Annotated in this window: 97 protein-coding genes and 1 riboswitch (1 of these 98 running past the window's edge); of the genes, 57 read left to right on the top strand and 40 right to left on the bottom strand. The window is 69.3% G+C overall.

Features of this window, described 5'->3' with window-relative positions; translation table 11 throughout:
• On the top strand, positions 1-2,036 hold the 3' portion of the coding sequence (locus AB8M46_RS24095) for a BTAD domain-containing putative transcriptional regulator (protein WP_394361663.1). Its footprint begins 1,045 nt before the window's first position; the window shows 2,036 of its 3,081 coding nt (coding positions 1,046-3,081); the start codon falls outside the window, past its left edge; its stop codon occupies positions 2,034-2,036.
• A 1-nt stretch (position 2,037) separates the two neighbouring features.
• On the opposite strand, the gene AB8M46_RS24090 is transcribed toward AB8M46_RS24095, so the two are convergent.
• From AB8M46_RS24090 to AB8M46_RS24080, 3 genes are read right to left on the bottom strand one after another with little or no spacing between them, the layout of a single operon-like run.
• Positions 2,038-2,328: a hypothetical protein gene (locus AB8M46_RS24090; protein ID WP_016335297.1), complete on the bottom strand. Its 291-nt coding sequence runs from the start codon at positions 2,326-2,328 to the stop codon at positions 2,038-2,040.
• Positions 2,325-5,720 (bottom strand): TM0106 family RecB-like putative nuclease, encoded by a 3,396-nt coding sequence (locus AB8M46_RS24085; RefSeq protein ID WP_394361662.1) that lies wholly within the window; start codon positions 5,718-5,720, stop codon positions 2,325-2,327. Before AB8M46_RS24085 ends, AB8M46_RS24090 begins: the two co-directional genes overlap by 4 nt.
• Positions 5,721-5,772: 52 nt before the next feature.
• Complete coding sequence (locus AB8M46_RS24080) at positions 5,773-6,483, bottom strand: GntR family transcriptional regulator (protein WP_037348275.1); 711 nt, start codon at positions 6,481-6,483, stop codon at positions 5,773-5,775.
• Between the two features lie 121 nt (positions 6,484-6,604).
• On the opposite strand from AB8M46_RS24080, the gene AB8M46_RS24075 reads away from it, so the two are divergent.
• Together AB8M46_RS24075 and AB8M46_RS24070 are read left to right on the top strand one after the other, a co-directional pair.
• Positions 6,605-7,519 (top strand): glycoside hydrolase family 16 protein, encoded by a 915-nt coding sequence (locus AB8M46_RS24075; protein WP_394361661.1) that lies wholly within the window; start codon positions 6,605-6,607, stop codon positions 7,517-7,519.
• 9 nt (positions 7,520-7,528) lie between these two features.
• Positions 7,529-8,392: a sigma-70 family RNA polymerase sigma factor gene (locus AB8M46_RS24070; protein WP_394361660.1), complete on the top strand. Its 864-nt coding sequence runs from the start codon at positions 7,529-7,531 to the stop codon at positions 8,390-8,392.
• 593 nt (positions 8,393-8,985) lie between these two features.
• Here AB8M46_RS24070 and AB8M46_RS24065 read toward each other — a convergent pair.
• Together AB8M46_RS24065 and AB8M46_RS24060 are read right to left on the bottom strand one after the other, a co-directional pair.
• Positions 8,986-10,230 (bottom strand): DUF222 domain-containing protein, encoded by a 1,245-nt coding sequence (locus AB8M46_RS24065; RefSeq protein ID WP_394361659.1) that lies wholly within the window; start codon positions 10,228-10,230, stop codon positions 8,986-8,988.
• 114 nt (positions 10,231-10,344) lie between these two features.
• Positions 10,345-10,821, bottom strand: coding sequence for a GNAT family N-acetyltransferase (locus AB8M46_RS24060; protein WP_394361658.1), 477 nt, complete (start codon positions 10,819-10,821; stop codon positions 10,345-10,347).
• 100 nt (positions 10,822-10,921) lie between these two features.
• Between AB8M46_RS24060 and AB8M46_RS24055 the strand changes: the two genes are divergently transcribed.
• Together AB8M46_RS24055 and AB8M46_RS24050 are read left to right on the top strand one after the other, a co-directional pair.
• Entirely contained in the window at positions 10,922-11,698 is a 777-nt protein-coding gene (locus AB8M46_RS24055; RefSeq protein ID WP_394361657.1) for a cyclase family protein, read from the top strand.
• The gene (locus AB8M46_RS24050; RefSeq protein ID WP_394361656.1) at positions 11,695-13,305 is read left to right on the top strand and encodes a thiamine pyrophosphate-binding protein; all 1,611 of its coding nucleotides are present in this window, start codon (positions 11,695-11,697) and stop codon (positions 13,303-13,305) included. The genes AB8M46_RS24055 and AB8M46_RS24050 overlap by 4 nt, the downstream gene beginning before the upstream one ends.
• 5 nt (positions 13,306-13,310) lie before the next feature.
• On the opposite strand, the gene AB8M46_RS24045 is transcribed toward AB8M46_RS24050, so the two are convergent.
• The 3 genes from AB8M46_RS24045 to AB8M46_RS24035 are packed head-to-tail and all read right to left on the bottom strand — an operon-like array spanning position 13,311 to position 17,246.
• Entirely contained in the window at positions 13,311-14,573 is a 1,263-nt protein-coding gene (locus tag AB8M46_RS24045; protein ID WP_394361655.1) for a class I SAM-dependent methyltransferase, read from the bottom strand.
• 27 nt (positions 14,574-14,600) lie between these two features.
• On the bottom strand, positions 14,601-15,986 hold the full coding sequence (locus AB8M46_RS24040) for an FAD-binding oxidoreductase (RefSeq protein WP_378426223.1): 1,386 nt from the start codon (positions 15,984-15,986) through the stop codon (positions 14,601-14,603).
• 45 nt (positions 15,987-16,031) lie between these two features.
• Complete coding sequence (locus AB8M46_RS24035) at positions 16,032-17,246, bottom strand: SGNH/GDSL hydrolase family protein (protein ID WP_394361654.1); 1,215 nt, start codon at positions 17,244-17,246, stop codon at positions 16,032-16,034.
• A 114-nt stretch (positions 17,247-17,360) separates the two neighbouring features.
• Here AB8M46_RS24035 and AB8M46_RS24030 point away from each other — a divergent pair, with 114 nt between their 5' ends.
• The 4 genes from AB8M46_RS24030 (at position 17,361) to AB8M46_RS24015 (ending at position 22,573) form a co-directional block, all read left to right on the top strand.
• On the top strand, positions 17,361-17,732 hold the full coding sequence (locus AB8M46_RS24030) for an MmcQ/YjbR family DNA-binding protein (RefSeq protein WP_394361653.1): 372 nt from the start codon (positions 17,361-17,363) through the stop codon (positions 17,730-17,732).
• A gap of 112 nt (positions 17,733-17,844) precedes the next feature.
• Entirely contained in the window at positions 17,845-19,011 is a 1,167-nt protein-coding gene (locus AB8M46_RS24025; protein WP_378426229.1) for a sensor histidine kinase, read from the top strand.
• On the top strand, positions 19,008-19,670 hold the full coding sequence (locus tag AB8M46_RS24020; protein WP_378426231.1) for a response regulator: 663 nt from the start codon (positions 19,008-19,010) through the stop codon (positions 19,668-19,670). Before AB8M46_RS24025 ends, AB8M46_RS24020 begins: the two co-directional genes overlap by 4 nt.
• A gap of 20 nt (positions 19,671-19,690) precedes the next feature.
• Positions 19,691-22,573: a BTAD domain-containing putative transcriptional regulator gene (locus AB8M46_RS24015; protein WP_394361652.1), complete on the top strand. Its 2,883-nt coding sequence runs from the start codon at positions 19,691-19,693 to the stop codon at positions 22,571-22,573.
• Here the strand turns inward: AB8M46_RS24015 and AB8M46_RS24010 are convergent.
• Entirely contained in the window at positions 22,545-22,985 is a 441-nt protein-coding gene (locus AB8M46_RS24010) for a hypothetical protein (protein ID WP_378426235.1), read from the bottom strand. The two genes, AB8M46_RS24015 and AB8M46_RS24010, sit on opposite strands and share 29 nt — an antisense overlap.
• Before the next feature lie 94 nt (positions 22,986-23,079).
• On the bottom strand, positions 23,080-23,817 hold the full coding sequence (locus AB8M46_RS24005) for a carbonic anhydrase family protein (protein WP_394361651.1): 738 nt from the start codon (positions 23,815-23,817) through the stop codon (positions 23,080-23,082).
• Positions 23,818-23,972: 155 nt separating this feature from the next.
• Between AB8M46_RS24005 and AB8M46_RS24000 the strand changes: the two genes are divergently transcribed.
• On the top strand, positions 23,973-24,452 hold the full coding sequence (locus tag AB8M46_RS24000; protein ID WP_394361650.1) for a hypothetical protein: 480 nt from the start codon (positions 23,973-23,975) through the stop codon (positions 24,450-24,452).
• Between the two features lie 4 nt (positions 24,453-24,456).
• Here the strand turns inward: AB8M46_RS24000 and AB8M46_RS23995 are convergent, their stop codons facing one another.
• Complete coding sequence (locus AB8M46_RS23995; protein ID WP_037339677.1) at positions 24,457-25,110, bottom strand: TetR/AcrR family transcriptional regulator; 654 nt, start codon at positions 25,108-25,110, stop codon at positions 24,457-24,459.
• A gap of 116 nt (positions 25,111-25,226) precedes the next feature.
• Here AB8M46_RS23995 and AB8M46_RS23990 point away from each other — a divergent pair, with 116 nt between their 5' ends.
• From AB8M46_RS23990 to AB8M46_RS23965, 6 genes are all read left to right on the top strand, one after another.
• Positions 25,227-27,923, top strand: a complete 2,697-nt coding sequence (locus AB8M46_RS23990) for an MMPL family transporter (RefSeq protein ID WP_394361649.1) — start codon at positions 25,227-25,229, stop codon at positions 27,921-27,923.
• A complete protein-coding gene (locus AB8M46_RS23985; protein WP_037339673.1) occupies positions 27,923-29,995 on the top strand; it encodes a YhgE/Pip domain-containing protein in 2,073 nt (690 codons plus the stop codon). Before AB8M46_RS23990 ends, AB8M46_RS23985 begins: the two co-directional genes overlap by 1 nt.
• A 46-nt stretch (positions 29,996-30,041) precedes the next feature.
• A complete protein-coding gene (locus AB8M46_RS23980) occupies positions 30,042-30,782 on the top strand; it encodes a hypothetical protein (protein ID WP_394361647.1) in 741 nt (246 codons plus the stop codon).
• Positions 30,783-30,854: 72 nt separating this feature from the next.
• Positions 30,855-31,688 carry a class I SAM-dependent methyltransferase gene (locus AB8M46_RS23975; protein ID WP_394361646.1) on the top strand — a complete coding sequence of 278 codons (834 nt, stop codon included), beginning with the start codon at positions 30,855-30,857 and terminating at the stop codon, positions 31,686-31,688.
• Positions 31,688-32,299, top strand: coding sequence for a TetR/AcrR family transcriptional regulator (locus tag AB8M46_RS23970; RefSeq protein ID WP_125736145.1), 612 nt, complete (start codon positions 31,688-31,690; stop codon positions 32,297-32,299). Before AB8M46_RS23975 ends, AB8M46_RS23970 begins: the two co-directional genes overlap by 1 nt.
• Positions 32,300-32,400: 101 nt before the next feature.
• The gene (locus AB8M46_RS23965; protein WP_037339664.1) at positions 32,401-32,862 is read left to right on the top strand and encodes an ATP-binding protein; all 462 of its coding nucleotides are present in this window, start codon (positions 32,401-32,403) and stop codon (positions 32,860-32,862) included.
• A gap of 15 nt (positions 32,863-32,877) precedes the next feature.
• Here the strand turns inward: AB8M46_RS23965 and AB8M46_RS23960 are convergent, their stop codons facing one another.
• Positions 32,878-33,480 (bottom strand): TetR/AcrR family transcriptional regulator, encoded by a 603-nt coding sequence (locus tag AB8M46_RS23960; protein ID WP_394361645.1) that lies wholly within the window; start codon positions 33,478-33,480, stop codon positions 32,878-32,880.
• Positions 33,481-33,568: 88 nt separating this feature from the next.
• Between AB8M46_RS23960 and AB8M46_RS23955 the strand changes: the two genes are divergently transcribed.
• Positions 33,569-34,618, top strand: coding sequence for an NAD(P)-dependent alcohol dehydrogenase (locus AB8M46_RS23955; RefSeq protein WP_394361644.1), 1,050 nt, complete (start codon positions 33,569-33,571; stop codon positions 34,616-34,618).
• Positions 34,619-34,685: 67 nt separating this feature from the next.
• Here the strand turns inward: AB8M46_RS23955 and AB8M46_RS23950 are convergent, their stop codons facing one another.
• Both AB8M46_RS23950 and AB8M46_RS23945 read right to left on the bottom strand, forming a co-directional pair.
• Complete coding sequence (locus AB8M46_RS23950) at positions 34,686-35,567, bottom strand: CPBP family intramembrane glutamic endopeptidase (protein ID WP_394361643.1); 882 nt, start codon at positions 35,565-35,567, stop codon at positions 34,686-34,688.
• Positions 35,568-35,660: 93 nt separating this feature from the next.
• Positions 35,661-36,419, bottom strand: a complete 759-nt coding sequence (locus AB8M46_RS23945; RefSeq protein ID WP_378425502.1) for a sigma-70 family RNA polymerase sigma factor — start codon at positions 36,417-36,419, stop codon at positions 35,661-35,663.
• Between the two features lie 66 nt (positions 36,420-36,485).
• Here AB8M46_RS23945 and AB8M46_RS23940 point away from each other — a divergent pair, with 66 nt between their 5' ends.
• The 6 genes from AB8M46_RS23940 (at position 36,486) to AB8M46_RS23915 (ending at position 42,134) form a co-directional block, all read left to right on the top strand.
• On the top strand, positions 36,486-37,169 hold the full coding sequence (locus tag AB8M46_RS23940; protein WP_037339657.1) for a TetR/AcrR family transcriptional regulator: 684 nt from the start codon (positions 36,486-36,488) through the stop codon (positions 37,167-37,169).
• A gap of 55 nt (positions 37,170-37,224) precedes the next feature.
• Positions 37,225-37,905, top strand: a complete 681-nt coding sequence (locus AB8M46_RS23935) for a GNAT family N-acetyltransferase (RefSeq protein ID WP_037339653.1) — start codon at positions 37,225-37,227, stop codon at positions 37,903-37,905.
• Positions 37,906-37,975: 70 nt separating this feature from the next.
• Positions 37,976-39,007 (top strand): L-threonine 3-dehydrogenase, encoded by a 1,032-nt coding sequence (gene tdh, locus AB8M46_RS23930; RefSeq protein ID WP_037339651.1) that lies wholly within the window; start codon positions 37,976-37,978, stop codon positions 39,005-39,007.
• On the top strand, positions 39,007-40,188 hold the full coding sequence (locus AB8M46_RS23925) for a glycine C-acetyltransferase (protein ID WP_016335261.1): 1,182 nt from the start codon (positions 39,007-39,009) through the stop codon (positions 40,186-40,188). Before tdh ends, AB8M46_RS23925 begins: the two co-directional genes overlap by 1 nt.
• Complete coding sequence (locus AB8M46_RS23920) at positions 40,185-41,099, top strand: LysR family transcriptional regulator (RefSeq protein ID WP_125736136.1); 915 nt, start codon at positions 40,185-40,187, stop codon at positions 41,097-41,099. The genes AB8M46_RS23925 and AB8M46_RS23920 overlap by 4 nt, the downstream gene beginning before the upstream one ends.
• Before the next feature lie 39 nt (positions 41,100-41,138).
• Entirely contained in the window at positions 41,139-42,134 is a 996-nt protein-coding gene (locus AB8M46_RS23915) for a TerC/Alx family metal homeostasis membrane protein (protein ID WP_394361642.1), read from the top strand.
• On the opposite strand, the gene AB8M46_RS23910 is transcribed toward AB8M46_RS23915, so the two are convergent.
• Positions 42,131-42,694, bottom strand: a complete 564-nt coding sequence (locus AB8M46_RS23910) for a TetR/AcrR family transcriptional regulator (protein ID WP_038511802.1) — start codon at positions 42,692-42,694, stop codon at positions 42,131-42,133. The two genes, AB8M46_RS23915 and AB8M46_RS23910, sit on opposite strands and share 4 nt — an antisense overlap.
• An 81-nt stretch (positions 42,695-42,775) precedes the next feature.
• Here AB8M46_RS23910 and AB8M46_RS23905 point away from each other — a divergent pair, with 81 nt between their 5' ends.
• Positions 42,776-43,828 (top strand): FAD-dependent oxidoreductase, encoded by a 1,053-nt coding sequence (locus AB8M46_RS23905; RefSeq protein WP_394361641.1) that lies wholly within the window; start codon positions 42,776-42,778, stop codon positions 43,826-43,828.
• Between the two features lie 54 nt (positions 43,829-43,882).
• Entirely contained in the window at positions 43,883-45,121 is a 1,239-nt protein-coding gene (locus AB8M46_RS23900) for a DUF222 domain-containing protein (RefSeq protein WP_394361640.1), read from the top strand.
• 474 nt (positions 45,122-45,595) lie between these two features.
• Here AB8M46_RS23900 and AB8M46_RS23895 read toward each other — a convergent pair whose 3' ends face one another.
• Entirely contained in the window at positions 45,596-46,378 is a 783-nt protein-coding gene (locus tag AB8M46_RS23895; protein ID WP_394361639.1) for an alpha/beta fold hydrolase, read from the bottom strand.
• A gap of 313 nt (positions 46,379-46,691) precedes the next feature.
• Between AB8M46_RS23895 and AB8M46_RS23890 the strand changes: the two genes are divergently transcribed.
• A complete protein-coding gene (locus tag AB8M46_RS23890; protein WP_394361638.1) occupies positions 46,692-47,636 on the top strand; it encodes a helix-turn-helix domain-containing protein in 945 nt (314 codons plus the stop codon).
• A 99-nt stretch (positions 47,637-47,735) separates the two neighbouring features.
• Here AB8M46_RS23890 and AB8M46_RS23885 read toward each other — a convergent pair whose 3' ends face one another.
• Positions 47,736-48,368 (bottom strand): TetR/AcrR family transcriptional regulator, encoded by a 633-nt coding sequence (locus AB8M46_RS23885; protein WP_394361637.1) that lies wholly within the window; start codon positions 48,366-48,368, stop codon positions 47,736-47,738.
• A 48-nt stretch (positions 48,369-48,416) separates the two neighbouring features.
• Here AB8M46_RS23885 and AB8M46_RS23880 point away from each other — a divergent pair, with 48 nt between their 5' ends.
• From AB8M46_RS23880 to AB8M46_RS23870, 3 genes are read left to right on the top strand one after another with little or no spacing between them, the layout of a single operon-like run.
• Entirely contained in the window at positions 48,417-49,364 is a 948-nt protein-coding gene (locus AB8M46_RS23880; RefSeq protein WP_394361636.1) for a patatin-like phospholipase family protein, read from the top strand.
• Entirely contained in the window at positions 49,361-50,209 is an 849-nt protein-coding gene (locus tag AB8M46_RS23875) for an SDR family oxidoreductase (protein ID WP_394361635.1), read from the top strand. Before AB8M46_RS23880 ends, AB8M46_RS23875 begins: the two co-directional genes overlap by 4 nt.
• Entirely contained in the window at positions 50,206-51,687 is a 1,482-nt protein-coding gene (locus tag AB8M46_RS23870) for a flavin-containing monooxygenase (RefSeq protein WP_394361634.1), read from the top strand. The genes AB8M46_RS23875 and AB8M46_RS23870 overlap by 4 nt, the downstream gene beginning before the upstream one ends.
• Positions 51,688-51,725: 38 nt before the next feature.
• On the opposite strand, the gene AB8M46_RS23865 is transcribed toward AB8M46_RS23870, so the two are convergent.
• Together AB8M46_RS23865 and AB8M46_RS23860 are read right to left on the bottom strand one after the other, a co-directional pair.
• A complete protein-coding gene (locus AB8M46_RS23865; RefSeq protein ID WP_394361633.1) occupies positions 51,726-52,478 on the bottom strand; it encodes a hypothetical protein in 753 nt (250 codons plus the stop codon).
• A gap of 4 nt (positions 52,479-52,482) precedes the next feature.
• Entirely contained in the window at positions 52,483-53,073 is a 591-nt protein-coding gene (locus tag AB8M46_RS23860; RefSeq protein ID WP_037339625.1) for a papain-like cysteine protease family protein, read from the bottom strand.
• Between the two features lie 384 nt (positions 53,074-53,457).
• Between AB8M46_RS23860 and AB8M46_RS23855 the strand changes: the two genes are divergently transcribed.
• From AB8M46_RS23855 to AB8M46_RS23845, 3 genes are all read left to right on the top strand, one after another.
• Complete coding sequence (locus tag AB8M46_RS23855; protein WP_394361632.1) at positions 53,458-56,271, top strand: LuxR C-terminal-related transcriptional regulator; 2,814 nt, start codon at positions 53,458-53,460, stop codon at positions 56,269-56,271.
• A gap of 160 nt (positions 56,272-56,431) precedes the next feature.
• The gene (locus tag AB8M46_RS23850) at positions 56,432-57,889 is read left to right on the top strand and encodes a trypsin-like serine protease (RefSeq protein ID WP_394361631.1); all 1,458 of its coding nucleotides are present in this window, start codon (positions 56,432-56,434) and stop codon (positions 57,887-57,889) included.
• Between the two features lie 27 nt (positions 57,890-57,916).
• Positions 57,917-59,455: a S8 family serine peptidase gene (locus tag AB8M46_RS23845; RefSeq protein WP_394361630.1), complete on the top strand. Its 1,539-nt coding sequence runs from the start codon at positions 57,917-57,919 to the stop codon at positions 59,453-59,455.
• 2 nt (positions 59,456-59,457) lie between these two features.
• Here the strand turns inward: AB8M46_RS23845 and AB8M46_RS23840 are convergent, their stop codons facing one another.
• Both AB8M46_RS23840 and AB8M46_RS23835 read right to left on the bottom strand, forming a co-directional pair.
• On the bottom strand, positions 59,458-59,943 hold the full coding sequence (locus AB8M46_RS23840; protein ID WP_394361629.1) for an HPP family protein: 486 nt from the start codon (positions 59,941-59,943) through the stop codon (positions 59,458-59,460).
• Complete coding sequence (locus tag AB8M46_RS23835) at positions 59,940-60,452, bottom strand: carboxymuconolactone decarboxylase family protein (protein WP_394361628.1); 513 nt, start codon at positions 60,450-60,452, stop codon at positions 59,940-59,942. The genes AB8M46_RS23840 and AB8M46_RS23835 overlap by 4 nt, the downstream gene beginning before the upstream one ends.
• Positions 60,453-60,550: 98 nt before the next feature.
• Here AB8M46_RS23835 and AB8M46_RS23830 point away from each other — a divergent pair, with 98 nt between their 5' ends.
• From AB8M46_RS23830 to AB8M46_RS23810, 5 genes are all read left to right on the top strand, one after another.
• The gene (locus AB8M46_RS23830) at positions 60,551-61,102 is read left to right on the top strand and encodes a TetR/AcrR family transcriptional regulator (protein WP_394361627.1); all 552 of its coding nucleotides are present in this window, start codon (positions 60,551-60,553) and stop codon (positions 61,100-61,102) included.
• Positions 61,103-61,382: 280 nt separating this feature from the next.
• Positions 61,383-62,081, top strand: a complete 699-nt coding sequence (locus AB8M46_RS23825) for a TetR/AcrR family transcriptional regulator (RefSeq protein WP_394361626.1) — start codon at positions 61,383-61,385, stop codon at positions 62,079-62,081.
• Positions 62,081-64,603, top strand: a complete 2,523-nt coding sequence (locus tag AB8M46_RS23820; RefSeq protein ID WP_394361625.1) for an ABC transporter ATP-binding protein/permease — start codon at positions 62,081-62,083, stop codon at positions 64,601-64,603. Before AB8M46_RS23825 ends, AB8M46_RS23820 begins: the two co-directional genes overlap by 1 nt.
• Positions 64,600-66,303 (top strand): ABC transporter ATP-binding protein, encoded by a 1,704-nt coding sequence (locus tag AB8M46_RS23815; protein WP_394361624.1) that lies wholly within the window; start codon positions 64,600-64,602, stop codon positions 66,301-66,303. Before AB8M46_RS23820 ends, AB8M46_RS23815 begins: the two co-directional genes overlap by 4 nt.
• Positions 66,300-67,154, top strand: coding sequence for an alpha/beta fold hydrolase (locus tag AB8M46_RS23810; protein ID WP_394361623.1), 855 nt, complete (start codon positions 66,300-66,302; stop codon positions 67,152-67,154). The genes AB8M46_RS23815 and AB8M46_RS23810 overlap by 4 nt, the downstream gene beginning before the upstream one ends.
• Here AB8M46_RS23810 and AB8M46_RS23805 read toward each other — a convergent pair.
• Positions 67,141-68,067, bottom strand: coding sequence for a hypothetical protein (locus AB8M46_RS23805; RefSeq protein ID WP_394361622.1), 927 nt, complete (start codon positions 68,065-68,067; stop codon positions 67,141-67,143). The two genes, AB8M46_RS23810 and AB8M46_RS23805, sit on opposite strands and share 14 nt — an antisense overlap.
• A 237-nt stretch (positions 68,068-68,304) precedes the next feature.
• On the opposite strand from AB8M46_RS23805, the gene AB8M46_RS23800 reads away from it, so the two are divergent.
• On the top strand, positions 68,305-74,685 hold the full coding sequence (locus tag AB8M46_RS23800; RefSeq protein WP_394361621.1) for an Ig-like domain-containing protein: 6,381 nt from the start codon (positions 68,305-68,307) through the stop codon (positions 74,683-74,685).
• A gap of 18 nt (positions 74,686-74,703) precedes the next feature.
• Here the strand turns inward: AB8M46_RS23800 and AB8M46_RS23795 are convergent, their stop codons facing one another.
• Positions 74,704-75,117: a RidA family protein gene (locus AB8M46_RS23795; RefSeq protein WP_378429514.1), complete on the bottom strand. Its 414-nt coding sequence runs from the start codon at positions 75,115-75,117 to the stop codon at positions 74,704-74,706.
• 107 nt (positions 75,118-75,224) lie between these two features.
• On the opposite strand from AB8M46_RS23795, the gene AB8M46_RS23790 reads away from it, so the two are divergent.
• Positions 75,225-75,875, top strand: coding sequence for a maleylpyruvate isomerase family mycothiol-dependent enzyme (locus AB8M46_RS23790; protein WP_394361620.1), 651 nt, complete (start codon positions 75,225-75,227; stop codon positions 75,873-75,875).
• Here AB8M46_RS23790 and AB8M46_RS23785 read toward each other — a convergent pair.
• Positions 75,866-76,195, bottom strand: a complete 330-nt coding sequence (locus tag AB8M46_RS23785; RefSeq protein WP_016335231.1) for a rhodanese-like domain-containing protein — start codon at positions 76,193-76,195, stop codon at positions 75,866-75,868. The two genes, AB8M46_RS23790 and AB8M46_RS23785, sit on opposite strands and share 10 nt — an antisense overlap.
• 81 nt (positions 76,196-76,276) lie before the next feature.
• Here AB8M46_RS23785 and AB8M46_RS23780 point away from each other — a divergent pair, with 81 nt between their 5' ends.
• The 4 genes from AB8M46_RS23780 (at position 76,277) to AB8M46_RS23765 (ending at position 80,874) form a co-directional block, all read left to right on the top strand.
• Positions 76,277-76,852 (top strand): TetR/AcrR family transcriptional regulator, encoded by a 576-nt coding sequence (locus AB8M46_RS23780; RefSeq protein WP_037339592.1) that lies wholly within the window; start codon positions 76,277-76,279, stop codon positions 76,850-76,852.
• A 30-nt stretch (positions 76,853-76,882) separates the two neighbouring features.
• The gene (locus tag AB8M46_RS23775) at positions 76,883-77,269 is read left to right on the top strand and encodes a hypothetical protein (protein ID WP_235213312.1); all 387 of its coding nucleotides are present in this window, start codon (positions 76,883-76,885) and stop codon (positions 77,267-77,269) included.
• A gap of 55 nt (positions 77,270-77,324) precedes the next feature.
• A complete protein-coding gene (gene secD, locus AB8M46_RS23770; RefSeq protein WP_394361619.1) occupies positions 77,325-79,595 on the top strand; it encodes a protein translocase subunit SecD in 2,271 nt (756 codons plus the stop codon).
• Between the two features lie 91 nt (positions 79,596-79,686).
• Positions 79,687-80,874, top strand: a complete 1,188-nt coding sequence (locus AB8M46_RS23765) for a cation:proton antiporter (RefSeq protein ID WP_394361618.1) — start codon at positions 79,687-79,689, stop codon at positions 80,872-80,874.
• Between the two features lie 15 nt (positions 80,875-80,889).
• Here the strand turns inward: AB8M46_RS23765 and AB8M46_RS23760 are convergent, their stop codons facing one another.
• Entirely contained in the window at positions 80,890-81,204 is a 315-nt protein-coding gene (locus tag AB8M46_RS23760) for a hypothetical protein (RefSeq protein ID WP_037339588.1), read from the bottom strand.
• Positions 81,205-81,286: 82 nt separating this feature from the next.
• Entirely contained in the window at positions 81,287-82,597 is a 1,311-nt protein-coding gene (locus AB8M46_RS23755; protein WP_394361617.1) for a hypothetical protein, read from the bottom strand.
• A 162-nt stretch (positions 82,598-82,759) separates the two neighbouring features.
• On the opposite strand from AB8M46_RS23755, the gene AB8M46_RS23750 reads away from it, so the two are divergent.
• Both AB8M46_RS23750 and AB8M46_RS23745 read left to right on the top strand, forming a co-directional pair.
• Positions 82,760-83,743 carry a LysR family transcriptional regulator gene (locus AB8M46_RS23750; RefSeq protein ID WP_037339585.1) on the top strand — a complete coding sequence of 328 codons (984 nt, stop codon included), beginning with the start codon at positions 82,760-82,762 and terminating at the stop codon, positions 83,741-83,743.
• Positions 83,744-83,876: 133 nt separating this feature from the next.
• Positions 83,877-85,202 (top strand): alpha-lytic protease prodomain-containing protein, encoded by a 1,326-nt coding sequence (locus tag AB8M46_RS23745; RefSeq protein ID WP_037339582.1) that lies wholly within the window; start codon positions 83,877-83,879, stop codon positions 85,200-85,202.
• A 161-nt stretch (positions 85,203-85,363) separates the two neighbouring features.
• Here AB8M46_RS23745 and AB8M46_RS23740 read toward each other — a convergent pair whose 3' ends face one another.
• Together AB8M46_RS23740 and AB8M46_RS23735 are read right to left on the bottom strand one after the other, a co-directional pair.
• Positions 85,364-85,678, bottom strand: a complete 315-nt coding sequence (locus AB8M46_RS23740) for a multidrug efflux SMR transporter (protein ID WP_037340344.1) — start codon at positions 85,676-85,678, stop codon at positions 85,364-85,366.
• Positions 85,679-85,689: 11 nt separating this feature from the next.
• Positions 85,690-85,758: riboswitch (guanidine-III (ykkC-III) riboswitch) on the bottom strand.
• A 79-nt stretch (positions 85,759-85,837) separates the two neighbouring features.
• Entirely contained in the window at positions 85,838-87,049 is a 1,212-nt protein-coding gene (locus AB8M46_RS23735) for an MFS transporter (RefSeq protein WP_037339579.1), read from the bottom strand.
• Between the two features lie 82 nt (positions 87,050-87,131).
• Here AB8M46_RS23735 and AB8M46_RS23730 point away from each other — a divergent pair, with 82 nt between their 5' ends.
• Positions 87,132-88,034, top strand: coding sequence for a LysR family transcriptional regulator (locus AB8M46_RS23730; protein WP_394361616.1), 903 nt, complete (start codon positions 87,132-87,134; stop codon positions 88,032-88,034).
• A gap of 2 nt (positions 88,035-88,036) precedes the next feature.
• Here AB8M46_RS23730 and AB8M46_RS23725 read toward each other — a convergent pair whose 3' ends face one another.
• A complete protein-coding gene (locus AB8M46_RS23725) occupies positions 88,037-88,618 on the bottom strand; it encodes a TetR/AcrR family transcriptional regulator (RefSeq protein ID WP_394361615.1) in 582 nt (193 codons plus the stop codon).
• 61 nt (positions 88,619-88,679) lie between these two features.
• On the opposite strand from AB8M46_RS23725, the gene AB8M46_RS23720 reads away from it, so the two are divergent.
• A complete protein-coding gene (locus tag AB8M46_RS23720) occupies positions 88,680-89,225 on the top strand; it encodes an SRPBCC family protein (RefSeq protein ID WP_394361614.1) in 546 nt (181 codons plus the stop codon).
• Here AB8M46_RS23720 and mptB read toward each other — a convergent pair.
• A complete protein-coding gene (gene mptB / locus AB8M46_RS23715) occupies positions 89,129-90,568 on the bottom strand; it encodes a polyprenol phosphomannose-dependent alpha 1,6 mannosyltransferase MptB (RefSeq protein ID WP_394361613.1) in 1,440 nt (479 codons plus the stop codon). The genes AB8M46_RS23720 and mptB overlap by 97 nt on opposite strands.
• Before the next feature lie 111 nt (positions 90,569-90,679).
• Between mptB and AB8M46_RS23710 the strand changes: the two genes are divergently transcribed.
• The 4 genes from AB8M46_RS23710 (at position 90,680) to AB8M46_RS23695 (ending at position 94,773) form a co-directional block, all read left to right on the top strand.
• Positions 90,680-91,315 carry a DUF4230 domain-containing protein gene (locus AB8M46_RS23710; RefSeq protein WP_125736275.1) on the top strand — a complete coding sequence of 212 codons (636 nt, stop codon included), beginning with the start codon at positions 90,680-90,682 and terminating at the stop codon, positions 91,313-91,315.
• Positions 91,316-91,373: 58 nt separating this feature from the next.
• A complete protein-coding gene (locus tag AB8M46_RS23705) occupies positions 91,374-93,716 on the top strand; it encodes a molybdopterin oxidoreductase family protein (protein ID WP_394361612.1) in 2,343 nt (780 codons plus the stop codon).
• A 3-nt stretch (positions 93,717-93,719) separates the two neighbouring features.
• Positions 93,720-94,178 carry a hypothetical protein gene (locus AB8M46_RS23700; RefSeq protein ID WP_037339565.1) on the top strand — a complete coding sequence of 153 codons (459 nt, stop codon included), beginning with the start codon at positions 93,720-93,722 and terminating at the stop codon, positions 94,176-94,178.
• 85 nt (positions 94,179-94,263) lie between these two features.
• Entirely contained in the window at positions 94,264-94,773 is a 510-nt protein-coding gene (locus AB8M46_RS23695; RefSeq protein WP_394361611.1) for an SRPBCC family protein, read from the top strand.
• Here the strand turns inward: AB8M46_RS23695 and AB8M46_RS23690 are convergent.
• Together AB8M46_RS23690 and AB8M46_RS23685 are read right to left on the bottom strand one after the other, a co-directional pair.
• Positions 94,770-96,041 (bottom strand): cation:proton antiporter, encoded by a 1,272-nt coding sequence (locus AB8M46_RS23690; RefSeq protein ID WP_394361610.1) that lies wholly within the window; start codon positions 96,039-96,041, stop codon positions 94,770-94,772. The genes AB8M46_RS23695 and AB8M46_RS23690 overlap by 4 nt on opposite strands.
• A gap of 44 nt (positions 96,042-96,085) precedes the next feature.
• Complete coding sequence (locus AB8M46_RS23685; RefSeq protein WP_038511905.1) at positions 96,086-97,288, bottom strand: GAF domain-containing protein; 1,203 nt, start codon at positions 97,286-97,288, stop codon at positions 96,086-96,088.
• 157 nt (positions 97,289-97,445) lie between these two features.
• Between AB8M46_RS23685 and AB8M46_RS23680 the strand changes: the two genes are divergently transcribed.
• The gene (locus AB8M46_RS23680; RefSeq protein WP_378426272.1) at positions 97,446-99,263 is read left to right on the top strand and encodes a flavin-containing monooxygenase; all 1,818 of its coding nucleotides are present in this window, start codon (positions 97,446-97,448) and stop codon (positions 99,261-99,263) included.
• Between the two features lie 130 nt (positions 99,264-99,393).
• Here the strand turns inward: AB8M46_RS23680 and AB8M46_RS23675 are convergent, their stop codons facing one another.
• Positions 99,394-100,341: a helix-turn-helix transcriptional regulator gene (locus AB8M46_RS23675; RefSeq protein ID WP_394361609.1), complete on the bottom strand. Its 948-nt coding sequence runs from the start codon at positions 100,339-100,341 to the stop codon at positions 99,394-99,396.
• A gap of 92 nt (positions 100,342-100,433) precedes the next feature.
• On the opposite strand from AB8M46_RS23675, the gene AB8M46_RS23670 reads away from it, so the two are divergent.
• The 4 genes from AB8M46_RS23670 to AB8M46_RS23655 all read left to right on the top strand — a co-directional run bounded on the left by AB8M46_RS23670 (position 100,434) and on the right by AB8M46_RS23655 (position 105,969).
• Positions 100,434-100,997 (top strand): DinB family protein, encoded by a 564-nt coding sequence (locus tag AB8M46_RS23670; RefSeq protein WP_394361608.1) that lies wholly within the window; start codon positions 100,434-100,436, stop codon positions 100,995-100,997.
• A gap of 373 nt (positions 100,998-101,370) precedes the next feature.
• The gene (locus AB8M46_RS23665; RefSeq protein ID WP_394361607.1) at positions 101,371-103,407 is read left to right on the top strand and encodes an acyltransferase family protein; all 2,037 of its coding nucleotides are present in this window, start codon (positions 101,371-101,373) and stop codon (positions 103,405-103,407) included.
• Positions 103,408-103,525: 118 nt separating this feature from the next.
• Positions 103,526-104,281 (top strand): carbon-nitrogen hydrolase family protein, encoded by a 756-nt coding sequence (locus AB8M46_RS23660; protein ID WP_394361606.1) that lies wholly within the window; start codon positions 103,526-103,528, stop codon positions 104,279-104,281.
• A complete protein-coding gene (locus AB8M46_RS23655; protein WP_378426282.1) occupies positions 104,278-105,969 on the top strand; it encodes a flavin monoamine oxidase family protein in 1,692 nt (563 codons plus the stop codon). The genes AB8M46_RS23660 and AB8M46_RS23655 overlap by 4 nt, the downstream gene beginning before the upstream one ends.
• Here the strand turns inward: AB8M46_RS23655 and AB8M46_RS23650 are convergent.
• The 4 genes from AB8M46_RS23650 to AB8M46_RS23635 form a co-directional block, all read right to left on the bottom strand.
• On the bottom strand, positions 105,933-106,433 hold the full coding sequence (locus AB8M46_RS23650) for a VanZ family protein (RefSeq protein WP_394361605.1): 501 nt from the start codon (positions 106,431-106,433) through the stop codon (positions 105,933-105,935). The genes AB8M46_RS23655 and AB8M46_RS23650 overlap by 37 nt on opposite strands.
• 41 nt (positions 106,434-106,474) lie before the next feature.
• On the bottom strand, positions 106,475-107,464 hold the full coding sequence (locus tag AB8M46_RS23645) for a TolB family protein (protein ID WP_394361604.1): 990 nt from the start codon (positions 107,462-107,464) through the stop codon (positions 106,475-106,477).
• Positions 107,461-108,720, bottom strand: a complete 1,260-nt coding sequence (locus AB8M46_RS23640) for an MFS transporter (protein WP_394361603.1) — start codon at positions 108,718-108,720, stop codon at positions 107,461-107,463. The genes AB8M46_RS23645 and AB8M46_RS23640 overlap by 4 nt, the downstream gene beginning before the upstream one ends.
• 65 nt (positions 108,721-108,785) lie before the next feature.
• Positions 108,786-109,649, bottom strand: a complete 864-nt coding sequence (locus tag AB8M46_RS23635) for an alkaline phosphatase family protein (protein WP_073844219.1) — start codon at positions 109,647-109,649, stop codon at positions 108,786-108,788.
• Positions 109,650-109,993: 344 nt separating this feature from the next.
• Between AB8M46_RS23635 and AB8M46_RS23630 the strand changes: the two genes are divergently transcribed.
• Positions 109,994-110,629: a MerR family transcriptional regulator gene (locus AB8M46_RS23630; protein WP_394361602.1), complete on the top strand. Its 636-nt coding sequence runs from the start codon at positions 109,994-109,996 to the stop codon at positions 110,627-110,629.
• Here the strand turns inward: AB8M46_RS23630 and AB8M46_RS23625 are convergent.
• The 3 genes from AB8M46_RS23625 to AB8M46_RS23615 all read right to left on the bottom strand — a co-directional run bounded on the left by AB8M46_RS23625 (position 110,586) and on the right by AB8M46_RS23615 (position 113,589).
• Positions 110,586-111,392, bottom strand: a complete 807-nt coding sequence (locus AB8M46_RS23625) for a serine hydrolase (RefSeq protein ID WP_394361601.1) — start codon at positions 111,390-111,392, stop codon at positions 110,586-110,588. The two genes, AB8M46_RS23630 and AB8M46_RS23625, sit on opposite strands and share 44 nt — an antisense overlap.
• A gap of 79 nt (positions 111,393-111,471) precedes the next feature.
• Positions 111,472-113,019, bottom strand: coding sequence for a purple acid phosphatase family protein (locus AB8M46_RS23620; RefSeq protein WP_394361600.1), 1,548 nt, complete (start codon positions 113,017-113,019; stop codon positions 111,472-111,474).
• A 300-nt stretch (positions 113,020-113,319) separates the two neighbouring features.
• A complete protein-coding gene (locus AB8M46_RS23615) occupies positions 113,320-113,589 on the bottom strand; it encodes a hypothetical protein (RefSeq protein WP_394361599.1) in 270 nt (89 codons plus the stop codon).
• Positions 113,590-113,691: the final 102 nt, after the last annotated feature.

Genomic DNA, 113,691 nt, shown 5'->3' with positions numbered 1-113,691 from the left:
CCGAGGATCCCCTGGCCGCGCGCTGGCGATGGCACCGGGCGGTCGCCGCCTACCTCTCCGGTGCCGCGCCCTTGCTGCTCGTCCTCGACGACCTGCACTGGGCGGGCGAGGAGACGTTGGCGCTGCTGGCCTCGGTGCTGAGCGAGCCGGTGCTGATCGTCGCGACCTATCGCGGCACCGACCCGCCCGCGCGGTTGACGGACTTCCTCGGCCGGGCCGCACGCCACGAGCCGGCGCGGATCTATCTCGGCGGGCTGCCCGAGACCGAGATCGTCGCGCTGGTCAGGGCCACGACCGGGGAGGAGATCGAGCCGGAGACCGCCGCGGTTCTCCATCGGCGCAGTGGCGGGAACGCGTTCTTCGTCCGCGAACTCGCCCGCCTGCTGGCCGCCGAAGGGCCTGCCGCCTTGGCCGCGGTGCCGCCCGGAGTCCGCGACGTCGTCCGGCACCGGGTGGACGCGTTGCCGGACGAGGTCCGCGGTGTGGTGCGGCGCGCGGCGGTGCTCGGTACGGACGTCGATCTGGACGTACTAGAGGCCCTGGTGGGGGAAACCGCGCTCGACGCGGTGGAAGTCGCGGCCAGGCAAGGGATCCTGACCGAGCGTGCGCCGAACCGGTTCCGGTTCGCGCACGCGCTCGTGCGGGACACGCTCTACCACGACCTCTCCCGTTCGCGACGGGCTCGCGAGCACGGCGGGATCGCCGAGGCGCTGGAACGTCTTCACCCGGACGACGTCGACGCGCTGGCGCACCATTTCCTGCTGTCGGAGGAGCACGGCGACCGGGCCGCACGCTACGCGCGGGCAGCCGCGGAACGGGCCGAAAGTCGTTTCGCCCCAACGGAAGCGGCTCGGCTCTGGGAGGCGGCGCTCACCGCGTACGACCGATCCGGCGGCTCCGACCCGGAGAAGCGGCTGGAGCTGATCATGGGCATGGCCCGTGCGTCGGCCGTCGCCGGCGGCCTCGGCCGGTCGCGGCGGCATCGGGCCGAAGCGCTGGAACTGGCGGAAAAGCTGGACGATCCGCTGTTGACCGCGCGGGTGATCGGCGCCTTCGACGTTCCCGCCATCTGGACCGAAAGCGACGACAGGGAGCTCGCCTCCCGGATCGCGGGCGCCGTCGAGCGGACTCTCGCCGCGCTACCGGAGGAACGGCGGGCCGAGCGGTGCCGCCTGCTGGCCACGCTCGCCGTCGAACTGCGCAACGCGGGCGGACGGCGGGCCCGCGAGGCAGCCAGGGAAGCCGAGGCGCTCGCCCGGGGGCTCGAAGACCCGGCGCTGCTCGCGTTCGCGCTCAACGCCCGGTTCCTGCAGTCCTTCGACCGCGCGGGGCTCGCGCCCGAGCGGGCGGCGATCGGCGCCGAACTGGTCGATCTCGCGTCGCGGCACGGGCTGGTGACCTTCGAGGTGCTCGGGCATCTCGTGCTCCTGCAGGCGAAGAGCGCGCTCGCGGAGTTCGCCGCCGCGGACCGGCACGCCGCGTCGGCCGACGAACTCGGCGAGAAATACGGCCTGCCGCTCGTGGGCGTGTTCACCCGGTGGTACCGCGCGATGCGGACCGCGATGACCGGCCCGGGCGGGGCGGCCGCCTATCGTGCCGCGGCGGCGGGACTCGCCGGGACGGCCATGTCCGGAGTGGACAACGGAATCCTCGCGCTCGCCCTGTTCTGCGACCGGCTCCAGCGCGGCCTGCCACCGCAAGCGCTCGAAGAGAGCTACGGCGTCTACGAAAGCTGGTGCCGTCCGGTACTCCCGATCCCGGACTCGCCCCGGGACCTGCTGTTCGAGGCCCGCACCTGTCTGCACGCCGTGGTCGCGATCGAACTCGGCGACCGGGCGGCGATGGAACGCCTGTACGCCGAGCTTCTGCCCGCCGAGGGCGAGATCGCCGGTGCCGGGAGCGGGATGCTCACCCTTCGCCCGGTCGCCCATTACCTCGGCGACCTGGCGACGGCACTCGGTCTGCCGGAAGCGGCCGGGCACTACCGGAAGGCACGGGCCATCGCGGAGAAAGCCGGTTCACCGCACTTGGGTTAGCTCACTGCTCCCGCATCGCGCGGCGGATCTCGGCCAGCTTGTCCTTCGCGGCCTTGTCACGGTCGGCGATCTTCTTGTCCAGCGAAGCGACGTCTTCCTTGCCGCCGAGGCCGGCGAGCTCGGTCGAGCCCAGCGAGGTCGTGTACCGCTGCTCGATCCGGTCCCGCACGTGGTCGAACGACGGCACGCCGCCTTCGCTGTAATCCGGCTCCGGGACCTCGACAGGGGCTGTCGGGGACTCTTCGACGATCTCGGCGTCGAGGATCTCCTTGTCCGGGTCTTTCTCGGTCATCGTCCACTCCGTCCTGCGTGCCACGGCACGGCTTCGGTCATCAACCCGAGCATGCCCGAAACCAGCCGCATCTGGTCGACCGTGCGGATGTCGGCCTCGACCAGCCGCGGCGAGCAGACCATGACCGCGAGCGCCTGCGCCCGCGAAAGCGCGACGTTGAGCCGGTTCCGGGAGAGCAGGAAGTCCAGGCCACGCGGCAGATCGACCGCCGAGGACGAGGTCATCGTGGTGATCACCACCGGCGCCTCCTGGCCTTGGAACCGGTCCACCGTGCCCACCCGCACACCGGGATGCCCGGCCTCGTCCAGCGCGCGGGCGACGACCCTGGCCTGCAGGTTGTACGGCGCCACGACCAGGATGTCCTCGTCGCCGAGCGGCCGGGACTCGCCGTGGTCGGTCCAGGCTCGGCCGTGGAGTTCGGCGACGAGGGCGGTGACCGCCTCGGCCTCCTCGACCGACCGCGTCGTGTTGCCGTGGTGGTCGACCTCGGCGAGGTACAGGCCCGCTTCGACGCCGTCGATCGCGCGCTCGGCGGCCGATGGATGCGAGTGCAGACGGCCCGCGTAGGACAGCCGTGACACCGGCGCGCAGACGGCGGGATGCATCCGCCGGGTCTCGTCGAGGAAGTACCCGAGTTCGGCGGGGATGATGTCCGCCTCGCCGATCAGATGCCCGAGCGCGGACGCCTCGGCACCGGCGGGATGCGTGCCCTGCACGACCTGCGGCAGCTGCTGCGGATCGCCCAGCAGCAGGAGATTCTTGGCGCACATCGACACCGCGAGCGCGTCGGCGAGGGCGAACTGGCCGGCCTCGTCGATGATCAGCAGGTCGAACGGCTCTTCCCGGATCGCCGCGTTCGCGAACGTCCAGGCGGTGCCGCCGACCAGATGGCCGGTGTCGTGCTCCTCGCGCCATTTCACCAGTGCGGGATTGGTCTTCGGCTGCTCCCACGGCGCGGCCGGATCCGGGGTGCGCTTGGCGCGTTTCGCGCACGGCAGGTCCGGAGCGTTCTTCAGCGCGGCGGACAGCACGTTCTCCACGGCCTTGTGGCTGGTCGAGGTGACGGCGATCGTCTTGCCCGCGCGCACGAGTTTCGCGATCAGCCTGCCTGCCAGATAGGTCTTGCCCGCGCCCGGCGGGCCTTGGACGGCGAGCGTGGAGCCATCGAGCGCTTCGACGGCCTCGATCACCGTGTTCACCAGGTCGGTCCCGGGTTCGGGCAGGGGCTTGTCGTCGCGAAGCCGGGGTGTCGTGCGCCGGAGCAGGTCGACACCTGGATGGGCTGGCAGCGTCGGCAGGCCGTCGACGACCAGCCGGGCGAGATCCGCGACGGCGTCGTCCTTGGGGGAAGGACGGACCGGGCTCCCGGGCAGCACCGCGACCGGCCGGTCGGCGGTGGTCTCGTCCGGCGGGCAGCTCTCTTCGAGGGTCAGTTCGACGGCGGTGGCCGAGACGACCTTGGCGTCGCGCGCGGCCGCGCCGTACCGCAGGCGGACGTCGTCGCCGGGGGCGAAGGGATGCGGGCGGTCCGGGTCGCAGCGGAGCACGAGCGAACGTTTCGCCTTGCGGACCCGGCCCGACGGCGGGACCCATTCCCCGGCTTCCAGCGAGATCGGGACGGTGCAGGCGTTGTCGGTCTCCAGATCACCGAGCGGGGCGGCCAGCTGGCGGAAGTACTCCCACCACGCCGGATTCGTCTCGCGGCGGTGATAGCCGACCGACGCGGCCAGCAGCGCGCGGGCGCGGTCCTCGCCGGTGAACTCGGCCGGATCGTCGGGCAGCCCGTCCAGCAGCGGATCGACCAGCGCGGCCAGCTGCGCCGCGCGTTCGGCGCGTTTCTGGGCGGCGACGTCCTCTTCGGTCTGGCGGAGCAGAGCGTCCACATCGGACTCTTCGGGCGGCTCGGCGAGCGCGATCCCTTCGTCCACGCGGATCTTGTGGAGGAACTCGAACAACCGCAGCGTGGAGACGCAGTCGTATTCGTTGTAGTCGCTGATCCCGCGCAGCACCTCGTCCGCGTGCTCGGTCTCGCCGGAGGCGGTGAGCGTCAGGTACTCCTCGTAGGCCTCGATGCTCGACACCGCCGTCTTGACGTCGCCGTCGCGGGCTTCGGGCATGTAGAGCGGTTCGAGGTACTTGATCGAGTACGACCGCTGCGAGACCCGGAGTGCCTTGCGTACCACGGAATACAGATCCACCAGGCCGCCGCTGCGCAGCAGATGGTCGACGGCGTCCTCACGGGTTCCGTGCACGGCGGCGAGCCGTTTGATCGCGGTGACCTCGTACGGCGCGTAGTGGTAGACGTGCGAGCCGGGATGCTCGGCGAGCCGCGCGGTGGCGAAATCGATGAACTCTTCGAAAGCCCGCTTTTCCTGCGACCGGTTGTGCGCCCAGAACGGGGTGAACTTCGTGCCCTCGTCGGCTGTCACGGCGCCGAAGAGGTATTCCAGCCCTTCGCCCGCCAGCGCGTACGGGTCGCCTTCCATGTCGAAGAAGACGTCACCGGGCGCGGGCGGCGGCAGTTCGGCCAGCGCGTCCGGATCGATGATCTCGTAGGCGATCTGCCCGGTTTCGTCCTGCCGGACCTGGATCGCGGCCTGGGCGCGCAGCGTGGTGAACGACGTCGTCGAGATGTCGCGCGGACGGTCTTCCGGCGCGGCGGCCGCGAGCGCGTCGATGGTGCCGAGTCCGGCGGCGACGAGTTTGCGCCGCTGATCGCCGCGCATCCCCGCGACCAGCGAAAGGTCTCGGTCGGCTTCGCGGGCGCTCGCGCAGTGCGCGGCGTAGGAGCAGCCGCCGCACGCGGGCCGCTCGTCGGCCCAGAGCTGGACCGGCAGGGTCGGCGGCCGGTTCCGCAGCCGAGCGCGGAGCCGGTCCACCAGCGGGAGGAAGTCGTCGACGCGGAACGAACGCGTGCTGTGATCGCCGAGCAGCAGGTGCATCCGCGGACCGGCGGGCCAGCCCGCCCGGCGCAGGGCGTCGGCGTACGCGGTCAGCTGGACGACCGCGGCGGGCTTCGCGTGCCTGGCCAGCTTCGTGTCGTAGACCTCGTAGCGGCCTTCGTCGTCGCGTATCAGGAAGTCGGCCCGGCCGGAGAACTCGCCGTCGTGGAAGACCGCCTGGTAGATCACCGGAGCACCGGCCCGAAGCGCTTCCTCGGTGGCCTTCGCGGCGACGACCGGGTCTCGTTCATCGATCTCGACGACTGCGCTCCGTTCGCCGCGCAGCTTGTCCAGCGTCGCGGCCTCGTGCGCGCGGCCGTGCGTGACCGCGAGCTGATCCGGCCCGGAACCCGGCCGCGGCGCGCCCGGCAGGCCGGCGGCCAGCGCCTGGTTGAGGAGGCTGCGGTGCTCGCATTCGAGCAGGTCGGCGAGATCGGACGGGGTGTACATCGCCCGGGAGTCTTACATGGACTCCGGCCGCGACCGTCCCGGCGCGCCGGAGTCAGCCCGAGGTGTGGTCGAACGTCAGGTGTGAGGTGATCCGGTAACGGTCGCCGCGGTAGATCGAGCGGGTGTACTCGATCACGCGGCCGCCGTCGTCGCGGGTGGTGCGTTCGAACAGCAGCGCGGGAGAGTGCTGTGGGACGCCGAGCAGGCCGGATTCGTCGGGGTCGGTGACGGTCGGCTCGATGATCTGTACGGCCGTCGCCGGCACGACCTCGTACCGCGTGCGGAGCAGTTCGTAGAACGAGCCGGATTCGAAACCCGCGGCCGTGATGTCGGGCACGAGATCGCGCGGGACCAGGATCCGCTCGATCGCCATCGGTGCTTCTTCTACGACGCGGACGCGGGTGACGGCCACCAGTGTGTGGCCGGGGGAGACCTCGAGTCGTTTCCCGAGCCGGGCACCGGCGGGTGTGGTGGCGAAGTCGATCACGCGGCTGGTCCAGTGGCCCTCGGCGGGCGGGGCGAACTGCTCGCCGCCGGTGGCGGGCAGGAGGTCCTGGGAGATCTTGCGCGGCGCGGTGAACGTGCCGCGGCCGTGCTCGCGGACCACGAGGCCGTCGCGTTCCAATTCATCGATCGCGGCCCGCAAGGTGGGGCGCGAGACGCCGATTTCGGTGCTCAGCGCGCGTTCGGAAGGCAGAACCTCACCCGGCTGCCGCCGCTCGATGAGCTGGCGTAGCCGATCCTTGACCTCTGTTCGCCGCATGACCACAGCCTACCCAGTGGTCACGGAGAATTGGCTGGTGGACAAGTTGTCTAGACCTATTGACTTTACCACTTCACCGGGCGACGGTGGAAAGAAACTGACCAGTGGTAAAGGAGACGAGATGTCGACCTCAGGGAAGTTCCGCGCCGCCGCCGTCGCGGCCTTGTCGGTCACCGCACTGGCTCTGGCGCCGGGCGCCGCTTCGGGAGCGGCCGCTTGCGGCGCGCTGTTCGACGACTTCCACTACGGCTCGCATACCGACGGTCTCCTCGCCGAGCACGGCTGGCAGGTGCGTTCCGGTGCGGGCGGCCCCGGTGTCGGCGGTGCGCGCTGGGCGCCCGAGGGCATCACGTTCCCGACGTCGGACGGGGACAAGGTGCTGCAACTCGCCTCCACCACCGACGGCACGCCCGCGGGGACGACGCAGACCGAGATCATGCAGCCCGATCGCCGGTTCTTCGAAGGGACCTACGCGGCGCGGATCCGTTTCTCCGACGCGCCGGCGTCCGGACCCGACGGCGACCGGATCAATCAGACGTTCTTCACGATCAGCCCGCTCCGCTACGACAACGACCCGATCTACAGCGAGCTGGACTTCTCGGAGTACCTGCCCAACGGCGGATGGGGCGAGGCGGGGCCGGTGAACTTCCAGACCAGCTGGCACACCTACACGCCGGATCCCTGGTACGCCGAGAACAAGAGCGACAGCCAGCGCCGCAGCATCGACGGCTGGCACTCCGTCGTCGCGACGGTGTCCGACGGCCATGTGCGGGACTACATCGACGGTGCCCTGGTGGCCGATCACGACCGCAGCGGGCCGTTCGACGTGTACCCGCGGCAGAACATGTCGCTCAACGTGAACCAGTGGTTCATCGACCTCACGCAGCACAGCGGCGGGATGAGCACCTACCTCGAACAGGTGGACTGGGTCTACTACGCGAAGAACGAGGTGCTGACGCCGCAGGCCGCCGCCGACCGGGCCGCGTCGTACCGGTCTTCGGGCGTGCGATTCAGTGACGATCTCGATGGCTGTTAGATATGAACGGTGGATCGGCTGACTGAACGCTTCGAGGAACACCGGACCAGGCTGCGGGCGGTCGCCTACCGGATGCTGGGCTCGGCCAGCGAGGCCGAAGACGCCGTCCAGGACACGTGGCTGCGGCTGAACCGCACCGACGCGGCGGAGATCGAGAACCTCGGCGGCTGGCTGACCACGGTGGTGGCGCGGGTGTGCCTGAACGTGCTGCGCTCGCGCGACCACCGGCGGGAGGAACCGCTCGACGCCGCGTTCTCCGAGCCCGCCGACTCCACGGTCGATCCCGCCGCCGACGCGGTGCTCGCCGACTCGGTGGGGCTGGCGATGCTGGTGGTCCTGGACACGCTGGCCCCCGCCGAACGGCTCGCGTTCGTCCTGCACGACATGTTCGCGGTCCCGTTCGACGAGATCGCCCCGCTGATCGACCGCACCCCGGCCGCCGCGAGGCAACTCGCGAGCCGTGCCCGGCGCCGCGTCCAGGGGCGTCCCATCGCCACGGAATCGGACGTCGCGCGACGGCGCCAGGTCGTCGACGCCTACCTGACCGCGGCTCGCGGTGGCGACTTCGCCGCGCTCCTCGAACTCCTGCACCCCGACGTCGTCCTCCGCGCGGACAAGGCGGCAGGCCCCTCGCGCGAGCCGATCTTCCTGCGCGGCGCCAGTGTGGTGGCCCGCGGCGCGGCGGCCGCTTCGGTGCGGGCGGCGGTCACCCAGCTCGCGCTGGTGAACGGCGGTATCGGCCTCGTGATGGCCGACGAAGGACGGCCCGCGGTGGTGCTCGCGTTCGCTTTCGTGGACGGGAAGATCAGCGAGATCGACGTCATCGCGGACCGGGAACGGGTGCGGGGACTGGATTTGGTGATGGTGGACTGATCGGGGTTGCGGTTCGGTCGCGAACGAATACCGATGGCCTGGGCTTTCGCTTGAGCCGTTAACGGTCGTGTGGTGCCGGCCGCCTTCTTTCGGCGACCGGCTGGAAGGTTTCGAAGGTAACGCCCAGTTCTTCCGTGTGGTGACGAAACTCGCCCGCCGGAAGGAGGAACACAGGGGACTCAACCTGACCCGCGCGACGCTGAGCGCGGTCCTCAAGTATCCGCGTCAAGCATGGTCACCGTCGGCTGAAGAAGGACGTCGGCTTCAACGAATACCGCTTTCGGGAGCAGATCGACGTGATCGACAGGCCTCCGTTGGCCGTTCAACAGGAAGGCCGGCGATCGGTTGTTCATGTGCCTGGAGAAGTCGCCGAACAGTCCGAAGGAGGCGAAGGGGACTTTCAAGGGCAACAGGGAGGCTCGGTGTGCCAGAGCTGTCACCGACTACATCTGTCTGCTCACTGAAGGGCAAGCGGTCGATCTTGGCGAGCGATTGGCAGGCAGGTCTCAAAGTTCGATGTTCGGAACTTGGTTCAACTGAACGAGCGCATGCCGAGGGGCCCGTCGCCATGTGGTCGGCGGGCTCCCTCGGGTTCAGCGGTGGTTGCGGCGGGGTGTTTGGAGTGGGTCCAGGTATTGCGGTGGGATGAATTCGGGTCGTCCGTTGGTGATCTGGACTCTCCAGCCGGATTGGCCGTGGATGACCATGTGGTGATAGCGGCAGAGTAGGCAGAGGTTGTCGAGGTCGGTGTCGCCGAGTTGCCCCCACGGCAAAATATGGTGGGCTTCGCAGTGCTTCGGTCTTCGCCGGCAGCCGGGGAACGCGCACCCGTGGTCGCGCAGATTCAAAGCCCGGCGTTGAGCGGGAGTGACGCTGCGGGCGGCGCGTCCGATGTCGAGAGGTTCGCTCTCGCTCCCGAGAAGCGCGGGGATGATTTTCGCGTCGCAGGCCAGCATCCGGGCGTGCCGGGCGGTGATCTGCGCGACCCCGTCCACGCAGGCCGCCCCCAGCCCGGACGTCAAAGTCTCGAGCGGAATCGTGACCACGACCGTCGTCCGGTCTCCGGACAGGGTGGGGGCTTTGTCGTTGGTCATCGCGTAATGGATCGCGTCGAACAACGCGTCCCCATTGCGCTCGCCCGGAGTACGCGGATCACGGTTGCCGTCCTCGTCGACAGATCTTCGCTGCCCCCACGTTTCGAACAGGGCGTTCGCGCGGGCCCCGAACTCCGGGTCGAGGAGCCCGTTGAGCCGCCACCACCCGTCGTCACGCTTCCGTAAATGCACCTCGCGCGAGGGCGGTTTCAAATCTTCGTCCTTGGGCTCGTTCCCGTCAGGGTCGAGATGGGCCAGGAGGTCGGCGCCGACATTGGCGATCTCCTGTGGCCCGGCATGACGGGCCAAGGTCACCAGGATCTGCTCCGCGCCAGCCCGGTCATCGGCCGACACCTCGGCCGGGATTTTCTTCAGCACGGCGAGGATCGGATCCAGCTGCTGATGCCCCAGGTCGCCTTCCGCTGCGGCGGCTCCGGCGATGGGGGCGGACGCCGGGGCGGGAGTGCCGTCGAGGTTCCGGCTCTCGTTCACCGCCAACGCGCGGGTCACGGTGTCACGGGCCTCGTTCGGGCTGATCCGCGCGGTCTCGGCGAACCAGCCGGCGGTCGACCCGTGCCCGAACAACTCCATCGGGCCGCGGGATTCGATCTCGACCAGGAACTGCCCGACCTCCGCGAACGCCTGCCGTGCCACCGACAACCGCTCCACCACACCATGCGCGAGCTCCCGCGCACCGGCACGCCACAACTCCTGCGGCGGTTCGAGGATGCGTTGTCCGGACACCCCACGAGAATACCGAATATCGAACAAGTGTGCGAATGTGAAACTTTTATCGAAATCTAATTCAAGAAGTGTTCGTAGGGCATGTTGCGAAAGCCTCGTCAGACCGCCGACCATTCAAAGATCAAGGCGCAGAACGGTTTCCTCAATCTCCCCACCCCGAGCGGCCGCGTAGGCGACTTCGGTCCCAACGACACTGAAGCCAGCCTTCTCCAGCACCCGAAGCGACCCGAGATTGTCGCTGGCGGCGCGGGCGTACAAAGGCCGGACCTCGATCGTCTCCAGGAACAGAGCGAGGGCTCGGCTCGCGATTCCTTGCCCCCAAACGGCGCGGTCGATCCAGTAGGTGATTTCAGCGTCGCCTTCCACGAAGAATCTGCCGATGGTGCCGAGGAAGCGGCCATCACCGGTCACCGCACGCACGATGAGATCCGGAGAAGTCCTCAACTTCGCCATGTGGCGGTCGAACGCCTCGCGATCGTCGGGGTCCCTCGCGACGAACGCGGCCATCCTGACCGATTCGGGGTCACGCATCAGCTCGTACAAGGTGTCCAGGTCGCGGTCCTCGACCGACCGCAGTGCCACCTCGACCATCGATCTCCTCCTCAGCGTATCGGCGACGTCCCAGCCAACCATCAAACCCGAAATCCGCCTAAGGTGGCCGAGACGCCGCAGTCATCCCCGGGAGGCACGCATGTCGTTGTTGGCCCAGCTGAACTCCGCGATCACCACGGGCGCGATCGAGGTCGTCGACCTCACCGCCCCGCTGAGCGCGAGCACCCCGATCCTCCAGTTGCCGGAGCCGTTCGCGAACACGATCCCGTTCGGCCTGGAGGAGATCAGCCGGTACGACGAACGCGGGCCGCGCTGGTACTGGAATAACATCCACACCGGCGAGCACACGGGGACCCATCTCGACGTCCCTGTGCACTGGGTGTCGGGAAAGGACGGCCACGACGTCTCCGAGGTGCCGTTGCGCACGCTGGTCGCCCCGGCCGTGGTGCTCGACGCGTCCGCCCGCGCGGCCGAAGACCCGGACTACCTGCTGTCCATAGAAGACATCCGTGAGTGGGAGCGCGTGAACGGGCCACTGCCCGATGGCGGCTGGCTGCTCTACCGCACGGGCTGGGACGCTCGCTCGCACGATCAGGAAGCCTTCCTCAACAACGACGAGAACGGTCCGCACACCCCGGGTGTTTCGGGGGAGTGCGCTCGCTGGCTCGCGGAGGAGGCGCCGATCACCGGGTTCGGGGTGGAGACAGTCGGCACCGACGCGGGACAGGCTCTCGCGCTCGAACCGACCTTCCCATGCCACGAACTCCTTCTGGGTGCCGGAAAACACGGCCTGACCCAGTTGCGGAACCTGGCGAATCTACCGGCCAAAGGCTCGTTGCTGGTCGTCAGCCCGCTCCCGATCGTCGGCGGCTCCGGCAGCCCAGCCAGGGTCTACGCGCTGGTCGAGCGGGTATGAACGTCGCCGAGCTGGTCGGCCGCACGCTCGCGGAACTCGGTGTGGGTGCCGCGTTCGGGGTGGTGGGCAGCGGCAATTTCGAGGCGACCAACGGATTGCGGGCCGGTGGGGTGCGGTTCGTCGCCGCGCGGCACGAGGGCGGCGCGGCGAGTATGGCCGACGCGTTCGCCCGGATGAGTGGCCAGGTCTCGATACTGAGTCTCCATCAGGGCTGCGGGCTGACCAACGCGCTCACCGGAATCACCGAGGCTGCCAAGAGCCGGACCCCGATGATCGTCCTGGCTGGGGATACCGCGGCGTCTGCGGTGCTGTCGAACTTCCGGGTCGATCAGGACGCGCTCGCGGGCGCCGTCGGCGCGGTGTCCGAACGTGTGCACGGCGCGCGGACCGCGGTCGCCGACACCGTCCGTGCCTATCGGACGGCGGTGCAGCAGCGAAGGACCGTCCTGCTCAACCTTCCGCTCGATGTCCAAGCGCAGGAAGCGCCCGAAGCGGTCACGGTTCCGGAAGTCCCCGGCCCGGCGTCGATCCGCCCGAGTGCCGACGCGATCGCGAAACTGGCCGATCTCCTCGTCAAAGCGCGGCGGCCGGTGTTCATCGCCGGCCGCGGCGCACGGGGGAGCGCCGCACCTCTGAAAGAGCTCGCGGAGGTCTCTGGCGCACTGCTGGCGACTTCGGCGGTGGCGCACGGCCTCTTCCACGACGATCCTTTCTCGATCGGGATCTCGGGCGGCTTTTCGTCGCCGCGCGCGGCGGATCTCATCAGGGACGCCGACCTCGTGATCGGCTGGGGGTGCGCGCTGAACATGTGGACCACCCGGCACGGCACGCTGCTCGGCCCGGCCGCCCGGCGGGTCCAGGTCGACGTCGACCAAGCGGCGCTCGGCGCGCACCGGACAGTCGACCTGGGCGTCGTCGGCGACGTCGCCAGTACGGCCGCGGACGTGCACGCCGAACTCGTGAGGCGTGGCCACCACAGGAGCCGCGAAGCTCCCGAAATCACCCGATGGAACGACGTCCCGTATAACGACCTATCCGGCGGCGGGAGGATCGATCCGCGCACGCTCAGCCGCCGTCTCGACGAGATCCTGCCCGCCGAACGGGTGGTCTCGATCGACTCCGGCAACTTCATGGGCTACCCGAGCGCGTATCTGTCCGTCCCCGACGAAAACGGCTTCTGCTTCACCCAGGCGTTCCAAAGCATCGGACTGGGCCTCGGGACGGCGATCGGCGCGGCGCTGGCCCGGCCGGAGCGCCTGCCGGTACTCGGAGTCGGCGACGGCGGGTTCCACATGGCCCTCTCCGAGCTGGAAACCGCCGTCCGGCTACGGATCCCGCTCGTCGTCATCGTCTACAACGACGCGGCGTACGGCGCCGAGATCCATCATTTCGGCGCGGCGGACATGACGACGGTCCGGTTCCCCGACACCGACATCGCGGCGATCGGACGCGGTTTCGGCTGCGCCGGGGTCACCGTGCGGTCGGTCGAGGATCTCTCCGCCGTCGAGGACTGGCTCGACGGCCCACGGGACGCGCCGCTCGTCGTCGACGCCAAGATCTCCGACGACGGCGGCTCGTGGTGGCTCGCCGAAGCTTTTCGGCATTGAGTCCTCTAAACGCCCCAGTCCGGCCGCAGCGGCATGCCCGCGTCGCCGTCCGGGCCGACCTTCACCCCGAGCACTTGGTGCAGTTCGATTTCCCGTCGTTCGAAGGCGAGGCGGCACGCGGCCATGTACAGCGCCCACACGCGGCTCCGGCCGGCGCCCGCTTCGGCGACGGCTTCGTCCCAGTTCGCGTCGAGGTTGGCGCACCAGGCGCCGAGGGTGGTGGCGTAATGCTCGCGGAGATTCTCCGAATGCCGCACCTCCAGCCCGCTGTCGTGCATCGCGGTGGCGATCTCCCCGACGGATTCCAGTTCGCCGTCGGGGAAGACGTACCGGTCGATGAAACCGCGTGACCGGTGCGGGACGGAGGTGTCCGGGTTGGTGATGCAGTGGTTCAGCAGGCGCCCGTGCGGCTTCAGTTTCCCGGCGAGGAAACGGAAGTACGACGGCAGGTTGCGCGCGCCGATGTGCTCGGTGAGCCCGATCGAAGACACCGCGTCGAAGTCCGTTTCGGTGACGTCGCGGTAGTCGAGGTGCCGTACTTCGGCCTTGTCCGCGAGCCCCTTGGTCACGATGTCCTTCTGCGCCCATTGCGCCTGTTCGCGCGAAAGGGTGACGCCGAGCGCCTCGACGCCGTAGTTCTGGACGGCGTGCTCGACCATCCCGCCCCAGCCGCAGCCGACGTCCAGCAGCCGCATCCCGGGCCGGAGCCCGAGTTTCCGGCACACCAGGTCGAATTTGTGCGCCTGCGCCTCTTCCAGCGACGCGCCTTCGGACGGATACGCGGCGCAGGTGTAGGCCATCGACGGGCCGAGCACCAGTTCGTAGAACCGGTTCGAGACGTCGTAGTGGTTCGAGATCGCGTTGCTGTCGCGCGCTTTCGAGTGCCGTAGCCCGTCGAAGACGCGCTTGGCGCGGCTCGGCAGTTCTTCGGCGGGCGGGGCGACTCGGCGCAGATGCTTCGGTCCGAGTTCGCGCAGCAGCCACAACCGGTCCGCGGCGCTGAGCTGATCGACCTGGGCCACGAGCGCGCGCAACGCCGAGTAGAGATCGCCGTCCACGTCGAGCGCGCCGGCGACGTAGGCGCGGGCGAGCCCGAGATCGCCAGGGGACGACATCAGGTACGTCAGCGCCAACGGCGACCGCACCTGGATCGACACCGGCGCGTCCGCCGGGCCGCTCGTGCTGCCGTCGTAGGCGGTGATGGACACTTCGGCGCTCGGGCCGAGCAACCGCTCGAAGATCTTCCCGACGGTGGTCGTCTCAGCCATGATCGTCTCTCTTCTTCCCTGGCCCGATCACCGCCGCCGCACGCATTTCGCGTACAGGTCGAGCAGGCGGCCGTCGGGGTCGTAGGCCGTCTTCAGTTTCCGGTAGGCGTCGCCGTTGTACAGCCGCCAGAACTCCTCTTCGGCATAGAAACTGTCGGAGTACAGCGATTTCCGCCCGCCGAGCCGGGTCACTTCGGCCTCGATCAGCCGATTGTGCGTATCCGGCGCCTCGCCGGGGTCCAGCGGCACGGCGGACCAGAACCCGAAGTTGACGTACAGCGTCCCGGGGTCCATTTCGTACAGCGGCGAGTTCACGCCGCCCGGCCGCTGCTTCAGCGGGCAGATCCACACCGGGCTGATCGGGATCTCGCGGCGGAAGAAGTCCAGGAACTCCGCGGCCCGCGAGAGCGGCACTTCGATGTCCTGGACGATGGTCTCTTCCGGGGGAAGACGACGGAGCTTGAGCAGTTTCGCGGCGATCCCGAACCGGCGGTCGAGCGCCACGACCTTCCAGTAGACCGACGACCGCAGCAACCGCCTGCCCAGCAACAACCGGGGGAGCCGGTGCTGCACGCCGAACGCCCGCGAGCACCAGAACCAGTCCGTGTCCCAGCGCCACAGGTAGTCCCGGACGCTCAGATGGTCGGTCTCGCGGGACCGGATCGACTTGTAGTAGATGTCGAGCCAGGTGTAATCGCTGGTCACCGGTGCCGAGGAGGTGAAGGTGCCCAGCGTCAGATACTGCTCGCCCGGCCCGAAGACCGTTCCGTCCACGAAGTCCGCCGACCCGCTCCGACATGCCTCGCCGAGGGCCGCGAAGTACTCCTCGGTGTCTTCGTACCGCACATGGTCGAGCCGGACGTACGGCTTGACCGGCTCCAGCTCGATCTTCAACCGCAACGCGTAGCCGAGCGTCCCGTACGAGTTCGGGAAGCCGTGGAACAGATCGCTGTGCTCGTTGTCCGGCCTGGCGACGACGATCCTGCCGTCGCCGGTGAGGATCTCCATCTCCAGTACCGACTCGTGCACGAGCCCGTTGCGGAACGAGGACGACTCGATGCCGAGGCCGGTGACCGCGCCGCCGAGCGTGATCGTCTTGAGCTGCGGCACGACCAACGGCATCAGCCCGTGCGGCAGGGTCGCGTCCACCAGTTGCTCGTAGGTGACCATGCCTTCGACGTCGGCCGTGCGCGCCAAGGGATCGACGTCGAGCACGTGCGTGAATCCCGAGACGTCCAGCCCCGGTGTGCTGGTCGCCTTCCGTGCCCGGAACAGGTTCGACGTCCGCTTCGCCAGCCGGATGGTCCCGTGGAGATCGGCGAGCCGTGCCCGGAGGATTTCGGCACGTGCCTCGTGTTCGGCGAACCGGACCAGCCGCGCCGTCTCCCGGATCCCGCTGTCGCTGCTCGCCATCAGTTCATCGTGCCCCACCGAACCGCCTGGCGCAGCCCTTGACGGTCAGCGGAGCCCGGGCAGCGGGACCGCGTCCGCCATGGCGGTGAAGCCCTTGTCGCCGGGGTGGAGGTGATCACCGGAGTCGTACTCGGGTTTCATCCGCTGCGGGTCGGCGGGATCGCGGATCACCGCGTCGAAGTCGATGTAGCCGTCGAAGAGCCGGCTCGTCCGGATGAACCGGTTCACCGCCTGCCGGGTCTCCTCGAGTTGCGGCGTGTACGAACCCCAGCCCTTCCACGGCGTGATCGTCGCGCCCAGCACGCGCAGACCGCGGTCGTGCGCCCGGCCGGCGATCTGCTTCAACGCCGAGATGATCTTGTTCGGATCGGCCTGGTGCGGGGTCTGCTGGATGTCGTTGATGCCCTCGAACACGATCGCCGTCCGCACACCGGACTGACCGAGCACGTCCCGGTCCAGCCGGGCCAGCGCGTTGACGCCGTAGTTGCCGCCGTCGAGCAGCAGCCGGTTCCCGCTGATCCCGGCGTTGAGCACGCCCGTTCGCGCGCTGATCTTGTCGGCGAGCTGATCGGGCCAGCGCAGGTTCGCGCCCCAGGTCGAGTTCGCCCCGTCGGTGATCGAATCGCCGATCGCCACGACACTGCCCCGCAGGCCGCGGCCCCGGACATCCACACCGGACACGTAGTGCCAGACCGCGGTCTTCTCCGGGAACGCCGCCGCCGACTCGTCGGCCGCCTTGTCGCCGTTCCGGGTGAAGTAGGAGTTCTGCATCGCCAGCGGGTGGTAGGTGACCGGACCCGACGGCGTCGGCGTGTACGTGGTGACCAGGAGATCGCCGTCCCTCGGCACCGTCAGCGCCGCGCCGTCGCTGAGGACGTCGGCGCCCGGCGGCACGGTGACCTCGCGATCCCCGCCGAAGGTCAGCGTGCGCATCGTGCCCGGCACGGCCTGCGGGGTGTCCGGGCCGGCGGCGACCGCGACGGTCACCCGGCCGAACAGCACCGGAGTCCGGCCGAAGGCGTTGGACAGCCGCACACGCACCTCGTGCCCGCCGACGCTGGTGTGCACGATGTTGCGGATCGAGAAGTTCGGGTAGCCGTTGTCGGTCCCGGCCACCCCGGCCGCGGGGGCCGCCGCCCAGGTGCCCACCCAGCCGCTCGGGGCGGCACTTGCCACTCCGGACGGCGGGGCCGCCGCGGCGACCCCGGGCACCACACCCAGCACCAGGATTCCCGCTACGGCGAGCTGTTTCACGCGCATGTCGGTTTCGCCTCCACCCAGTCGGCTCCACCCATCGTCAGTGAATCACCGACAGGCGGTCAACGGCCCGGACGGGACAGGTTTCTGTCGGTGGTCGCGATTAGCCTGAACGCCATGAAGCCAGCCGCCCTCCGGAAGATCTGCCTCGGCTTCCCCGGCGCCCGGGAGGAGTTCCCGTTCGGCGAGGACATCAACGTGTTCAAGGTCGTGGGCAAGGTGTTCGCGCTCGGTCCGCTCAAGGCGGAACCGCTGCGGATCAGCCTCAAATGCGAGCCCGATCTGGCCGTCCGGTTGCGTGCCGAGCATCCGGCGATCATCCCCGGCTACCACCTGAACAAACGACACTGGAACACCGTCGAACTGGACGGTTCGCTGACCGACGACTTCGTCCGGGAGATGATCGAGGACTCGTACGACCTCGTCGTCGCGGGCCTGCCGAAACGAGAACAGGAGAAACTGAACTGGGTCGCGCTCAGCCAGGAATGAGCATCGGAGGTTTCATCGGGATTTCATCGGTCTCTGCCTCCTACCGTGGGCGGAGACGGGTGCCGACCGCCGCACGATGACTCGCCCACCGGGACTTCCTAGGCTGATGTCCGTGCTGGAGATCTTGCGGGACCGGTTCCGGGCACGGGCGCAGGTGAGTCTCGCCCGTGCCGGGCTCGCCCTGCCCTGGTGGGTTCCGGTGAGTTCCACCTTCGTGAGCGTGGTCTTCGCCGTGGTCGCGGTGGTGCAGCGGGACGCCTTGGTACCGCCGCAGCCGATCGCACTGGGCGGGCTGCTCGTGATCGCCACACCGCTGGCGTGGGCGCTCACGGGCTGGGTCGTGCCCTGGGCGCGGGTGGCGGCGCTGATCGCCGCCGCCGCCGTCTTGCTCGCCGAGCCCGCGCTCCCGGATTTCGCGCCGTTGCTGTTGCTGGTCGCGGCCACCGAAGCGGGCAGTGTCCTGCGGACGTCGTGGGGGATCGCCCTCGTCACGATCGCCGCCGAGGTGGTGCTGGCCGTGGCGGGGATCTGGGGCGGGCTGATCGGCGGGCCCGTGTACATGGTCGCGGTCCTGCTCGGCCTCAGCGGCGGGCTCATGACCCGCTGGTACACCAGGGTGCTGGCCGCCGAACGCGGCAACCGGGACGCCTCCCGCGACAAGGCGCTGCTCGCCGAACGCCAGCGCATCGCGCGTGAGGTGCACGACGTCGTCGGTCATTCGCTCAGCATCACCCTGCTGCACCTGACCGGTGCCCGGCACGCGCTGCAACAGGACCGCGACGTCGACGAGGCGATCGAAGCGCTGACCGAAGCCGAGCAGGTGGGACGGGCGGCGATGGCCGACATCCGCCGCACGGTCGGTCTGCTGGCCGACTCCCCGTCGGGCAGTGCCCCGCTACCGGGCGTGGAAGACATCGCGACGCTGGTGGAACGCACCCGCAGCGCCGGACTGGCGGTGCGCTATACACAGGAAGGCGACCTCGGCCGGGTAGGCGCCTCGGAAGGATTGGGCCTCTACCGGATCGTGCAGGAATCACTTGTCAACGTCGTCAAGCACGCCCCCGGCGCGACCGCGGAGGTCCGGCTGGACGCCGGCCGCTCCGGGCTGAACCTCGTCGTCAGCAACACCCTCCCCGCGACCGTCCGCCGCGCGGCCGAGGACGGCTCGGGACTGGCCGGGATGGCCGTCCGGGCGGCGCAGCTCGGTGCCGATCTCAGTGCCGGCCCGAGCGGCAGGCAGTGGATCGTGCGCGTCACCGTGCCGGGGGTCAAGCCGTGAGCGCCGCCGAGATCCAGGTGCTGCTGGTCGACGACCAGGAGCTGGTCCGGTCCGGGCTGCGGCGCATCCTGCGCCGGCGCGACGGGTTCGTCATCGCGGGGGAGTGCGGTGACGGCGCGGAGGTGCCCGCGGCGCTGGCCGCGCACGAAGTCGACGTCATCGTGATGGACCTGCGGATGAAGAACGTCGGCGGAGTCGAGGCCACGAGGCGGCTGCGGCGGACCGGCGGGCATCCGCCGGTGCTCGCGCTGACCACTTTCGACGACGACAACCTGTTGGCCGACGCGCTGCGGGCGGGCGCGGCGGGTTATGTGCTCAAGGATTCCCCCGCCGAAGACCTGATCCGGGCCGTGCGGGCGGTCGCCGCGGGTGACGCCTGGCTGGACCCCGGCGTCACCGGGCGGGTGCTCGCCGCCTACCGGCAGGCCGCCGGGAACGGCAGCGGCGGGCGTTCACCGGAACTGCTGACACCGAGGGAACAGGACGTGCTCAGGGCGATCGGCCGGGGGCTGACCAACGCGGAGATCGCCGCGACCCTCGTGATTTCGGAGGTGACCGTGAAAAGCCATATCGGCCGGATCTTCACCAAACTCGAGTTGCGGGACCGGGCGGCGGCGATCGTGTACGCGTTCGATCACGGGATCGTGGTGCCGGGCTAGTGCGGGACGAAGGGGGGATCATGTCGGAATCGAAACTGCGGTTCGAAGTGCTCGGCCCGTTGCGGGCCTGGCACGGCGAGACCCGGCTGGACCTCGGGCCGGTCCGCCAGCAGGCCGTCCTCGCCGCGCTGCTGCTGCGCCCGGACGTGACCGTCAGCCATTACGAACTCACCGACGGGCTCTGGGAGAAACCGCCGGAGTCGAACGTGCTGCCGGTGTACGTCCGGCGGCTGCGGCAATGCCTGGACACCTCGGGGACGAAGCCGCGGGACTCGGTGATCGTGTCCGACCGCGGTGGCTACCGGTTCGCCGGCAGTGGGGTGCGCCTCGACGTGATCCGGCTGGAAGAGGTCGCCGCCGTCGCGGCCGCCGCCGAGGAAGCGGGCGACCTCGTCGCCGCGGTGGATACCTTCGCCGACGCGCTCCGGCTGTTCCACGGCGAGCCGCTGACGGGACTGCCCGGCGCGTTCGTCCAGGGTGAGCGGCGACGGCTGGAGGAACGCAAACTGCTGTTGCTGCGCCGGAAACTGAAGGCCCAGCTGAAACTCGGACGGTTCGACGAGGTGATCGGCGAGCTTTCGGCGCTGGTGTCCGCCGATCCGCCGAGCGAGCCGCTGGCCGCGTTGCTGATGCGGGCGCTCTACGGCGGCGGGCGGCAGGCGGAGGCGCTGGAGGTGTTCACCGACGTCCGCGAGCGGCTGGTGGAGCAGCTCGGTGTCGAGCCGGGTGAGGAGCTGCGGCAGGTACAGGAGGCGGTGCTGCGCGGGGACGAAGCGCTGCTCGGTGTCGCCCCGCGCCGGGAGCCTACTCGCCGGATCCGCAACGAATTGCCCGCCACCAACGGCGAACTCGTAGGCAGGGACCGGGAACTCGCGCTGCTCGTGGCGGACGGCGATCCGGAGTCGGTTTCGGTCGACACCGTCGACGGCGTCCCGGGCGCGGGGAAGACCACGCTCGCGGTGCGCGCGGCCCACGGGCTCCGCGAGTCCTATCCGGACGGTGCGTTGTTCGTGGATCTCCACGGCTACACCGAAGGTCGTGAGCCGGTGACGCCGGAGCGCGCGCTGCGTCGGCTGCTGCGCGCGGTCGGGGTAGACGACGGGCTCATGCCCGACGATCTCGACGAACTCTCCGCGTCGTGGCGGGCGGCGACCGCGCAACTGCGGTTGTTGCTGGTGCTCGACAACGCCGAGTCCGCCGGGCAGGTGCGGCCCTTGCTGCCGTCCGGGCCGGGCAGCCGGGTGCTGGTGACCAGCCGTCGCCGTCTGTCCGGTTTGGACGCCGATCGCCGCGTTTCCCTCGGCGCGCTGGGTATCGAAGCGGCGGAACGGCTGCTCGGCCGGATCGTCGGGGCGCCGAGGGCGGAGGGTGAGCGGTTCGCCGTGCGTGCGCTCGCCGGGCTGTGCGGGCGTTTGCCGCTCGCGCTGCGGATCGCGGGCGCCCGGCTGCAGAACCGTCCGATGTGGACGTTCAAGGATCTGGTGGACCGGATGTCGGACGACGAGCGCAGGCTCGGCGAACTGACCGCCGAGGACCGCAGTGTCGAGGTGGCGCTGCGCCTGTCGTACGAACAGCTGCGCCCCGCCGAGCAGGACGCGTTCAGCGTGCTCGGCCTGTCGCCGACCGCCGAGTTCGACCGGCTCTCGGTCTCCGCGCTGCTGGACTGCTCGCCCGCCGAAGCCGAGCGGCGGCTGGAAAGCCTGGTCGACGCGAGCCTCGTGCAGGAGCCGGCGAGCGGCCGTTACCGGCTGCACGACCTGGTGGCGGTCTACGCCCGGCGGCTCGCAGGCGAGATGCCCGAGGAGGCCGCCGAAGCGGCACGGAAACGCGTGTACGGCTTGTATCTCGGCGCCGCTCGACGGGCGAGCGAATGGGGTGTCGCGCGGTTCCCGCTGGAGACGGGTGGTCCTTTCACAGGCCAGCGTGACGCTTCCGCCTGGCTCGACGCCGTCGGCGAACTGCCGGAGGTGGTGTCGCAAGCGGCCGAAGCCGGGCTGGACGACCTCGCGTGCGCCGTCGCCGAGGGACTGGTCGACTATCTCGCGCGTCAGCAGCGGTACCACGAATGCCGGACGGCGTTGCAGATCGCGCTCCCGCTGGCGGAACGGGCCGAAGACGAACGTCTCGTCTCGTCGCTGCGGTTCTGCCTCGGCTACGCCTACGCCATGCAAGGGCAGCTGGACCGGGCGCGCGGCTGGTTCGACGACGCACTGCGGGCGGGCCAGGCCTCCGGGGACCGCGGTGTGGAGGCGCGGGCACTGGGCGGGCTGACCATGGTGGATCTGATCGCCGGACGGCACGATCTGGCGATCCCCGGCATGCGGCGGGTGATGGTCCTCGCCGACGAGGTGGGGGACAGGTGGCTCGCCGAGAGATCGCTGTCCGCGCTCGGTTATCTCGCGTACATGCGAGGGGAGCACGAAGAGGCGCTCGGCCACCTCGGCCGCGCCCAGGCGCTGGGGGAGGAGATCGGCAGTCCCGGGATGGTGGCCAGGGTGCTGTGCCACAGCGGCACCGTCCGGCTCGAAACCGGCAGGTTCGCCGAAGCCGCGCTCGACCTCCGGCGGTCCGTCGAACTCGCCGAGGAGACCACGGACGGCCTTCTGACCGCGACCAGTCTCGCCCGGTTGGGCGCCGCGGAACTGGAACTGGGGAACCTCGACGCCGCGTTCGAACTCCAGCGGCGGGCGCTGACCGCGGTCACCGAGGAGACCATCGTCGGGATGGAGTCCGAGATCCGCAACCGGCTCGGCCGTACCCACCTCGCGGCGGGTGACCCGGTGGCGGCGAGGGAGCATTTCGAGTGGGTGCTCACCACCATCGGACCCGACGGCGATCCCGCTCAGCGCACTCTCGCGCTGGAGGGGCTGGAGCTCACCAAACAGTCGGTACTCCGGCGTTGACGATCGTGAACCGGTGCCCCGCCATGCTCGTCCGCCAGCGCGCGAAGTAGGTGTCGGCGGCGTCGGCCAGGTGCACGCCGGCGCGGACCTCGTGGACGGCGTAAGCCCACTCCGCAGCGTCGCACAGCACCAATTCCCTTGGTGCGCCGCGTTTGCGGAGCACGGAGGAGCAGAGGGCGCCGCGCCGGCCGACGGCGCCGTCGTCGAGACAACGACGGAGGTCTTCGACGGCGTCGGCGGCGGTGTCGAACAGCGTCCAGCGGTACCTCGGCGACGGGCGGCCGTCGGCCCACGGGGTGAAGAACGCCGCCCAGCTCCAGCCCGGTCCGGCGACCCCGTCCCGTTGCCCGGGGTTCGGCGCGTCGTCCCGGGGCGTCACCATGTTGTACGGGGTCCGGCTCGCCGGGCTCATGCACGTCTCCTCGTGGACCACCGGTCCGCGGTCGCGGATCCGTGCCCGGAACCGTAGGGCGGAGCCATGAAATCCCGATGAAACGCCGGTGGCACTAGAACTGCGGCACCACGGTCAGCCGCCGCCCGTTGAGCGGCTGCGGCGCGCGGGCGTTGCCCGCACCGAACAGGCCCTGGAACCGCGCGATCGTCGACGGCGAAACGGTCTGCTCGGACATCAGGAACCACTGCACCCCTTCGGTGAACGGGGCCGTCGTGAGCGAGCCGTCGTACCGCAGCGTGCTCCGGTCGCGGGGCAGGAGCGTGGCGAGGTCGAAGTCCTCCAACGCCACCGTTTCGCCGCATTCCGGGGCGAGCTTCGCCAGGACGCGATCCACCGGCGAGGCGGCGCCCGAGCGCAGCGGCACGCCGATCACCAGCAGTTTCCCGGCGGCACTACGGTGCACGAAATGCATTTCCAGCGGATCGGTGCGGCCGAGGAAACGGTGTTCGGACGGCGTGTGGAAATGGAACTGTTCGAGGTCGTAGCGGACCCCGGCGAGTGTGACGTGCCCGGTGCCCGGCTTGACGATGGCCTCTTCGGTTTCTTCGTGATTCCTCGTACTGCATCCGTTGGCGTCCGACGCGTCCTTTCGGATGTATTCGAGGTCCAGGTGTGAGTGGCCGTAGGAGATGTCCGGTTTCGGCAGGGCCGGGTCGAACCTGATCGCGCCGGGGGAAATGTCGACCGGGCTCTGTGACGGCTGCCGTGAGTGGGCGGTGCCGCCCGCGGTGAGCAGGAATCCGGCGAGGGCGAGGGGAACGACGAATGCGACAAGGCGCCTGCGCGTCACGCTCTGAACCTTTCGAAGAGCCGCACCCGATGGAGTGGTGCGCGCGAGAAGAACACATCTTTTTCCTGTGCTGAAGAATGTGCAAGCGTGGCCCGCGTCTATATTTCGTAAAGATCCACTGTGCGCATCCGGGTGGACACCCTTAGTATTCGAAGATGTCGATCTTGACCGTGCTCCTCAGCCTGGTGGCCCTGTTTCCCGCCGTGGACCCCGTCGCGCGAACGGGTGCCTGCGAGGGAACGGACGGGGTGACCGTCGCGGTCGGCGTGCTCGTGCGGTGCGTGCCCGGCTCGCCCGGTGACGCGCGGACCGCGCTCGAACGCTCCGGGCTCGCGGTTCGGCTGGGGGACGGATCGGGGCCGTACGGCGATTCCCGCTACGTCTGCCGCGTCGAAGGCCTGCCCGAGGGCGATCCGTGCACCGGTCATCGGGACGGAGCGTCGTTCTGGAAGGTGTGGCGGGTCGGGCTGGATCCGGTCGCCTGGCGCGAATCCGGGACCCAGGAGGGGCCCGGCGCGGTGCGTGTTTGTCCCGGCGGGCTCGTCGGCTTCGTCTTCGGGCCGAAGACCGCGCAGATGCCCGTGGCGCCCGAGCGCGTCGTGACCACGCCCGGGTGGCTTCCGCCCCGGTGCTGACGGGTCAGTGCGCCGGGACGATGAGCGACGCCATCACCTTCGGGATCAGTTCGCTGACGAACCGGCCGTCGGCGGGGAGTTCGCCGCCTGCCAGCAGATAGTTCTGCAGTCCTTGTTCGTACAGGGCGACGAGGACGAGCACCGCGTCGTCCGCCGAGATCGTCAGCTTCCGGCCGATCCGGTCCAGGGTGCCGACCAGGATCGCGCCCAGTTCGGTGTGGAAATGCCGGAACGCGGCGCCGATCCGGTCGCGGAGCTCCGGCTGCCGCAGGCCCTGCGTGCGGAATTCCGCGCACAGCAGGTACCAGTCCTTGTCCGCGTTGAGCGCGACCATGAACAGTTCGGCGATCCGCCCGAGCGTGGGGGAGAGGTCTTCGTGCGCGCCGACGACGGTGTCGCCGAGCACGCTCTCGGTGGCCTCGCGGAACCGCTCGAGCCGGATCGCGTTCTCCTCCTGGAACAGGGCGAGGAAGAGGTCTTCCTTCGAGCTGAAGTTGGAGTAGAAGGCGCCGCGGGTGAAGCCGGCGCGTTCGCAGATCAGCTCGACCGGGGTGTCCCGGATGCCGCGTTCGGAGAAGGCCTCGTACGCCGCGTCGATCAGCCGGCGGCGGGTGTCCGCCCGGCGCCTGGTCATGGTGGCGCCCCGCTCCTCGGTCATCTCGCCATTCTTTCGCATCGGCCCGGTTCACCCGGCTGTGGGACAGGATACATCGTGAATCGGATACAGCGTGTATTACGATACGCCATGTATCCAACGAGCGCCGGGAGCCGATCGTGTCGTCATTCCTCTACCGCCTCGGCAGGCTGGCCGCCCGCGGACGCGTACTGGTCACCGCGTTGTGGCTGGTCGTGCTGTGCGTCTCCGGCGGCGCGGCGCTGCTGTTCGGCCAGGGCACCGACGACACGTTCGCGATCCCCGGCTCGGAGTCCCAGGAGGCGCTCGATCACCTCGGGCGCGTCTTCCCGCAGGTGAGCGGGACGTCGGCGCAGCTGGTGGTGCTCGTCCCCGAAGGGCAGCGGGCCGATTCCGCCGCTGTACGCGACTCCGTCTCCGCCGTGGTCCCGGAGCTGACCGGTGCCCCGCAGGTCTCGACGGTGGTCAATCCCTTCGACCCGGCCGTGCACGACGCGGTGTCCAAGGACGGTCGCGCCGCGCTGGTCACCGTCCAGCTCGACGTCGGACTGGCCGACATCCAGCCGTCGACCCGGACCGCGCTCGCCGGGATCGCACAGGACCTGGAGAACCGGATCGGCCACGGCACCGAGGTGCTCACCGGCGGCGACGCGTTCTCGGACAAGGTGCCGAAGCTCAGCCCCACCGAGGGGATCGGCCTCGTCATCGCGCTCGTCGTGCTGCTGATGGTGTTCGGTTCGTTCATCGCGGCCGGAATGCCTTTGCTGACGGCGATCCTCGGTGTCGGCGTCTCGGTGGCGCTGGTCTACGCGGCGACGTCGGTGGCGACGGTGTCCTCCACGGCGCCGATGCTCGCGGTCATGCTCGGGCTGGCCGTCGGCATCGACTACGCGCTCTTCCTCCTTTCCCGCCACCGGGATCAGCTCGCCGAAGGACTCGAGGTCGAGGAGTCCATCGCCAGGGCGACCGCCACCGCCGGATCGGCGGTCATCTTCGCCGGGCTCACCGTGGTGATCGCGCTGCTGGGCCTGTTCGTCGCCGGGATCCCGTTCCTGACGACGATGGGTATCGCGGCGGCGGGCGGCGTCGCGGTCGCGGTGATCGTGGCCATCACCCTCATCCCCGCGCTGCTGGCGTTCGCCGGCGAACGGCTGCGGCCCAAGAAGCCGCGAAAGGCACGGAAGACCAAGAAGAAGACGCGGTTCAGCCTTCGCTGGGTCCGGCTCGCCACGAAGTCCCCGTGGGTCACGATCGCGCTGATCGTCGGGGTGCTCGCGATCGCGTCGGTTCCCGCGCTGGATCTTCGGCTCGCCTTGCCGGACAACGGAACCGACGAGGACGGCACCCCGGCCCGGGTCGCTTACGACGCCGTCGCCGAGCATTTCGGGCCAGGCTTCAACGGCCCGCTCGTCGTCACCGCGGACATCCTGTCGACCACCGACCCGGTCGGGATCACCAACGGCATCGCCGACGACATCCGCAAGGTGCCCGGCGTCGCCGTCGTCCCACTCGCGACGCCGAACCCCAAGGGCGACACCGCGATCATCCAGGTCGTGCCGACGACCGGCGCCTTCGACGAGGCGACCGACGACCTCGTCGAACGGCTGCGGTCGATGGAAGGACAGTTCAAGGACCGGTACGGCGTGCAGACCGCGGTCACCGGGTTCACCGCCGTCGGCATCGACGTGTCCACGCAACTCGGTGACGCGCTGCTGCCGTTCGGCATCCTGGTCGTCGGGCTCTCGCTGGTGTTGCTGGCGATGGTGTTCCGCTCGATCCTCGTGCCGCTCAAAGCCACCTTCGGCTACCTGCTTTCTATCGGTGCGGCGTTCGGCGCGACGTCGTTCGTGTTCGGGCAGGGACATCTGGCGGACGCGCTGGGCGTCACCCGCACCGGCAGCGTGATCAGCTTCCTGCCGATCATCCTGATGGGTGTCCTTTTCGGACTGGCCATGGATTACGAGGTGTTCCTCGTGTCCCGGATCAGGGAGGACTACGTCCATCACGGCGACGCGCACAAGGCGATCGAGACGGGCTTCGTGTCCGCGTCGAGGGTCGTGACCGCGGCGGCGGTGATCATGCTGGGCGTGTTCGCCGCCTTCGTGCCCGATGGCAGCGCCACGATCAAACCGATCGCGTTCAGTCTCGCGGTCGGGGTATTCGTGGACGCCTTCCTGGTGCGGATGACGCTCGTGCCGGCGATCCTCGCGCTGCTGGGCCCGCGCGCCTGGGGCCTGCCGCCGAGGCTGGACCGCAAACTCCCGGTGTTCGACGCCGAGGGCGACGGCCTCGTCCACGAACTCCGGCTCGCCGACTGGCCCGCGCCGGGTTCGCCCGAGGTGATCAGTGCCGCCGGTCTCCGGGTCGACGACGACCGGGGCCGCACCATCTTCCGCGACGTCGAACTGCATCTCGGCCCGGGGGAGATCCTCGCCGTGCACGGTTCCGGCCCGGCGGGCAAGAGCGCGCTGCTCTACGCGCTCGCCGGCCGGGTGCCGAACGTCCGCGGTGATCTGAAGGTCCTCGGCCGGGTGCTGCCGCAGCACGCGCACGCCGTCCGGCGGAACGTCGCCTTCGTCGCCTGCAAGGAGACCGACGACCCGGCAGGCGAGGTCCGTCGCGCGCTCGACGACGGTGTCGCGCTCGTCTTCCTCGACGACCTGGACACCGTCGTCAACACCGCCCAGCGCGCGGGGTTGCGAGCCTCGTTCGCGAGCCGGGACGCGACCTTCGCCGTGTCCTGCCAGAGCCTCGCCATCGTGCGGGATCTGCTGCCCACCACCGCCGTCGCGGGTCTCGCCATGACACCCGCCCCCGTCCCCGCCGAGGTCCGCTGATGTCCCGCTTCTTCACCGGTTCCGCCCGCGCGACCGCCATCGGACCGCTGACCTGGAAGACCTGGCTCGGGATCGTGCTCGTGCCGGTGATCGTCGCGCTCGGGCTGGCGTGGGCGTTCTGGTCGCCCGAGGCCAACCACGGCGCGGCCAAGGCCGCCGTGGTCAACGACGACGAGCCGGTGACGGTGAACGGGCAGCTGATCCCGCTCGGCCGGGAACTGGCCGGAAACCTCGTGCACGGCGAGGATTCCGCCTACACGTGGGTGCTCACCGACGCCGAGGACGCGAAGGAGGGCATTTCCGACGGCACGTATTCGGCCGTCGTGACGATTCCGCGGGACTTCTCCGCGCAGGCCACGTCGACGTCGGGTAAGCCGCTCGACGCGAAGCAGGCGATCATGCGCGTCGAGACGTCACAGCGCACCGGTCTGGTCGATCCGGTGGCGAGCCGCGAGGTCGCGAACGCGACGCTCACCGCGCTGAACCGGCAGATCGTCGAGACCTATGTGGACAATCTGTACGTCGGGTTCTCCTCTATCCACCAGCAGCTGGTGCAGGCGGCCGACGGCAGCGACCAGCTCGTGGTCGGACTGCGGCAGTTGTCCGACGGGACCGGGAAACTGGCCGCGGGCGCGGGAGAACTCGCCGGTGGGGCGGGAAAACTCAGCGGCGCCGCCGGGCAGCTGGCGGACGGCGCGCGCAAACTCGCGAACGGCACCGGGCAGCTCGCCACCGGTTCCGGTCAGTTGTCGTCGGGGCTGACGCAGGCGGAGAAGGACACCGCGCAGCTGCCCCGGCTGACCAGGGAACTGGCCGACGGGGCACAGCAGGTCGCGAACGGCAACAAGCAGCTGTCCGACAAGATCTCGCCGCTGGCGGACAAGGTCGTGCGGATCATCGACGCCCTGCCGTCGGCTGGCGACTCGGCGCGCAAATTCGCGGAACTGGCCCGGAAATGCGATCAGGACACGAAGTTCTGCGCCGATCTCAAGGCCGCTTCGGAGAAGCTCACGGCCGACGCCGCGATCCTCGACGGCAAACGCGCCGAAATCCGCGACGCCGTCGTCCAGACGAAGAAGGCGGTGCAAGACCTTTCGGCGGGCTCGCAGAAGGTCGCCGACGGGAACAAGCAGCTCGCGGACAAGTCGAAGGAACTCGCGGGCGGCATCGGCACGGCGGCCGACGGCGCGCGGAAACTCGACGCCGGGGTCAAGGCCGCCGATTCGGGGGCACGGCAGCTCGCCGACGGCTCCGGGCAACTCGCCGGCGGCGCGACGACGCTGTCCACCGGTGCGGGTGAACTCGCCACCGGCGCCCGTTCCGCCGCCGATGGCGCCGAGCGCGCCGAATCCGGGGCCTCGGAACTGGCCAAGGGCCTCAACGAGGGCCGGGGCAAGGTGCCCGACTACACCCAGGCCGAACGCGACCACCTCAAACAGGTCGCCGCCACCCCCGCGATCGCCGACACGGCGGGCTCGGGATCGTTCGGCGAAGGCGCGGTGGCGCTGATCCTGGTGCTGGCGCTGTGGGGCTGCGCGCTGGCGACGTACCAGGTGATCCGGGCGGTGCCGCCGAGCGTGCTCACCACCCGCGAACCGAGCTGGCGGATCATCCTCGCCGCAGCCGTCCCCGGCGCGACGCTGGCGGTGCTGACCGCCCTGATCCTGACCGGCGTGTTCTGGGCGTTCCTCGGCCTGAGCTTCGGCAAGGCGGTGACGCTGCTGGTGGTGCTCGTGCTCGCGGCGGGGACGTTCACCGTCGTCAACCAGGCGCTGGTGGCGATCTTCAAACGTCCTGGCCGCTTCGCCGCCCTCGCCATCCTCGTGCTCACAGTCGGTGCTTCGCTGGTCTCGACCGTGCCTGGCTTTTTCGGCACCGTGCTGGGGATCCTGCCGACCAACGGCGCCTTGGTGGCGCTGCGGTCGCTGCTGACCGGGACGGACGGACTGACGTCGGGCATCGTGCAGCTCGTGGTGTGGCTGGGAATCGGGACCCTGGCGATGATCCTGGTGACGGACCGGCGGCGGTCCTTGCCCGGACGGGAACTGCGGCTACCCCTCAGGGGTATGTGACGAGGATCGCGGTCTGGTACCCCTAGGGGGTATGTATGGTGAGCTCATGAACATGACGATGCACCACGGAACGCATGGCCACGAACCCGCCGGTCTCGCGTCGACCCAAGGTGGCTACACCCTGGCGCCCACCACCACGAAGCTCATCCCCGGAACGACGGCGCCCTTCACCTTCCGAATCCTTGGCGCCGACGGCAAGCCGGTGACCGCCTACGACGTCGAGCACGAAAAGCGGCTGCACCTCATCGTCGTCCGCCGTGACACCGCAGGCTTCCAGCACATCCATCCCGAACTCGGCGACGACGGCACGTGGTCGGTTCCGCTGACCATCGCCGACGCCGGGGTCTACCGCGTGTTCGCCGATTTCAAGCCCAGCGGCGGCGAGGGGATCACCTTGGGCGTCGATCTCTTCGCCGGCGGGGACTTCCGCCCTGTCGAATACCGGACTTCGCGCGTCGCGGAGGTCGACGACTACCGGGTCCACCTCGACGGCGAACTCGCGCCGGGAATGCCGTCGAACGTGACCCTCACCGTCACCAAGGACGGCCGTGCGGTCACCGATCTCCAGCCGTACCTGGGTGCGTATGGGCATTTGGTCGCGCTGCGCGGTGGCGACCTCGCGTACCTGCACGTCCACCCCGATGGCGAACCCGGCGACGGCCGGACCGCGGCGGGCCCCGAGGTGACGTTCTTCGCCGGGTTCCCGACGGCGGGGACTTACCGGCTGTTCCTCGACTTCCAGCACGAGGGCAAGGTCCGCACCGCCGAATTCACTGTCGCCGCTTGACGGCGAGACCGAGCCTCGATCAGTATGAACACGTGTTCATGAACGCGCGTTCATAACGGAGGAGGTTCTGCGATGTCCGGCATCGTCAACACCGCGCAGTCCGAGGCGTGGAACGGCTACGAGGGACGGCACTGGGCCGAGCACGACGGGCGCTACGACGCGGTGAACAGCGGGTTCAACGACTTCCTGTTCGACGCCGCCGGAATCGGCGAGCGGGACCGGGTGCTCGACATCGGCTGTGGAAACGGCCAGGTCACCCGGCTCGCCGCCGTTCGGGCTCCGCTCGGGGAGGCGACCGGGATCGACCTGTCCGCGCCGATGCTCGCCACGGCGCGGGCCCGCGCGGAGGCCGAAGGCGTGGCGAACGTGCGGTTCGAGCAGGGCGACGTCCAGGTCTTTCCGCTGGGGGAAGGGGTTTTCGACGTCGCGCTCAGCCGGTTCGCGGTGACGTTCTTCGCGGATCCGGTCGCCGCGTTCGCGAACGTGCGCAGGGCGCTGAAGCCGGGCGGCAGGCTCGCGTTCCTGTGCATGACCGCACTCGCCGGAACCGATCTCGGCACCGTTTTCGGCGCGCTGTCACCGTTCCTGCCGACCCCGACCGGCGAGGACGGTACCGGTCCGACGGCGTTCGCCAACCCCGAACGGGCTCGTTCGGTGCTGACGGACGCCGGATTCCGCGAGTTCACGGCCACTCGCGTCGAGGCCGATCAGGTCTGGGGGAGCGACGTGGCCGACGCCGCCGGGTTCATCGCGGACTGGGGTCCGGTCAGGTACCACCTCGGTCTGGCCGGCGAAGAAGCGGCGAACGGCGCGCGAGAAGCGCTTTCGGCCGCGCTGCGGCCCTTCGCCGGGCCGGGCGGTGTGCGGCTGCGCGGTGCCGCGTGGCTGGTCAAGGCGAAATCCTGATGGCACCGAGGAAAGCGGCGGCACTGCGCGACACCGAAGACGGCCGGAGCCTGCGCGAGCATCTGATCGGCACGGCCGCGGACCTGATCTCCGCCAACGGCACCGCGGAACTCACGGTCCGGGCCATCGCGCGGGCGGCCGGGGTCGCCGACGGCGTGCTGTACAACCACTTCACCGACAAGGAGGAGTTGCTGGCCGACGCGCTGGCGGAACACGTGCGGCGGGTCGAAGCGGGGCTCGGCGAGCTGCCGGCGCCCGGTTCGGCCACGGTCGAAGCCAATCTCCGCGCCCAGCTGGCGTACGGGTTGGCTCTGCACAAGGAGATCCTGCCCGCGTTCGCCGGACTGCTCGCCCGCCCCGCCGTGCTCGCGCGATTCGGCGAATTGGCCGGGGACGGGGAGACCTGGCGCGATCGCCTCGCCGGATATCTGCGCGCGGAGAAGGAACTCGGCAGGCTGGACGGCGATGTCGACGCGGCGGCGTCGATGCTGGTCGGCGTCTGTCACGAATCGGTGCTCACCGCGCTGCTCCCGCATGGCCCGCGGGTGGCCACGTCGCCCGCGGTGAAAGCAGTGGTCAAGACGGTGCTGGAGGGTATCGCGGTGCGCTGACGCCCGTGTCGCGTTCAACACGGGTTGATCAGTGGGCGTTCTGGGTAACCCGGTTGTGCGACTTCAGCAAGGAGGTCGCGCGCGAGGGGAAGGGTGGCTCCATGATCAACATCGCGGAGCATCCGGTGCCGGGAACCTGGGTGCTCGACCTGCGGGCCACGACGCCACGGGCGTTGCCGGACATGCGCGCTTGGGTGGTCAGATGCCTTCCCGATCTCGGCGAGGGACACCGCGACGACGTCCTGCTGGCGGCGACGGAGCTCGTCGCCAACGCTTATGTGCACGGGGGTGGCGCACGCCACATCCAGTTGTGGCGTGGCGTGTCGCCCTGTGCTGTCCGCATCGAGGTCGCGGATGTCAGCGTCGAACAGCCGCGGGCGCGGTGCTCGCAGTTCGAGGATCCCCGCGGGCGCGGCCTTCTCGTCGTCGACGGGGTGGCCGTGCAATGGGGTGTCCGGCGGGAGCCGGTGCGCGGCGGGAAGATCGTCTGGGCGCACATCCGGTGCGACGGCGGCTGTCCGGAAGCACTCCCGCGCGTGCGCGTGAAGCGCTCCCGGAACTGATCACCGCGGTTCACCTCATCTTTTCGTGCGGCCTTCGATCGCGGCGCGGGCGGCCTCGGCCGACTTCCGGACGACGACCTCCTTGGAATAGCCCTGTTTCGTGAACACTCCGTCGAGGTAGAACGTGCCGTAGCCGTGCGCCTGGGTGAACAGCTGCTCCATCAGTTCGAGCCCGTCCTCCGGCCGGTCGGCGACGGTGAGGCAGAGCATGACGAACTGGTCGGTCAGGCGCCGGGTCTGCTCGTGCAGCGCGGCGTGCTCGGGGCCCTGCAGGCCGTCCGAGTAGATGATGTTCATCCCGGCCCGGCGTTCGATCAGGTACTCCGTGTACGCGCCGGCGGCCGCGGCGAGCGCGGCGACCGGTTCGCTTTCGGCCTCGATGGCGTCGTGCACCCTGTCCGCCAGCTGGCAGGCGACCTTGGCGGCGATCGCGGCCAGCAGGCTTTCCTTGTCCGGGAAGTGCCGATAGGGCGCGCCGGGACTGACCTTCGCGCGCCTGGCGACCTCGGCGACGGAGAACGCGCCGAGCCCTTGTTCGGCGATCAGGTCGAGGGAGACCCGGACGAGTTCGGCGCGAAGGTCGCCGTGATGGTACTTGCCGCCCATGTCGTGGATCACACCGTCCCGGTCGCGGAATATGTAAGAGCCCTCTTACGCTGGTTGTAAGTGACCTCTTACATGGTCTCACTGTTTCTCGGAGGGTTTCATGACGACGACCACGCACGCCATCGCCGCGCCGTCCCCGGGCGCCGCCCTGTCGCCGACGACGATCGAGCGTCGCGACCTGCGTCCGGACGACGTGCTGATCGACATCGCGTACGCGGGGATCTGCCACAGCGACATCCACCAGGTGAAGGAGGACTGGGGCAGCGCGATCTTCCCGATGGTGCCCGGTCACGAGATCGCCGGCGTCGTCGCCGCGGTCGGCTCCGACGTGACGAAGTACCAGGTCGGCGACCGGGTCGGGGTCGGCTGCATGGTCGATTCCTGTGGCGAGTGCGAGTACTGCCTCGCGGGCACCGAGCAGTTCTGCGTCAAGGGCAACATCCAGACCTACAACGGAGTCGGTTTCGACGGCGAGAACACCTACGGCGGGTACAGCCGCCAGATCGTCGTGAAGGACGCTTTCGTCTGCCGCATCCCGGAAGGCATCGGCCTCGACGTCGCCGCCCCGCTGCTGTGCGCGGGCATCACCACCTACTCCCCGCTGAACCGCTGGGGAGCGGGGCCGGGCAAGAAGGTCGCCGTCGTCGGTCTCGGCGGGCTCGGGCATATGGCGGTCAAGATCGCGGTCGCGATGGGTGCCGAGGTCACCGTGCTCAGCCAGAGCCTGAAGAAGCAGGAAGACGGCCTGAAGCTGGGCGCGAAGGACTACTTCGCGATGGGTGACGCGTCGACGTTCAAGGCGCTGCGCGGCCGCTTCGACCTGATCCTCAACACCGTTTCGGCGACGCTGCCCGTCGACTCCTACCTCGGCATGCTGCGCGTCGGCGGCGCGATGGTGAACGTCGGCGCGCCCGGCGAACCGCTGTCCTACAACGCCTTCTCGCTGCTGGGTGGGAACAAGGTGCTCGCCGGCTCGATGATCGGCGGGATCGCCGAGACGCAGGAGATGCTCGATTTCTGCGCCGAGCACGGGATCGGCGCGGAGATCGAGACGATCTCGGCCGACCAGGTGAACGTGGCCTACGACCGGGTCGAGAACAGCGACGTCCGCTACCGGTTCGTCATCGACGCGGCGACCATCGGCGCCTGACGTCAAGCGGGTCGTGAGTGGCGATTCGGGTTAGAACCCGAATCGCCACTCACGACCCGCCGGCGCGTCACATCAGCAGCAGCGGCAGCGTGTTCATCGCGGTGTGCGCGGCGATCGGTGCCCAGAGGTTGCGGTAGCGCGACCACAGGTAACCGGTGAACAGGCCGAAGAACCCTTGGAAGGCGACGATCGCGCCCAGGGTGAGCGGCAGTGATCCCTGTCCGTGCGTCGGCAGATGCAGCCACGCGAACAGCAGCGCCGACAGCAGGATTCCGGGCCACCGCCCGAAAAGCGCCTCCAGCCGGGTCTGCAGCATGCCGCGGAAGAACACCTCTTCGAGGACGTTCGCGGTGAAGAACGTCAGCGTCGCGCCGACCGCCAGGTACACCGGGTCCGGGTAGTCCTCCGAAGTGGGCAGCGGCGGCGCGAGCGGGCCGAGGACGTAGAGCCAGCCGAACACGAGCACCGCCGGGATCGGCGCGAGCCATTGCCAGGTCTCCCGGGGCCGCCACGTGAGCCGGAAGGAATCCCGCGCGGGCAGCGCTCGAAGCAGAATCAACGGCAGCGCCAGGAAAACCAGCGGTTTGGCGAGCGCCCAGATGTCGCGGACCAGCGCTTGCTGTCCCGCCTCCGACAACAGGTACAACGCCAGCGGCCACAGGAACGCGATGAGCGCCAGGGCCGTCGCCTGTCTGCCCAGTCCTCGCCGGTCGGTCACCTCGGGGAGCAGTTTCGGCGCGTGGAGCGGGATCCCGTGGATCAGCAGGATCCCGGCCAGTGCGGGGACCAGGGCGCCCGCGAGGGAAAGTTCCTTGGCCGAATCCGCGGACGGGGTGATCGCGTCGTGCCCGGTGGCCAGCAGCAGCGCGGGGGCGGCCACGAACACCGCGAGCCCGCCGAAGAGGATTCCCCAGGCGGCACCCGGCCGGGTGCCGGTTTTTTCTGTCACCGGGCCAGGATCTTGGAAGTGGCGCGAGTCCGCGTCATCACTTCGGAGGACTTCAGCCGACCGCGCGGGAGGCCGCTCCGGTATCCGGCCGACTCAGGCGGGGACGGCGCGGACGCCCGGCGGCATCTCGCGGTTGACCTCGTCGAGCCGGGTGGCGACGGTCCGGCAGGGTTCGCAGCCCGCCAGATGCTCGGCGATCAGATCCGCGCGGCGGCCCGGCACGCCGCCGCGCAGCCACGCGCCCATCCGGCGCCGCGCTTCCTGGCAGCACGGCGTTCCCGTCTCGGGGACCTGCGCCTGGAGGAATGCCTGGCGCAGCCCTTCGCGGGCCCGCAAGGCGAGGACGGAGGCGCCGTTGGGCGACACGCCCAGCAGCGGCGCCACCACCTTCGGGGAATCGCCCTCGGCTTCGGTCCGCCACAGCACGGTCCGCCAGCGGCCGGGCAGCGCGCAGTACGCGGTCCACGCCAGCCGGGCGTTCGACCGGAGGATGACGAGTTCCTCCGCGCCCACGACGCCGGTGGCCTCTTCGACCGCCGGGGTGGTGCCGTACAGCTCGACCCGTTTGTGGTGACGGCTCCACTTGGCGGCGAGATTCCGGATGGTGACCGCGAGGTAGGGGCGGAGGTTTTCGCGCGGCCCGCCGCCGTCTCGGATGACGCTCAGAACCCGCACGAAGGCTTCGGCCACGAGGTCGTCCCGTTCGGCGGGGTCGGCGACCCAGCCGGCGGCGATACGGCGGAGCGGCTCGGCGTGGCGCCGGAAAAGTGTTTCGCCGGCGGCGATGTCACCCGCGCGGAAGGCGTCGAGCAGCGTGGCGTCCGCTGTGGTCTCGTCGACGTCATTCCTCATCGCGGTCTCCCGAAGTAACGGGTACGGCAGTGTACCGGTAACCCGGCCACCGATAAACTCCGGGGGATGACGCCTGAAGCCGACGCGCCGCGGCCGGACGGCCGGGCGGCGCGCTGGGCGGGACAGCGGGAGCGCCGTCGACGGGAATTCGTCGACGCGGCGCTGCGCGCCATCGCCGAGCACGGTCCGGAGGTCTCCACCGAACAGATCGCCGACGAGGCGGGGGTGGCCAGAACCCGGGTGTACAAGCACTTCGACGACGCCGCCGACCTGCAGCGTTCGATCGCCGACCGCGCCGTCCGCCTCATCACCGCCGAACTGGCCCCGCTGTGGGACCCGAGCGGGACGCCCATGCAGTTGATCACCATCGCGGTGGGCGCACACACCGGCTGGCTCGCCGAACACGGGAACCTCTACCGCTATCTCGCCAGGCACTCCCAAGCCGGGCGGCGCGGCGGCGACGCCATCACCGACGTCAGAACGGCGATCGCCCGGCAGCTCTCCATCCTGTTCGAGCACTACCTCGACACCTTCGATCTCGACGGCCGGATCGCCGAACCGCTCGCCTTCGGGCTGGTCGGCCTCGTCGACACGAGTGCCGCGCGCTGGCTGGAGAATCCGGGCGGCCTCGAGCTCCCGGAGCTCGCGAGCCAGCTGGTGCGGTGGATCTGGCGGGTCATCGACGACACGCTCCGGGAACGCGGGGTCGAACTCGACCCGCATTCGCCGCTGCTCGTGCCGGGTGGCTGAGCGCTCAGGATGTGGGAGCGGGAATGAAAGCCGGTCCGCCGGTGTCGGAGCGGTCATGGTCACCCCTTTCGACGACCCGGCCTGGGCCTCGCTGACCGGCCCGCACGCCCATTTCGCGGAGCGTTCCGGCCAGGTCCTGCGCTACCAGGTCGACGTCGCGCCGTTCTTCGCCCTGCCCCCTGAGCCGGACGACGGCGTGTGGGCCGACGTCGCCGCGCTGGCGGGCCCCGGCCAGACGGTCACGGTCCACAACGCGCTGCCCGTCCCTGCCGACTGGGAAGTCCTCGGCAGGATCGCCGGAGTCCGGCTGGTCGACGTCGCGCTCGAAGCCGCCGAAGATCCCGAAGCGGTCGTGCTGGGGCCCGACGACGTCCCGGAGATGCTCGACCTCGTCGAGCGGACCAAACCGGGGCCGTTCCGGAAGCGGACCATCGAACTGGGGACATATCTGGGGATCCGGCGCGACGGCGAGCTGATCGCGATGGCGGGGGAGCGGATGCATCCGCCCGGCTGGACCGAGATCAGCGCCGTCTGCACCGACCCGGCGTATCGCGGCCAGGGATTGGCGACCCGCCTCATCCGCGCGGTGGCGGCGGGGATCCGCGCCCGCGGCGAACACCCGATGATGCACGCGGCGGCGACGAACACCTCGGCCATCCGGCTCTACGAATCGATCGGTTTCGAGGTGGTGCCGCGGCCGGACTTCGTGTCGGTCCGGGTCCCGGGCTCCTTGTGAAGACACGCTAACGAGGGATTTCAGAAACTCGCGATGGACTGAACAGCACGGGCGGGCCAGACTTCGCGCCATGAAGGCATTGGTCAAAGCCGACCGAGCACCCGGGCTGGAACTCACCGACGTTCCGGACCCCGCGGTCGGCCCCGGCGACGTCGCCGTCCGCGTGCTGCGCGCCGGGATCTGCGGTACCGATCTGCACATCGACTCCTGGGACGACTGGGCGTCGCGCACCATCGCCGCGCCGCTGGTCATCGGGCACGAGTTCGTCGGCGAGGTGGTCGAGATCGGCCGGTCGGTGACCACGGTCAAGGTGGGCGACCTGGTCAGCGGCGAGGGACATCTCGTCTGCGGAAGCTGCCGCAACTGCAAGGCCGGGCGGCGTCACCTGTGCGCCAGGACCAAGGGCCTCGGCGTGCACACCGACGGTGCCTTCGCGCAGTACGCCGTGCTGCCCGAGATGAACGCCTGGGTGCACCGGACCAAGGTCGACCTCGACATCGCCGCGATCTTCGACCCGCTCGGCAACGCCGTGCACACCGCGCTGTCCTTCCCCGTCATCGGCGAGGACGTGCTGGTCACCGGCGCCGGCCCGATCGGCATCATGGCCGCCGCCATCGCGCGGCACGCGGGCGCGCGCAACGTCGTCGTCACCGACGTCAGCGAGCACCGCCTGGAACTGGCCCGCAAGGTCGGCGTCGACCTCGCGCTGGACGTCTCCTCCGCGACCATCGCCGACGCGCAGCAGAAGCTCGGCATGGCCGAGGGCTTCGACGTCGGCATGGAGATGAGCGGGCGGCCCGAAGCGCTGCGCGACATGATCGCGAACATGTCCCACGGTGGGCGCGTCGCGCTGCTCGGCCTTCCCGCTTCCGACGTGTCGGTCGACATCGCGTCCGTGGTGCTGAAGATGATCCAGCTCAAGGGGATCTACGGGCGCGAGATGTTCGAGACCTGGTACTCGATGTCCGTCCTGCTGCAGGCCGGGCTGGACATCTCGCCGGTGATCACCCACCGGTTCGGCTACACCGAATACGAGAAGGCGTTCGCGACGGCCAGGGAAGGCCGCTGCGGCAAGGTCATTCTGGACTGGACGGAGAACTGATGTACGGCGCGATGCGCGACGACCTCAAGGCCGGGCTCGCCGAGATCCGGGAAGCCGGGCTGTACAAGGGCGAGCGGGTGATCCAGGGACCGCAACGGGCTTCGGTCAGCGTCGGCGACGGCGACGTCCTCAACTTCTGCGCCAACAACTACCTCGGTCTCGCCGACCACCCCAAGCTGATCAAGGCCGCGCAAGAGGCGCTGGACCGCTGGGGCTTCGGTATGGCGTCGGTGCGGTTCATCTGCGGGACCCAGCAGCCGCACAAGGAACTCGAGGCGAAGCTGTCGGAGTTCCTCGGCACCGAGGACACGATCCTCTACAGCTCCTGTTTCGACGCCAACGCCGGGCTGTTCGAGACGCTGCTGACCGATCAGGACGTCATCATCTCCGACGAGCTCAACCACGCGTCGATCATCGACGGCGTCCGGCTCTGCAAGGCGAAGCGGATGCGCTACCGCAACCGTGACGTCGCGGATCTGGAGGCCAGGCTGAAGGAGGCGTCCGGCGCGCGGTACCGGATGATCGCCACCGACGGCGTCTTTTCGATGGACGGCTACCTCGCCCCGCTCGACGAGATCTGCGAGCTGGCCGAGCGGTACGACGCGCTGGTGATGGTGGACGACTCGCACGCCGTCGGCTTCACCGGTCCGACCGGTCGCGGTACGCCCGAGCTGTTCGGCGTGCAGGACAAGGTCGACGTGTTGACCGGCACGCTCGGCAAGGCGCTCGGCGGCGCGAGCGGCGGCTACACCTCGGGCCGCGCGGAGATCGTCGAGATGCTGCGCCAGCGTTCACGGCCGTACCTGTTCTCGAACTCGCTGGCGCCGTCGATCACCGCGGCCGCGCTCGCCACGCTGGAGCTGCTGGACTCCTCCAGCGACCTGCTGGGCAAGCTGCGCGCCAACACCGAGCTGTTCCGGCGCCGGATGACCGAGGCCGGTTTCGATCTGCTCCCGGGTGAGCACCCCATCATCCCGGTGATGATCGGTGACGCCGCCAAGGCGGGCAAGATGGCGGATCTGCTGCTCGACCAGGGCATCTACGTGATCGGCTTCTCGTACCCGGTGGTGCCGCACGGCAAGGCGCGGATCCGCACGCAGATGTCGGCCGCGCATTCGACCGACGACGTCAACCGGGCCGTCGACGCGTTCGTGACGGCAAGGTCCATGATGGACGAATGATCGATCCGCGACGGCTGCGCGTGCTGCGGGCCCTCGCCGACCACGGCACCGTGACGGCGGCGGGCCAGGCGCTGCACCTGACGCCGTCCGCGGTCTCCCAGCAGCTGGCCGCCCTCGAAGCCGAGTGCGGCCAGCAGCTGCTCCGCCGCCGGGGCAGGCGGGTCTCGCTGACCCCGGCGGGTGAATTGATGGTGGTGCACGCCAACGCCGTCGCCGCCGAACTGGAACGGGCGCAGGCGACCCTCGCCGCGCTCGATTCCGGTGTCCAGGGCATGGTGCGGCTGGCGAGTTTCGCCTCCGCGATCACGATGGTCGTGGCGCCCGCGATCGCTTCGCTGCGTGCCGGTTCGCCCGGGGTCACCATGCAGGTGCAGGACGTCGAGGGGCACGCGAGCATCCCGCTCCTGCTCGACGGCGAGGTCGATCTGGCGATCACCGAGGAGTACCGGCTCTCGCCACGGACGGATGAAAGCAGGCTCACCCGGTTCCCGTTGTACGTGGAGCCCTTCGACGTCGTGCTGCCCACCGCGCACCGGCTCGCCGGGGCGTCCGAAGTGGACATCGACGACCTCGCCGACGACGAGTGGATCGCGCCGAAACCCGGGAATCCCTGCCGTGACGTGCTGATGATCGTCTGCGCCAACCCGGAGATCCGGCACGTCTCCGACGATTTCCACGCGATCACCACCCTGGTCGCCGCCGGCGAGGGGGTGGCCTTGGTGCCGCGTAACGCTTTCACGGCGGTTCCCGGTGCGGTGGCCGTCCCGTTGCGCGGCGAACCGCCGCTGCGCCGGGTGTTCGCCGCCGTCCGGCGGGGGAGCGCGGATCATCCGTTGCTCAAGACCGTGCTCGCCGCGTTGCTGGACGCGGCCCCGGGTCATGCGAATGCGGAGCGGGGGAGTCGCACATAAGATCTGGGCACCTGCCGTCGAAGGAAAGACAGGGTCCGGATGCTCCAGATCGATGCCCTCACCTGGATCGTCACGATCGGGCTGGTGCTCGGGCTCCTGGCGCTCGATCTCATCCTCGCGGCCGTGCGGCCGCACAAGGTCGGCTTCGGCGAGGCGGTGGCCTGGTCGATCGGCTACATCCTGGTCGCGGTGGCGTTCGGTGTCTGGCTGACGCTGGCGCACGGTGGTGACTTCGGGCAGCAGTACTTCGCGGGTTACATCGTGGAGAAGAGCCTGTCGGTCGACAACCTCTTCGTCTTCGTGATCATCATGAGCACCTTCGCGGTCCCCGAGGAACACCAGCACAAGGTGCTCACGTTCGGCATCGTCGTCGCGCTGATCATGCGCGCGATCTTCATCGCCCTCGGCGCGACGCTGCTTTCCTTGTTCTCCTTCATGTTCCTGCTGTTCGGGCTGCTGCTGATCTACACCGGTGTCCAGCTGTTCCGGCATCGCGACGAGGACCCGGACGTCGAGAACAACGTGGTGGTGCGGACCGCGCGCCGTCTGCTGCCGCTGTCGACCGAGTACGACGGTGGCAAGCTGTTCACCCGGGTCGAGGGAAAGCGCGTTGGCACGCCGCTGGTCGTGGTGCTGCTCGCGATCGGCGGGATCGACCTGCTGTTCGCGCTGGACTCGATCCCCGCGGTCTTCGGTGTCACCGACGAGCCGTATCTGGTCTTCGCGGCCAACGCGTTCGCCCTGCTGGGCCTGCGGGCGCTGTACTTCCTCGTGAAGGGCCTGCTCGATCGCCTGGTGTACCTGTCCGCCGGGCTCGCGGTGATCCTCGGGTTCATCGGGATCAAGCTGATCCTGCACTGGGCACATGTGGACATCGACGAAAGCGTTCCGGAGATCTCGACGCCGGTCAGCCTCGCGGTGATCATCGGCATCCTCGTGGTGGTGACGGTGGCGAGCCTGCTCAAGACCCGCAAAGACCCGTCCGCGAAGGCACATCCGGGCTCGCTGCGCGGCTCTCGCCCCGAAGAGGACTAGCGCCAGCCCGCTTCGAGGAGATCGAAGATCCTCTCGACGTCCTCTCGCGGATCCTTTCGGCCTCGGGTGAGGGCCGGGATGTCCAATACGAAGCGGGCGAGCGCGCGGCAAGCGATGTCTTCGGAGCTCACGCCGGTCTCCTCGGCGATGGCGGCGCCGAGGGCCGCGGCGTGCCGGGTCCACATGCGCTCGCCGTACTCCTGCAGTGCCGGGGTGCCGCTCACCAGCGCGGTGAACTCGGCGTACTGGGGGTGCGTCGTGAGCGGAAGCCAGGTGGCGAGCACGTAGGCGCGCAACGCCTCGACGATGCTCTGGCCCTCTTCGCGCTCCCGGACGGCGGCGACAAGGCGTGCCTCGCGGTCTGCCGACTCGTCGAAGACCAGCGCTTCCTTGCCGGGGAAGTGCTTGAACAGCGTCGTCGTCGAGACGTCGGCCGCCTCGGCGATGTCGCGGATGCTGACCTGGTCGTAGCCGCGCTCCAGGAACAGGTTCAGCGCGGCGTCCGCCAGTGCCTGGCGGGTGGCCGCCTTCTTGCGTTCACGCCGTCCCGGTGTCTCCATGGGCGCACTCTATCGCATGGGTTGTCGCAGTCACTAAGTTGACTCGTTGCACTTTTTAACTCGTTCTGCTTTTCTGGACGCATGACGATCAGCATCATCGGAGCGGGTCCCGGCGGCCTGACCTGCGCCCGCATCCTTCAACAGCACGGCATTCCCGTGACGGTCTACGACCGGGACCCCCATCCCGCAGCTCGCAACCAGGGCGGCACCCTCGACCTGCACGCGGACGACGGGCAGTTGGCCCTGCGCGAAGCCGGCCTCCTCGACGAGTTCTTCGCGCTCGCCCGCCCGGAAGGGCAGGAGATGCGCAAACTGGATCCCGCCGGACGGCTCTTGGCGCACCATGTCCCGGCCGAGGGGGAGCTGTTCAAACCGGAGATCGACCGCGGTCAGTTGCGTGGTCTGCTTCTCGACTCGCTGAAGCCGGACACTGTCCAGTGGGGACGGACCCTGGACCGGGTCGAGGCTCCTGGGCTTCTTCGATTCACGGATGGGGAGACGGTCGAGACGGACCTGATCATCGGCGCCGACGGCGCGTGGTCGCGGGTGCGCCCGGCGGTTTCGGCGGCCGTGCCCGAGTACGTCGGGGTCACCTTCCTGGAGGCGTGGTTCGACGATGTCCGGAACGCGCATCCCGAACTCGCCGAACTCGTCGGCCAGGGCAGCGCGATGGCGGCCGACGGCGAGCGGTGTCTGTTCGCGCAGCGCAACAGCGGCGACCACATCCGGGTCTACATCGTCCAGCGGATGCCCGCGGACTGGGCCGGGTCGGGTGGTGACGTCCGAGGTCGGCTACTCGAAGCGTTCTCCGGCTGGTCGCCGTCGTTGCTGCGGATGATCACCGACAACGACGGGCCATATGTCGATCGGCCGTTGTTCGCGCTGCCGGTCCCGCATACGTGGGAGCACAAGCCGTGGGTGACCCTGCTCGGCGATGCCGCTCACCTGATGCCGCCGCTGGGTGTCGGGGTCAACTTGGCGATGCTCGACGCTTGCGAACTCGCCCTGGCGTTGGCCGGCTCGGCCAGTTTGGGTGAGGCTGTCGGGGTTTATGAGGCGACGATGCTGCCGCGATCGGTTGAGTTCGCTCGGCGGCTGGAGAATGGTGCCCAGGGGTTGCTTGATGTCGATTAGTGTTGCTGTGTAACGGTTTCAGAAACTGTCGGTGGTCGGTTGTACGTTCTGCGTGTGGACACAGTCAACGCCACTGTGGCGCTATTGAAGGAAATCACCTCGTCGGAAGTTTTGCGGGAGGTTAATGCTTCGCTGGATTCGTTGGGGGATCAGGATGCCGTGGATGCCGCCATCGCTGCGTCGGAGGGCATCGCACGCTTGGAGGCTGTCCGGTTCCGTGCTTTAGGTCGTTTAAGCCGCCATCGTGATGGTGCCTCCAGCGTGGTGCAGGAGGTCGCGTTCGCTCTGTCCGTTGTGGACGGACATGCTGCCGGGCTGGTCTCGACGGCTGAGGCGTTGACGACTCGGCTGCCGCGCACGTTGGGGTTGCTCGATCAGGGGAAGGTGGGCGGCTATGGGGCGATGAAAGTCGCGGCAGCCACTGCCTGGCTCTCGGATGAGGACGCCCGTGCGGTGGACGCGGTCCTGGAGGATCGGATCCCGAATCGGAACTCCGATCAGATCCGGAAAGCGGCCAACCATGCGGCGATGATGGCCGACCGTGACGGTGCCTCCCGCCGTGCCGAACGCAACCGCGGCGGGCGCCGCTTGACCGTGCGACAGGGCGACACCGGCGTGGCGTCCATCGAAGTCGAAGACGGGCCCGTCGAAAAGGTGGCCGCCGCCTACACCCGCATCGACCGCGAAGCCCGCGCCCTGCGAGCCGACGGGGAAACGCGCACCCTGGATCAGTTGCGTGCGGATGTCGCCCTTGATCTTCTGCTGGGTGGTCAGGGCGGGAAGAGTGAACGGTCCGAAGTGTTCCTCTACATGGACCTTCAGACGTATTTGGGGTTGAACGATGATCCCGCGGAGATGGCCGGGCATGGGCACATTCCGGCGTCGCTGGCCCGGGAGATCGCTGGTGGCTCGAATACTGTGCTGCGGCGGATCATCGCCGACCCACTCTCAGGACAGGTCCTCGACCTCGGCCGGAACCGCTACCGACCCACCGCCGGGCTCGACGAGTTCGTGCGGGTGCGAGACAGAGAATGCCGAAGACCCGGGTGTCATCGTGTGGCCCAGGCCTGCGACCTCGATCATTCGCTGCCGTGGCAACACGGCGGCCATACGTCGGATACCGAGCTGATCGATCTGTGCCGCCGTGATCATCGGTTGAAGGACGAGCCTGGGTGGAACTACCGGTTGGCTTCTGACGGGACTCTGACGATCACCACGCCCACGGGGCAGAGTTACGACAGCTCGCCTCCGCCATTGCACGAACCCCGTGGCGAGGAACCGCCACCGTTCTGAGCCGTGGTCGGAAAACGACCACGATGTTGTATTCCCAACGGTTGTGTTGCCGGAAAACGACCACGGCTCAACTCCGAGGAGGTCCTCACGCAGCTTCCTTCGGCCGGGACCGCTGTCGCCGAAATCCGGCTACAGCTCAACACGCGGTCGCGCATCTCGTGAGGACGCCGTCGGGTCGCCGTCGTCGGAATTCGGCAACCCTTGCCAGCGCGAACAGGACTCCAAGCATCGCCACTGCCGCCTGCCCGTTACCGAAATATGGCAACTCCCCAAGGCCCCGCGCCACCGGTCTGTCCTTGCCAGAATTCGGCTACCGCAACAGCCACCACTGTCGCCCAGGCCTTGCCAAAGACCTCGGAAAGGTGTGCCGCCCGGCGGCCGAACTCGTCCGCGTAGAGGCCCAGGAGCCAGCCGCCAGAAACCCACCGCGAAGACGAGAAAGCCGCGATAGGCACATACCCCGCAGGCGACGGTCTACCCGAGGAAGTCGCTCACCAGGTCACTCGATACAGGGCGGCATTCGTCGAAGTACGCGTGCCGCGCGCCGGCGAAGAGATGCATCCGCGCGTCGGGAATCCGGTCCGTCAGCAACGGCGCGTTCGTCACGGGCGCGAGCAGGTCGTCGTCGCCGTGCAGGATCAGCGTGGGCGCGCCGATCTTCGGAAGTACGTCCCAGGCGTCGTGGCTGTTGCTCGCGACGAGATGCCCGCGCACCGCGTGCGGCGGCATACCGTGCGCGCCCAGCACCCGGTACGGACCGGGATTCGCCGCGCGCCAGGCGGGCGTGTACATCAAGTCCGTCAGCGTCTCGCGAGCCTCCACCGAGGATCGTCGCGCCAGGGCCAGCCGCACGTCGTTCGATCGCTCGACGCCGTGCTTGCCGCCCGGCGTGGTGCAGCCGAGCACCAGCCGCCGCACCCGATCGGGATACCGCGCGGCGACCCATTGCGCGACCCGCCCGCCCATCGAGGTGCCGTAGACGTCGGCCTCGCCGACCCCGAGCTCGTCGAGCACCGCGATCACGTCGTCCGCGAAACCCGTTGTGGAGTAAGCGGAATCGGGCGCGTCACTGGCGCCGGTGCCGCGATAGTCCATGGTGATCGTGCTCGGGAAATCCCCGCGCGTGCGGTCCCACCAGGTGTGGTCGTTCGCCTGCCCGGCCAGCAGCACGAGCGGCAGGCCCGTGCCGTGCCACTGGTAGGCCAGCCGGGTGCCGTCGGCGGCGACGGCGTGGCCGGTGCGGGGGAGCGAGCTCATTCTTCTCCTGTTCGGTCTTCCCAGAGCCGCCCGGAGCCGTTCGCGGACCAGCGGACGGACGCCGTTCGGCGGCGCTTTCCAGCAGGTCGACCGTGACGATCCCGGTGACCACCCCAGGTTTTCGAGGCGAGCGCGGCGACCGCTCATGATAGCCACATGACCGAGGCTTCCCAGGGCGATCCTCCAGCGCGCGAGTGAGCCATTCCGACCAACCGGACGACGCCGACGGCCCTGGTAGCGCCCGCCGGGTGGCGGTAGCGTTCCGGCGGGCGGACTTTTCGTTACGGGCGAACGGAAAGGAGGCGTGGTCGGCGTGCACGAACCGAAGGTGACGGAATTCGCGACCACCGATCCGGAACAGGCGTGTGCCCTGCTCGCCGAGGCGTACCGGGACAATCGTTTGCGGGTCCGCGGCAGCGTCGAGAGCTACCGTTTCGAGCACAACCGCTGTGATCTCGGGGACGTGCATTTCGACTTCCTGCACAACACGCTGACCACGGAGGTCCTCGTCCAGCCGTTGGGCAGGGTGGTGCTGTTGCGGGTGCTGGGCGGTGAACAGGAGCTCGACGACGGGGTCAGCGACCGCAGGCTCGGCCCGGGAGACGTGTTCGTCGGCCCGCATCCCGGCCATGAGTACCGGACGGGGCTGCACGGCACGCGGCTGCAGATCACCGGGATCGACCTCTCGCTGTTCGGCGGAATCGACCCGGAACCCGTGGTGGAGCGGTTGTGCTACGAGCCGGTGTGCCCGGAGAAGGCCCGGCGATGGAGCCGGACGGTCGACTACATGACCGCCTTGTTCACCGATCCGGACGTGGAGAACGGCCCGCTGGTACTCGGCGCGGCGGGCAGGCTGATGGCCGCCATGGCACTGGACACCTTCACCACGGGCAGGGGTGAAGAGCGCCCGAGCGACCGCCGCGACGCCGTCCCGGACACGGTGCGCCGCGCGGTCGCCTTCCTGGAGGCGAATCCGGACCTCGACCTCGGTGTCGCCGACATCGCGCGCGCCTGCCGGGTCTCGGTGCGGGCCCTGCAACTGGCGTTCCGGCGACATCTGGACACCACGCCCATGGCCTACCTGCGCCGGATCCGGCTCGACCTGGCCAGAGCGGACCTCCGTGCCGCCGCGCCCGGCGACGGCACGACGGTGACGAGTGTCGCGGCGAAGTGGGGTTTCCTGGACGGAAGCCGGTTCAGCGCGCAGTACCGTGCGGCGTTCGGCGAACCGCCCAGCCACACCCTGCGGAATCCGTGAAGGTTCGTTTTCGTCGGTGCCGGTATGCGTTTCAGGCGCTAGACCCGGCTGTCCGGACCCTGTTCCATAAGCGTGGCACCAGTATCGCCCAGACCCCGCTTACTGGTGTGTCGCGATCCCGTCGTACATCACCCGGCGGACCGCCCGGCTCATCGCGGCCTGCCGCTCCGGTGAAGGATCGCGCAGTTCGGACAGCACCGACGCGAGGATCATCCCGTTGATCGCGCGGGCGGTGGAGTCCACGTCCAGGTCCTCGTGCAGATACCCGAGGCGGACGCCGTGGTGCAGATAGCCCGCGGTCAGCCCGGCGGCGGTCTCGTAGAAGTCCAGCACCCGTTCCCGCATCTCGGCGTCGATACCCGCCGCCTCGAGCAGGAGGAACCGGGCCATCCGCGGGTCACTGCCGAAGATCCGGGCGAGCGCGTCGCCGATCCGCGCGCTCTGCTTGCGGTACTCGGCCAGGCTGTTGACCGCGTCCGGCGCGTTGTCCGCTGCCAGCGCACCGACCACCTTCTCGACCAGGTCCGTGATGACGTGGTCCACGATGTCCCGCTTGTTCTGGAAGTACCGGTAGAAGGTGCCGTGCCCGATGCCCAGCCGGGCGGCGATGTCGGCGATGCCGGTCGCGTGGTAGCCCCGTTCGGCGAAGCAGTCGAACGCGGTCTCCACGATCTCGCGCCGTAGTTCCTGCTTCTTCCGTGCGGCCCTGCTGACCGGGATCTCCGTCGTCATTCCGCCAGCTTATTGCCTGACGCGTTCAAATGACATACCGTTCCGGAAATGACACGTCATTCCGCGAGAGCGCTGGTGCTCGGTTGCGGCGGGACCTTGGGGTTCGCTTGGACGGCCGCGGTCCTCGGCGCGCTGCACGCCGAGGCCGGCTGGGATCCGCGGGAGGCGGACGTCCTGGTCGGCACGTCGGCGGGCGCCGAGGCGGTGGCCATGCTCGGGGCGGGCATCCCAGCGAAGGCGATCCTCGACGCGGTGGCGGGCACACCCGGTGGCGACACCGTCGTCGCCGCGCACGTCCGGCGGGTGCCGGACAGGCTTCCGCCGGTTCCGTCCCCGCGCTGGCCGGCGGCCGGATTGGTCCGGGCCGCGCTGCGCCGGGACGTCGACACGCTCGCCGGTCTCGCGGGTCTTCTGCCCCGGGGCCGGGGCGACGCGACTTGGCTTCGCGAGCTCGGGGACGCGCTGGCGCCCGGTGGCTGGGTCCCGCATCCCGCGACCTGGCTGATGGCCGCGGACCTGACGGGGAAGCGGATCGCGCTCGGCTCCCCGGACGCGCCGCCCGCCGGGCTCGGTGAGGCGATCGCCGCGTCGTGGGCGATCCCCGGCTGGTTCCCGCCGTCCGTTGTGGACGGACGGCCGCTGCTCGACGGCGGCACGGTCTCCCCGACCTCGGCCGATCTCCTGCTCGGTCACGACGTCGGCGAGGTCGTGCTGATCGCGCCGATGAGCAGCGAGGGCGGCGCACCGGCCCGCGGTGCGGCCCGGCTGGAACGGCTGCTGCGGACGGCGATGACCAGGCGGGTCGACGACGAGGTGCGACGACTGCGCGCGGCCGGTGTCCGAGTGGTGCGGATCGAGCCGGGGCCCGCCGATCTCGCCGCCATGGGCGCGAACTTCATGGACGGACGGCGCCGGGAGCACGTGCTCGCCACGGCGTCGAGGACGGCGCCCGGTCTGGTCGCCGAAGCCTTCGAACGAGAAGGAGTACGCGCATGACCAAATACCCGGACCTTGACCTCGCTCGCGCGCACGTGGCGATCACCGGCGCGGGGCAGGGCATCGGCCGCGCGACCGCCGAACGCATGGCCGCCCTCGGCGCGCGCGTCTCGATCGGTGACCTCGACCTCGAAGCCGCGAAACGGACCGCCGGAGACATCGGCGGTACCGCGCATCATCTGGACGTCGCCGATCCGGCGTCGTTCGCCACGTTCCTCGGCGAGGCAGAACAGGCGAACGGACCGCTCGCGGTGCTCGTCAACAACGCCGGGATCATGCCGAACGGCGGCTTCCTCGATCTCTCCGACGCGCTGAACCGGGCGACGATGGAGGTCAATGTCTTCGGCGTCGTCCACGGCATGCGGCTGGCGCTGCCCGGCATGCTGGAACGCGGGCGCGGGCACATCGTCAACGTCGCTTCGCTGGCCGGGAAGTTCCCGGTGAAAGGGCTGGCGATCTACAACGCCAGCAAGTTCGCCGTCGTCGGGCTGACCGCGGCGACCCGGCTGGAGTACGCGCCGCACGGCGTGAGCGTCTCGGCCGTGCTGCCGTCGGCGGTCGACACCGCGCTCGCGTCCGGGCTCGACATGCGGCCGATCCCGAAGGTGAAACCGGGCCGGATCGCCGACGCCGTGGTGGATTCCGTCCGCACCCGGGCCGCGGAGATCGCCGTGCCCGGTTACGTCGGCGCGCTCGCCACCCTCGCGAACGTGACCCCCGAACCGGCGCTCAACGCGTTCCGGCGGCTGATACGGGACGACCGGGCCCTGCGCCCCGATTCACCCGAGCGGGACGGCTACCGCGCCCGCCTCGACCAGGACACCCACCGGGAGGAAAACGCATGACCACGCAGTACGACGCCGTCGTCGTGGGGGCCGGGTTCGGCGGGATGGGCGCGGCGATCCAGCTCAACCGGCTCGGCTACGACAACCTGCTCATCCTCGAACGCGAGTCCGACCTCGGCGGCACCTGGCATGTGAACCGCTATCCCGGGCTGGCCGTCGACATCCCGTCGGCCACCTACTCGTACTCGTTCGAACCGAATCCACACTGGTCGCGGCTCTTCGCGCCGGGCGCGGAGCTCAAGCGGTACGCCGAGCACGTCGCGGACAAGTACCGGCTGCGGCGCTACATGCGGTTCGGTTCGGTGGTCACCGGCGCGGTCTGGGACGAGGCGGACGCGCACTGGAAGGTCTCGCTCGCCGACGGCGAACCGGTCACCGCCAAGTATCTCCTCACCGCGACGGGATTCCTTTCCCAGCCTAAGAAACCCGACATCGCCGGGATTGACACCTTCGGCGGCAAGGTCATCCACACCACCGCCTGGGACGACGAGTACGACCTCGCGGGCAAACGCGTCGCGCTGATCGGCACCGGCGCGACCGCGGTCCAGCTGATCCCCGAGATCGCGAAGGTCGCGCGGGACCTCACCGTGTACCAGCGGACGCCGATCTGGGTGAGCCCCAAACTGGACTTCCCGGTGCCGAAGGCGGTCCGGCGCGCGTTCGCCGCGCTCCCGTTCACCCAGCGGGCCGCCCGGCTGACCGGGACCGCGCTGCTGGAGCTGATGATGGTCTCCGGTGTGCTGCACTACAAGCAGCTCCCGATGGCCAACCGGCTCGGCAAGCTGTGGTGCCAGGCGCATCTGCGCCGTCAGGTGCGGGATCCGGGGCTGCGCGCGGAACTGACGCCGCGTTATTCGTTCGGCTGCAAGCGCCCGACGTTCTCCAACGAGTACTACCCGGCCTTCACCAAGGACCACGTGCACCTGGAGACGACGTCGATCGCGAAGATCGACGAGAGCGGCATCGAGACCACGGACGGGCGGCGGCGGGACATCGACGTCCTGGTGCTGGCGACCGGATTCGACCTGTGGGAGGCGAACTTCCCGGCGATCGAGATCATCGGACGCGACGGCCGGGATCTCGGGAAGTGGTGGCGGGAGAACCGTTTCCAGGCCTACGAGGGCGTCGCGATCCCGAAGTTCCCCAACTTCATTTCGCTCAACAGCCCGTATTCCTACTCGGGACTGTCCTATTTCACCACCATCGAGACGCAGATGCGGCATATGGACCGGCTCTTCGGCGCGATGCGGCGGCGTGGCGCGACGGAGTTCGAGGTGACGCAGGAGGCGAACGACGCGTTCCTCGACCGGATGACCGAACGCCTCGGCGACTCGATCTTCACGCTCGGGAACTGCGCCCCGGCGAACAGCTACTACTTCAACCCGCACGGGGAGGCGACCCTGCTGCGGCCGTCCTCGACGCTGAACGCCATCAAGGAGGCGCAGAGCTTCCCCATCGAGGACTACACGTTCGCGTAGGGTGCCGGGACCCCGCGCGGTCCCGGCACCCCTGGCGCTTACTGCTTGCGGAGCCGCAGCGTGACGGCCGTGCCCGCGGCGGCGAGGAAGACCGCGCCGAGCGCGTACGGCCACCACGGCACGTCGGTGTCGCCCACCGGGGCGGCACCGTAACCACCGGCGGCACCGGTGCGGTCGTACGTCGAGCCGGGCAGCTTGTCGCCGTAGCGGCTCTGCAGGGCTTCGCGGTAGGCGGCGAGCGACATCTTCTCGCCGGTCTTCGCCACCGACGAGCCGTCGAGGACGGTCACGGTGTCCCCGTCGACGGCGTACCAGGCACCCGCCTGAGGTTCGCTCAGGAGGTAGCCCTTGCCGACCTGCGCCGCGAGGCGCTTTTCGACGTCACCCGAGGCGACGTTGTAGACCGACCAGCCCGAACCCTCACGCTGCGACCACACGGTCGCGGCGTCACCGTTGCCCAGGGTCGCCGGGGTGGCGACATAGGCGAGCTCGGCCGGGACGGTGGAGGTGCCGGCGATGAAGGCGGCGGTCGGCTGGTACACCGCCACCGGTGTCCGCGGATCGGCCTTGGCGGTCTTGGCCGCGAGGGCCGTGTCCGCTTTGACGGCGCCGGGGAACTGCGCCTTGGCGAGCCGCTGGGTGGTCGCGTCGCTGGTGACCACTGTGGACACCGCGGCGAGGTCGGCGGCGGTGGGCGCGCCGCTGGGGGCGTCGGCCGCGGAGGACTGGCCGCCGAGCGCCAGCGACAGTCCGAGGGCGAGGATCGTGGCGCCGAGGAAGGTTCGCTTCATGGTTTCAGTCCTTGATCCCGTAGACGGTGTGGGTCCAGGTGAACGAGTTGTTGGACCGGTAGGCGTTGTAGCTCATCTGGTTGTAACGGGGGCTGGAGCCCCACGGGTCGCCGTAGTACACCGTCGTCGCGCCATTGGTGTTGTCGTAGCCGTAGAGCACGTGCATGTGGCCGCCGCCGTTGCGCCAGCCGATCCGCGTGCCGATCGGCTGCCGCGCGTCGACCTGGCTCTTGATCGACGCGAAGCTCAGCGTCTGCCCCGAGGAGCTGTAGGTGCCGACGTTGCTGAACCCGAGCCAGCGGAACACGCGCTGCTGATCGCTCAGGTAGCCCTGGTTGTTCGCGCAGTCCGAACCGGACTCGTTGTGCGCGACCTGGCAGAACTTGGTCTGGGTGAGGGAGTGACCCCACCAGGCGGCGATCGTGTTGCCACTGGCGTCCCAGCACCAGTTGCTCTTCTCCTGCGCCTGCATGGTGATCGGGATCGTGGTGGCCGCCGTGATGGCGGGTGCCGCGGTGGCGGGCGCCTGCAGGGCGACCAGCGCGGCGACACCGGCGCAGGCCGTGGCCAGCCCGCGCCTGAACGAGGTTTTCACCGTCGGAACACTCCTAACTGGATGGTCGAACGCGAAGCAAGCGCGGCGGCCACCCGTAAGGGACAGGTGGGGACTTCGGCTACCCGACTGGGTGGCAGACCGGCGCGTGCGGGGGAGTTGCGCTGTGGCGAGGTAACAGAGGGGCACTGCGAACAGTCTGAGATTCACCCTCTGGTGGTCACATGGCAAGGTTCGCGGCAATACCTAAGGGTCCGTATTGCCGATGCGGGGGTCGGTGTCACCGCAGGTCGTCGTCGCCCGATCGAGTTAACAGTGCGGTGAAGTCGTGACTCCGGTGGTGTGGACCAGCGGAAAGCGCGCGGCTCGTGGTCACTGTTCGTGTTCCCGCCTTTCGGCGGGTGTCCGCTCGGTATGGTCCCGAGCATGCCGACGATCGGTACGGCACCGGTGTTCGTGGCCCGCGACACCGAATTGGCCGAACTGGTGCGCGTCGCCTCGCGCCCGCCGTCGGTCGCCGTTGTCGAGGGCGAACCGGGGGTGGGCCGGAGCCGGCTGCTCGAAGAACTGGCCGCCCATCCCGTGCTCGCCTCGCGTGTGGTGTGGTCCGCCCGCTGCGGTTCGTTCTCCCGGCCTTGCCGCCTGGCGCCGTTGGTCGACGCGCTGCTCGAGAAGAGCGCCGTGGCCGCCGCCCACGCGGCCGGCTTCTCCCCGGTGACCGGTGTCCTGCGGCGGCTCGTTCCCGAATGGTCGCCGTGGCTGCCGCCGTTCCCGGAGAACGCGGACGCGGAGACCGTCCGGCAGCAGGAGTTCCGGGCCGTACGGGAGGTGCTGACCGGCTGCGGTCCGGCGGTACTGATACTCGACGACGTCCACTGCGCGGACGACGACACCTGGGAGTTCCTGCGCGGGCTCGCGGCTTCCCCGGCGGCGGCGCTGAGCGTGGTGGTCAGCGCGACGGCGGGCGGGCCGCGGCGATTCCCGCCGTTGCGCGAGACTGCCGCGCATCTCTCGCTCGCGGCGTTCACCGCCGTCCAGGTGCGGACGTTGCTGGACGCCTCCTTCGGCCGCTGCGCGCCGGATTTCGCCGAAGCGGCGCACCGGCGGACGTCCGGGATCGCCGTCGACCTGACGGCGTTGGTTCAGAGCGTCGGCGACACGGCCGAAGCGCTTTCGGCGGACCGGCTGGCGTCGGCGACCGTGCCGCCGATCGTGCGGAGCCGGGTTTCCGGGCTGATGGCGGCGATCGGGCCGGCCGCCAGGGATGTCGTCCGCGCGGCCGCGGTGCTGGGCGCGCCCGCCGGGGAGCCGGATCTGGGCGCGGTCGCGGCGTGCGCGGAGATCGAGGGTGCGGTAACCGAAGCCGTGGAAGCGGGCCTGCTGCGGGATCTCGGCCGAGGCCGCTATGTCTCGGGGAGCCCGCTGATCGCCGAAGCCGTCTACGCGTTGCTCCCCGGGCCTCAGCGCTGCGCGATGCACGCACGCGCCGCAGCCCGGCTCTCCGCGGACGCCGAACCTTTCGCGTCGCTCATCGCCCGTCACGCGCGGCTGGCGGGCGACATCGCCGCGTGGACACAGTGGACCGGCGTCGCGGTCGACAACGCCATCGAGGACGGACGGACCGAAGAAGCGAGCCGCCTGCTCGAAACGGCGCTGCGGGACGCGGACCTGCCGAGGAACGCGCGCGAATCGTTCGCCGTCCGGCTCGGCAGGGAACTGCCGCGCAGTATCGCGCACGCCGGCACGGTGCGGCTGCTGCGGGAGATCCTGCGCGAATGGCCGCTGAGCAAGGCCGCGCGGGGCGAGATCCGGGTCCACCTCGGACAGGTGCTGATCAACCAGGTGGGCAAGGTCGAAGCGGGCAGGCTCGAGATCGAACTGGGCGCGGCCGACCTCGGCAGACGCCAGGCGCTGCTCGCCAGGGGACTGGTGACGTTGGCGCTGCCGCATATCGGGACCGTCCCGGTCGAAGAGAACCTCCGCTGGCTCGACGAGGCCGAGCAGGTCAGCAAGGGGGAACACGACGCCGGGCTGCTCGCCGCGATCGCCGCCAACCGGCTTTCGGCACGGATGCAGGTCGCCGATCCCGAAGCCTGGGAGGACATCGCGGATCTGCCGCGGGCCCCGGAGTCGGCCGAGGTCTGCCGTCAGGTGGCCCGCACCTACATCAACCTGGCCGACGCGGTGGCGTGGAACGGGCACTATCCGGTCGCGCGGGCCTACCTCGCGACCGCGCGGCGGCTGATCCGCGACGACCACCAGCCCTATCTCGACGCGCTCGCCGACGGCACGGAGCTGCGGTTGGATCTGGCGATGGGGGAGTGGGCGAGCGTCGCGGAGAAGGCGCGCGCGATGTTGACGCGGGTCGACAAGGACAGTTCGCTGGCGGCCGAGCCGCTGCTGGTGCTCGGCTGGTACGAGTACGGGCAGCACCGGCCGACCGCGGCCCTGCGCAATTTCGACGCGGCGTTCGCGCTGTCCGCGGGCAGTGTCCCGGTGCAGGCTTCGGCGTACGCGGGGCGGGTGGCCGTCCATCAGGCGGGCAAGGATCTGCAGGCCGCCCGGCGCCTGGCCGAATTCGGCCTGGAAACCGTGCGCCGCAAGAACAACTGGGTCTGGGCGGCCGAGTTGATGCCGTTCGCCGTGCGCACCATGCTCGGGCTGGGGCAGCACGTCGAGGCGCGAGAGCTGCTGGCGGAGTACCGGCAAGGCATCGACGGCAAGGACGCGCCGGTCGCGAACGCGTCGGCGCTGCTGTGCCGGGGCATGCTCACGCAGGCGCGTGGCGAGACATTGGCCGCCGGTGAACTGCTGCTGGGCGCCGCGCAGGCCTACAGCGCCTTGCCACTCCCGTATTTCGCCGCCTACGCCGACGAACTCGCCGCCGGATGTTTTTCCGAAGCCGGGGTGCGGGAGCGTGCCGTCGCTTCCTTCACCACCGCGGAGACGACGTACGCGAGCCTCGGTGCCGCCGTGGACGCGCTGCGCTGCCGTCGTTCGTTGCGCCGCTGCGATCCGGAGATGCCCCGGCGCGGGCGCAAAGGTTACGGCGAAGCGTTGTCCCCGAGAGAGCTCGAAGTCGCCCGGCTCGCCGCCCAGAACCTGACGAACCGGGAGATCGGGGAGCGGCTGTTCCTCTCACCGAGGACGGTCGAGATCCACGTCGGACGAGCACTGCGCAAATTGGGATTGCCTTCGCGTACCGTCCTGACCGCTGATCTGCTCAGCGACATTCCCTAAGGGCACGTACTCGTCGATTCGCTGGGTACAAGGTGGGAAACCGCAGGTCAGAGGTGGTTTCTTTAAATAGTGGGGCGCGGTCCGTATTCCACTATTGTTCCGCTTCCGCCGTCGATCGATGGTTGTCGGGCAGTTCGCGATTTCCCGGAAAGGAAGCACCGTGAGCAGAAAACGGATCTTAGGCGTGGTCGCCCTGACCCTGGCCGCGCTGGCGCCGGCGGCGGGTCTCGCCGGTGCGGAACCGGCCGACACCCTTCGCGCCATTTCCCCGACCGACGCCGCGCCCTTGCCGACGGGAGGCGTCCACGGCCAGAGCATCGGCGGCTCGCCCGCGTCGGTCAAGGACTACCCGTATGTCATCGCCGCCCTGCGGGAAGGCGGTTCGAGGCCGAAGGGCCAGAGCTGTTCCGGTTCCGTCATCGCGCCGCGGAAGGTCCTCGTCGCAGCCCACTGCAAGGAGCTGGCAGGCGAGAAGAGTGTCCTTTATGGACTCGACGACCTGAAGAGCGCGGGCGGCACCCAGCTGAAGGCCGTCGACTACAAGACACATCCCAAATTCACCCAGCCCTGGTACGGCTACGACGTCGCGGTGATCACCGTCGACGGTGACATCCCGGTGCCGCCCGGCGGCTACGCGAAGGTCGCCACCTCCGCCGACACCGGTCTGGAGACACCCGGCAAGGACGGGTTCAGCCTCGGCTACGGCAAGAAGGACATCAACGACACCACCCAGGACGTCACGCTGCACAAGCTGACCCTGCCGATCGTGAACGCGAGCCAGTGCACCGGCGTGGAGAACGGCGTCGACCCGAAGACGATGATCTGCGCGGGCTACTCCGACGGCCGCAAGACCATCCTCCCCGGTGACAGCGGTGGCCCGTTCGTCGTCAACGGGAAGGTCACCGGCCTCGCTTCGTGGAGCCGTAGCGATTTCCGCTGGTACAGCGTCTACAGCAGGCTCAACAACGACATGGGGGACTGGGTCGCCGAACAGATCGGCGGCGAGCAGCCCGGTGACGCCTTCACGCTCGCGGCTTCGCCGTCGTCGGTGAAGGTCCTGCCGGGCAAGTACGTGTCGGCGAGCGTCACGAGCAAACCGGGCAAGAACGGCGCCGAGGACATCACGCTTTCCGCGTCCGGATTGCCCGAGGGCGCCAAGGCCACCTTCCAGCCCGCGACGATCAAGGCGGGCGAGGTCGCCAAGCTGACCATCGAGACCGCCGCCGGAACCCCGGAAAAGGCCTACCAGGTCACGATTTCCGGCAAGGGGACCACCGACACGGCCACCGCGGGGCTCTCGCTCACCGTCGGCGCGGGCGAACCTCCCACCGGTGACTTGAAGGTGACCGTGAACCCGTCTTCCGGGTCGGGCCGCGTGGGCACGCTCGTGAGCACCACCGTCACCGCGACCGGCGGCACCGGCTCGATCACGTTCTCCGCCAGTGGTCCCGGGCTTCCGCTCAGCCCCATGTTCTGGCCGCAGAGCGTTTCGAGCGGCGGCAGTTCGACCATGCAGGTCTTCGCGCCGTACAGCGCCGGCACGTACCCGGTCACGGTGACCGCGAAGGGCAGCGGCGGCAAGACCGCGACCACCACGTACACCCTCACCGTCCAGTGACCTTCGTCGAAACAGAGGTGATTTCCCATGCGTGACAAGACGAAAACGCTACTGGCGCTCGGGCTGCTGAGCCCGCTGCTCGCACTCGGCGCCGGATCGGCCGTCGCCGCCGAAGCCGAAGGCACGGTGATCCCGGCCAAGGAGCACTACGGCGACCAGTACATCGTCGTCCTTCACGACGTCGCTGCGGCCGGACAGACGGCGTCCGCCGATCTGGCCAAACGATATGGCGGGGAGGTCCGTTCGGTCTGGACGGCGGCTCTCCGCGGGTTCTCGGCCAAGGGCATGACCGCGGCCGAGGCACGCAAACTGGCCGCGGACCCGTCGGTCAAGGCGGTGTACGAAGACGGCACCGCCCGCGGCACCGGCACCCAGCAGAACCCGACCTGGGGACTGGACCGGGTCGACCAGAAGAGCCTTCCGCTCGACAAGGCCTACAACTACCCCAACGACGGAGCGGGTGTCACCGCGTACGACCTCGACAGCGGCATCAACCCGTCGAACCCGGAGTACGAAGGCCGCGCCAGCCTCGGCAAGGACTTCATGGGCGGGGACGGCTCCGACTGCCACGGGCACGGCAGCCACACCGCGGGCACGATCGGCAGTAAGACCTACGGCGTCGCGAAGAAGGTCAAGATCGTCGGGCTGAAGGTGCTGGGCTGCAACAACTCCGGACCGGACTCGGGCATCATCGACGCCGTCGACTGGGTGACGGCCAACGCGAAGAAGCCCGCTGTGGCGAACATGAGCCTGACCATGGACGCCCCCGGTGTCGGGGACGACGCGGTGAAGCGGTCGATCGCGTCGGGCGTCGTGTACGGGGTGGCGGCGGGCAACGCCTCCACCGACGCGTGCAACACGAGCCCGGCACGGGTGCCCGAGGCGATCACGGTCAACGCCTCGGACTCCGCGGACAACCGGTCTTCGTTCTCCAACTACGGAAGCTGCACGGACATCTTCGCGCCCGGCACGAACATCACGTCGCTGAGCCCGAGCAGCGGGGGCTCCGCCGGGATGAGCGGGACTTCGATGGCGACGCCGCACGTCGTCGGCGCGGCCGCGCTCTATCTCTCGGCCAACCCCGGCGCCACTCCGCAGCAGGTGCGGGACGCGCTGGTGAACGGCGCGACCGCGGGGGTCATCAAGAACGCGGGCAGTGGATCGCCGAACAAGCTGCTGAACGTGTCGTTCATCGGCAGTGGCGGCCCCGGCCCGAACTGCGGGGCCAAGTCGAACACCACGCCGGTGTCCATTCCGGACGCCGGGGCGGCCGTGACCAGTTCCGTGACCCAGGAAGGCTGTGACGGCAAGGCTTCCGCGTCGTTGTCGGTCAAGGTGGACGTTTCGCACACTTACAGCGCCGACCTCGTGCTCGACCTGATCGGGCCGAGCGGCAAGGCCTACCGCCTCAAGAACCCGGGCGGTGTCGGCTCGGCCGGGGGTGTGCACCAGACCTTCACCGTCGACGCCTCCGGTGAAACGGCCAACGGCACCTGGAAGCTGAGCGCCCAGGACGTCTACCGGTTCGACACCGGCAGCATCGACGGGTTCACCGTCACGTTCTGAAATCACTGAGACTCGCCGGCAGGGGCGGGGAGGGAACCATCGGCGGGGTCGCTTTCGGCGGCCCCGCCGATGCCACGGCTGAACCTGGCGTGCAGGAGCAAGGCGACGGCCAGCGTGGCCGCCGCACCGATCAGGAACACGCCGGTGGGCCACGGCTGCAGGACCATCAGGCAGCCGGATGCGACGGCGGGCGGATGCACCACCCGGAAGAGCAGCATGGCGCCGAATCCGGTGGCCGCCGCGACCGCGACGGCCACCGGTCCGGGCGGCAGCGCGAACGCGGCGAGGACCCCGGCCACCACGGCGAGCGCGTGGCCGCCGAAAACCGCGACCGGCCGGGCGGAGAGGAGCGCCGGGTTGGCCAGCACCAGGGCGAGGCTGGCGGCGAGCGGTGCCGAGGCCGCCGGTCCGACACCGGAGCCCATTCCCGCGGCGGCCACCCCGCCCGCACCTGCCGCGGTCAGCAGGATCGGCGACGCGTGTCTCACTGGGACACCTCGGGGAAGTCGAGGTCGGGCTCGGCCACGTGGTTGAAGTAGTTGGACAGCACGTTGAGCGCGATATGCGCGACCACCTCGGCGACCTGCGCGTCGGTGACGCCGTCGGCGCGGGCCTCGGCCAGCCGCTCGTCGGGGACGCGGCCGCGGTGGGCCATGACGGCGTCGGCCAGCCGGAGCACCGCGCGGGTGTGCGGGTCGGGGCTTTCCGCCTCGCGGGCCTTGTCCAGTTCTTCGGCGGGGATGCGCATCTTCTCGCCGCGGAAGGTGTGCGCGGCGAGGCAGTAGCCGCATTCGTTGCGCTGTGCGGTGAACAGCGCGAGCAACTCGCGCTCGCGTGCGGTCAGTTCGCCGCGTGTGAGGGCGTCGCGCAAGGCGAGGTAGCCGCTCAGCGCCGCCGGGCCGTTGGCCATCGCGGCATAGAGGTTGGGCACCCGGCCGAGCTGGGCACGGACGTCGGTCAGCAACGGATGCTCGGTGAGCTGGGGGATGCGGGGCACGATCGCTCCAAACGGTACAGGTCTGTTCCGAGTTGGACGGTACAGATCTGTACCGTATGCGGTCAACCAATTCGGTACAGAGTGGTACTGTTTCGCCCGTGGGAACCCGAGCGCGCGAGCGGCTGCTGAGCACGGCCGAAGAGCTGTTCTACGCCGAAGGCATCCGCGCGGTCGGCATCGATCGCATCCTCGAGGAGTCCGGGGTCGGCAAGGCGTCGCTCTATCGGCATTTCCCGAGCAAGGACGCGCTGGTCGAAGCGGTGCTGCGGGAACGGGACCGCACCTGGCGGCACTGGCTCTCCAGCACGGTCGACGGCTACCGTCTCGCTCCGGAGGACCGGATCCTGGCGGTTTTCGACGCCCTCTTCGAACGCTTCTCCCGCAGAGACTTCCGCGGCTGCGCCTTCATCAACACCATGGTGGAGACGGCGGATCCGGCGAGCCCCGTGCATGCTGTGGCGGCCGAGCACAAGGCGGCGCTGACCGAGTACCTGGCCGGTCTGCTCGCCGACGCGGGCCGGGCCGATGTGGGGGAACTCGCCGCGCAGCTCGTTTTGATCGTGGACGGTGCGATCGTGACCGCGGTGCGCGAGAACGCGCCGGATGCGGCTGCTCGGGGTAAGGCGATCGCTGCCGCTTTGTTGCGCTGAACGCTTGGTGCGGTTTGGAGTTCCGTGCTTGGGCTCTTGCCGGTATTTGGCGAGATCTTGCCGTACGCGGGAAGGCGGTTGCCGTCGGGCTGGGCAAGCCGCGGCTCAGTGCGCCCAATGTGGCATTGGGGCCGTCGAGTGTCTCCAATGCCACATTGGGAGCCTCGATCACCGAGCGCCCACCGAGTCAGCCGCGGCCCACTGTCCCCAACGCGTAGCCACTTGACATTAGGTAAGCCCACCCTTAGTTTCCCCCTATAACTTTCCCGGAGGGGGCGACATGCCGAACATCGGTGGCCGCCCGGCCATGGTCGCGGTGGACGACATCGTGCGGGTCGGTCGCGAGCTCGGGATGCGCGGGCTCAGTGTCAAGGCGGTCGCGGTCCGGCTGGGGGTGACCGCGACCGCCCTCTATCGCCACGTCGAGAGCCGGTGGGGGCTTGAGCGGCTGGTCGGCGAGAGCATCCTGGCCGAGCTGCGGCTCCGGGACGATCCGCGGCACGACCTCGAACGACACCTGTTGTCCTTCGCGCTGCAGATGCGGGCCTTCATGCTGGAGCACCCGGGCCTCGCCGGCTATCTGCAGCTTCTGTTTCCGCGCGGCGACGGCGGTCAGCGCTTGCTGAACATCGAGGTCGACGCCCTCGTCCGCCGGGGTTACGAGCCCGGCGCGGCGATCGTGCTCAGCGGCGCGGTCGCGTCGATGACCATCGCGATGACCGCGTCCGAGGAGAACAGCGCGGCCGCCGAGGAGGCCGACGGCGACGGGCTGGACCGCGAGCGGGAGGCGGTTCGCGACCGGCTGTCCCGCGACGACCGGCTCGCCGAACCGTCCGCCGCGTTGCCGCAGGTGCCGCGGCCCGAGTACGTGCGGCTGCTGCTGACCGCGTCGATCCGTGGGCTGATCGGGTCCTGCCCGCCGGGCAGGCCGGTCGCCGAGATGGTGGCCGATCTGGCCGCCACGGGGGAGGGGTTGTGATGGCGCGCGGATTCCAGGGCGCGGTGATGCGCGGTTTCGGGGCCAGAGACCACGAAGCGACCGTCGTCGAGACGGAAGAGATCACGCCGAAATTCGTGCGGGTGCGGTTCGTTTCACCGACGTTGTTCGAGGACGTCGTCGTGGAGCCGGCGGCCTGGCTCCGGTTCTGGTTCCCGGATCCGGAAGGCGGCCCGACGGAGTTCCAGCGCGCGTACACGCTCACCGAGGCCGACCCGGAAGCCGGCACGTTCGCGATCGACGTCGTCCTGCACGAGCCCGCCGGTCCGGCGTCGCGCTGGCTGCGTGACGCGCGCCCGGGCGCGAAGGTGCCGGTGATGTCACTGGGTTCCTCGTCCTTCTCGGTCCCCGCCGAGCCTCCCGCCGGGTACCTGCTGATCGGCGACTCCGCCTCGATCCCGGCGATCAACGCGATCCTCGAGGTGATCCCGGCCGACCTCCCGATCGAGCTGTACCTCGAAGAGCACGACGAGACCGACCGGCTGATCCCGCTGGGCGGACACCCGCGGCTGACCGTGCACTGGGTGCCGCGCCTGGACGCGACTTCGCTGGCCGCGGCGATCGAGACGCGCGACTGGTCGGACTGGCAGGCGTGGATCGCGACGGAAGCCGGTTCGTTCAAACACCTGAAGACGCGTTTGCGTGAGGCGTTCGGCTTCCCCAAGTCCGAGGTGCACGGCCGCGCGTATTGGTACTACGGCCGGGCCATGGGTGCTTTCCGCGGGGAAAAGGAAGAGACGGCCGCCGAAGTCCCGAAGCCCGTCGCAGCGGCGCCGAAGGGGGCATGGCGGACGCAGGCGGCCGGACGGCTGCTCGCGCCGGTGCGGCGGACGCTGATCTTCGCCGGGATCCTGCAGGCCTTCGTGACGCTGATCGGTCTCGCTCCCTTCGTCCTGCTGGTGGAACTGGTCCGGCGGATGCTCGCGGGCGGCGAATCGTTGTGGGCGCTCGGTGTCTCGACGCTGATCCTGCTCGGCGTCGGCACCCTGCTGGAGTCCGCGGTCGTGCTCTGGCTGCACGCGGCCGACGCGCGGTTCGCCCGCGACCTGCGTCAGCGCCTGCTGGGCAAACTCGCGCGCCTGCCGCTGGGCTGGTTCACCGCGCGGGGTTCGGGCACGGTCGCGAAACTCGTGCAGGGCGACACGCTCTCACTCCACTACCTGGTCACGCACGCCGTGCCCGACGCGGTGGCGGCCGTCGTCGCGCCGGTCGCGGTGCTGGCGTACCTGTTCGCGGTGGACTGGCGGCTCGCCCTCGTCCTGCTCGTCCCGATCCTCGTCTACCTCGTCACCACGTCGATCATGGTCGTCCAATCGGGACCCAAGACCGGCCAGGCGATGCGCTGGGCGGAGCGGATGGCCGGCGAGGCGGGGGCGTATCTGGAAGGGCAGCCGGTGATCCGCGTGTTCGGCGGCGCCGCGGCTTCGTCGTTCCGGCGGCGGCTCGACGAGTACCTCGGTTTCCTCGGCGACTGGCAGCGCCCGTTCACCGGCAAGAAGACCATGCTGGACTTCGCCACCCGGCCCGCCACCTTCCTGCTCCTGATCACCGGCACCGGCACGCTGATGGTGGTCGGCGGCGGTATGGAGCCGGTGACGCTGCTCCCGTTCCTGGTGCTGGGCACCACTTTCGGCGCGCGGCTGCTGGGCATCGGTTACGGTCTCGGCGGCGTTCGCGAGGGAATGCTGGCCGCGCGCCGGATCCAGGTCGTGCTCGATGAACCCGAACTGTCCACAATGGAGCTTGAAGCCCGCGACGGTGTCGAGCCGGGCACCGTGGAACTGGACCGGGTGGGCTTCGCCTACCGTTCCGGCGTTCCCGTGCTGGAGAACGTTTCCCTGACCTTGCGGCCCGGCACGGTGACCGCGCTGGTCGGCCCGTCGGGAGCCGGGAAGTCGACCCTCGCCGCCCTCGTCGCGCGCTTCCACGACGTCACCGAGGGAGCGATCCGGGTCGGCGGCCGGGACGTCCGCGCCTTCGCCGCCGACGAACTCTACGGCCGCGTGGGGTTCGTGCTCCAGGATCCGCAACTCGTCCGGGGGACCGTGCGGGAGAACATCGCCCTCGCCGTCCCCGGCGCCACCGAAGAGCAGGTCGTCGCCGCGGCCAGGGACGCGCAGATCCACGAGCGGATCCTCCGGCTGCCCCAGGGATACGACACCGTCCTCGACGCCGGTTCCCAGCTGTCCGGCGGGGAACGCCAGCGGGTGGCCATCGCCCGCACGATCCTCGCCGACGCCCCGGTCCTCGTTCTCGACGAGGCGACCGCTTTCGCCGATCCCGAGTCGGAGTATCTCGTGCAGCAAGCACTCGACCGGCTCACCGCGGGCCGCACCGTCCTGGTCATCGCCCATCGCCTGCACACGGTCACCGGCGCCGACCGGATCGTCGTCCTCGATCGCGGGCGGATCGCGGAAAGCGGAACCCACGAAGAACTTCTGGCCTCGGATGGGCGCTACGCCCGCTTGTGGCGGGCCGGTGCCGGTGCGGGGGTGACCGCGTGATCCGCACGTTGCTGGGCCTGATCCCCGAGGCGAAACGCTCGGCCTTCCGGCGTTATGTCGTGCTAGCCGTGCTTTCGGTGCTCTTGCGTGCCGCCGGTGTCGTCCTGCTGGTGCCGTTGGTGGGTGCCTTGTTCGGCGCGGAGCCTTCGGACGCGCTGCCCTGGCTCGGCGCGCTCGCGGCCGTCACCGCGGCGGGCTGGGCGATCGACGCCGTCGTGGGGCGGCTCGGCTTCGAGCTCGGCTTCGGGGTGCTGGACCACGCCCAGCACGACGTCGCCGAGCGGCTGACGGACGTCCGGCTGTCCTGGTTGGACGGTGAACACACCCAGACCGCCCGGCAGGCCATCGCCGCCACCGGTCCCGAGCTCGTCGGCCTGGTCGGGTACCTGCTCACCCCGCTCATCGGCGCGGTCCTCCTGCCGATCGCGATCGCGCTGGCCCTGCTGCCGATCGCCTGGCCGCTCGGTGTCGCCGCGCTGGCCGGGGTCCCGGTGCTGCTGGGCGCGCTGTGGGCGACCGGCCGGATCACCCGCCGTGCCGACCGGGCGACGGCGGAGGCGAACACCACGCTGACCGAACGGATCGTCGAGTTCGCCCGCACCCAGCAGACGTTGCGGGCCGCCCGCCGCGTCGAACCCGCGCGCAGTCACGCCGGCGCCGCGCTCACCGCGCACCACGGCGCGACCGTCCGGTTGCTCCGCCTGCAGATCCCGGGGCAGATGCTGTTCGGCGTCGCCGGTCAACTGGCGCTGGTCCTGCTCGCGGGGACGACGGTCCTGCTCGCCACACGAGGTGAGCTGAGCGTGCCCGAGGCCGTCGCGCTGATCGTCGTGATCGCCCGGTACCTCGAACCGTTCACCGCGCTCGGGGATCTCGCGCCCGGTATCGAAACCGCCACCACCACGCTCGGCCGCATCCGCACCGTCCTCACCGCGCCCGTGGCCCCGGCCGGGGAATCCGCCGCACCGGCCAAAGCACCGCAGATCCGGTTCGAGAAGGTCGGTTTCCGCTACTCGCCGGACACCGAGCACGTGCTGGAGGACTTCGACGTCACCCTGGAACCGGGGACGACGACCGCGATTGTCGGGCCGTCCGGCTCGGGCAAGAGCACCGTGCTCGCGCTGCTCGCCGGTCTGCACCGGCCCACGAGCGGACGAGTGCTCGCCGACGGCAAGGATGTCGCGGAGTTCCGCCGGGATCTCGTCACGTTCGTCTTCCAGCAGCCGTATCTCTTCGAAGGATCGGTGCGGGACAACGTGCTCGCCGGGGATCCCTCGGCGAGCGACGAGCGGGTCGCCGAGGTCGTGAGGCTCGCCAGGGTCGGCGAACTGCTGGAACACACGGCCGTCGGCGAGGCGGGCACCGCTCTCTCCGGCGGCGAGCGGCAGCGGGTGTCCATCGCCCGCGCGTTGCTCAAACCTGCGCCCGTGCTGCTCGTCGACGAGGCGACCAGCGCACTGGACACCGAGAACGAGGACGCCGTGGTCCGCTCGCTCAGCGCCGATCCCGTGTCGAGGACGCGGGTGATCGTCACCCACCGGATCGCCGGGATCCGGCACGCCGACCGGGTGCTCTTCCTCGAGGACGGACGGATCGCCGAATCGGGCACGGTCGAAGAACTCCTTGAGGCGCAAGGACGTTTCGCCGAGTTCTGGCGGCGGCAGCTCGACGCCACCGGCTGGAGGATCACGGCGGGATGACCCACACCCAAGGCGAGCCCGAATGGGTCGTCACCCGTGACGGCAGACGGCTCTACGCGATGGTGCACCCGGGACCCGAGGGCTTCACCGGGCCGACGGTCGTGTTCGAAGCGGGCGCGGCCGCCACCCGGTCGTCCTGGGCGGCGGTCCAGCCGGAGGTCGGCCGCCACACCCGCGCGATCGCCTACGACCGCTCCGGGCTCGGCCGCAGCGCCCCCGACCCCGGCGGCCGCACGCTGCGCCGGATGGCCGACGACCTCAACGACGTCCTCGACCATTTCGGCCCGGGGCCGTACATCCTCGCCGGGCACAGCGCGGGCGGGCCGATCGTGCGGCAGGCCGCCGCCCGCCGTCCGGAGCGGATAGCCGGGCTGGTCCTGGTCGACCCGACCGATGAAGCGGCCGAAGTGCTCTTCGGCCGGGCCTTTCGCACCGGTGAACGCGTCGCGGTCGGGGTCAGCGCCGCGCTCGCGTGGCTGGGCCTGCTCAAGGTCGTCTTCCGCGGTCTGCTGCGAGACATCCCGGACGACGTCCGGCGCGACCTCGAACGAGAGGCGTTCACCGTCGGGACGACACGGACCCACCGGGAGCAGGCCCGCACCTTCCTCGACGAACTGGCCCTTTGGCGGCACGACCCACCGGTGCTCGGGGACATCCCGCTCACGGTCGTGTCCGGCGGCCTCGGCGGAGGCGGGATGTCCGGTGCGATGAGAGCGCGGGCGAACGCGTCCCACACCCATCGGGTGACCCTTTCGTCCGCAGGCAGGCACGTGATCGCGGAGCGGTCCGGTCACTACGTGCCGAAGACCGAGCCCGAGGTGATCGTCCGCGAGATCCTCAGGATGACGTGAGCGCCCGCCGCAGGTCTTCATAGGTGGGGGCGAGCGTCCGGAGTGTCGCGGCGGCCCGTGCGTCGTCCTCGACGACGAGGTCGTACTGCAGGGAGCCGATCAGCCGCGCCTGCGTGGTGAGGACGGCGGCCGCGGCTTCGTGGCCGACCCGGCGCAGGCAGGTCGCGGCGTCGTTCGTCCGCCGGGCGCCGAGGCGCACCACGAAATGGACGAGCAGCCCACGTAGTTCCGGGTCAGTTCCTTCTTCGATCCGGGCGGCGAGTGCGAGGGCGGCGTCGCCGTTGCCCACCGTGCCGGGCGGGAGTCCGGTGTCCGTTTCGTCGCCGAGCCGCCTGATTGCCCGGGGGAGTGCCGCGACGATCGCGGCTTCTTCCGAGACGACGGTGTGCTGCACGAAACGCGTCCGCATCGTGTGCGGTTTGCCGTAGGCGACGGTTTCGGCGAGCCAGGCGGCGGCGAAATCCGCCCGCGGGATCCGTGCGTACGGATATCCCTGCGGGTCGTGGGCGGTGACGGACTCGTCGTCCGCGGCGAGCGCGACCAGGAAATGGTCCGCGCCGATCGGGCCGGTCATTCCCGGCTGGTGGCGCAGGTGCCCCATTTCGACCGGGCCGATCAGGACCGGCCCGTCGGAAAGGCTTTCGACGAGCCGGGCGAACGCGGTGTCCGGATCCGGTTCGCTCGTCGTTTCCGCGCTCCAGCCGAGGGCGTCGAGCGCTTCGCCGATGCCGAGATCGGGATCCCAGCCGAAGGCGTCGAAAAACGGCAGTGTTCCGCCGACCAGCTGCATACCGAAGGGGCTGCCGGTCACGGTTTCGAGCACGTCGGGTCCCGGCGCCTCGGCACCGAGCAGCATCGCGAGGGAATGGGTATAGCAATAGGGGCCGGAGCCGCGATAAGGAATTTCGATCACGCGTTCGACGATGCCGGATTTCACACCGAAACACCACCCTCGCCTTTGTCCGTTGTGGACGGTGTTTCATCACCCGTCCGGGGGTTTCGGGGCCACTCAATGGGTTTTATCCAGGAGACACCGCTGCTCCCGCTTGCCGACGACGATCTTGCCGACCCAGGATGACCATCACTTGGGCTCGCTGTCCCCGCCGTCCTGACCTGGGCCGACGGGAGCGAGGGGTGAGGCGGAGGCGGCATGGCGGAACGGCGTGGGCAAAATCGGTGGCGCCGGGGCGTAGCACTGCTCACGGTGGTCGTCGTGGCCCTGCTGATGGGCGCCCCGCTGCCCGCGAGCGCGCAGGTCCAGCCGCGCGGGGCGGGCACCGAGCGGCCGATCGGGCCGGAGCCGGTGTACTCCGGGCTGGCGCACGGCGGTATCACGATGGCCGCCAACTCCGTCGTGCAGTGCGGCGTCGGCGTCGTCTGCAACGAGTCCGCGAGCAACGCGAGCCCGGTGTCGTGGATCAAGACCGACCCGGCCGCGCCCGGTAACACCGCGTCCGCCGCGAACCTGAACGTCCCGGCCGGCGCGAAGGTGCTCAACGCCCGGCTGTACTGGCAGTTCAACCCGGTCGCCAGCAGCGGGACCTCCGGTGACGGCAGCCGGGGCAACCAGGTCTCCATCAAGACCCCGGGCTCCGGCGCGTATCAGCGGATCACCGCCGAAACCTACGACTGGTTCCCCGCGACCACCACGGGCGGGTCCCCGACGCTGTACGCCTACGGCGGCGCGGCCGACGTCACGTCTCTCGTCACGAACGCCGGCACCGGGGAGTACACGGTCGCCGACATCCAGGCCTGCCAGGGCCAGTCGATCAGCCGGACGAACCTCGGCTGCTGGGGTGGCTGGTCGCTGGTGGTCGCCTACGAACTGCCCAGCGAGCCGCTGCGGTACCTGCAGGTCTGGGACGGGATGCAGGTGGTCGCGGGCGGCAGCACGCCGAGTTCGGCGACCATCGCGCTGAGCGGTATCAAGGCCCCGACCTCGCGTCAGCCCAACGTCGAACTCGGCATCGTCGCGGGTGACGGCGACGCGCCCATCACCGGCGACTACCTCCAGGTCGGCCCGGACGCCGCCAGCCTGCAGACGATCGCGATGCCCGCGCCCGGCGGGGTGGCGACCAACAACGCCTTCAGCAGCCGCATCGACCGGGTCACGGCCACCGGTTCGGGCACGAACGTCACGTCGCGGAATCCCAATCCGGTGAACAACGTCGGGTACGACGCCCGCAGCATCGACATCACCGGCAAGGTCCCCGCGGGGACCACCGCGCTCCAGGTGAAGATCGGCACGGTCGGCGACGCGCTGTACCCCCAGACGATCTGGCTGGTCACCGACGCGCTCGAACCGGATCTGCAGATCACCAAGGCCAACGACCCGGTCGGCAACACCGACGACAATCCACCTGGTTACGTCACCAAGGGCGGGGAGGTCACCTACACCTTCGACGTCGCCAACCGACACGCCGACGGCTCCACCACCGACCTCGACACCGCGACGAACGTCGTGCTCACCGACACCCTGCCCGACGGCGTCACGTTCGTGGCCGGGTCCAATCCGGACTGTTCGGCCGCCGGGCAGGTGGTCACGTGCACTCTCCGGAATCTGAGGCCGGGGCAGTCGCAGAAGGTCGCCTTCAAGGTCAAGGTCGGGCTCGACGTGCCGGACGGCACCAAACTCGACAACACCGGCAAGCTCACCTTCCGCGGCGAGGACACCGGACGACCGCAGGAACGCACGTCGAACACGGTGCGGAACACGGTCGCGTCGCCCGGGTACCAGCTGACGAAGACCGTCGACCTCGCCGAGGCGGTCCCCGGCGACACCCTGACCTACCGGGTGACGCTGCGGAACACCGGCGTGATCCCCGTGCCCGCGCTCACGGTGCGCGACACCTTGCCGCCGGGGACGACCTACGTGTCGTCCACTCCCTCGAAGGGCACCGCGTCCGGGACCGGGCCGATCGACTGGGCCGTGAACGGTCTCGCGGTCGGGGAGACCGCCACGCTGACCGTGCGCGTGAAGGTCGAGGAAGCCGCCATCGGCAAGGAACTGGTGAACCGCGCGAACGTCCCGACCGGACCGCCGCCGGTCGTCCCGCCGGACAACCGCTGCCCGGACGATCCCGCGGCCGCGTGCGCGAAGACCAAGGTGCCGCCGCCGTCGTACACGGTGACCAAGACCGCGGACAAGGAGTCCGCCGACCCCGGCGACACCGTGCGCTACAAGGTCGTCGTCGCCAACACCGGCAAGGTGACCGCGGCGGATCTCAAGGTCGTGGACGATCTGACCGGGGTGCTGGACGACGCGGTCTATCAGAACGACGCCACCGCGTCGCCCGGCTCGGTGTCCTATGCGGAACCGAAGCTGACCTGGACCGGCACGCTCGCCGCGGGGCAGAGCGCGGAGTTCACCTACTCGGTCAAGGTGAAGAACCCGAACACCGGTGACAACCGGCTCAAGAACGTGGTGACCTCGGAGACGCCGGGTGGTAACTGTCCGCCGGGTTCGACGGATCCGAAGTGCGGCACGACGACGCCGGTTTCGGGGCTGTTGATCGAGAAGTCGGTCGACAAGCAGTCGGCGAATCCTGGCGACGTGGTGAAGTACACGGTGACGGTGCGGAACACGGGGCAGACCAAGATCTCGGGTGCGACGTTCACCGATGATCTGACGCAGGTTCTCGACGACGCCGATTACCAGAACGACGGCGCCGCGACCATCGGCGGCGTCACCTATGCGGCGCCGAAGCTGACGTGGACCGGGGATCTCGGCGTCGGCGAGACGTCGACGGTGACGTACACGGTCAAGGTGAAGAATCCGAACCCGGGCGATGACGTGCTGAAGAACGCGGTGTCGTCGGAGACTCCGGGTGGTAACTGTCCGCCGGGTTCGACGGATCCGAAGTGCGGGACGACGACACCGGTCTCAGGGTTGCTGATCGAGAAGTCGGTGGACAAGCAGTCGGCGAATCCCGGTGACGTGGTGAAGTACACGGTGACGGTGCGGAACACGGGGCAGACCAAGATCTCGGGTGCGACGTTCACCGATGATCTGACGCAGGTTCTCGACGACGCCGACTATCAGAATGATGGTGCGGCGACGATCGGCGGTGTCACGTATGCGGCGCCGAAGCTGACCTGGACCGGTGACCTGGAGATCGGCGCCACGGCGACGGTCACGTACACGGTGAAGGTCAAGAACCCGAACCCAGGTGACAAGAAACTGTCCAATGTGGTCACTTCGGAGACTCCGGGTGGTAACTGTCCGCCGGGCTCGACCGATCCGAAGTGCGGGACCACCACGCCGGTTTCGGGGCTGACGATCGAGAAGTCCGTGGACAAGCAGTCGGCGAATCCTGGCGACGTCGTGAAGTACACGGTCACCGTGAAGAACACCGGTCAGACCAAGCTGACCGGTGCGACGTTCACTGACGACCTGACGCAGGTGTTGGACGACGCGGACTATCAGAATGATGGTGCGGCGACGATCGGTGGTGTCACGTATGCGGCGCCGAAGCTGACCTGGACCGGAGATCTGGAAATCGGTGCCACCTCGACGGTGACCTACTCGGTCAAGGTGAAGAATCCCAACCCGGGCGACAACCTGCTGAAGAACGCGGTCTCGTCGGAGACCCCAGGTGGGAACTGCCCGCCGGGGTCGACGGATCCGAAGTGTGGCACCACGACACCGGTTTCCGGTCTGAAGATCGAGAAGTCGGTGGACAAGCAGTCGGCGAATCCCGGTGACGTGGTGAAGTACACGGTCACTGTGCGGAACGCCGGCCAGACCAAGATCTCGGGTGCGACGTTCACCGATGATCTGACGCAGGTTCTCGACGATGCCGATTACCAGAACGACGGCGCCGCGACCATTGGCGGTGTCACGTATGCGGCGCCGAAGCTGACCTGGACGGGTGACCTGGAGGTCGGCGCCGCGTCGACGGTCACGTACTCGGTGAAGGTCAAGAATCCCGCCCCAGGCGACAAGAAGCTCATCAACACGGTCACCTCGGAGACGCCGGGCGGCAACTGTCCGCCGGGGTCCACGGATCCGAAGTGTGGCACCACGACACCGGTTTCCGGCCTGAAGATCGAGAAGTCGGTCGACAAGAAATCCGCGAACCCCGGCGATGTCGTGAAGTACACGGTCACCGTCACCAACACCGGTCAGACGAAGATCTCTGGCGCGACGTTCACCGATGATCTGACGCAGGTTCTCGACGATGCCGACTATCAGAACGACGGCGCGGCGACCATCGGTGGCGTCACGTATGCGGCACCGAAGCTGACCTGGACCGGTGATCTCGGTGTCGGCGAGACCGCCACGGTGACCTACACCGTCAAGGTGAAGAACCCGAACACCGGTGACAACCGGCTCAAGAATGCCGTGACGTCGGAGACGCCGGGCGGGAACTGCCCGCCGGGTTCGACCGATCCGGACTGTGGCACGGAGACCCCGGTTTCGGGTCTGGAGATCAAGAAGACGGTCGACAAGCAGTCGGCGAATCCCGGTGACGTCGTGAAGTACACGGTCACTGTGCGGAACACCGGCCAGACGAAGATCTCCGGTGCGACGTTCACCGATGATCTGACGCAGGTTCTCGACGACGCCGTCTACCGGAACGATGGTGCGGCGACGATCGGTGGTGTCACGTATGCGGCGCCGAAGCTGACGTGGACCGGCGACCTCGAAATCGGTGCGACCGCCACTGTGACGTACTCGGTCCAGGTGAAGAACCCGGGCGACGGTGACAAGAAGCTGTCCAATGTGGTCACCTCGGAGACTCCGGGCGGGAACTGCCCGCCGGGTTCGACCGATCCGGATTGCGGCACGACGACGCCGGTCTCCGGGCTGCTCATCAAGAAGACCGCCGACAAGAAGTCGGTCGACCCCGGCGACACGGTGAAGTACACGATCACCGTCACCAACACCGGGCAGACCGAACAGGTCGACGCCACCTTCACCGACGACATGACCGAGGTCCTGGACGACGCCGACTACCAGAACGACGGTGCGGCGACGATCGGTGGTGTCACCTACGCGGCGCCGAAGCTGACGTGGACCGGCTCGCTGGGCATCGGGCAGGCGTCGGTCATCACCTACACGGTCAAGATCAAGAACCCGAACCCCGGTGACAAGAAACTGTCCAATGTGGTCACCTCGGACACGCCGGGCAACAACTGCCCGCCGGATTCGACCGACCCGAACTGTGTCGCGGACGTGCCGTCGCGCGAGCTGACGGTCAAGAAGACCTCGGACAAGCAGACCGCGAACCCGGGTGACGTCGTCACCTACACCGTGACCGTCACCAACACCGGCAAGGTCCCCCTGGTCGGTGAGGACGCCGCACGGGTCACGGACGACCTGTCCGAGGTGCTCGACGACGCCGACTACTCCGACGACGCCACGGCTGCGCCGGTCGCCGGCACCTTCTCCTTCGCCGCGCCGAACCTGGTGTGGGTGGGGGATCTGCCGGTCGGAGCGACGACGACGCTGAAGTACTCGGTGAAGGTGAAGAACCCGGTGACGGGCGATCACGAACTGCGGAACACCGTCAGCACCAACACGCCGGGCACGTGCCCGCCGCAGTCCGACGATCCGGCGTGTTCGACCGTCACCCCGGTGCCCGGGATCTCGCTGGAGAAGAAGGCGGACAAGGCCACGGCGAATCCGGGCGACGTCGTGAAGTACACGGTGACCGTGCGCAACACGGGCAAGACGAAACTGACCGGTGCGACGTTCACCGACGACCTCACCGAGGTCCTCGACGACGCCGTGTTCCAGAAGGACGGCGCGGCGACGATCGGTTCGGTGACCTATGAGGAGCCGAAGCTGACCTGGACCGGCGACCTGGAGATCGGGCAGACGGCGACGGTCACGTACAGCGTGAAGGTCACCAAGACCGACGGCGACGGCAAGCTCGCCAACGTGATCACGTCCGACACCCCGGGCGGCAACTGCCCGCCGGGCAGCAAGGATCCGAAGTGCGGCACGACGACACCGCTGTCCAGCTTGAAGATCAAGAAGACGGTCGACAAGACGCAGGCGAAGCCGGGCGAGGTCGTCACATACACCGTCACGGTGGAGAACACCGGGCAGGCCGTGGTGGACGACGCGACGTTCACCGACGACCTGAGCCAGGTGCTGGACGACGCGACCTTCGACGGCACCGCGAAGGCGAGCATGGGCACGGTCAGTTACTCCGCGCCGAAGCTCACCTGGAAGGGCGAGCTGAAGCCGGGGGAGAAGGCCACCGTCACCTACGCGGTCACCGTGCGGAAGCCGGCGACCGGTGACCACCGCCTCCGCAACGTCGTCACGTCGGACACGCCCGGCGGCAACTGCCCGCCGGGTTCGGCGAACCCCGACTGCGGCACGGACACCCCGGTGCCGCCGACGCCGCCGAACCCGCAGCCGCCGGAGAAGCCGAACCCGCAGCCGCCGACCACCCCGCGTCCGCCCGGCCTCGCCGTGACCGGCTCACCGGTGAAGACGATGACGGTGCTGGCGTTCGGGATGCTGGCCATCGGCGCGCTGCTGCTCCTCGCCGGACGGAGGCGCCGGGAGTCCTAGACCGGGGCCGAACCGCTGCTAGACGGCGCGCGGCACCGCGACCAGGGCTTCCACCTCGACGACGAGCTCCGGCCGGGCCAGTGCCGCCACGACGATCAGCGACTGGGCGGGCCAGTCCGCTTCGGGGTACCAGCGGGTGAAGGTCTCGCGCATCGCCGTGCGGAACCCGGCGAGGTGTTCGGTGCCGGACAGCATGCTGAACACCTTGACCAGGTGCTCAGGCCCGGCACCCGCGGCTTCGAGCAGCCGCTCGAGGTTGCCGAGCAGCGCGCGGGTCTGGGACTCGGCGTCGGGCCCGGCGAGTTCGCCGTCGGGCAGCACGCCGATCTGACCGGACACGACCACGAGTTCGTGATCGGCCGGCACGCGGACCAGATGGCTGTACGGGCCGATCGGCGCCGCGACGGTCTCCGGGTTCCACCGCTGGATCATCAGTCCTCAATCTTTCGTCCACTCGGGAAAATCGTCTCCAACGTACCGATGATTCCGGGTCGCCTCGGGAGTCCCACCTTCGACGAACGACGACTGGAGGGTTCCGGATGACGGATACAGGAACGAAGACCGAGCTCTGGCCGCTGGTCCACGCCGAGCGGGCGGCACTGGCGGACGACCTCGCGGAGCTCACCGAGGAGCAGTGGGAGACGCCGTCGCTGTGTACCGGGCTGACGGTGCGCGAGGTGCTCGCGCATGTCACCGCGGGGGCGAGCCTCACACCGTTGCGGTGGATGGCCGGGGTGATCCGCTGCCGATGGGACTTCGACAAGCAGGTCGCCATGCGGCTCGCCGAGCAGATGGGCGGCGACGGCGCCGAGACGCTGGAGCGGTTCCGGCGCGTGGTCACCAGTACGACGAAACCGCCGTTGCCGAAGATCGCGATGCTGGGTGAGGCGATCGTGCACGCCGAAGACATCCGCCGTCCGCTCGGCCTTCGGCGCGACTACCCGATCCCCGTCCTCACCGAACTGGCCGGGTACTACGGGGGCTCGGACCTGGTGGTGACGGCGAAGGGGCGCATCGGCGGGCTGCGGTTGCAAGCCACCGATGGCCCCTTCGCCGTCGGGTCCGGGCCGCTCGTCTCGGGCACGACATTGGCCCTGATCATGGCCATGACCGGACGGACGGCCTACCTCGCCGAACTCGACGGCGAGGGGGTCCCGATCCTGCGGGAGCGCGTCCCCGCTCAGACCTGAGACTCGAGGGGCAGGCCCGCGCCGGCCCAGTCCTCGATGCCTTCCCGGTACTTGCGGACGTCGGTGTAGCCCAGCGCGGTGAGCCGGTCGGCGACCTGGCCGCTGTTGGGGCAGGCGGGGTTCGAGCAGTAGGTGACGATGGCGGCGCCGCGATCGGGCAGCACGGTCGCGGCGTGCGCGTCGACGTCGGCGAGGACGAGGGGAACGGCGCCGGGCAGATGCTGCTTGGCGTAGTACTCGCCACCCAGTGCGTCGACCACCGTCACGGTCTTCGCGTCGATCGCGGCCTTCAGCTCGTCACGGGTGATGAGTGCGGTCATGTCGCTACCTCCAGTTAATCGGACTATAGTCCGCATGTGCCTCACGACCATAACGGACCGCAGTCCGCTTTTGCAACCTCGTTGGAGCTTCTGCGCACGCCGCCGCCCAAGGAGCGCGCCGACGCCGCCCGCAACCGGGCCGCGATCCTGGACGCGGCGGCGTCGCTGTTCGCCGAACACGGGGTCGAAGCGGTGTCGATGGATCAGGTGGCGGCGGCCGCGGGGGTGGGCAAGGGAACGCTCTTCCGCCGCTTCGGTGACAAGGCCGGGCTGGCCGTCGCGCTGCTGGACGCGCGGGAACGCCTGCTCCAGGAAGGAATCCTGCACGGGCCGCCGCCGCTGGGCCCGGGCGCTCCACCGGCCGACCGGCTGGTGGCCTTCGCCGACGCGTACGTCGACTACGTGCTCGAACATCTGCCGCTGGTGCGGATGTCGGAGACCGCCGCGCCGGGCGCGCGCTACCGCATCGGGGCCTACCGGTTCTGGCACCGGCACGTCGCGATCCTGCTCGACGGAACCCCCGACCCGGAGCACGCCGCGCATGCCCTCCTGGCCCCGCTGGCGGCCGAACATCTGACCGCGTTGCTGCCGGAACTGGGGGAGGAGCGCGTCCGCGCCGGGATCACGCGCCTGTGGCGGGCGGCCGGATCCCAGTAGGGTGTCGGCGAGAACCCTGGGAGTGTGTCGATGATGGTGGCGAGCCGAAGGACGGCCAGGCAGGCCGTGCCGGTGCTGCTCGCCGCCGTGCTGACCGCGCTCGGCCTGTTCTTCGCGCTCCACTCGGGCGGTTCCGCTTCGGCGGACGAGTCGCGCGGGGCGAACGCGACGGTCGATTCCTCGGTCTCCAAGGCCGTCGCGCCGGTGCGCGCCGCGGGCAGGCTCGCCGCCGAACCCGCGCTCCTGGGTGTGCACGGTCACGGTGATCTGCCTCTCTTCGGCACCGTCCCGCACGGGCCCGCGTCCACGACGCTGCTCCGCCTCAGCGAACTCCACGACGAAGCCACTCCCGCCTCGCGCACGGCGAACCGCCTCGCGCTGGGTGATCGCGCTCCTCCTTTCCCGGTAGCCGTCTGACGCTCACGGGCGCGTGTTCGCGCGCCCGAACCGGGAAATCACCAAGGAGAACTTCGTGCCGCGCGAAACCGCGCGGCGGGGCATGACCGGGCGAGCCGTCGTCTCGCTGGTCGTTCTCGCCGCGACCGTGTACCTGTTGCTGACCACCGCCCCGAGACTGGGGCTCGATCTGCGTGGTGGCACGCAGATCGTGCTGGAGACCAAGGATTCACCCACCGTCACCGCCGACGCGGAGACCACCGACCGGACGCTCGAGGTGCTGCGCCGCCGCGTCGACGCCCTGGGCGTCGCCGAGCCGATGCTGGCCCGCTCGGGGGACAACCGGATCATCGTCGAACTTCCCGGCGTCCGGGATCCACGCGAGGCCGTCGAAGTCATCGGCCGCACCGCGCAGCTGTCCTTCCATCCCGTGCTCGCCACTGGCGCCGCGGACTCCCGTGTGCTCAACGACGAGAGCGGGCAGCCGATCACCCTGGGACCCGCCGCGCTGACCGGCGAAGGCGTCGACGAGGCGCGCTCGTCGATCGATTCGCAGGGCGGCGGCTGGCTCGTTTCGGTTGACTTCAAAGGGGATTCCGGCCGCGCCTGGGAGCGGCTGACCGGGCAGGCCGCCTGCTCGCCGCCGGGAGATCCCGCCCGCCGGGTGGCGATCGCGCTCGACGACAAGGTGATCTCGTCACCGCAGGTGAGCCCGCAGGTCGCCTGCGGGGTCGGGATCGTCGGCGGGAGCACGCAGATCACCGGACGGTTCTCGCCCGCCGAGGCCAAGGATCTGGCGTTGCTGATCAACGCCGGCGCGCTGCCGACACCGGTCGAGATCATCGAGCAGCGCACCGTCGGGCCCACCCTCGGCGCCGCCGCCATCGACGCCAGTGCCCGCGCAGCCGTGATCGGGCTGGCGCTGACCGCGCTGTTCCTGCTCGCGGTGTACCGCCTGGCCGGGCTGATCGCCGTGGGCGCGCTGGTGGCGTACGCGGCCGTGTCCTATGCCGCGCTGCTCGCCGTCGGCGCGACGCTGACCCTGCCGGGGCTCGCCGGATTCGTGCTGGCCATCGGCATGGCCGTCGACGCCACCGTGCTCGTCTTCGAACGGGCGAGAGAGGAACACTCGGTCAAACGGGGTGGCTCGCTGCCACGCTCGGTCAGCCGCGGGTTCAGCGGCGCGTTGTCGGCGATCGTCGATTCGAACGTGACCACCCTGCTCGCCGCGGGCCTGCTGTTCTGGCTGGCGTCCGGTCCGGTGCGCGGCTTCGGGGTGACGCTGTCGATCGGCGTCGTCGTCGCGTTGTTCATCTCGCTGGTGCTCACGCGTTTGCTGCTGCACCTCACGATGCGGGGCGTGGTCGCGCGCAAACCGCGGCTGTCCGGGCTGACCCACGAGGGCCGGGTCCGGCAGTGGGTGAACCGCCGCGATCCCGAATTCCTCGGGAAACCGAAACGCTGGCTGATGGTGGCGGGCGCGGTCGTGATCGCCGCGATCGCGGGCCTGTTCGTGGCCGGGCCGAACCTCGGCGTCGAATTCACCGGCGGCCGGGTCGTCGAATACAGCACTTCGGCGCCCGCCGACGTCGAGCGGGTCCGGGACGCGGTCTCCGACGCCGGATTCCCCCGCGCCGTCGTGCAGATGTCCGGCGAGAAGGACATCTCGGTCCGCACCGAGCCGATCGACGAAGACGCCACCGAACGGATCCGCGCCGCCGTCGCCGGGGTCGCGGGCGACGCCACCGAGATCCGCGACGAGAAGATCGGCCCGAGCCTCGGCGCCGAACTGCGCACCAAGGCGGTGATCGCGCTCGGCCTCGCGGTGCTGGCGCAGCTGATCTACCTGGCCGTGCGATTCGACTGGCGGCTCGGCCTGGCCACGGTCGCCGCGCTCGCCCAGGACGTCCTGATCATCCTCGGGATCTTCGCCTGGCTGGGCAAGTCCATGGACGGCGTCTTCCTCGCCGCACTGCTGACGGTGATCGGTTATTCGGTCAACGACTCGGTGGTGGTCTTCGACCGGGTGCGGGAGGTGCGGGGACAACGCCGCAAGGAACCGTTCCCGCGCGTCGTCGGCACGGCGGTCCTGCAGACGTTGCCACGGACGATCAACACCGGTATCGGAGTGCTGTTCGTCCTCGGGGCGCTGCTGGTCCTCGGAGACGGTTCGCTGGCCGACTTCGCCCTCGCGCTCCTGCTCGGCCTCGTCGCCGGCACGGTGTCCACAGTGGCCACCGCGGGGCCCGTGGCGATTCTGCTCGACAAGCGGTGGCCCGGGGCCGGACGTCCCGCCCGGAAGGCGAATCCGACACGGCAGCGGGACGACAACGGCGCGGTGGTGTGATCGACGTTCCTTTGTGGACCGCCGCGCTCCGCCCGGCCTCTATGCTCGTTCCCGGTGGCAGGGGAGTCCACCGGGAACGAGGGGCGGGTAGATGATCCAGAGCGTGCTCGTCGGCGCGGTCGTCGTGCTGGCTTGGACGATGACCGCGGCACGGCTGGAGCGCTGGCAGATCACCGCGCCGATGGCGATGGTCGCGGCCGGGCTGGCGATCGGGTTCACCACCCGCAACGATCTCGGCAACGGGCTCAACACCGAGATCGCGCTCAACGCGGCGGAACTGATCCTCGCGCTGCTGCTGTTCGTGGACGCCACCGCGGTGAAGGGCGGTTACCTCGGCCACGACGCGAAAACGGCGGTGCGGCTGCTGCTGGTCGCGTTGCCGCTGACGATCCTGATCGTCATGGGTGTCGGCCTGCTGACGCTGCCGGGCCTCGGCTGGGCGGCGGTCCTGCTGATCGCCTGCATCATCGCCCCGACGGATTTCGCGCCGGCGACGTCGGTGGTGCACGACGTCCGGGTGCCCGAACGCGTGCGGCATCTGCTGAACGTCGAGAGCGGGTACAACGACGGCGTCGTCGCGCCGGTCTTCATCTTCGCGCTGACCCTCGCGGGGAGCCATCACCAGGCGAACACGCCGGGTGAGGCGCTGCAGGCCGCGATCCCGGCGGCGTTGCTGGCCGTGCTCGCGGGCTCCGTCATCGGAGCGGTGGCCGCGGTGGCGATGAACGTGACGGGCAAACACGGCTGGTCGACCCGGCATTCCGCGCGGGTCGCGGCCGTCGCCCTGCCGCTGCTGACCTACACGGCGGCCGTCGCGATCGGGGGCAACGGGTTCGTCGCCGCGTTCATCTGCGGGATCGCGTACAAGACGGCCCGGCACCCCGGTGAAGAGGAACTCGGACTCGCCGAGGACGTCAGTTCGCTGTGCGGGCTGCTGATGTGGTTCGTCTTCGGCAGCACCGCGGTGCTGGTGCTGTCCTTCGGGCTCACGTGGGGCATCGTGCTCGTCAGCGTCGTCGCGCTGACCGTCGCGCGGCTGATCCCGGTGCTGCTCGCCTTGCTGCGGACGGACTTCCGGTGGAAGGACCGGATGACCATCGGCCTGCTGGCCCCGCGCGGCGCGGCGTCGATCGTGTTCGGGCTGCTGGCGTTCAACTCGCTCGACGGGGAGGCGGCCGACGTCGCGCTGAGCGTCATGTCGGTGACCGTGCTGGCGAGCGTCGTCGCGCACGGTGTCGGGGCTTCGGCGTTCCTGAACCGGAAGTCGAAGAGGACCTGACCGGTGCCCTCGCGGTCAGCCGCTCATCGCCTTCCTGATCGCCGCTTCGAGCTCTTTCACGTGCTTCGAATTCATGCCGCCGTAAGTGAAGGTGTTCATGTCGACCTTGTCGGCGTACATGGGCACGTCCTCGACGATCGCCTTGGACGCGCCGGTCACCTCGAAGACGAGCCTTCCCGGCTTGAACGCCGTCGGCGGAAAGTTCCTGATCGCTGTGACCTTCTCGAGGCTGAACGTGTGCTTCTTGTCGTTGAACCCGCTGACCGCGGCTTTGATCGTGATCGTCCGGCCGCTGAAGCTGATGGATCGGCGTCTGGCGTGGATGTGCACGAACCCTCCCCTGGGCGCGAAAGAGGGCACTCTATGAGAGAGGAATCGAGCGGACGAGCCCCGTTCCCGAACCGTTACCGGGTCAGTTGCCCGGCGTCTCCACGTCGTCCAAGGTCAGGTCGTACGGTTCGGCGCTGTTCCACAACGCCTCCGCCTCGCCGAGGAAGGTCCGGTACGCCGCGCCGTCCGCGGGCTGCAGGACGAACTTCGGCTCACCCGCGGCCTGGTAGGTGTAGTACTCGGCGAACAGCGCCGAGCCGGTGGCGATGACCCCGATCGCGATCGGATGCGTGACGAGCCGGACGGAGAGGTCGCCGCCGGTCGAGCGGCGCAGTTCGGCCAGCACCCGCAGCGTGTGGAGCACGCGCTCTCGCGCGCTTTCCGGCGAACGCACGGCGTAGTAGCGGGAGGCCGCCGTGTCGATCGCGGGCGAATGCGGGTCGATCAGCACGAACCGGATCTTCGCGCCCGCGCGCAACCGTTCTTCGAACTTGCCGTAGCTGTTGTTCACCAGGGTGTTGCGGGCCATCCCGGTGACCAGCAGTTCGCTCGTGCCGTCGATCGCCTCGGCGAGTCCGGCGCCGAAGTCCTCGCTGAACACCGGACGACGTGCCCGCGCGAGCCGGTCCTCGGCGGACAAGGGCCAGGGGGTGCCGTCCTCCCACAGCCGTTCCGCCTCGTCGGCGAAGTGCCGGTACCAGGGCGCGTCCTTCGGTTCCACTGTGAACACCGGCGAGGCTTCACCGGTCGGCCGGTATTCGTAGTGCTGAACGCAGATCAGGCCCCGTTTGGTGGAGACGTCGAGACAGTTGAAGCCCGCGGACGAGATCCGTGACGAAACCCGGATCTCCAGCCTGCCGCTCGTCCTGCTCTTCAAGGACGTCAGTTCGTCCAGTGTCGCGAGGATCCGCTGCCGCAACCGTCCTTGTCCGAGGCTTTGGGAAATTCGGCGATCGGCCACCGCGACGAGTTCTTCGTCGGTCGGATCCAGGACAAGTACCCGGATTCGTCCGCCCGAGTCGAGGATCGACCGGATATCGCTGCGCATGCCCTGCACGGTCCTGGTCATCGAATGGCCGATGAGCAGGATGTCGAAGGCCGCCGCGCGCCGGGAGATGAGATCCGCGGGGAACTCCGGATCGAAGAGCGCGGCGGGGCCGCCGCGATTCGAATCCCGGACCTGTTCGGTCAGCCGCCGCGAGCGGATTTGGGAGAAGGCGAGCAGGGCCAGCAGCGCCGTCACCACGGAGGAAAGCGTTTTGACGTCCGAGATCCCGGTCGCGCCCAGGACGGTGAACGCCAAGGCGACGGTGCCCAGTACGTACAGATCCAGGTTGTCGTCGGTGATCACCCGCGCCAGCGATCGCCGGATCCGTCCACGCTCGTCCGCCACTGAACCCCCTCGTCGTCGGTTGCGTGGAGACAGTATCGGCCGGACGCCCCGGCATGTCCGGGATTGCTGACATCGATGGCATACCGCGAACCAAGCGATACGAAGCCATTTGGCTCAACCGTTTGTCTGGTCCAGTCCAGTTATGTCTACTAACGTAGAGGGATGGAGCTGGAACTGCGCCACTTGCGCATCATGTGCGCGATCGCCGAACTCGGGAGTATCACCAAAGCGGCGAATACGCTCGGAATGGCCCAGCCTGCACTGACAGCACAACTGAAGCGCATCGAACGGACCCTCGGCGGGAAGCTGTTCCTCCGCGATCACACCGGCACGAGGCCGACCGCGCTCGGTCTCCTCGTCCTCGACCGGGCCAAGATGGTGCTGCCCGCCGTGTCGTCGCTGCACGACGAAGCGGCACGTCTCGCCCAGCACGCGGGCACCGGTGAGCCGGTGACCCTGCGGCTCGGTTCGGCGACGGGGCCGATGCTGGGGGCGCTCCTGCAACGCCTCGGCACCACCCATCCCGACATCCACGTCGCCACGCATACGTCGTGGTCGGCCAACAAACTCGCGGACATGACCGCCGAGGGCGCCCTGGACTTCGCCTTCGTCGGCGTCTGCGGCGACGCGGGCCCACCGCCGGAACCCGGTCTTCGCTGGCGGACGCTCGCGCATCATCCGGTGTTCGTGCTGATGTCCGCGCGAGACGAGCGCGCGCAGCAGAACGAGGTCGAACTCGGCGCCCTCGCGGACGAACGCTGGTGCGCGACGCCGGGGGACGGATGCTTCGGCGACTGTTTCGCGTCCGCGTGCGCGAGATCGGGGTTCACGCCGCGTTCGTTGTACGAGACCGATGTGCTGACCTGTATCGAGATGGTCGAGTCGGGACACGCGGTCGTGTTGTGTCAGCCGCTGTTCCACGAGATCCCGGGGATCGTCGCGGTCCCGATCGCGGGGAATCCGCTGAGCTGGCGGAATCTCGTCGGCTGGTCGGAACGCGGGGAGATGGGGCCCTTCGCCGCGGAGATGATCGCGCTGTCGCGCGCGGTGTACGGCGAGCTGATCGACCGGCGGCCGACCTACTCGAAGTATCTGGAGTTGAATCCGGGTTATGGCGTCGACTACACGGACGCGGGAGTGGGCTGACCAGCGCGGAAGCGGTTGAAAGGTCCAGTCCACTTGGTGGATATGACCTAAATGGTATGTACCATTTGTAGCAGGTGCCTCGTACGGTCTGGGACGAGATCTTCTTCCGGAACGCGGTGAGGAAACGCCTGAAATGAACCGAAAGATCGTAGCGGCCGCCGCGGCGGCCCTTACCGGCGCGGGCCTGGTCACAGCCGTCGCGCTGACGCCGAGCGCCAGCGCCGGCCAGACCGCTTCGGCGGCCGACCAGGTCCAGTCGGAGATCGTCGCCGCACTGGCGCGCGACCTGAAGATCAGCCCGGATCAGGCGAAGACCCGGCTCGCCGGCGAGCAGAAGGCGGCCCGCGCCGACGGTGACCTCAAGACCCGGCTCGGCCCGTCCTACGCCGGATCGTGGCTGGACGCGTCCGGGACCACGCTGACCGTCGCGGTCACCGACGCGGCCCTGGAAGGTGTCGTCCGTGCGGCGGGCGCGACCCCGAAGACGGTCGCCCGGAGCGCCGCGCAACTCGACGCGGCGAAGTTGTCGTTGGACGCCAAGGGAACCAGCGCGCCGAAGACCGTGCCCGGCTGGTACGTCGACGCCACCACCAACTCGATCGTCGTCCTCGCCAACGCCGGGGGCGAGGCCGCCGCGAAGTCGTGGGCGACCGCTTCCGGTGTGCGTGCCGACGCGGTGCGGGTCGAGACCAGCACCGAAAGTCCGGTGCCGCTGATCGACGTCATCGGCGGCAACGCCTACACCTTCGGCTCGGGCCGGTGCTCGATCGGTTTCTCGGTCGAGGGCGGCTTCGTCACCGCGGGCCACTGCGGCACCACCGGCACGCGCACGTCGAACCCGAGCGGGACCGTCGCGGGCTCCAGCTTCCCCGGCAACGACTACGCGTGGGTCCGGGTGGACGCGGGCAACACCCCGCGCGGACTGGTGAACCGGTACCCGGGCACCGTTCCGGTGGCGGGTTCGCAGGAGGCCGCGATCGGCGCGTCGGTCTGCCGTTCCGGTTCCACGACGGGCTGGCACTGCGGCACGATCCAGCAGAAGAACGCCTCGGTGAACTACCCGCAGGGCACCGTTTCCGGTCTCACGCGGACCAACGCCTGCGCCGAGCCGGGTGACTCCGGTGGCTCGTGGCTCGCGGGCGACCAGGCGCAGGGCGTCACCTCCGGTGGCTCCGGCAACTGCAGCTCGGGCGGCACGTTCTACTTCCAGCCGATCTCGGAGATCCTGAGCGTCTACAGCCTCCGCCTGGTGACCTCGGGCTCGAACCCGCCGTCGAGCACGACGCCGACCACCACGACGTCGAACAACCCGCCCGGTGGAACCTGGGCGGCTGGTACCACCTACGCCGCGGGCGCGACGGTGACCTACGACGGCGTTTCGTACCGGGCCCTGCAGGGCCACACCGCTCAGGTCGGTTGGGAGCCGCCGAACGTCCCAGCGCTCTGGGCGCGCGCCTGACCACCTAGCCGTCCGGGCCACACGCAGGGGTGCGCCCGGACCCGACCGCCCCCGACGTCGTCCGTGCGTCGGGGGCGGTCCCTTTTTGGCCGGGTTGGTCGTGAGTGGCGTTTCGGGTTCTAACCCGAAACGCCACTCACGACCACCTGGACCGAACGGCGTCAGTGCAGGACCTTCAGGCCCACGACGCAGGCGACGATCCCCACGATCAGCAGGATCCGGGCCACCGAAACGGTTTCCGCGCCGGACCACATGCCATAGGCGACGGTGAGCGAAGCCCCGATGCCGACCCAGACCGCGTAGGCGGTGCCGACGGGGAGATCCTTCATCGCGTACGCGAGACCCACCATGCTGGCGACCAGCGTGACGCCGAAGATCACCGACGGAACCGGCCGGGACAGACCTTCGGATTTGCCGAGGGCGGTGGCCCACACGGCTTCCAGCACACCCGAGACGACGAGGACAAGCCACGACATGACGCGCTCCCAGAGCGCCGTCTTGTCGCTGGCCGGGTACGGCACCCACTCGTCCGGGGACCTCGTTGAGGAGGTTCCGTCACCAGGATGGCACATCGCCCGTGTGGATCGCCCGCAGGTTTGACGAGGGTCACCACACGGGCGCGCCATTGTGGACGGTCAGGTCAGCACCTTGGGGGCCGACCAGGCGAGCAAACCCAGTTCCAGCACGGAGAATCCGATCAGCGCCCACGCGCTCGGCAGCCAGATCAGCGCGATGCCGACGAGCAGGATGGGCAGGACCAGTCCGGCGTAGGCGGCCAGGAACAGGGCGGCGAGGACCTCACCGCGCACCGGCGGTTCGGCGAGGGCGGCGACGGTGGCCACCGACGCGCGGAAGCCCAGCCCGACACCGGCGCCCGCGACTATCCCGCCCGCGACGAAGAGCCACAGCTGCGACGTCGTCACCGCGACCGGCAGCGCCACCAGCCCGCTCACCATCAGCCCGAGGCCGAGCCGTAGCTGGGTTTTCCTGGCCAGGCCGGCGAAGAGCACCTGCGCCGCTGCCGCCGCGAGGAACACGGAGAACGAGGCGAGACCGGCCAGCAGCCGCGAACTCTCGTGCATGCCCTGTGCCAGCAACGTCGGCGTCAGCGCCATGAACAGACCCGTGATCGCGAACGCCGCGAAGGCGCCGATCGCCGCGCCGAAGAAGGCGGGCCGCGCGCTCGACGGCAGTGAGACGCGCTGCGGCCGATAGGCGGGCCGTTCTTCGGCGCGCTCCACGGTTTCCGGCACGAGCGCGACGGCGATGGCCGCGGCGAGCAGCAGGACCAGGAAGAACACGAACGGGGTCGTGAGCGGCTCGGCCGAATAGCTCGCGAACACGCCACCGAACAGCGGTCCGAGCGCCAGTCCACCCATGTTGACGACGGTCGCGATCAGTCCCGCGCGGCCGTGGTCCTCCCGCGGCCGGGCGACGGCACGGAGTTCGGACAGGTGCGCGGTGGCGGTGGCGGTCAGCGCGCCGATGCCCGCGCCGCCGACGAGCCTGGCCAGGATCAGGCCGGGAACGTCCGGCCACGCCAGGAAAAGTGTCGCGGAAAGCGCCTGGGCCAAGGTCGCGGCGAGGATCACCCGCCGTCGTCCCAGCCAGTCGCTGACATGGCCGGCGAGATACAGGCTGCCCATCACGCCGACGGCGTACGCCGCGAAGACGATGGTCACGACGTAGGTCGGGAAGCCGTCGCGCTGCTGATAGAGCACGTAGAGCGGCGTGGGGACGGTGGAGAAGGCGAGCGAGGCGGCGTAGGCCGCCGCGATGACCCAGAAACCGCGACCGTGGCTGATCCGCCGGAACGCGGGACGGGGGAGGGCGACGCTGTTCAGCATGTCTCCACTGTGAATCTTCGGATCATCCAAGTCCAACGAACAATCCTGGTCACAGTTATCGGTGGATGTGATAATCAAACGCATGGAGACCCGTCAGCTCGAATGTTTCGTCGCCGTCGCCGAGGAGCTCAGCTTCACTCGCGCCGCGCAGCGGTTGTACGCGGTGCAGTCCACCGTTTCGGCGACGATCCAGGCCCTCGAAGGCGAACTGGGGGTCAAGCTGTTCGACCGGTCCACGCGAAAGGTCGAGCTCTCCCCAGCGGGGAAGGTGTTCCTGCCCGAGGCGAAGGCCGCGCTGGAAGCCTTCGACAGGGCGCGCGACGTGGTCACCGACGCCTCCGCCGGCCTGCGGGGCAGCCTCCGCATCGGCACGCTGACCAGTGTCGGCGATCTCGACCTGCCCGATCTGCTCGGCGCGTTCCACCGCCGCTATCCGCTGGTCGACCTGCATGTTTCGGTGTCGATCACCGGCTCGACCGGACTGGCCGAGGACCTGCGTCAGGGCAGGCTCGACGTCGCCCTCCTCGGCCTGCCCGAATCCGATCTCGCCGGGCTCGAGGCCAAACTGCTCGGTTCGGCGCCGTTCGTCGCCGTGCTGCCCGACGGCCACCGGCTGAGCGGACGGCGTTCGCTGACGTTGGCCGATCTCGCGGGCGAGTCGTTCGTGGACAATCCCCGCGGCTTCGGCAACCGGGTGGCCCTGGACCGCGCTTTCGAGGCGCTCGGGGCGCCGCGCCGGGTCATCGTCGAGGTCGCCGACCTGCGTGCCGTGCCCTCTTATGTGGCGGCGGGGCTCGGCGTCGCCGTCGTGCCCGATCTCAAGCTGCTCGCGGGGGTCCGGACGATCCCGCTCGACGAGCCCGGCCTCACGTGGCCGCTGACCATCGCCACCAGGGGAGAGCGGCCGCCGAGCCGGGCCGCCCGGCTGCTGCTGGACCTCGTCGACAGCGGGGAGTTCTCCCTCGTGATCCCCGCCCGGACTTGAACTCAGCCCGTCAGCAGCGTGCGTGTCGTCCGCGTCACCAGGTCGACGGTGCGCGGCGGCGGTGCCTCGCCGTGGTCGAGATGTCTCCTCACCGCGGCGTAGGGGAGGTCGACCAGGGCGAGCATCAGTTCGTCGGTGCTCCGGCCGGTCAACGGACGCAGCTTCCGCAACACCTTGGTGATCGCCGTGTCGAGCCGGTGGTTGGCGGCCTCGACACGGGCACGATCCTCGGCGCTCCAGTCGTCGACGCCGAGTGCCCTGTCGCCCCCGTAGAGCAGTTTCGCCTCGGCGGGATGGGCACGGCACCACCGGACGACCTGCGCGGCGGCCTCGACGGCGGCTTCGACGGCCGGTTCCTGTTCGAGCGCTTCGAGGTAACCCCGCTGGAAGCCGTCCAGGGTGCGGAGCCAGACGGCGGCGAGCAACGCCGGACGTCCGGGGAAGCGGTGGTAGATCGACCCGCTCGGCGCGCCGACCTCGCGCGCGACGGCCGACATGGTCACGCCGGCCGCCCCTTCGGTGGCGAAGATCCGCACGGCGGCGTCGAGGAAATCGTCGGCGGTGTGCCGCGGTGGCCGTCCCATTTTCAGAGACTATCCTCTACTATCGTTTTAGGGGAAGATCTCTAGAACTGGGAGGCGCGCGATGCGCGTATGGAACAGGCATCACCGGATCGTCGACGTGGCACAGGAACGCGTCGGCGCGCTGATCGACACACTGGCCTCGGACGGCGACAGGCTCTGGCCCGTCGACGCGTGGCCGACGATGCGGTTCGACCGGCCGCTCGGGGTGGGAGCGACCGGCGGGCACGGGCCGGTGCGGTATCGGGTCGAGTCCTACGAACCCGGGAAGGCGGTGCGGTTCCGGTTCACCGCGCCGCGCGGCTTCGACGGATTCCACGAATTCACCTTGCGGACGGCCGAAAACGGGAAGACGGAGCTCGCGCATCTCATGGTGTTGAGGCTCCGGCACCCCGCTTGGCTGACGTATCCGCTGCTGTGGCGGCCGATGCACGACGCCCTGTTGGAGGACTGCCTCGATCGCGCCGAGCGTGAACTCACCGGCACGGTCGAGACGCCCGCTCGCTGGAGCCTTTACGTCCGGTTCTTGCGGAGCCTGATCTCCGGCAAGAGGCCCTTCCGTTTGAGCACGAACAAGGTGCCGCCGATGAGCACGACGGCGATCAAGTAGCCGAGCGCCAAGGACACGGCGCCGCCGTTCGCGGGCGGGAGCAGCACGCCGAACACGGCGCTGACCACGGCGAGGATCCACCGCCCGCGGTCGGTCGTGAGGCTCACGGCCAGCAGCGCGACCGTCCACAGGAGATACCAGGGCTGCACGACCGGCCCGAGGACCAGCATCGCGGCGAAGGTCAGCCCCGCGGCGTAGAGCGGGTGCAGCTTCTCCCGGTACGTGAGCCACAGCAGCCTGGCGCCGACGGCGAGACCGAGGATCGCACCGATGAGCGAGAACACCTCGATCGCGCCGTCGGTCAGGTCGGCCCCGAAGATCTTGCCGACGCCGCCGACGAGGAAGCCGAGTTCGTTGGTGGGCGCCATCCAGCTGTGGACCTGGCCGGAGACCCCGGACAGCACGCGGACCCAGCCGAAGCCGAGCCCGCTGCCGAGTGAGATCGCCGCGGTGACGGCGGCGAATCCGGCGGGCAGCCCGAGCGCGACCGCCACCCGGCCGGCGGGCGTCGCCCGGCGGAACAGGTCGACGCCGACGAACAGCAGGCCCGCGACGGCCACGATCTTGATGTTCGCGGCCGCGCTCACCGCGATCACGCCCGCCGCGATCAGGGCGGGCCGGGCCGCGCCGGTCTCCGCCGCGCCCATGAGGACGAGCTCCAGCCCGGCGACCATCAGCCCGACCATGAGCCCGTCGTTGTGCACGCCCGCCACCACGTGCCAGAGCACCAGCGGATTGAGCACGGCCAGCCACAACGCGACCGACGGCGAGACCCCGACGCGGCGGGCGAGCCGGGGGAGCGCCCACGCCATGAGCACGATCCCGATCAGGCCCAGCAGCCGGTGGAGCAGCACCGTCGGCACGAAGGAGTCCCCGGCGATCTGGGCGATCGTGCGGGCCAGCGCGACGAACGCGGGACCGTACGGCGCGGGCGTGTCCCGCCAGTAGTGGCTGACGGCCATCGTCACCGGGGAATCGGCGCCGAGCGCCTCGGCGGGCCCCACGAGATAGGTGTCCAGCCCCTTGGCCGCGATCAGGCCTTGTGCCAGGTAGCTGTTGATGTCACCGCTGAACAAGGGGCGCGCGACGAGCAGCGGCGCGCACCACGAGACCGCGATCCAGTACAGCCGACGCTCGGACAGCCCGGCGGCGAGCCGTCCGATGCCGAGCCAGGACAGCACGAGGGCGGCCATCCCGGCGACGCCCAGCGCCACCACCAGCACCGAGGGCAGGCCGATCCCGGACGTGACCAGCACGAGTACGGCGACTCCGAGGAAACCCGCCCAGTGCAACGCCGAGATGTTCAGCCCGGCCTTCTCCGGCGCGGGCAAGACGTTCTGCATGCGGTCAAACTACTCCAAGTGCGGAACCGGGTTCCGCCGATCGTACGGGAATCCGCCCACGACGCTTCGGGACCGCGTCCGCCGGGTACTCCCCGCGGACGAGAGGCGGTGGTGGGCGTGAAGAAACGCTGGGTACGTCTCGGGGCGTTCGTGCTGGCCGGGCTGCTGGTCGTCGCCGCGGCCCTGCAGATCACCGGGCTCCTGCCGAAGCTCGACCCGTTCGGAACGTCCACTGTGGACCGTTCGCAGCCCGCGGTGCTCCAGGCGGTGCGGGATCTGAGCCAGTACCACGCGGCCGTCGGTGACTACCAGGTCGTCGTCGACATCGAGAAGGACGTCGCATGGGTGCCCGCGAGCATCGCCGGGGAACGCACGCTGTTCGTCGCGGCCGGTTCGGTCGACGCGTACGTCGATTTCGGGCCGCTGGTGGAGAATTCGCTGACCGTGTCCGAAGACCGGCGGACGGTCGAGGTGCGGCTGCCCGAACCGAAGCTGGCGAAACCCAACCTGGACAACGGACGCAGCTACGTCTTCGGTCAGGAGCGCGGCCTGATCGACCGGCTCGGCGCTTTGGTGTCCGTGCAGGATCAGCGGCCGTTCTATCTGGCCGCGGAGAAACGGATCGGTGAAGCCGCGCAGCACTCCGGTCTGCTCGAACGCGCCAAGGCCAACACCAGGGCGATGCTCACGCAGCTGCTGCGAGGGCTGGGCTTCCAGGTCGTGTTCCCGGCGGAACCGGCCACCTGACCCGGCCGCCCGCTTTGTCCGGTGTTTCGGCTGGTGAGCGGCGTGGTACGGCTTCCGCATGAACGCAGACGCGGTACCGGAGCGAATCGCGGAGGTCTGGGGCGCGCGGACCCCGTACCGGCGAGGGAACGCTTGGCCGCGCAGAGCGGACATCCACCTCGAGGCGGGCGTCGGTGAATCCGATGTGGACCGCTGGGTCCGCTCGGCCTGCGTCCTGTGCAGCAACGGCTGCGCGTGCGACATCGCGGTGAAGGACGGCAGGATGGTCGGTGTCCGCGGCCGCGAGACCGACTTGGTCAACCACGGTCGGATGGGACCCAAGGGGCTCTACGGGTCTTGGCAGTGGAACGGGAAGGACCGGTTGACGCGGCCGTTGATCCGTCGCGACGGCGAGCTGGTGGAATCCGGCTGGGACACCGCGATGGACCTGATCGTGCGGCGTTCCCAGGAACTGCTGGACGAGGCCGGGCCGCTGTCGCACGGGTTCCACACCAGCGGGCAGCTGTTCCTGGAGGAGTACTACACGCTCGGCGTCATCGGCAAAGCCGGCCTCGGCACCCCGCATATGGACGGCAACACCCGGCTGTGCACGGCCACCTCCGCCGCCGCGATGAAGGAGAGCTTCGGCTCCGACGGCCAGCCCGGGACGTACGCCGACATCGACCACTGCGATGCACTCTTCCTCTTCGGTCACAACATGGCCGAGACGCAGACCGTGCTGTGGAGCCGGGTCCTCGACCGGCTCGCCGGACCCGAGCCGCCCGTGGTCGTCGCCGTCGATCCGCGGCGGACGAAGGTCGCCGAGGCGGCGGTGGAATCCGGTGGCCTGCATCTCGCGCCGCTGCCCGGTACCAATCAGGCCCTGATGAACGGTCTGGTCCGCGAGCTGATCGTGAACAAGTGGATCGACGAGGACTACGTTTCGGCGCACACCCTCGGCTTCTCCGAACTCGAAAAGACCGTCGAGCCGTACACGCCCGCGCACGTCGGCGGGATCTGCGGGATCGAGCCGGACGCGCTGGTGCGGGCCGCGGAGATCTTCGGCACGTCCGAGCGGGTGCTGTCGACCGTGCTGCAGGGCTTCTACCAGTCACATCAGGCCACCGCCGCGGCTTGCCAGGTCAACAACCTCCATCTGCTGCGGGGCATGCTCGGCAAGCCGGGCGGCGGAGTGCTGCAGATGAACGGCCAGCCCACCGCGCAGAACACGCGCGAATGCGGTGCCGACGGCGACCTTCCCGGGTTCCGCAACTGGGAGAATCCCGACCATGTCCGGCAACTGGCGGAACTGTGGAACGTCGACGAGTTGACCATCCCGCACTGGTCACCGCCGACGCACGCCATGCAGATCTGGCGGTACGCCGAACAGGGCTCGATCCGCTTCCTCTGGATCTCGGCGACGAATCCCGCCGTCTCCATGCCGGAACTCCCGCGGATCCGCGAAATCCTCGGCAAGGAAGACCTGTTCGTCGTGGTGCAGGACGGTTTCCGGACCGAGACGGCCGAGTTCGCCGACGTCGTCCTCCCCGCCGCGCTCTGGGGCGAGAAGCAGGGGACCTTCACCAACGCCAACCGCACGGTGCATCTGTCGGAAAAGGCGGTCGAGCCACCCGGCGAGGCGCGCCCCGATCTGGACATCTTCCTCGACTACGCGCGGCGGATGGACTTCCGTGACCGCGACGGCGATCCGCTGATCGGCTGGCGGACCCCCGCGGACGCCTTCCGTGCCTGGCAGGAGTGCAGCCGGGGCCGGTTGTGCGACTACACCGGGCTGTCGTACGACAAACTCCGCGGCGGCAGCGGGATCCAATGGCCCTGTGACGGCGAGCGCCCGGACGGCACCGAACGGCTCTACGCGGACGGCGTGTTCACCACGAGTTCGGACGCCTGTGAGGACTTCGGTCACGACCTGCTCACCGGCGGGACGGTTTCGGCCAAGGAACACCAGGCGCTGCACCCGGACGGACGCGCGTTCCTCAAGGCAGCCGAGTACACGGCACCGCCGGAGGAGCCCGGAGAGCGGTATCCGTTCGTCTGCACGACGGGGCGCACGGTGTACCACTTCCACACACGGACCAAAACCGGCCGCGCCCCGAAGCTCCGGCGGGCCGCGCCGGAACCGTGGGCGGAAATCGCCGCGTCCGACGCCGCCGAACTCGGGGTCACGGACGGAGATCTCGTCCTGGTCGAGTCCGCGCGGGGCCGGGTCGAAGTGCCCGCCCGGATCGGCCGGGTCCGGGCCGGCGTCGTGTTCCTGCCGTTCCACTACGGCTATTGGGACACCGGCGGCGAAGGGCAACCTCGGGCGGCCAACGAACTGACCATGACCGAATGGGATCCGGTGTCCAAACAGCCGCTGTTCAAGATCGGTGCCGTCCGCGTCCGGAAGGTGGAGGGCTGACCCATGCATCTCGCCACCTACCTCGGACTTCTGCACACCTCGCTGACCACCCTCGCCGACGCCTTCCGGGAGGTCGGCCGCGGCCACGGCGAGGAGCCCGACGTCGAGCACACGTGCCTGCTGCTCGCCGGACGGATCGACCGGCAGACCGAGGCGCTCGCCCCGATCGTCGAACGGTACGGCGAAGACCGCGAAGAGGAGCCCGAGCGGCTCCACGCCGCGGGCCTGGAAGGCACCCGCAGCGGTGGTGTCGGCCTGCTGCGGGACCTGCAGGACCTCTACGCGCTCTCGTCGTTCACCGACATCACCTGGACCGTGGTCGGTCAGGCCGCCCAGGGCCTGCGCGATCGCGAACTGCTCGACCTCGTCGAGGACCACGAGCAGGAAACCGCGCGGCAACTGACCTGGCTTCGTACGCGGATGAAGCAAGCCGCACCCCAGGCACTCATCGCGGCACGATGATTCCGCGTCCGTGCGGTGCTTCCCGCGCCGGGCTTGACCGACGGGACTCCTGCTGGTGGGCTGGCGAAGTCGACTGGGAGGCGCGATGGCGACGAAGCCGAGGGACAGCCTGACCTACAGCGAACCGATCGCGACCGGGGAGGTCACGATCGGCGCCGGCCCCGAGCAGGTGTACCGGCTCGTCAGCGATCCGGTCGCGATGTCGGAGTGCACCGAGGAACTGCGCAAGGCCCGCTGGATCCGCGGCGCGACCGGAGCGCGCGTCGGGAACTGGTTCGCCGGCAGCAACCGCAACGGACGACGGCGCTGGGTGACCCACGCAGAGATCGTCGAGGCCGAGCCAGGGCGGCGGTTCGCCTACCGGGTGCGCACGCCGTTCTTCGTGCCGATTTCGCGGTGGGAGTACGACATCGTCCCCGAAGGCGACGGCAGCCGGCTCACCGTGACGAACTGGCTGCGGGTGCCCCCGTGGTTCGTCCCGCTCGCCATCCTCATCACCGGTGAGCCGGATCGCGCCGGGACGAATCAGGCGAATATCGCGACGACGTTGCGGCGGGTGAAGGCGCGGCTCGAGGGCCGGGAGTGGCATCGCTAGGTTTCGTGCTTGAAGGGCCCGTTCTCCAGGTTCTGCATTCCCCGGTCCTCCAGCCTGCGCATCACCGGACCGGACAGCAGCCCGTGCACGAGCACCGAAACCGCGATCGTCAGCGCCGTGACACGCCACAACGAGTCGGCCATCGGGAAATCGCCGTGCCCCAGCGCGTACGAGAGGTAGTAGAGACTGCCGATCCCGCGGATGCCGAAGAACGCGATCGCCGTCGCCGCCGGACGGGTGGTGGCGCCGCCGAGCAGCGCCAGGCCGCCGAACAGCGGGCGGACGATGACCACCGCCGCGACCGCCACCAGGATTTCGGCGAGCGTCAGACCCGCCAGCAGCCCGTCGCCCAGCGCGACACCGAGACCGAGCAGGGCCAGCGCGACGAAGAGCCGTTCCAGCTGATCGCCGAATTCGTGCAGTACCCCGTGGTACTCGTGCGACCGTTCGCTGGCGCGGATGGTCGCCGCGGCGATGAACACCGCGACGAAGCCGATGCCGCCCAGCCACTCGCAGAGTGCGAAAGGGAGGAACGCGATGGCCAGCACCACCAGGCCGTCGGAATATTCACCCAGGCGCAGCCTTTCATGTTGCACGCGGAACATCAGCCACGACAGCAACCGTCCACAGACGAAGCCGACCAGGACGGCGATCGCGAGCGGGACCAAGACCTCGGTCAGCAGCCAGGGCACCGGCGACGTGCTCGCCGTCCCCGCCCAGACGAGCGCCAGCAACACGAACGGCATCGCCAGACCGTCGTTGAGCCCGGCCTCCGAGGTCAGCGTGAACCTGATCTCGTTGTCCGAGCCCCGCCCGTCGCCGGTATGCGGCGCGGGCACCTGGACGTCGCTCGCCAGCACCGGGTCGGTCGGGGAAAGCGCGGCGCCCAGCAGCAGCGCGGCGGCGGGGGACAGGGCGAGCGCCCACCAGCCGAGGAACGCGACCGCGCAGACCGAAAGCGGCAACGTGATCGCCAGCAGCCGCCACGTCGAGTTCCACGATCGCCAGCCGATCAGCCGGTCGGACTTCAGCCCCGCGCCGACCAGCGACACCAGGACGCCGAGTTCGGTGATCACCTCGACGGCGCCCACTTGCGACCGCGGGTCGAGGACACCCTGGCCGTACGGGTGCGGGAAGGGAAGCAGCCCGAAGACCAGCCCGCCCATCAACAGGACCAGCGGCATCGACAACGCGCGTTCGTGCAGCAGGTTCGGCAGCACGGCGGCGCACAACGCCAGAACGCCCGCTCCGGCGAGCAAGATCTCCATGCGCGCGGAGTACCCGGACCGATCGCCCGGCAACCGGGCGAGGTTCAGCCGCCGACTTCGAGTCCTTTATGGACTGTCAGGGTGACACCCGCGGCGAGCCGGTACGGCCGGGTGTCCACAATGGCCCCCAGCAGTCGTCGCAGCCGGGAAACCTCGGCACGGACGGTGACGAGGTGTTCGGCGTCACCGTAAAGCGCCCTGCTGAGCGCCTCGGCCGAAAGCCCGGACAGGCCTGCCGTGTTGAGGTGCACCAGGATCTCCGCGTGCCGCGGTGTCACCGTGCGGACCCAGCCGACGTCACCCGACGCCATCCGCAGCATCGGCGCGTGGCCGAGTTCGAGTTCCAGCCGCACCTGGCGCGCGGTGTCGGCGGGACGGACGAGCCAGCCTTCGGCCAGCCGCTCGGGCAGGCAGGCGCCGAGTCCGGGCACGGCGAGGATCTGTCCTTCCGACGGCGCGGCGATCCGCGCGCCGGAGGCGACCCCGGCGGAGTGGGCCACCCAGCCGTCGTCGTCCACCAGCAGGACCGGGCCGCCCACGCCGGTCACCACCGGTTCGGCGGTCCGGCGCAATCGGTCCAGACCCTGCTGGTGGTGCCGCCAGAGTTCGGATTCGACCAGCCGACGTCCGGTCTCCACCAGCGCGCCGATCGCCGGATGCAAGGTGAGCGCGGGACCGCTGACGTCGATCACGCCGAGCAGTTCGCCGGTGCGCGGATCGTGCACCGGCGACGCGGTGCAGTACCAGGGATGCTGACCCTGTTCGAAATGTTCCCCGGCGAGCAGTTCCACCGGCGCGGCCTCGGCGAGCGCGGTGCCGATCGCGTTGGTGCCGACCCTGGTCTCGGTCCAGACGGCGCCTTCGGTGAAGCCCAGGGTGTCGGCCCGGCGCCGCACGGCGGGCGAACCCACCCGCCAGAGGATGATGCCGTCGGCGTCGGTCACCACGAGCAGCATGTTCGCGGTGTCGGCCGTCGCGCCGACCACCTGCCCGAGATCGTCCACCACCAGCCGCAAGGGGGAAGCGCGTCGACGGCGGGCGACCTCGTCGAGCGGCACCGAATCCCGGGTGTTCACGCCGTCGGCGGCGAGCCCCAGGCTCAGCATCCGCGACCAGGAGCGCGACACCAGCGGCCGCGGCCGGACCCGAGGGCGGCCGCCGCCGATGACGGCTTCGTGCATGCGGATCAGGTCGCGGGCGTGCATCGGCAGGTCGGCGCCTGGCGGGACCGAGCTGTGCACGCCCACACGCCACCTCCGCACCATCGCGTCGACTGACCAGCATAGGACCGGCGGACGAGGCGCGCCACGGAGTCGCGCTGCAACTCGCTGCAACCCTTGCCGCTCCACCCGCCCGCGGCGTGTGATCGGGGTAACAGCCGAACGCCGAAGTTCAGGAGTGGCCATGACACAGACGGTGGACCGGATCGAGGCGACGGGCTCGCCGCAGGCTCGGGTGGACGCCTGGCTGAGCCGATTCGAATCGGCCCTCGCCGCCCGCGACGTCGAAGCCGCCGCAGCGCTTTTCGCCGTCGACAGTTATTGGCGTGACCTGGTCGCCTTCACCTGGACGATCAAGACGGTCGAAGGACGCGACGAGGTGGCCGGCATGCTCGGCGACTGCCTCGACCGGATCGACCCCTCCGGGTTCCGCACGACCGAGACGCCGACCGAAGCCGACGGCGTGACCGAAGCGTGGCTGGAATTCGAAACCGCGACCGGTCGCGCGAAGGGCCACTTGAGGCTGAAGGACGAAGGCGCGTGGACCCTGCTGACCAGCCTGCGCGAGCTCAAGGGTTTCGAGGAACGTCGCAACGAACAGCGGCCGAAGGGCGTCGAGCACGGCGTCGTTCGCGGCCGGAAGTCGTGGGCGGAGAAACGCGAGGAGGAACAGACCCGGCTCGGCTACGAGCAGCAGCCGTACGTCGTCGTCATCGGCGGAGGACAGGGCGGGATCGCGCTCGGTGCCAGGCTGCGGCAGCTCGACGTGCCCACGCTCGTCCTGGAACGCAACCAGCGGGCCGGCGACTCGTGGCGCAAGCGGTACAAGAACCTCTGCCTGCACGACCCGGTCTGGTACGACCACTTGCCCTATCTGCCGTTCCCGGACAACTGGCCGGTGTTCGCGCCCAAGGACAAGATCGCCGACTGGCTCGAGATGTACACGCGGCTCATGGAAGTCCCGTACTGGACGAGCACCGAGGTCACCTCGGCGTCCTGGGACGAGGAAAAGCAGCAGTGGCTGGTGACCGTCGTCCGCGAGGGCGAGGAACTGGTGCTCACCCCGCGGCACGTCGTGTTCGCGACCGGGATGTCCGGCAAGCCGAATCTCCCGTCGTTCCCGGGAATGGACGACTTCGAGGGCGACCAGCACCATTCGTCCCAGCACCCCGGCCCGGATTCCTACGCCGGCAAGAAGGCGGTTGTGGTCGGCTCCAACAACTCCGCGCACGACATCTGCGCGGCGCTGTGGGAACACGGCGCCGACGTCACCATGGTGCAACGCTCGTCGACGCATGTGGTGAAGTCGGATTCGCTGATGGACCTGGGGCTCGGCGACCTGTATTCGGAACGCGCGGTGCGCTCGGGGGTCACCACCGACAAGGCGGACATGATCTTCGCGTCGATCCCGTACCGGATCATGCCGCAGTTCCAGATCCCGGTGTACGACGCGATCCGTGAGCGGGACAAGGACTTCTACGCGCGGCTGGAGGCGGCCGGGTTCCAGCACGACTGGGGCGACGACGGTTCCGGTCTGTTCCTGAAGTACCTGCGGCGCGGCTCCGGCTACTACATCGACGTCGGCGCGTCGGAACTCGTCGCCGACGGGAAGATCAAACTGGCCCACGGCCAGGTCGACCATCTGACCCGCGACGCGGTGGTGCTGTCCGACGGCACGGAGCTGAAGGCGGACGTCGTCGTCTACGCCACCGGCTACGGCTCGATGAACGGCTGGGTCGCCGACCTGGTCGGCCAGGAGACCGCGGACCTCGTCGGCAAATGCTGGGGCCTGGGCTCCGGCACGACGAAGGACCCCGGACCGTGGGAGGGGGAGCAGCGCAACATGTGGAAGCCCACGCAGAAGGAAGGCCTGTGGTTCCACGGCGGGAACCTCCACCAGTCGCGGCACTACTCCCTTTACCTCGCGCTGCAACTGAAAGCGCGCTACGAGGGCATCCCGACGCCGGTGTACGGGCTCCAGGAGGTACACCACAAGTCGTGACGGCCCAGAGGCTTCGGTGCCGGACCCCGGGCGGGCCGGCACCGGAGGGCGCCGCCCCCGGACCACGGGCGGTCGACGGCGTCGGGCACCGCCTCCAGACCCTGGGCGGTTCCCGGCGCCGTAGCCATGTTCAGCGGGCGGCCTTCGCGTAACGGCGGGCCAGCACGGCGAAAGCCTCCCTGAGTTCGGGTGGCCCGACGACCTCGATGTCGGCGTCGAACCGGCCGATACTCGCCGCGAGCCCGGCCCACGACCACGACCCCAGCACCAGACGGCACCGATCCGGCCCGAGTTCCTCCACGACGCCGTCGCGGACGTAGTGGGACACCGTGGCCGCTGGGAGATCGAGGATGACTTCGCCGCGGCACGGCCATTCGCCGGACTCGGACGCGCCACGGAACCGGCTCGCGACGAAGGTGGCGACGTCGGGGACCGGCAGCTCACGCGGCGTGAACCTCGGGCCGGTCGGAGTGCGCGGCGAGATCCGGTCGGCCCGGAAGGTGCGCCAATCCGCGCGATCCAGATCCCAGGCGACGAGATACCAGCGGCCGTGCCAGGTGACGAGGTGATGCGGTTCGGCCCGGCGCCGCGCGTCCGCGTAGTCGAACCGCAGGATCTCGCGGGCGTGCACCGCCGCGCCGAGCGCGAGCAGGACATCGCCGTCGACGCGGGGCTCCGAGCGGCTCGCGGGTGATTCGACGGCCGTGACCCGCACCGTGTCGATCCGGCGCCGCAGCCGGGAGGGCATGACCTGACGGACGGTGTGCAGGGCCCGCATCGCCGCCTCCTCGATGCCCGCGCCGCTGGTGGTGGCGATCTGGAGCGCGACGGCCAGCGCGACCGCCTGTTCGTCGTCGAACAGCAGCGGTGGCAGCTCGGATCCGGCGTCGAGCCGGTACCCGCCGTCGGGCCCCTTGATGGTCGCGATGGGATAGCCGAGCTCTCGAAGCCTGTCGACGTCGCGCCGCACGGTGCGCGGGCTGATGTCGAGCCGCTCGGCCAGCAGCGCCCCCGGCCAGTCGCGGCGGGCCTGCAGCAACGAGAGCATCGACAGCAGTCGCGCGGAGGTCTTCGGCATGTTCTTCATAATGCCTGGAGTAGCGGCCACAACCTGTCCTCTACCCCTGCGAGAGTCATGTCGTGCCAGAAAACGACAACACGGAGGGCCCGATGACCGCCACCATCCTCGACGCCGAACGCGCCGACCTGCTCGAAGCCCTCGACACCGTCCGCGCCACGCTGACCACCACCGTCCAGGGCCTCACGGACGAGCAGCTCGACGAGCATCCGACGGTCAGCGAGCTGAGCCTCGGCGGGCTGATCAAACACGTCGCCTCGATCGAGGAGATGTGGCTGCGCTTCGTGGTCGAGGGTCCGACCGCGATGACCTACGACCTGCCGGAAGGCGTCACCTGGGCGGAGATCGGCGCCGGGACCGCCCGCGAGTTCCCGCAGTGGGCGATCGACCACCAGAACAACTTCAGGATGCTGCCCGGCGACACCCTCGCGGGGATCCTCGCGCGCTACGAGGAGGTGGCCGCGCGGACGAGGGAGATCGTCTCGTCGATCCCGGACCTTTCCGCGACGCATCCGCTGCCGGAGGCGCCCTGGAACCCGCCGGGCGCGGTGCGCAGCGTGCGCCGGGTGTTGGCGCACGTCATCGCCGAGACCGCGCAGCACGCGGGGCACGCCGACATCCTGCGGGAGAGCATCGACGGCCAGAAGTCGACCTGATCCTGCCCGCGGCGTCGTGAGTGGCGCCCCACCACGCTAGCTCCTGCAGTACGTGAAGGCCCCCTTCCTTGCGTCTAGCGCAAGGAAGGGGGCCTTCACGTACTTGGGAAGGGGTGAAGGTCGAGTTTCCTCGGCTGAGCCGAGGGAAGGGGGCCTTCACGCGCGGTCGCTGTGACTGCTGGGGCTGGTGGGGCCGCGGGGTGGCGATCGTGTAGTCCGTGAAGGCCTCCTTCCCTACCTTCAGGGTAGGCAAGGGGGCCTTCACGGACTTGCGATCAACTGCCACCCACACCACGAGGGGGCATAGCTTGCTCACAGCTTCCTGCCGTAGGGTCCCGGCCCGTCGGCGGCCGGTGATCATGGTGGTGGTTGTGTGCGGGAGACGGAGCGGCGGTTCCGCCCGGAAATCCAGGGACTGCGGGCGCTCGCGTGCGTGCTGGTGGTCGTCTACCACGTGTGGCTCGGCCGGATCTCCGGCGGCGTCGACGCGTTCTTCCTGATCTCCGGGTTCCTCGTCACCGGCCAGCTCTACCGCGCGGCGTCGCGCGGGCGGATCGAGTACCGGCCGATGTGGGGCCGGATGATCAAGCGGCTGTTCCCGGCCGCGCTCACGGTGCTGTTGCTGGTGGTCGCGGTGAGCATGGTGCTGCTGCCGCAGAACCGCTGGTTCCAGACGATCAAGGAGGTCGTCGCCTCCGCGCTGTACCTGGAGAACTGGCAGCTGGCGGCGGATTCCGCCGACTACTTCGCCCAGCACAACTCGGCGAGCGTCGTCCAGCATTTCTGGTCGTTGTCGATCCAGGGGCAGTTCTACGTCGTCTGGCCGTTGCTGGTCGGGCTGGTGCTCCTGATCGCCAAGCGGGCGGGCCGGAACGTGCTTCCGCTGCTGGCCACGACGCTCGGCGTGGTGTTCGCCGCCTCGCTCGCGTACTCGGTGTGGCTGACCGCGGTCGATCAGCCGCTGGCGTACTTCGATTCGCTGACGCGGGTTTGGGAGTTCGCGCTCGGTGGCCTGCTCGCCTTGCTCATCGACCGGATCCAGGTGCCCCGGCCGGCGCGGGTCGTGTTCGGCTGGGCCGGGGTCGCCGGGCTGGTTTCCTGCGGGCTGGTGCTCCAGGTCGGGACGGTCTTTCCCGGCTATCTCGCGCTCTGGCCGACGGTTTCGGCCGCGCTGGTGATCCTCGCGGGGGACACCGCGTTCAAAGCCGGCGCCGACCGTTTCCTCAGCAGCCGCCCGCTGAAGTATCTGGGCGACCTGAGTTACGCGCTCTACCTGTGGCACTGGCCGGTCCTGGTCTTCTACCTCGTCGCACGTGACCGGGAAGAGGTCGGCCTGCGCGGGGGCGCGGTGATCATCGCGCTGGCGTTCGGCCTCGCCGTGCTGACCCATCACCTGGTCGAGAAGCCGGTCCGCGTGTCCGCGATCGGGGCCGGGAACCGGTGGGGCGCCTACCGGTTCGGTGCCGCGACGCTCGCGGCCGTGCTCGCCGCGACCGGCGCCTGGCACTGGGTGAGCGTGAGCCAGGCGGAGAACTACTCGATCGCGGTCGACGATCCCGACCATCCCGGCGCGCTCGCGCACACCGAAGGGTTCACGTACTGGGGCGCCGCCGACGCCGCGCTCGTCCCGTCGTTCGTCGCGGTGTCCGAAGACTGGGCGGGGATCGACCCGGCCCGGTGCGGAACCTCGCCGCGCAACGTCGATCTCGAAGTGTGTACGTCGCAGACCACGGGGCATCCCACTCGCCGGATCGTGGTCGCCGGCGACTCGCACGCCGGGCAGTTCCTCGGCGCCCTCCTCCCGATCGCCGAGAAGAAGAACTGGGAGGTCACGTCGATCCTCCGCGGTGGCTGCCCGTTCTCCACCGACTCCGACGCCGTACCGGGCGACCAGTCCTGTATCGACTGGAACACCGCCGTGGTGGACGAAATCGTCACCACCCGTCCCGACGCGGTGATGACGATCGGCACCAGGGACGTGAAGGTCGGTGTCGAAGAACGGGTTCCCGCCGGCTACATCGCGCAGTGGCGCAAGGTCGACGAGGTGGGCATCCCGGTGCTGGCGGTGCGGGACAACCCGCGGTTCGGCCAGTCGCCGTCGGCGTGCGTCGAGAGCCGCGGCGCGGAGTCGCCCGAGTGCGCCACGCCGCGCTACGACCTCTATGCGGCGGAGCCACCGTACGAGACGATGCCGGATCTGCCGTCCAACGTGCGGTTCCTCGACTTCAGCGACTACTTCTGCACGGCCGAGGTCTGCCCACCGGTGATCGGCAACGTACTTGTCTACCTCGACGACAACCACGTCAGCGGTACCTACATGTCGACGATGTCGGCCATCGCGGAGAAGGCGATCACCGAGGCACTCGGCTGGGCGGACGATCACGCGGAGGAGCCGCCGCCGGGCGGGTGATCCAGACAACAGATCACCGCTGGATTGCGCGATGCCGCACTGACTCGCTGGTCTGTCAATCTTCTGCGCAACGATTCGCCCTTATCGGTGCATCGAAACGGCGGATATCGTCGTCGGCATGAGGGTCGCCGTCCACCAGGGCTCGTACGCCGAGCTGCCGTCCGCCGTCGAGGCGTCGGGCGCCGATCTCGTGATCGCCGCCGAGATGATCACGACCGGCTACCACATCGGCGCTCGATCACATGAGCTCGCCGAGCCCGTCGACGGTCCGACAGCGGCCCGGATGTCCAAGCTGGCAAGGGAATCCGGCGTAGCGCTGGCCTACGGATACCCCGAATCCGACGGCGGCCGCGTGTACAACAGCGTCCAGCTGATCGGCCGCGACGGACGACGCCTGGCGAACTACCGCAAGACGCATCTGTTCGGCGACATCGACCGCGACTGGTTCGAGCCGGGTGCCGAGGCGGTCGTGCAGGCGGAGCTCGACGGTCTCCGGATCGGCCTGCTGATCTGCTACGACGTCGAGTTCCCCGAGCTGGTGCGGGCGCACGCGCTGGCCGGGACCGAACTGCTCGTGGTGCCCACCGCGCTGATGAGCCCGTACGAACTGGTCACGGACACGCTGGTGCCCGCTCGTGCCTACGAGAGCCAGCTGTACGTCGCGTACGCGAACCGGTGTGACACCGAACAGGAGCTGACCTACTGCGGCCGCTCCTGTGTCGTCGCCCCGACCGGCGAGGTACTCGCCCGGGCGGGCGCCGGCCCGGAGCTGATCAGCGCCGATGTGACCCGTGACGCGCTCGCCGCGTCGCGGCTGGAGAACACCCACCTGGCCGACCGACGGCCCGATCTGTACCGAGGACTTCCCGCATGACCTCCGCCCTCCCGACCGCGATCCACCACGACGAACCGGCGGGCCGCCCGATCACCATGTTCGGCCCCGACTTCCCGTTCGCCTACGACGATTTCCTCGCGCACCCCGCCGGGCTCGGCAGCCTTCCGGCCGAGCGGCACGGCACCGAGGTGGCGGTGATCGGCGGCGGCCTCTCGGGCATCGTCACCGCGTACGAGCTGATGAAGCTCGGGCTGCGCCCGGTCGTGTACGAGATCGCCGAGATCGGCGGCCGCCTGCGCACGGTGAACTTCCCCGGCTGCCCGGACGACGTCGTCGCGGAGATGGGCGCGATGCGCTTCCCGCCGGCCTCGACCGCGCTGTTCCACTACATCGACAAGGTCGGCCTGGAGACCACGCCGTTCCCGAACCCGCTGGCGCCGGGCACGCCGAGCACCGTCGTCGATCTCAAGGGGGAGAGCCACTACGCGCGCACGGCGGACGAACTCCCCGCCGTCTTCGGCAAGGTCGCGGCCGCGTGGGACAGCACACTGTCCGAGCAGGCCGCATTCACCGAGATGCAGAAGGCGATCCGCGACCGCGACGTGAAGACGATCAAGCGGCTGTGGAACGAGCTCGTCCCGAAGCTGGACAACCAGACCTTCTACGGTTTCCTCTGCGATTCGCCCGCGTTCGCCTCCTTCCGCGACCGTGAGATCTTCGGCCAGGTCGGCTTCGGCACCGGCGGCTGGGACACGGACTTCCCGAACTCCATCCTGGAGATCCTGCGGGTGGTCTACACCGGCGCCGACGACGAGCACCGCAGCATCGTCGGCGGCAGCAGGCGGCTTCCGTTGCGGCTGTGGGAACACGCGCCCGAGGACATCGCTTTCTGGCCCGCCGGAACGAGTTTGAGCTCGCTGCACGGCGGGAGCCCGAACCCCGGCGTCGCCCGGCTGCACCGGACCGCGCCGAACAACATCACCGTGACCGACACCGAAGGCCGCATCCGCACCTATCCGGCGGCGGTGTTCACCGCGCAGAGCTGGATGCTGCTGTCGAAGATCGCATGCGACGAGGCGCTGTTCCCGATCGACCACTGGACGGCGATCGAGCGCACGCACTACATGGAGTCCTCGAAGGTCTTCGTCCCGGTGGACCGGCCGTTCTGGCTGGACAAGGACCCGGAGACCGGGCGCGACACGATGAGCATGACGCTGACCGACCGCATGCCGCGCGGCACCTACCTGCTCGGCGACGACCCGGACGCGCCCGCGGTGATCTGCCTGTCCTACACCTGGGCCGACGATTCGCTGAAGTGGCTGCCGCTTTCGGTGTCCGAGCGGGTCGAGGTGATGCTGCAGTCGCTGAAGGAGATCTACCCCGGCGTCGACGTCCGGCGGCACATCATCGGCGACCCGGTGACCGTGTCCTGGGAGGCCGAACCGCATTTCATGGGTGCGTTCAAGGCCAACCTGCCCGGTCACTACCGCTACCAGCACCGGCTGTTCACCCACTTCAAGCAGGACCGGCTGGAGGAGCGTCACCGCGGCCTCTTCCTGGCGGGCGACGACGTCTCCTGGACGGCGGGCTGGGCCGAAGGCGCGGTGCAGACGGCGCTCAACGCGGTCTGGGGCGTCCTGCACCACTTCGGTGGCGAGACGGATCCGGCGAACCCGGGGCCCGGCGACGTCTACGACGACATCGCGCCCGTGGAACTGCCCGACTGAGCGCGGCGGCCCACCAGCCACGCCATACCCGCCGCGAGGAGGGCGCCGATGGTGTTCATCAGCCAGTCGTTGGTGTCGCAGGCGCGGCCGATCGCGGGTACGACCGCCTGCAGCGCCTCGATCACCGCGGACAGCGCCGAGCCTGCCGCAAACATCGTCACGGGCCGCCGGGATGCCAGCGCGGCGAAGTAGACCGGCGGCAGGAACAGCGCGACGTTGGCCAGGAGTTCCACCGAGCCGAGCGTGGGCAGGGAGAACTGGACCGTGCACAGGATCTCGTCGATCGTGTGCCGGGTGGGCACCAGCGTCAGCGCGACGACCGGCACCAGCGCCACTCCCGCGAGCGTCCAGAGGACTCGATGCCTGCCCGCGAACAGCTGGCCCAGGACGGCGCAGACGAGCGCGACCAGCAGGATCGCCACCGGCACGAGGGCGGAGTGGTCGAGCAGGAAGTTCGTGATCATGGCGGGCCGATCCTACGAGGCGTCCGCCTGATCACCGGTGCCTAGGGCAGCGCGGCGGGTGACTCGGCCTCCGGGATGAGCAGCCGCGGCGCGCCCGAGCCGTCGGCGGAGACGGCCCAGACGTCGGAGTGTCCTTGAGTGCGAGGAAGGGCGTAGGCGACGGTCCGGTCGTCGAGCCATGCGGGCTGGTCGTCGACGTTCCTGGTCTCCGCCAGCGGCGTCACGGTGCCGCTCGCGAGGTCGAGCACCGACACCCGCCAGCCCTTCGCGGGATCGCCGTCGATGGCGGCCTTGTAGGCGACACGGGTCTCGTCGGGGGAGAGGGACGGGCATTCGACGTTGTCCCGCAAGGTCTTCACGGTCCGGGCGGCCGAGTCGCCTTCGACGAGGTACCGGTGGGAGCCGGTCGACATGGTGGCGTAGAACCGGCCAGGCTGACGGGTGAAGGTGACACCCCAGAAGTTGAAGTCGGCCGCCTTGTACGGCTTGCCGTCCACGGTCACGGCGAAGTCCTCCAGCGTGCCCTCGACGTTGTCGGTGGTGAGGTCGAGGGTGCCGGCCCGGGTGGAGAACCGGCCGCCGTTGTAGGAATCGCCGGTGACGAACACCGTCCAGGCCAGCCGCTTCCCGTCGGGCGAGACCCGTGCCCGGTTGGGCAGGCCGACCAGCGGGATCTCCTGTGTGACCGCGAGACGGTCGTCGAGCACGGCCAGCTGATACGTGGTGAGCCCGGTTTCCGGTCGCAGGCAGATCCCCGTGCCACCCGCCGCGTAGACCCGGCTGCAGGAGACGGTCGACACCGCCCGTGCGCCGCCGGGGTCGGCGGCGCTGACACTGGACACGTGCCCGCGGTCGGCGTCGGCGGTGCTGCGGAAGAGCAACCGCCCGCCTTCGAGGGTGACGGCGCCGCTGGTGCCCGCCGACGCGGTGTCCTGGTTGCGCGCGCCCGCCACCCCGACGTAGATCACGGCGGCCGCGGCCAGCGTGAGTACTCCGGTGACGGCGATCAGAACGCGGGTGCGGGTGTTCACGGTCGTGCCTTCCTGCGGGGAACCAAGAGAACGAAGGTGGCGGCGACGGCGGCGAGCACCGTCCCGGCGGCGATCGTGATCGCCGTGGTCGCGCCCCAGAACTGCCATGAGAGTCCGAAAAGGACGGACGAGACGAAGTACGCCAGCGCCTGCCCGCTCTGCACGATCGCGATACCGGTGGTGCGCAACGCCTCGGGCAGCAGCGGTCCGGCGAGCGCCATCAGCACACCGTCGGTCGCCGCGTAGAACACGCCGTACAGCCCGAGGGTGAGCGCGAACAACGCCCAGCCGGTGAGCGGGCTGAGCAGCAGCAGGTAGACGGCGATCAGGGCGCCGTAACCGCCGAGCATCACCGGCAGCCTGCCGATACGGTCGGCCAGCGCGCCGAGCGGTGCGGCCAGCAGCAGATAGCCCAGGTTGGTCCCGACGGCCAGCAGCGGGAACCAGCCGGTGGCGATGTCTTCCTTGTCCTGCAACAGGAGATAGACGAAGCCGTCCCCGATGGTGGCCAGGCCGAGGACGCACGCGGCGATCAGCAGCCGCCGTACGCCGGCGCCCCGCAGGAGCCCCGCCGCCGCTCGCAAGGACACGGTGCCGGACGGCGGTTTGGGCGCGCGGTGGTCGCGGACGAACAACGCCAGCAGCAGCACTCCGGCGGTGGCGATGCAGAAGCTGGTCACGAAGACCGCGTCGAAGCCCTCGACCCCGGTCGCCGAGCCCGCCACGGCCAGCACCGCGACCGCGGCGAGCGGGCCGAGGAACGCGCCGACGCTGTCCATCGCCCGGTGCACGCCGAACGCGCGGCCCAGCATGTGTTCGGGGGCCGACAGGGTGATCAGCGCGTCACGGGGCGCGGTCCGCAGCCCCTTGCCCGTGCGGTCCGCGGTCAGCACCACGCCGATCGCGGTCGCCGACGATCCCGCGGCGACAAGCCCCAGTTTCGCCACGGCCGACATCGCGTAGCCCAGCCCGGCGACCGCCTTGCGTCGTCGCACCCGGTCGGCGACGTAGCCGCCGACCAGGCGCAGCAGCGCGGTCGCGCCGGTGTAGAGGCCGTCCACGACGCCGTACGCCGCCGGGCCGAGGTGCAGCCCGAGCACCAGGTACACCGGCAGCACGGCCGTCACCATCTCCGAGGAGACGTCCGTGACGAGGCTGACGGTGCCCAGGGCGAAGACGTTCCCGCCCAGCAGGGCGAAGGACTTCTTGGACACGCCACCGGGATGCTCCCGGCGGCCGATCGTGGACAGGTACACGCGACGAACCACCCTTCTCCGCCCGCGGGCGCGTCCACAGTGGACACGCCCGCGGGTTCACCCGGCTACTGCCACACGCTGGTGATCGGCGCCTTGTTGGCCGCGTTGCCGATGCCCGGCAGGCCGAACGACGCCTCCATCGTGCGGAGGATCGAGTAGTGGTTGATGGATTCGCTGTAGCTGCCCGGCTTCACGTGGGCGCCGACGAACGTCGTGAAGATCTGGTTCACCGACGTCCCGCTGTCCTCGTCGAAATTGACGATCAGCAGGCTGTTGTGCGTCTTGGCCCACTGCGCGTACGCGTCGAGGTTCTTCTTCAGCCATTTGTCGCCGGTGTCGACCGAACAGTCGTGCATGTCGCTGCACAGGTCCGGGGTCACGAAAGCGACGTGGGGGAGCTTGGTGAAGTCGCTCGGGAACGACGAGAACCTTTTGTTCGCCGACGACGGCACATTGCTGAAGCTGACCCAGCTGTTGTGCTTGCGGGCGTAATTGCCCTTCGTGCAGCCGGTGTAGCCGTCGGAAGGCATGCTTTCCGCGTAACCGACGAACTTCTTGCCGATCCCCGCCAGCTGGGACGCGATGTTCTCCTTGTTCCCGAGATCCTGGCATTTGTTGCTGTCGACACCGTGCGTCGAACCCGCGAACTGGGCGATGTAGTTCGGCTGGCTGGGGTGCGTCGTCCCGTACGCCTTGGTGAACTTGGCGCCCTGCGAGGCGAGCTTGTTGAAGTACGGCGCCTTGGAGCTGCCGCTGATCTCCTTGTAGTCCTTGTTCTCGAACATCACGAGGACGATGTGGTCGAACGCGGGCACTTTCGCCGCGGCGGGCTCTATCGCGGCGGCGGGAGTGTCCTGATGGGACACCACCAGCGCCGTGGCCAAACCGGTCGCGGCCACGGCCGCGACCGCGATCCGTTTCCAGAACATGGAAACCTCCTGGGAAAAGGTTGAAACTTTGACGACCAACCATCGGGTTCAGCGGCGCTCCGCGGGCGTCGACAGAGTTGAGACATCGGATGTCTCTGGTGCATTTAAACGGCAAAGAAGTCCTCGGCCCATCAAGATCGCCTGACTGGAGTAACCGGCGGTGGTGGAACGCCCCAAATCCGGCATTGCTTGGCACGAAACCATGTAAACCGGCCGCCGACCTTGCGTTCGTTGCCGGGAACCGATGAACTTATGGCAACTCGCTGATTCAGCCGGTTGACAGTGGCGCCGCCATTGCCCCGGCTCTGTGGTGTACTCATCCGACCATTGGTTAAGCTGTCGGCGTGAAGCCCTTTTCGTCGAGGCCGGCCGGATACACGATCGAAGAACTTTCCACGATCGTCGGCATGTCGGCGCGCAATATCCGGGCCCATCAGACGCGGGGCCTGCTCGCCCCGCCGCTCCGGCACGGCAGGTCCGCCTACTACGGCCCGGCCCATCTGCGGCGGCTGCGACGCATCACGATGCTGCAGAAACAGGGCTTCAACCTGGTGTCCATCGCCGCGATGCTCGGAACGACCACAGTGGACCGTGCCGAGCAGCTGGACGCGGCGATGGCGGACATCGCCCGCGACCAGCCCGCCGTCGCCCGGTGCCTGGAACGCCACGGCGTGCTCGGCAGGGACGAGACGGGAGCCCTGGCGGTCGTGCGTCCGTCCGTTTCGCGCGCGGTGACGGACCTCGCCGTGGCCGGGATCCCGCCCGTCGCCGCCCTGCGGTTTCTCGGACAGTTCATGGACCGGGTCGCGCCCTTGGCCGGTGAACAGCTGGGCGCGCTGAAAGCTCAGACGGGAGGGGGCTCGGCGGCTCCCCGAGCCTGTTTCGCGGACCTCCTTGTAAGCGCTTTCAAGATCGCCGTGGAAAACGCGGCCGAAGTCACTTTCCCAGTCGTGGAGCCAGGGACCTGGCCGCCGAAGTGACTGCCGCCGTCGCCGCGTCGAGGCCGGTTCCCTCGGCGGAACCGGACAGGATGACGACGATGTAGCGGTCGCCTTCACCGACGAGCCCCGTCGTGTGCGCGTCCACCGAACCCCGTCCGGCCGCCCAGCCCTGTTTCACGGCCCACGGCCGGTCGCCGAAGGCCGTAGGGATGCCGAAGTGCTGTTCGAACCCGTCGGCAGCGGTGCGGCTCGCCTGGCGCAAGGGCGCGAGGATGACGTCCCGCTTGGCCTTCGGCAGCTTGAGGACGCGCCGGTATACCGCGGCGATGTCGTCCGCGGTGGACAATGTGTCGCCCCAGCGGCCCGCGTCGGCAGGCGGGGTGGTGTTCTTCAGTCCCGCGGCCGCCACCGTCCTGGTGACGATCGCGGGGCCGCCGTTCCTGGTCCAGAGCGTGTTGGCGACGGCGTCGTCGCTTTTCGCCAGCATCCGGTGGAGCTGGGCTTCGTCGGCCTTGCTCGTCTTGCGGGTGACGGCGTCCAGCGCGATGAACAGTTTCACCACCGACGCCGTGCGGAACCTCTCCGAGCCTCTCTCCTCGATCACCTGCTCGCCCGCGGCGCGGTCGAAGACCACGGTCGCGACGCGTCTTTCCGGAGCAGGCCGGCTTTCCGCGACGGACTGGAGGATCACGTAGCCGAGGATCGCGACGATGACCGGGACGGCGATCACGATCGTCACGCGGAGTCGTGATCGCCGGTTCGCGCCGGGCACTGCGATGGGCCTGGTTCGTTCGTCGAACATGGTGCCGATGTTCAGAGACGATCATCGTGGCCCCGTCTTGTTCGTGTCATGACTCTGTAACGAGAGGAACAGCCGCCGGTCAGGAACGCTGCACGATGATCTGGTCGACAAGGGTGCCGTCGGCGCTGATCGCGCGAACGTCCATTTTGGGCGGTGTGGTGCCCGTGCCCGCGACGACGTCGACCGCGACGAGGCTGTAGCCGCGGAACCGGACCCGGGACCAGGTGACCTTCTTGGTGCGGTCCTGGCCGTCGCGTTCCGAATACTTCATCGGGACGGGGGAGTCGTTGCTCGTCTCATGACCGAGGTACGTGTCGGGCGCCGGGAACTCGGAGACGCTACCGCCACCGCCGCCCGCGGTGATGTAGGTGGTGCCGTCCTTGACCGGGTTGGTGGTCCCGCGCGAGGGCACCTTCTTGACGGCCTTGCCCGCCCGGATGGGGTCGGTGCGTTCGTAGATGTGGTTGTGGCCGTTGAGTACCAGGTCGACCTGGTACTTGTCGAACAACGGTGCCCAGTCCTTCTGCGCGCCGAGTTCGGCGCCGTTGGAATGGCAGGTGGAATACGTGCACTGGTGGCAGTAGACGACGATGAAGTCGATCGTGGGGTCGGCGCGGAAGGCGGCGAGTGTCTTGCCGAGCCATTTGAGCTGCTTGCCCTTGGTGTAGTCCAGATTGGACGGACTGTTGTAGCAGACGTCGTTACCGTCGAGGCTGATCATGCCGACGTTCTGATAGCGCCACGAGTAGATGCAGGTGGAGCCGTCCCAGGCGTTGTCCGGCATGGTGAAACGCGCCCGCACGCCGCCGTAACCGTCCTCGGAGTACCAGCCCTCCATTTCGTGGTTGCCGAGCGCCATCATCCACGGGATCCCGGCGGTCACCGGTTCGTTCTGCACGAAGAAGGAGTCCCAGAGCCGCGCGTCGTACTGGTCTTCCTCCGGGTGCCCGCCCTCGCCTTCGAGCGCGTAGCTCAGGTCGCCCATGGCGAGGTGGAAGGCCGGATCGAGGCCCGCGATCAGGCTGCTGGTCGCGACGGCGTTGTAGCCGACCCCCTGGTCGCCGAAAGCGGTGAAGGTGAACGTGCCGTCGCCTCCCGGTGCGGGGGCGGTGCGGAAACTCGCCATCTCGCCGAGCCGGGCGGCGGGGTCGTAGCCCTCGTGGCCGACGACGTAGTAGTACGTGGTGTTGGGCAGGAGGCGGTCGATCCGGGCGTGGAGGTAGTACTGGGTGATCGACTTCGGGCTGTTCGGCGGGACCTCCTCGACCGGGTGCTGCCAGGACATCTGGCTGGTCAGCGCCCGGACCTCGGCCTGGATCGGCGGGCTGAAGTCGCCGGGCACGGTGCCGATCCGGATGAACGGCGCGGTCACCGCCGCCGGTACCTGCCAAGAGACGACGACCTGCTGGGACGGGTCGGCCCCGTAGGCGATGTGCCGTCCGAACGGCCGCAGCGCCGAACCGGCGACCTTGTCGGCGTTGAGCAGCACCATCGGCCCGGGGGAGGCCGCGGCCGCGCCCGGGAGCAGGACGCCGCCGGCGGCGAGTGCCGCGCCGCTCACCGCACCCACCCGGAACAGGGTCCGCCGCGAGTACTGATTGACGAACTTGTCGTGTTTCTCGGCCAAGCTGAGCCGACGATAGGCTTGGGACCTGCTGTTTCGGGGAGTTTCGGCCATGAAATCGAAGTTAAGAAGGCTTCTTAACTAAGTCAAGGGCCGATGGTCGTTGGATGACCGGCTGCATGGAACCGTGCAAGTGACTCCGGGCATAGGGGACTTTGTGCCCGAACGGCGATCATGCGTGATCAGACGGCGCACACGCGTGATCAGAGACGGAACTCGCGTGATCAGGCGGCGATCATCGTGATCGCCACTCAATCACGCGAGATCGCCGTTCAATCACGCGTGTTGCGGGTTTCGGGACGGTCAGACCAGTTCGGCCGAGACGACGGAGGTCAGGTCGCGCAGCCGGGCCAGCAGGAGCTCGACTTCGGCGGCGTCGATCAGGACGGCGCAGGTCATGGTGCTTTCCCGGACGCCGTCGCGGACGTCGACGGACAGATCGTGGACCAGGCAGCCGAGCGCGTCGAGCAGGCCGGGGATCCGTTCGACGCCGCCGACGAAGTACGTGGCGATCCGGCGGCGGACCAGCATGGACGAGCGAGGGGCGGGAACCTGGAAAGCGGTGATCGACATCGTGGTCTCCGAAGGCGGGAAAACGTACAGGCCATGGAGGGCCAGGTCCCGGGAGATGCCCCGTATCGAGGGGTCGCCGGAATGCGCGCCGACGACCTGGTT

This window comes from Amycolatopsis sp. SB7-3, assembly GCF_041021335.1.
Lineage (GTDB): Bacteria > Actinomycetota > Actinomycetes > Mycobacteriales > Pseudonocardiaceae > Amycolatopsis > Amycolatopsis japonica.
Note: the sequence above shows the minus strand (reverse complement) of the source record. Positions and strands in the feature narration are given on the sequence as shown.

What these genes read in the sequence shown, in the direction of transcription:
- AB8M46_RS23625 (WP_394361601.1), bottom strand. Translation starts at nt 111,392, where the DNA reads ATGTTCGACGAACGAACCAGGCCCATCGCAGTGCCCGGCGCGAACCGG.
- AB8M46_RS23750 (WP_037339585.1), top strand. Translation starts at nt 82,760, where the DNA reads ATGGAGCTGGAACTGCGCCACTTGCGCATCATGTGCGCGATCGCCGAA.
- AB8M46_RS23940 (WP_037339657.1), top strand. Translation starts at nt 36,486, where the DNA reads ATGACGCCTGAAGCCGACGCGCCGCGGCCGGACGGCCGGGCGGCGCGC.
- AB8M46_RS23985 (WP_037339673.1), top strand. Translation starts at nt 27,923, where the DNA reads ATGTCCCGCTTCTTCACCGGTTCCGCCCGCGCGACCGCCATCGGACCG.
- tdh (WP_037339651.1), top strand. Translation starts at nt 37,976, where the DNA reads ATGAAGGCATTGGTCAAAGCCGACCGAGCACCCGGGCTGGAACTCACC.
- AB8M46_RS23655 (WP_378426282.1), top strand. Translation starts at nt 104,278, where the DNA reads ATGACCTCCGCCCTCCCGACCGCGATCCACCACGACGAACCGGCGGGC.
- AB8M46_RS24035 (WP_394361654.1), bottom strand. Translation starts at nt 17,246, where the DNA reads ATGCGCGTGAAACAGCTCGCCGTAGCGGGAATCCTGGTGCTGGGTGTG.
- AB8M46_RS24000 (WP_394361650.1), top strand. Translation starts at nt 23,973, where the DNA reads ATGTCGATCTTGACCGTGCTCCTCAGCCTGGTGGCCCTGTTTCCCGCC.
- AB8M46_RS23845 (WP_394361630.1), top strand. Translation starts at nt 57,917, where the DNA reads ATGCGTGACAAGACGAAAACGCTACTGGCGCTCGGGCTGCTGAGCCCG.
- AB8M46_RS23885 (WP_394361637.1), bottom strand. Translation starts at nt 48,368, where the DNA reads ATGACGACGGAGATCCCGGTCAGCAGGGCCGCACGGAAGAAGCAGGAA.
- AB8M46_RS23905 (WP_394361641.1), top strand. Translation starts at nt 42,776, where the DNA reads ATGACGATCAGCATCATCGGAGCGGGTCCCGGCGGCCTGACCTGCGCC.
- AB8M46_RS23675 (WP_394361609.1), bottom strand. Translation starts at nt 100,341, where the DNA reads ATGCCGAAGACCTCCGCGCGACTGCTGTCGATGCTCTCGTTGCTGCAG.
- AB8M46_RS23915 (WP_394361642.1), top strand. Translation starts at nt 41,139, where the DNA reads ATGCTCCAGATCGATGCCCTCACCTGGATCGTCACGATCGGGCTGGTG.
- AB8M46_RS23720 (WP_394361614.1), top strand. Translation starts at nt 88,680, where the DNA reads ATGCGCGTATGGAACAGGCATCACCGGATCGTCGACGTGGCACAGGAA.
- AB8M46_RS23785 (WP_016335231.1), bottom strand. Translation starts at nt 76,195, where the DNA reads ATGACCGCACTCATCACCCGTGACGAGCTGAAGGCCGCGATCGACGCG.
- AB8M46_RS23875 (WP_394361635.1), top strand. Translation starts at nt 49,361, where the DNA reads ATGACCAAATACCCGGACCTTGACCTCGCTCGCGCGCACGTGGCGATC.
- AB8M46_RS23725 (WP_394361615.1), bottom strand. Translation starts at nt 88,618, where the DNA reads ATGGGACGGCCACCGCGGCACACCGCCGACGATTTCCTCGACGCCGCC.
- AB8M46_RS24010 (WP_378426235.1), bottom strand. Translation starts at nt 22,985, where the DNA reads ATGAGCCCGGCGAGCCGGACCCCGTACAACATGGTGACGCCCCGGGAC.
- AB8M46_RS23765 (WP_394361618.1), top strand. Translation starts at nt 79,687, where the DNA reads ATGATCCAGAGCGTGCTCGTCGGCGCGGTCGTCGTGCTGGCTTGGACG.
- AB8M46_RS23855 (WP_394361632.1), top strand. Translation starts at nt 53,458, where the DNA reads ATGCCGACGATCGGTACGGCACCGGTGTTCGTGGCCCGCGACACCGAA.
- AB8M46_RS23980 (WP_394361647.1), top strand. Translation starts at nt 30,042, where the DNA reads ATGAACATGACGATGCACCACGGAACGCATGGCCACGAACCCGCCGGT.
- AB8M46_RS23935 (WP_037339653.1), top strand. Translation starts at nt 37,225, where the DNA reads ATGGTCACCCCTTTCGACGACCCGGCCTGGGCCTCGCTGACCGGCCCG.
- AB8M46_RS23825 (WP_394361626.1), top strand. Translation starts at nt 61,383, where the DNA reads ATGCCGAACATCGGTGGCCGCCCGGCCATGGTCGCGGTGGACGACATC.
- mptB (WP_394361613.1), bottom strand. Translation starts at nt 90,568, where the DNA reads ATGCAGAACGTCTTGCCCGCGCCGGAGAAGGCCGGGCTGAACATCTCG.
- AB8M46_RS23995 (WP_037339677.1), bottom strand. Translation starts at nt 25,110, where the DNA reads ATGACCGAGGAGCGGGGCGCCACCATGACCAGGCGCCGGGCGGACACC.
- AB8M46_RS23775 (WP_235213312.1), top strand. Translation starts at nt 76,883, where the DNA reads ATGATGGTGGCGAGCCGAAGGACGGCCAGGCAGGCCGTGCCGGTGCTG.
- AB8M46_RS23945 (WP_378425502.1), bottom strand. Translation starts at nt 36,419, where the DNA reads ATGAGGAATGACGTCGACGAGACCACAGCGGACGCCACGCTGCTCGAC.
- AB8M46_RS23965 (WP_037339664.1), top strand. Translation starts at nt 32,401, where the DNA reads ATGATCAACATCGCGGAGCATCCGGTGCCGGGAACCTGGGTGCTCGAC.
- AB8M46_RS23865 (WP_394361633.1), bottom strand. Translation starts at nt 52,478, where the DNA reads ATGAAGCGAACCTTCCTCGGCGCCACGATCCTCGCCCTCGGACTGTCG.
- AB8M46_RS23635 (WP_073844219.1), bottom strand. Translation starts at nt 109,649, where the DNA reads ATGTTCTGGAAACGGATCGCGGTCGCGGCCGTGGCCGCGACCGGTTTG.
- AB8M46_RS24055 (WP_394361657.1), top strand. Translation starts at nt 10,922, where the DNA reads ATGTCGTTGTTGGCCCAGCTGAACTCCGCGATCACCACGGGCGCGATC.
- AB8M46_RS24015 (WP_394361652.1), top strand. Translation starts at nt 19,691, where the DNA reads ATGTCGGAATCGAAACTGCGGTTCGAAGTGCTCGGCCCGTTGCGGGCC.
- AB8M46_RS23705 (WP_394361612.1), top strand. Translation starts at nt 91,374, where the DNA reads ATGAACGCAGACGCGGTACCGGAGCGAATCGCGGAGGTCTGGGGCGCG.
- AB8M46_RS23615 (WP_394361599.1), bottom strand. Translation starts at nt 113,589, where the DNA reads ATGTCGATCACCGCTTTCCAGGTTCCCGCCCCTCGCTCGTCCATGCTG.
- AB8M46_RS23695 (WP_394361611.1), top strand. Translation starts at nt 94,264, where the DNA reads ATGGCGACGAAGCCGAGGGACAGCCTGACCTACAGCGAACCGATCGCG.
- AB8M46_RS23800 (WP_394361621.1), top strand. Translation starts at nt 68,305, where the DNA reads ATGGCGGAACGGCGTGGGCAAAATCGGTGGCGCCGGGGCGTAGCACTG.
- AB8M46_RS23895 (WP_394361639.1), bottom strand. Translation starts at nt 46,378, where the DNA reads ATGAGCTCGCTCCCCCGCACCGGCCACGCCGTCGCCGCCGACGGCACC.
- AB8M46_RS23795 (WP_378429514.1), bottom strand. Translation starts at nt 75,117, where the DNA reads ATGATCCAGCGGTGGAACCCGGAGACCGTCGCGGCGCCGATCGGCCCG.
- AB8M46_RS24040 (WP_378426223.1), bottom strand. Translation starts at nt 15,986, where the DNA reads ATGGCGAGCAGCGACAGCGGGATCCGGGAGACGGCGCGGCTGGTCCGG.
- AB8M46_RS23660 (WP_394361606.1), top strand. Translation starts at nt 103,526, where the DNA reads ATGAGGGTCGCCGTCCACCAGGGCTCGTACGCCGAGCTGCCGTCCGCC.
- AB8M46_RS23820 (WP_394361625.1), top strand. Translation starts at nt 62,081, where the DNA reads ATGGCGCGCGGATTCCAGGGCGCGGTGATGCGCGGTTTCGGGGCCAGA.
- AB8M46_RS23745 (WP_037339582.1), top strand. Translation starts at nt 83,877, where the DNA reads ATGAACCGAAAGATCGTAGCGGCCGCCGCGGCGGCCCTTACCGGCGCG.
- AB8M46_RS23880 (WP_394361636.1), top strand. Translation starts at nt 48,417, where the DNA reads ATGACACGTCATTCCGCGAGAGCGCTGGTGCTCGGTTGCGGCGGGACC.
- AB8M46_RS23870 (WP_394361634.1), top strand. Translation starts at nt 50,206, where the DNA reads ATGACCACGCAGTACGACGCCGTCGTCGTGGGGGCCGGGTTCGGCGGG.
- AB8M46_RS23910 (WP_038511802.1), bottom strand. Translation starts at nt 42,694, where the DNA reads ATGGAGACACCGGGACGGCGTGAACGCAAGAAGGCGGCCACCCGCCAG.
- AB8M46_RS23970 (WP_125736145.1), top strand. Translation starts at nt 31,688, where the DNA reads ATGGCACCGAGGAAAGCGGCGGCACTGCGCGACACCGAAGACGGCCGG.
- AB8M46_RS23650 (WP_394361605.1), bottom strand. Translation starts at nt 106,433, where the DNA reads ATGATCACGAACTTCCTGCTCGACCACTCCGCCCTCGTGCCGGTGGCG.
- AB8M46_RS23670 (WP_394361608.1), top strand. Translation starts at nt 100,434, where the DNA reads ATGACCGCCACCATCCTCGACGCCGAACGCGCCGACCTGCTCGAAGCC.
- AB8M46_RS23680 (WP_378426272.1), top strand. Translation starts at nt 97,446, where the DNA reads ATGACACAGACGGTGGACCGGATCGAGGCGACGGGCTCGCCGCAGGCT.
- AB8M46_RS24090 (WP_016335297.1), bottom strand. Translation starts at nt 2,328, where the DNA reads ATGACCGAGAAAGACCCGGACAAGGAGATCCTCGACGCCGAGATCGTC.
- AB8M46_RS23920 (WP_125736136.1), top strand. Translation starts at nt 40,185, where the DNA reads ATGATCGATCCGCGACGGCTGCGCGTGCTGCGGGCCCTCGCCGACCAC.
- AB8M46_RS24045 (WP_394361655.1), bottom strand. Translation starts at nt 14,573, where the DNA reads ATGGCTGAGACGACCACCGTCGGGAAGATCTTCGAGCGGTTGCTCGGC.
- AB8M46_RS23975 (WP_394361646.1), top strand. Translation starts at nt 30,855, where the DNA reads ATGTCCGGCATCGTCAACACCGCGCAGTCCGAGGCGTGGAACGGCTAC.
- AB8M46_RS24030 (WP_394361653.1), top strand. Translation starts at nt 17,361, where the DNA reads ATGAAGCCAGCCGCCCTCCGGAAGATCTGCCTCGGCTTCCCCGGCGCC.
- AB8M46_RS23790 (WP_394361620.1), top strand. Translation starts at nt 75,225, where the DNA reads ATGACGGATACAGGAACGAAGACCGAGCTCTGGCCGCTGGTCCACGCC.
- AB8M46_RS23735 (WP_037339579.1), bottom strand. Translation starts at nt 87,049, where the DNA reads ATGCTGAACAGCGTCGCCCTCCCCCGTCCCGCGTTCCGGCGGATCAGC.
- AB8M46_RS24080 (WP_037348275.1), bottom strand. Translation starts at nt 6,483, where the DNA reads ATGCGGCGAACAGAGGTCAAGGATCGGCTACGCCAGCTCATCGAGCGG.
- AB8M46_RS23690 (WP_394361610.1), bottom strand. Translation starts at nt 96,041, where the DNA reads ATGGAGATCTTGCTCGCCGGAGCGGGCGTTCTGGCGTTGTGCGCCGCC.
- AB8M46_RS23700 (WP_037339565.1), top strand. Translation starts at nt 93,720, where the DNA reads ATGCATCTCGCCACCTACCTCGGACTTCTGCACACCTCGCTGACCACC.
- AB8M46_RS23740 (WP_037340344.1), bottom strand. Translation starts at nt 85,678, where the DNA reads ATGTCGTGGCTTGTCCTCGTCGTCTCGGGTGTGCTGGAAGCCGTGTGG.
- AB8M46_RS23810 (WP_394361623.1), top strand. Translation starts at nt 66,300, where the DNA reads ATGACCCACACCCAAGGCGAGCCCGAATGGGTCGTCACCCGTGACGGC.
- AB8M46_RS23730 (WP_394361616.1), top strand. Translation starts at nt 87,132, where the DNA reads ATGGAGACCCGTCAGCTCGAATGTTTCGTCGCCGTCGCCGAGGAGCTC.
- AB8M46_RS23955 (WP_394361644.1), top strand. Translation starts at nt 33,569, where the DNA reads ATGACGACGACCACGCACGCCATCGCCGCGCCGTCCCCGGGCGCCGCC.
- AB8M46_RS24075 (WP_394361661.1), top strand. Translation starts at nt 6,605, where the DNA reads ATGTCGACCTCAGGGAAGTTCCGCGCCGCCGCCGTCGCGGCCTTGTCG.
- AB8M46_RS24050 (WP_394361656.1), top strand. Translation starts at nt 11,695, where the DNA reads ATGAACGTCGCCGAGCTGGTCGGCCGCACGCTCGCGGAACTCGGTGTG.
- AB8M46_RS23925 (WP_016335261.1), top strand. Translation starts at nt 39,007, where the DNA reads ATGTACGGCGCGATGCGCGACGACCTCAAGGCCGGGCTCGCCGAGATC.
- AB8M46_RS24060 (WP_394361658.1), bottom strand. Translation starts at nt 10,821, where the DNA reads ATGGTCGAGGTGGCACTGCGGTCGGTCGAGGACCGCGACCTGGACACC.
- AB8M46_RS24085 (WP_394361662.1), bottom strand. Translation starts at nt 5,720, where the DNA reads ATGTACACCCCGTCCGATCTCGCCGACCTGCTCGAATGCGAGCACCGC.